This is a genomic window from Haloparvum alkalitolerans (genome assembly GCF_055381565.1).
The window spans coordinates 57,672-169,252 of record NZ_AP043936.1 but is presented as its reverse complement, the minus strand read 5'-3'; the positions used below and the strand labels follow the sequence as shown (position 1 = coordinate 169,252).

The window sequence follows — 111,581 nt, the reverse complement described above, 5'->3', positions numbered from 1 at the left end:
CTTCGTGTGCTACTTTGGCGCATGATAAACGAGGGAGCGTCTGCACCGTCATTTACTCTTCCGGGCCTCCGTGACGGAGACCAAACCGAGTACAGCTTGGATGAGACAACTGCGGATGATCGGGCTGCGTTGCTGGTATTCTTCCCGTTTGATTTCAGTCCTGTTTGTACAAACGAACTGTGTGCGATTCGCGATGCAGAGTGGTTTCAGCTGACGCCGGCTCTCGATGTCTGGGCAATTTCTGGCGACAGCGTCTACGCCCACCGAGCATTCGCCGAGGAATACGGCCTCAATTTCCCGTTACTAAGTGACAGCTCCGGGCGGGTTGCCGAATTGTATGATGTCTGTTATGACGAATGGGAGAACCACGAGCGCGTCCCGCAGCGTGCCGTGTTCCTTATCGATTCCGAGCAAACGATTCGATACGCCTGGGCGACGGAAGATGCACTCGAGAAGCCGGATTTCTTTCCTGTTAAAGACGCGCTTGATACGCTGGAAGCGGAACGTGATGAACTCGGTCCTGAGGATGTCGATTTAGTAGTCGAATATAACGAGGAACCGGAGCCTCTCATTTAATTTGATTTTGAATCCTCTCAGTGAACGCCGCTCTGACAATCAGCTCATCGCCTCTTGGAATCGCTCGCGCAGCGCGTCCTCGCGTTCTTCGAACTGCTCGACTTTCTCCTGCAGGTCGTCGCTGACGCGCTCGATGCTCGCCAGCGCTCGTTCACCCTCCAGTGAGGCCTGCGACCCGTCGTCACCGTCCGTATCTAACTGCTGCTCGTACGCCACCTCAACACGCTCGATCGTGCCTTCCGGGTTGAACAGGATGTCGTTGGCGATCCGAACGTACTGATCGAGGGATGCCCCTTCTTTCCCCTGGAAGAAGTGAGTGAGGGCGTACGTCGCGCCGGAATGCAGCGTCCACATATCGATCTCGAAGGGGGTCGCCGCATTGGCTTCTGCATCGCCGGCGGCACGCTCGGCCAGGTAGTCCGGGAAGCCCAGCAGGGTGTAGAACTCCGTGACGGTGAACGGGAGCTCCGAGAAATCGAGATCGATATCCTGGGCGTCTCGGATGAACTCGAAGAGGTCGTCGGCGACGAGTTCGACCTGTGCGAGGAGTTCCTCCCACCAGGTGCGGAAGTTCCGCACGTCGCCGACGTGCTTGATAACCTCCTTGTCGGTGAGCGAGCGCATCGTGTTCGAGCAGTAGCCATCCTGGGCGAACCCCTCCACGTAGACGGCGTGCTCGCCGAAGAAGTCGTAGCCCGACGTGACGCCCATCGTAATCGGGTCCGATCGACCGGGAAGGCGCACCTCGAGGCCATCGAACATGATGTCCATGTGGACTTCGCCGCCGCCCCGGTAGCGCCGAATCTCGCCGAACATCACCTCGCCCAGCGGCGTCCCGTCGATGGTCTCCTCGCGGAGGACCTCCTCCAGTGGTCCGTAGACGTCGACCGGGTTGATGATCGAGTATGAGTCAGTCGGGATATGGAATAACGACTCTTCCTCAGCGTCACCATCTGCCTCTGCTTGTAACCGCGACGGCTCGACAATTGCGTTGAATCGCTCCGTTTCGACCCATTCGTCGCTGTACGGGTTGCGATACGCGACTGCTGTATCCACTGCCTGCGGTAGGTTTCGAACCGCCTCACTGAAGCTGATTGGTTCGGGACCGCCGTGTTGCTCGGCGTACCATTCGGGTAGTTCAGTCTCGGTTCGCCCATCGAGGCCTGCGAAGACCGTAGCTTCCTCTGGGTCTTTCATAGCATCCTCCGAAGGCGCGAAGCGTTCTGATCTGCGCCTCCACCCATCGAGGCGCAAAAAACGACGCTACGACTGTCGACACTCGTGAGTTTGGATTCGCTCTGGAAGCCCGACTTTCCCACAGAGCGGACACTCGACGAGTGGTGACGGCGGAAGATTCCGATACGTAGCAAGGGCTCCTCGGAGGTGGGTTTTCGTTTCCGCCGACTCGGCGCTTGCGAGGGCACTAGTGAGGTGCCACCGGAGCCGTTCTCTGTTCGTGAGACCGTCTGTATTGGGCGTCGGGATAGACTCGTCCGTCTTTCGCATTTGAATCACGAGGGGGTTACCCCTCATCTCCTCGTAGGGCGAGAACAACACCGCCCGGCCCACCTCGCTCTGGTGGTTGTGTGGCGTCGACAATTGTATCCAATCGCTGCGGGGCGACGGCTTCCCAGATGAGATGATGCTTCGAACAGACCGTCACGAGATTTGAGACTCGATTCGCCTGTTCGTGGTCAAACTGCCCGTCGGGGCCGACAAAGAACTTCCGCGGAACCAAGTGGTGGACAGAGATGTCCTTCCCAACCTGCTCTTGATGATCCGCTTGAGTCATCTCACACCACGGCGTCTGGCACTGGAAGTCATCACGTTCCAATGCTTGCCGCCGTTGCTCCGGCCAATTTGGCCCGTACGGAATCTCTGAACGTTCTTGATAGGACTGTGGTTGTGAGAAGCCAGCTTCGTTGAGTGCCTCTTTCCACCCCCCAAATCGGTGGTCATACGTCCATCTGTGATACTCTCCAATCCGATCCATCTCCCCGCTCGATGGCGGGCGACCGAGCTGCTCCGCAAGGCGGTCAATCTCATCCAACAGATCCTGATCGGTAAGTCGGAATTTCCGATTCGGAGCGTAGCCAGCTTCACGAAGCGCCTCGTTCCAACTCCCGAATTTGTTCTGGCAGACGCGCTGGGAGTATTCTCCGTGCTCGCTCATCTCCTTTGCCGTCGGCGGTTTTCCTAATTTGTATGCGACACGCTGAATGTCGTCGAGAATTATGTCCGCGTCCGTTACGATCTGGTCGCGACGATGGACAGCAGTCACGTGGCCACCCAACTCATGGGAGGTCGCAAACGACTCGCCACAGTAGTCACAGATATGGTCGGTCAAAGCTCGGTCACCTCCCTCCGCGGTTCCTCCGTAATGGGTTATAAACTCTCGACCCCATCCCAAACTCCTGCTTCCAGTAGGGGCCACAACGGAGCGATTCGTCTCGCCAAGGGTACTCTGCATCGGTCATGGCTCGGTGACGGGGAGTGATTTCCCCCGCACCCCTCTCGGGGGCAATAAACACTACCAACCGGAATCGTACTTGAATATCAGACCGGGTCCGTCACCGACCCGAGCGGGTCCGTAGGCAGAGCGGATTACGGTGGGAGGTGACGGTCGTAGATATTCCGGCGATGCCCGACCGCTTCGACAATTAGGACATCCTCGTCCCGATCCCACGTGATGATCGCACGGTAGTCGCCAGCACGAAGCTTGTAGTATGGATACCCGGTGAGCTTTTCGAGACGATGAGAGGTCCAGTCTTTCGCCTCGTCGAGTTTCTTCACCAACCGCTCTTGGGCTTCCGATTCGAGTGCCTCCAGCAAATCAAGTGCTTTCGGTGTCCACTCAACCTCAGTCATCGATGCCCAGCCGATCCTTCACGTCGTCCTGCGACACCGTCTCACCCTGCTCCCGCTGCTTGCGGCTCTCGGACAGATGTTCCAGCGCTTCCTCAGACAGCTGCGTTGGCGGGTTGACAGCGTCCCGGAGCGCGTCGCGGATGAACTCGGATTTGTTCGCGTAGCCACGTTCCTCCCAGACGTCGTCGACCTGTGCCAGCAGCGACTGTGGCACTCGGACGTTGATTTTCTCCATTTCACCGTCGCCCCCGGCGTCGCTGTCAGTGCTCATATGCTGTGATACGCTTGTATCACGTAAGTAGCTTCGGTTGGATACGCGAACTGTGGTTGACGAGGTCCAGACTGCGCTCGAGGGAGAGTCGCCGATGCTCCGAGAGGTTCAGCACGACGGCTTGGCCGTCGACGCGGAAGCCGACGTATTCGACTGTGGCTTGGTGAGACTGAGCGGCCGATGCGACTGGAACCGATTCCGAACTTGCTACAGGTACATTCCCGTTCATTCGTTGCTCGCGGGCGGTTCGGTGACCCCCGCACCCCTCTGAGGGGTTCCACAAACAGGACGGCGTAGCGTTCGGCAACGTACTGTCCACTTGACCTCCTCCCACCCCTGAAGAGATGGGATTCCCGAGCGTTGGGATATTAAGGTTTAGAGTCCACCACCTCGGCCTGCGGTTCGAATCCGCAGGAGAGGTCGTACAGGTAGACTCCGGGCTGGGCCAACCAGCCGGTACTCCTATCCCCAGAGGTGGACTCGGAGTTACTTGCGCTGTCGTTGATGTCGAGACGGATGTTCTCCGCCCCATTTACGTCTGCGTTGAACGCTGCGTCACACTCCTCACAGACGTACAAGCCGCGCTCAACACGCTGCCCATCGTCTTCTTTCCCGCACACAGAACACGTCTTCGATGTCCCACCCTCGTCCACTTCCACGACCTCGATCCCCTCGGCCTTCGCCTTATATTCGAGAATCGAGGTGAAGCGGTCGAACGCCCACCCGTGCAGGTCAAAGTTGCCGTGCTGTCCCCAGTTCTTCGCCTGACCGTTCTCATCCTCACGCACGCTACTCAAATCTCCGACGTTGACTCGGCCAACGCCCTTCTCCACACACCGCTGGACGATGTGCTTGGCGAGGGCGTGGAAGAAATGCCGGCGGCGCTCAGACCACTTCCGGTGCAGCCGTGTCGCCCGCTCGCCACCACTGTCGTCACACTTGGCAATCTCCTTCGGGAAGTAGTAGCCATCCTGTTTCAACTGATTACCCGGGTATAGGTCGGCCTCTTCCATACTGTAGGCGACAGCGGCGAAATTCGAGATACCGAGGTCGATGCCAGCGGTCTCCTCTCCGGGTGCGTCTGGCGTCTCAATATCGTCTTTGCAGACGAGGTGGAGTTCCCAGCGTTCCTTCGCGTTGTCGTAGACGGCACGAACCTGTTGCAGGTTCTCGACCGAGATGCCGGGTCGCGTCTCGTATTCGACGAGGATGTAATCGCGGTCCCGTGGGTGGTCTTTGTGATTCGCGCCTTTGCTGAGGCGGACGCGATTGTGTTTCGGGTCGTGTCGGATGCCCTTCTGCTTCCACGTAACCGTGCTGCGCGGGTGTTTTTCGTGGACGCAGCGGCCTTGGTCGTCGTAGTAGTTGCGTTTGCGGTATCCGGGCGGGTTGTCCCGGTCATCGTCTGAGGAGTACCACGAGTTGAAGGCTTCAGCGAGTTCCTCCAGAACCCGCTGACTGGACTGACTGTGCAGCCCCCGGTACTTGTCGTGATCCTTCAGCTCGCTTTTGAGTTCCTCGTGACCAGGGATCTCCCCGGTGTCTTCCCATTGTTGGCGGGAGTAGTAGTTGGCGACGTTCCAGAGTTTGCTGGCACTCCACCCGTGCCGGTCGAGTGGCTCTGCCACCTGTGAGTGGTTGCGGATTCGCGCTCGGTGGGTGCGGTGGATTTCCAACATCCGTGGAACGTCTCTATAACAGGTTATACTCGTCTGAATTGTAAATATTAATGTTTGTCAACAGTGGGCTCTTTGGGCTTATTATCGGCGGTGAATCCTCGTTCGCTATGTCGGTTTATCCCATCGCAAAAGAGATGGTTATTCCCCTCACACTATCCACATAATTGAGGATGGCTGTACTGGACGATCTCTCGGGGTTCGAGTTCGAGGACGTGATGGAGGACGTGTTCCGCAACCTCGGCTACGAGAACGTCCGCCAGGCCGACCGAACGGCTGACGAGGGTCGCGACGTCATCATGGAGGAGGTCGTCGACGGCACGCGGCGTGTGATCATCGTCGAGTGCAAGCACACGGGGACGGTCGGACGGCCGGTCGTCCAGAAGCTCCACTCGGCGATCGCGACGTTCGACTTCGACGGCCCCAAACGCGGAATGGTCGTCACGACCGGCCGGTTCACGAACCCTGCTCAGGAGTACGCCGACCGCCTCCAGCAGAACGACGACCCCCATCCAATCGAGCTGCTCGACGGCGAGGACCTCCGGGAGATCGCCGACGAGATTGGCCTCGACCTCTACAACGGGCGCATCGAGATACTCTGCGACGAGACACTCCGCCCGTACGACCCGGCCGCCGACGTCAACGCGGCCGTCACGGAGGCGTTCCGCGACATAGAGAACATCGAAGCCGCCGATCTCCCAGAACCACACTCATCGGTGACGTTCCGCCCGGTGGTCGCGGTCACCGCGGACACGAACGCCGTCTTCGAGACGTCGGTAGGCGTCATCCACCGGATCAACGACCGGACCCGATTCGTCGCACACGCTGAACGCGGGCAGCCGCAGGTCGTCGACGAGGATGTCGCGACGCTGGTCACCGAGAACCTCCACGCAACGGTCGATCTCGACGCCGAGCATTTCGCAGCGGTGTTCGACGACGTCGAGGAGCGACGGTTCGGGCAGACCCAAACGGAGTACAAGGACTGGGCCGTCGAGCGCCTCCAGCAGCACCACACGACGACGGTCACCTACACCGGCGACAACAACGTCACGTACAACAAGACCTGCGAGCCGAACCGCTCGGACATCTCCGTCCAGTCGATTGAGCCGGTGTACCTCCCCGAGGTTCGGCACACCACCGACGTCCAGGAGTACACCTACCCCTACGAGTACTACGCGGCAGGCCCGTCGAGAGTGACCGCCGAGGACGGCATCCATCAGTGCGTCCACTGTGACACGAGTGGCGTAACCGAGACGTACACCTACTGTCCGAACTGCGGGGCCATCGCCTGCTCCAGCCACACCAAAACGGAGCGGCTGGAAGGCGAGCCGGTCTGTACGGGGTGTGCGGTGACGGAACGGTTCGCGCTGAAGACGAAGTACTTCTACGACGAGGAGAATCTCGAAGCGTTCCGCGAGGAGTACGCCGCGATGCCGCTTCACGAGAAGGCGATGGAGAACAAGTGGCTGGCCGGGGGAAGCGTTGTCGCGACGCTGCTGGTCGTCGTCGGACTACTCGTCATCGGCGGCATCATCTGAGCGGGCTGAGCGTTCACGCCGGCTCGGCGACGATCTCTTCGAGCGCGTGCTCAAGCGGGCCGTGGAACTGCCAGCTGGCCCGCTCGAAGGCTTCCTCGGTCGGACCATCCCAGCGCGGGAAGGCGGAGTGACCGCTCACCTTGACGGTCCACTCGGAGGGGTCGTCGAACGGGTTTCGGGTCGGAAGTTCGACGACGTAGAGGTACTCTTCGTCGCCGTGAATCCCGTCGGCCGGATTCTCGACACCGTGTCCGAGCAGGAACATCGGCTGGTCGAGGTGCTCCATATTGTCCGGCTCGAGGAGATCCGCTGGCTGCGCTGCGTCGATTGTTCGTTCTGGATCACCATCCAGATACAGGTCGATTGTCGAGAGCTTGTCGAGGAACATGAACGACGCTGCCGTGTACCCCGGTCCTCGCTCGGCGCGGGTCGAGTCGAGAAGTTCCTTCAACTGCGCAAGATCGCGAAGCACACTCTCCGGGTAGCCGTCCGAATGTCGGTACACTTGCGCGACGCGGTCGTTATCGGTTGGTTTGCCGTCCTGGTCCACTCGTTCGACGAATCTGAGTTGACTCCGTGTCGACATCGATCATCGCCGGCACGTGTGCGCCGGCACCCCTCACCGGCGCAAAAACAACTCGCTCCGTTCACTCGGGCGGTGGAAGTGGTTGAATCGGGAGCTGTTCGAGTTGTCTGTGACAACCCGCGCAGACCGTCAGTAAATTCTGCTGTACGTCGGCGTCTTCGAGTTCTTGATCGGAAGCTTCGGCGAACTCTGACCGCGGGATTCGATGATGGACGTGGAGATCCATCCCGTATTCGTCCTGATGCCGTTCGCGAGCCATCCCACACCAAACGCACTGTTCATTGTCCCGGTGGATGACCTCTTCGCGCTTGCTGTGCCAATTCTCGCCGAACCGTTGCGTGGGGCGGAGGGTCTTTCGCAGGAGGTACTCCTCCAGTACTTGTTGATCAGTCGCTCGGAGTGCTGCTTCCCACGATGAGAAGATTCGAAGGATTGGAACAGGCGTACAGGACCCATGTTTCCGAACGTCTGTTGTCGTTGGTGGGCGCCCCAATCGCTTGTAGAGGGTCCGTAGCTCCTTACAGGCTTCCTCCTCGGTGACGGGATTCGGTTGGTTTAGCGAGGCTCCAACCGATTGAAGCGCAGCATTCCACGACCCAAATCTCCGCCTGTAGGGTTCGGGGCTGTATTCCCCATGCTCGATCATATCCCGCTTGCGAGGGGTTCGATCCAATTCATCAATCAGGCGTTCGAGTTCCGTCTGAAGTTCGGATCGGGACAGCGCATCCGGCTGGTTTGGGCCATATCCCGCGGCCTCCAGCGCCTCGTTCCAGCTACCGAACTCCGATAGGTACACCCAGCTACTGAACGTCCCTTCCTCATCCATTTCGGCAGCGGTCGGCGACGAACCAAGTCGGCTTCCGAGACGCCGTAACTCGGCAAGGAGGTCGTCACGGTCTACTTTCCACTGCTTTGTAGGCTGATGATCCGCTTTCCGCAGAGCGTCGTTCCAGCTGCCGAATCGATTCTGATACGTCGTTACGCTGTACTTCCCGTGCTGTTCCATATCTCGCTGGCGCGGTGTCCGATCCAGGTTTTCGGCTAGTCGGTCAAGTTCCTCCAGTAACTCTCGGTCTTCGATATTCGCTGTGCTACTGTGCCTCGGTTCCAGCCCTGCTTCCTCTACTGCGTCGTTCCAGCTCCCGAACCGGTCTTGATATGTTGATCTCGAATAGGAGCTCAATTCGTCTATTTCACGGAGTGAGGGCGGCCGACCGAGTTGATCCGCTATGGATTGTAGTTCCTCAATGAGTTTCTCAGCAGGAATACGACTCGGACTCATGTTCTCACTGGCGGCGTCGCCAATCGCGGACGGGTTCACCCATCTTGGTATATGAAATTCAGGACCCGAACTGGCTCGCCGGCACCCCTCACCGGCGCAGAAACAACATCACGAGTTGGCGATATTCGAACTTCGCTATGCGAGATGCGCCACCTCGTTTGGTTCCTCGACGTCGTCGAATTCGCCGCGCTCGACAGGTTCCCAATCCTCACCTGGCTCCGGACTCCACCAGTCGACCTCGTAGGCGCCCGGTGCGCCGAAGATCTTCACGCGCGCCGACCCATCAGGCAGGTCGCGGCGCAGTTTTTCGTCGACGTGGAGGTTCCAGGTCGTGGTTGAATCGAAGCAGGCGAGCACGGCCTCCTCGTAGCCGCGCGTCTCTCGGGATTCCTGGAGTTCGACCTGGGTGTTGCAGTTCTTGCAGAACACGCCCTCGAACGGGATGTGAGTGAAGACCTCCTGCCCGCAGACGGGACACCAGAGGAACTCGAACAGTGCCTCGCTGTGTCGGTCAAGTACTTCGAGACTCATTGGTTGACTCACCCGGTCGTACCGGGCCAACACCTCGTGCCCGGCCGAAAAACAGCGCCCACCGCTCACTCACTCACCGTTCGGCACCGTAGACGATGCGTGAGGGGGCTTCGTACCCACAGTCGGGGCAGTCGTACCATCGCTGGATTTTCGCCCCGTCTGCTGCCTTCTCGCCGACGCGAACGTCGTTGTTCGGACACTCCGGGCAGCTGAGGTCCGGTGCCGGCCGCTCCCGGAGTTCGTCACGGAACGACGTCGCGTCCTTCGTCTCGTACCCCCGCGACCACACCGGGTAGCCGTCGACGAGGATTGCTCCGCGCCACTTGTACCGGTAGGAATCCGGGGCTCGATGCAGGACGGCTCGCGCACCGGTCTCGGTGTTCCGATACACAAGCGTCGGCGAGCGGCTCTCGCGTCGCCAGTTGGTGATCCTGGGCATTATTCAGAAGTGGACGTCAGCGGGTACGATCCAGAGCTCCTCACTCTCCTCGAGGAGTCGATCCAGCTGTCCACGGTGACGAATGCCGGTTCCGTGTTCGGTGTACAGGAAGATCGTCGGGCCGTCGTACGCACCGACCTTGTGGAAGGCGTGCCGGGCGAGGTCCTCGTCGCGCATGATCTCCTCGTCGGAGAGCTCGTCGATGGCCTCTTTCACCCGGTCGAGATTGCGCTCGAACTCTTCCTTCGTTGCCTCCCAGCCACGCTCGAGCAGGTCTTCGCCGTCGTCAGAGTCGACAGGGGCTGCGGTCGGCAACTCTCCCCATCGCGCCTTCCCCGCAACGGACGTGTCCTCCTCGTCGAAGGTCACAAAATAGTCGAATACTGCGCAGGAATGCGGCTCAGAGCCGACTAACCGATTGAACACCGTTTTCCCCGCAGCCAGTGCTTCGTTTTCTGTCGATGCCTCTACGAGCGCGTAGATGACCATATGCATCTGAATCACTCTAACGCTCGTCGGTACGGTCACCGACGCGCGCCATTCTCTCGCTGGCGCGAATAGACAGATTCCAGAGAGGACGATGATTCAGGGTACCTCAGGCAATAGGTGTCACATTCCGTACCGCTGGGGTGGATTCGTTCAGTACAGAGTGCGGACTCAACAGGTGTCCGTCATGCTTGGTATAACCTCCTCGCTGTCACCTTCTTCTAACACAGCCTTGATGTACACCGGATTCTCGTCCGGGGTAGTATTGCCCTCACCTGCCGAAGTTACGACTATGGAGCTGGGAGCAATCTCTTTCAGGTGTTCATATGCCGGTGAGGGAAAGGCAACATTCGTGTTGTCCAGTGACCTGACGGTCGTCTTTGTCGTTATCAGCAATCCCGAGTTATATGGCTTAGCCGGTATTTCGCCAACGATACAATCCGATTTATTTGAAACAGCAGACTTGAGTATGTCTACGGGGTCCTGCGCCGTGGCTTCTGATTGGGAAACACGAACCGTATCCCCATTAGTTCGGACTGGGTCCATTGTCCGGACTGATTGTGATTCAATAGGGCGGTCCGGTCCTGACTGACGAGTACGTCCAAGACAACCTCCAAGTAAGCATATTGCTGTGATTGAGAGGTTTTGAACGAACGCCCGTCGGTCAGCTGAAACCATATCTAAAGCCCTTGCTCTTGAAGTATAAATAACGGATGACTATCGTGATGAGCCTACGGGGTTTTACAAACCAAAGTATAGGTAATACTGCCAATTCTATCCCCTGAATTGAGCAATACAGACGAAGCGTCTGTCAGTACAGGTTCGCTGCGGAAACAATCGTCCCTATGACCGCTAAGATGATGCTGACCCCAGATAGGACACCTCCCGGGCTACCGACGACCGCCAGATAGATTGCGACAAGCGTCAATTGTATACCCACTAACACAGCAGCAAGATTTAGTTCCTGATCGGTCATAGTGATGTCTATTACTGGAGTTAGTAATCGGTTTTGTTCTATTCGTATAGTATTCGGACGGTTCAGCCATTCTTGGCTGGAATCATCATCCCTGAATCGTTCAGTACGCAAGTACACTGAGTAGCTATCTCAGTATCTGACACTCGAAAATAAATCTCCGTAACCGCTCAGTCCAATAGAGCCGATATTCCTGAATTGGGTCACTTCTCTCCTCTTCGTCAAACGTAACGTATTGACGTCCACCTCGAATCGAGGATCCCCCACGCTGGAAGCAGAGTTCCACGGGAGTGACTTACGGGTTTGTGCGCTGTTCGTTGGGATTTGTCCCGAGCTCAGGGGCGTCTGTGGTCGAACGCCACTCGTGATTGTCCCACTGGAACCGCACGGGCCGCGCCATCGGCCTGACTTGCTGCTCGGTGTTCCGCCGGAGGAACGTCTTTGCGGCTGTGAGATCGGCGTGTCCCTCGAACCCGCAGGGGCAGGTCAGGGTCTCTCGATGCCGAACTGTCTCGGCTTGCTCCCCGCACTCCGGACACGTCTGGCTCGTCCATGCCTCACTCTTCTCCACTACCTCGATCCCATACTCCTCACAGACGGACCGCAGCTGATCGACGAACTGCTTGAACGCCCAAAAGTTCTCCAGCTTCTCGTTGATTTCAGGGGATGGTTGGATTTCGATGACGCCGGTGAGGTCGCCGATGTGCACCGTTGCGATCCCCTCGTCGTGCAATCGTTCAACGAGGTCACGGATGAGGGCCTTCTGGGCATGGGTCCGCCGGCGGGAGCGTTTGCGGTAGAGCCGGCGGATTCGCTGGCTCGTGTCCCGCTCTGGCGGCAGCTTGGACGACAGGCGCGCGATCTCTTCGGTCGTCGATCGGAACTGCTCGAACAGCTCCTCACCGTCGTAGAGGTACTGTTCCCCTGTCGTGGTCGTACAGGCAACGAGATTGTTGGCACCTAAATCGAGGGCGGCTTCTTCCGAAGCCAGTGGTGAATCCAGTTCCGAGTCGTCGACTGAGACTGGTTGATATGCTCGATAGGTGCCTTCAACCTCGTCGTATTGAATTTCCAGTCGCCCCTGTTCGCCGGACCACTTCGGATCGCCACGCACCTCCAGCCGGAGCCGTTCGTAGTACCCCAATCCATACTTCTCTTTGAGATCCTGGCCGACCGGAATTTCGACCCGGGAGTAGTCGCCCCACTCGATCTCGTACGAATCGTTCCGAACGAACAGCCGGAGATCTCGCCCGTCCTCTTGATTCCCCCAGTAGCCCGGTGGGGACGCGTCTTCACCGCTTTCCAATAGCGCGAAAAACGACTTCCAGGCGGCGTTGTTCTTTCGTGTCACCGTCTGGACGCCGGCAGCGCCGAGTTGGCCTTTGTACTGTCCGCGAAACTCATTAGCCTCCCAGATGTTCTCGTCATCGAAGAACCGCTGGCGGCGGGCATAGGTCAGCTCGTTCCAGAAGCTCGCCGTCGCGTCCATGACGTCTTGTAGGAGGGCCTCATCCGACTCCGAGCGGGGACGCACCTCGAAAGTATTGATCCGTTTCATCGCTTGCTTATTTCCTGCTGGTCGGGTCGCTCTCATCGGCGCGGAATGTAGCCGAACCGTTCGATCTCGGCGGCCTGTTCTCGGAGAAGCCCGACGAGGACTTGCTCTGGAACGCCTGCCTGTGCTTGTTCGACCAACAGACTCTGAAGTCCCTCACGGTCGTCCTCGACGGCTTTGAGATCGTTATCGCCCATCGATGCGCTCCCGGGTATCCCCGGTTTCGTATTTGAATGTTGGCGACGCCGTCTGGCTCTGAGAGTTACGGTGACTTCGTTCGAAGACGGCGCCGGCGTGTGGGTCCGCGCCGACCAAGCGGTCGAACACCGACTTTCCGGTGGCCAGCGCGTCGTCGTGCGTCGATGCCTCTACCAGTGCGTAAATCACCATATGCATCTCGAACACCTCGAAACGCCGACGCACCGGGAATCGTTGCTCGCTCCAGCTGCGCCGGCACCCATCGCCGGCGCGGAATAAACAACTCTGGCCTCACTCGATCACAGGATATTGTTCGCCCACTCGACGGTGATCGCTACGGTATCGGGTGTGAAAGCTACGATGGTCATTTTACCGTTGATTGAACTGGAAACACTCTTGAGATGTATTCACGCACAAAACACGATGTGCCGTTTCAGAGGGCTACGCTAATTCCGAGCGACGGAATCGGAAATTCGCGATCTTACTGGTCGAGGAGACACTTTGAAAGCGTCACGATTCGGTTAGCAGCTGTCGAAGGACGTAGTGTAGGATGCCGCCGTGTTCGATGTATCGCACCCCGGCAGGTGTGCCCACCTGGGCCGTCACCGGGAACTCAACCGACGACCCGTCCGACCGCTCCGCAGTCACCGTCAACTCGGCCATCGGCTCCAACTCGTCGTCCAACCCGTAGATCGTGTAGACCTCTGACCCGTCCAATCCAAGCGCCTCCCAGGAGTCACCGTCCTGGAACTGCAACGGCAACACACCCATTCCGACGAGATTGTCCCGATAGATGCGCTCGTAGCTTTCCGCGATGGTCGCACGAACACCGAGAAGGTCGGTCCCCTTCGCCGCCCAGTCACGGCTCGACCCAGTCCCGAACTCCTCGCCCGCCATCACGACGAGTGGAGTTCCCTCCTCGCGGTACCGCTGGCTGGCCTCGAACACGGTCGTCTGCTCACCAGTCGGATGGTGGATGGTGTACCCGCCCTCGACGTCGTCGAGCATCTGATTCTCGATGCGGACGTTGGCGAACGTGCCTCGCATCATCACCTCGTGGTTACCCCGGCGGGCACCGTACGTGTTGAACTCGTGGGGCTCGACACCGTGGTCCATCAGCCACTGGCCGGCCGGCTGATCCGTCCCGAACGGCCCGGCAGGACTGATGTGGTCAGTCGTAACCGTGTCACCCAGCGTTAGCAGACACCGTGCATCCTCGACGTTAGAGACGCTGGGTTTCTCCAGCGGGAAATCTTTGAAGAACGGCGGCTCCCGGATGTATGTCGAGTCCTCGTCCCACTCGTAGACCTCGCCCGTCGGGGCCTCCAGCGCGTCCCATCGCTCGTCGCCTTCGAACACTTCGGCGTACTTCTCCTCGAACATCGACGGGTCGACGAAGTCGTGGACGGCTTCGTGGATCTCGTCGCTGTCTGGCCAGAGGTCCGCCAGATAGACCGGGTTGCCGTCCTCGTCGTACCCCAGCGGGTCCTGCTCCAGATCGATGTCCATCCGCCCAGCGAGCCCGTACGCCACCACCAGCGGCGGGCTGGCGAGGTAGTTCGCGCGCACTTTTGGATGGATGCGCGCCTCGAAGTTCCGATTCCCGGAGAGTACGCTCGTCGTCCAGAGGTCGTGTTCGTCGATAGCGGTCTCGATCGGCTCCGGGAGCGGCCCTGCGTTCCCGATGCAGGTCGTACAGCCGTAGCCCACGACGTTGTAACCCAGGTCTTCGAGGTATGGCAACAGCCCCGATGCTTCGAGGTACTGGGTGACGACGCGGCTGCCGGGCGCGAGGCTTGTCTTAACGTAGTCCGGGACGTCGAGGCCACGCTCGACGGCGTTTTTCGCCAGGAGCCCGGCTGCCAGCATCACGGAGGGATTCGACGTGTTGGTACAGCTGGTGATGGCGCTAACGACGACGCTCCCGTGCCCGATTTCGACGTCGTTGCCGTCGATATTCACGGAGGCGCGCTTCGTGAGAGGGTCGAGGTCGGGGCGGTCTCGACCGGTGTCCACGACCGCCTTGCCGCCGTCGGTCTGCCCCATCGATTGGTCGCTCTCACCGAGCCACCGGGCCAGCGCCTCCTCGTCAGCGTCGTCGAGTTCGTCCTCGAACTCGCCGTGGAGTAATTCCCGGAAGTGGGTTCGCATGTCACCCATCTCGACGCGGGACTGGGGTTTCTTGGGGCCGGCGAGACTCGGCGTCACGGTCGAGAGGTCCAGTTCGACCGTCTCGGTGTACTCGGGGTTCTGCTCACCGAACAGCCCCTGGGCGTCCAGATACTTTCGGACGAGCTCGATGTGGTCCTCGTCGCGGCCCGTCAGTTCGAGGTAGTCCAAGGTGGCCTCGTCGACGGGGAACATGCTGATGGTCGAGCCCTGCTCGGGCGCCATATTCGCGATTGTCGCCCGATCAGGAACAGTCAGCGTCTCCACGGCGGGCCCATAGAACTCAACGAATCGATCGACAACACCGACATCCCGCAGCAGTTCGGTGACGTGCAGTACGAGGTCAGTCGCCGTCGCACCCTCGGGGAGTTCACCTGTGAGTTTCACGCCGACAACCTCGGGGAGGTTCATCGTGATGGGCTGGCCGAGCATCGCGGCTTCGGCTTCAATACCGCCGACGCCCCAGCCGACGACGCCGATGCCACCAATCATCGGCGTGTGGCTGTCGGTCCCGACGAGGGTGTCTGGGAACAGCCAGTTCTCGCCGTTCTGCTCGCGTTCGTGGACGACTTGCCCGAGATACTCCAGATTCACCTGGTGGACGATACCCGTCCCTGGCGGCACGACACTGAAGTCGTCGAAGGCGTTTTGCGCCCACTTCAGCGCCCGGTACCGTTCGCTGTTGCGCTCGTATTCGAGTTCGACGTTCTTCTCGTAGGCGTCCTCGTTGCCGAAGTAGTCCACTTGGACGCTGTGGTCGATGACCAGGTCGATGGGGACTTCGGGTTCGACGAGGGTTGGGTCGCGGTCCTTGCGTTCGACGGCCGATCGGAGTGCCGCGAGGTCTACAACGGCGGGGACGCCGGTGAGGTCCTGGAGGATAACCCGGGACGGCTGGAACGGGATGTCGGCGTCGGGAACGTCCGGTTGCCAGCCAGCGAGGGCCCGGATGTCGTCCTCGGTAATGTCCTCCCCGTCGGCGTTACGGAGGACGGATTCAAGCATAACACGGATACTGACCGGGAGTTTGTCAAGTTCACAGAGGCCTTCCTCTTCGAGGACGGTGAGGTCGGCCATTTTGTAGGTCGTTCCATCGGCTTCGAACTCGCGGATCGCATTGAAAGGGTTCATTATTGTGGAAGATTTCAAACGGAGTAACCTTATTCTTGTTCCCGTTCTCGGGAGACGGGATTCGAGCAGTTCGACGTGTTCGTTGGACCTGCCCGAAGGGGTTCAGAGAGCTCGTTGCTCTCGTGTTCGACGAGTGACACAGTTCTGCATAAGGTGGCACTGTCTTTCTCGCTAGTCTTCATGGGTTCATACACCCATTTCTTGGCCAGTCTTACCGTCCATGCGTTCAGGCGCGATTCGCGACAACCGCATCGCGTTCCCGGTGACACCGAGGCTCATCCCCATATCACCGACAACGACCGCCAACGCAACGCTGACCAGACCCAGCGGCACGCCCAGCGCCAGCAGGAGCTTTACGCCGAGGCTCGCCCAGATGTTCTGCCGGATCACGCCGTTGGCCGTACGCGACAGGTCGTACAGGTACGGGAGCTTCCCGACATCGTCGCCCATCAGCGCGATGTCCGCAGTCTCGAGCGCGGTGTCGGTGCCGGCCGCGCCCATCGCGATGCCGACCTCTGCCGTGGCGAGCGCCGGCGCGTCGTTGATCCCGTCACCGACCATTGCGACCTCCCCATACTCCGCCTGCAGTTCCTCGACTGCATCGACCTTCTCGTCGGGCAGGAGTTCGGCACGGTATTCGTCGACGTCGACCTGCTCGGCGATGGCGCGGGCGGTGCCCTCGTTGTCGCCGGTGAGCATCACCACGCGCTCGACGCCCAGCTCGTGCAGGCGTTCGACGGCCCGCTTCGAGGCCGGGCGCACCTCGTCGGCGATGGCGATGGCACCCAGCAACTCCGATTCCGTTCCGACGATGACGACCGTCTTGCCCTCCCGCTCCAGTGCGGCGAGCGCGTCCTCGGCGAACGCCCCGTCGTCGACCTCGGCCGCCTCTTCCGCCATAACGCCGCCGTCCGTCTCGCGGCGTGCCCGAGCGAGGTCGAAGCCCAGTTCCTCGAAGAGCGCGGGTTTGCCCGCATAGTACGTCTCGCCGTCGATCTCGCCGCGGATGCCCTTCCCGGTGAGGCTCTCGAAACCCGTCGGGTCGGGCAGGTTACCCACGCCCGTCTCCTCAGCGCGGGTGAGAATCGCCGCAGCGATGGGATGCTCACTGCGACGCTCCAGTCCGGCGGCGCGACGGAGCAGATCGTCCTCCGTGGTGTCACCGACTGGAACGACGTCGGTGACGGCGAGTTCGCCCTTGGTGAGCGTCCCGGTCTTGTCGACGGCGACGGCGTCGACCTCGCCCATCGCTTCCAGGTAGTTTCCGCCCTTGATCAGGACGCCGTTCTTCGCGGCGCTAGTGATGCCCGACACCACCGAGACGGGTGTGGAGATGACGAACGCACACGGGCAGGCGATTACCAGCAGGGTGAGCCCACGGATGAACCACGTCTGCCAGTCGCCCGCGAAGCTGAACCCATATCCGGCTAGGTCAACTGAGATGGGGTCGGCGATAACCAGCGGCGGGATAGCGGCGGTCAGGATTGCCAGCACGACGACGAGGGGTGTGTAGTAGCCGGAGAAGCGGTCGACGAACTGCTCAGACTCGGTCTTCTTCGCCTGTGCGCCCTGTACCATCTCGATGATGCGCGAGAGTGTCGAATCGCCAGCGGTCGAGGTGACCTCTACCTCAAGGTACCCCTCCTCGTTGATCGCGCCGGCGTAGACCTCGTCGCCGGCGGTCTTGTCGACGGGGACGCTCTCGCCCGTGATCGGCGACTGGTCGACTGCACTCTCGCCTTCGATGACCGTCCCGTCGAGCGGAATCTTGTCGCCGGGGCGGACGACGACGGTCTCACCGACGTCGACCTCCTCGGCGGGAACGGTCACTTCCTCACCATCGCGAAGGACGGTCGCCTCATCGGGCGACAGCTCCATCAACTCGCGCAGGGAGTCCCGTGCCCTGTCCATCGCGTAGTCCTCGAGCAGCTCGGCGATGCTGAACAGGACGGCCAGCGTGGCGGCCTCGACGAAGTAGCCGATACCGGTCGCCGCGATGATCGCCGTTCCCATCAGCAGGTCGATGTCCAGGCTTCGGTTCTTCGCAGAGTAGTACCCGCTACGGACGACTGGGATGCCACTAGCCGCGACGGCGCCGAGGAACAGGACATCTGCGATGTGGAGCGGGTACTCGAGGACGCTCGCCACCGTGACGTTCTGTCCGGTGAGGAGGAACTCGAAGAGGAGGCCGAGCGTGACGAACGCCGCGCCGAGCCACGTCTTCTTCGCGCGAAGACTCGTCCAGACCTCCGATGGTGGCGCGATGTCGACGCCATCGGTCACCTGGTTGTCCTCATCATCGCCCTCGGTGTCCGAGCCCCCGACGACCTCGTAGCCGGCACCTTCAATCGCCTTGATTACGTCGGCTTCGCTAGTCCGATCAGGATCGTACGTGACGTTGGCCGTGCCGGTGGTCGTCTGGAGCGTGGCGTCAGTAATGCCGTCGACACGCTGGAGGCTCTTGTCCACCTTTTGGGCGCAAGAGGGACAGTCCATCTCGGGGACAACGAGGCGGGCGGTCAGCTCACGTCGCTGCCCGCCTCCGTTCGTTCCTCCTGCTGCGTCCGGATTCTCTGTCATCACGTCACGGTAGGAGCGGGAGTTCGATATGTCTTTGTTGGAATATTCCAACTACGGTCCTCAGTGGGATGCCAGGCGTTCTTCCGCTACCCGCTCGCCGGCGACATGTTGCTTCGCCAAATGTTCTTCCGCCCGACGGAGTCGGTAGGTGAGTGTTGACCGTGGCACGTCGAGATGCTCGGCGAGCTCGCCGACATCGACCTCGCGGGGTGATTCGTAGTAGCCGTGTTCGACGGCGGCCTGGAGAGCAGCCTCTTGGGCTGGAGGCAATCCACTCGGTGTTCCGTCGCTTCCCATAGCTGATGTTGTGTCCGCTGTGCGGAGCATCTCCATCTGGGCGCACTCCCCGACGGCGACTTTGAGAGCGTCGAAGAACGCCGCCACGTCGCCCTCACCGGAGTGGATGAGTCGCCACGTGTAGTGGCGGCCCTCGTGACGAGTCTCGAACAGTACGCCGTCGCCGAGGTGGTCGCGAGCGATGTGGGGGACTGAGGCGCAGGTCGGAGTGCGCTCCCAATCTGAGTAGAGGATGAGCGCGTCGTCCGTGCGGTCGAGGATGCGGGTGGTCTGTGTGGCGTTGCAGTCCTCGGTGGCGAGACAGTCAGCGTAGTAGTCGCCGTTGAGAAAGGCGTCCTCGATGGCGTTGAGCGCCTCAGGCGTACCGGTGGCATGGTCGACCCGCCAGAGACGCTCGGCAGTGGCGTGCAGCGAGAGCGAGCGAACGCGAGCGTCGGGGTGGTCGGCGAGGGCGTCCGCCACCCTGTTACAGCCGGGCTCGTATTCGAGAGCGAAGACGAGTTCGCGCATACCCAGTCTAAGGCCTGCTACGACATAACCCATGGCCTGTAGCGTTGTCGACCAGTAGACCTCAGATTACGTCGTCAGGGTCGTGGACTTCCTGCATTCGCTGTGCTTCGGCCGCGTATTGCTCTTGGAGGTCGGGGTCATCGACCATGCCAAGATTGCCGGGTTCAGCATCGACTGCTGCTGTCGTGTCTCGGACGTCGGTGAAGGATGTGAGTGCGCGTTCCTTCCGATAGTACTGTTCTCCATCGGGTGTTGCGTAGGTGAGGATGATCAGGTTCTGCTCGTCATCAGAGTACGTCCGTTCGACAAGCCAAACACGAACGTCATCTTCAGACTGATTTGACATACTTAGACGTCCCTCGAAACCCACTAAGGGATTGGTGTTACGGCTTGCCGAAACTCGCTGTCTCTAAGGGTGATTCTCCGGTCGGGATGAGCAGCTCCTGTCGGTCTCCGACTCGCTCGGCCAGCTTCCGTTTCAGGTACTGTCTCGCCGTCGACGGCGTGAAGACGCCCTTGTCGAGCATATCGCCGACGACGTCTTTGAGGGCCGCGAACTGTCCCTGGAGGTGGCCGTCGCCGACCGGCTCGCCGTCGTACCAACGCACTGTCGCGAGCGCGCCGTTCCCGACTGTTTCTCCCTCCTCGACCGTCTCTGAGTCGTACTGGAGGCCGAACCACAGCGTCCGATAGGCGGTCACCTCGAACGTCGTCGACACCACGAAGAACGCCTCGTGGTGGAGATAGTCGAGGTGGTCAGCAACGATCTCGTCGAGGGTGAGCCCGGTGGCGCGGGGCTTCGGTTCGACGACCGTCGACGGTCGATCCTCGCCGGTGAGGTAGCCGTCGACCGCATCTGCCTCGAGGCCATCGGCCAGTTCCGCCAGCAGCTGTTTCGCCCACTTGGAGTCGGTGTCGTCGCCACCGAACGGCGACTCAGCCGAGATTCGGCGCTTGAGCTTCAGGTTCGCTGCGCCCCAATGGCTGTAGTGGAGCGTGTACTGTTCGTCTGTGCGTTCGTACGCAACGAGTGCGCGGTGGCCCATCGAGCAATCACCTCACGGGGCGACCGCGACTGGATCGCCCCGCACCCCTCCCGGGGGACGAACAACGCTACTCGTCGATCGGGTCGGGGGAACTGAGGTCCGCGTGGAGGACTTCGCCATCGCGAACGACGTACCGCTTTGCCAGCACGGGGAAGCGGCACTTCGTGAACCCCGCTGTCTGGATATCGAGTTCCTCGTCAGCTTCGAGGTGGTCGGCGAGTTCTCGCAGGAATTCGTGGGTCACGATCCCGCCTTCGTAGTCCGGGAGGCCGTTCTCCCGCGCCTCGTACACCTCGAAGTCGTCGTACCCCCAGATGGTGAGCTCTCCGTCTTCGGTCACCTCCCAGTCGAGCGTCCCGAAGCAGTAGTTCTCACAGAGTTCGCGGACTGCCTGCGGATCCGATACGATCGCGCCGGTTGACGTCGTCGCAGCTTGTAGTGTCGCCATGTCTGGACTCGCGGGAAGCCCCGCACCCCTCTTGGGGGGCGATAAACCGACACTGGAAGTGCCCCTGGCCTCGACGGCGATGACGATCAGTCGTCTGTTGGGGCGTCTGGTCCGCTCCCGTCCTCTGGTCGCGTGAGTAGACTCACTTCTTCCAGGAGGTCTCTTGCAGTCTCGACTCGCTCTCGATCCGTGTCGTCCAACTGGTCGACGTCGAGCCGGCTGAGATTGCTGAGCACACAATGCATCCGGTAGCCTTGTTCGACTTGCTGATTCATCGGAAGTGCCTCACCACTCGCCGGCGCAGAAAGACTCCTTACGAGACTGTCGTCGGCGCATCAGCGTCGCCACCAGTGTTCGTCGCGACGCGTTGCCGCCAGGAGGTCACTCTCACACCGGTCGTCCAGCATCGTGTCCGGGATGTGGGATGCCTCGCCGGTCGGCCGTAGTTCCGCAAAGTCAGAATATCGGTCGTACATCGGTTGGCTCATACCTTCTGTCGGTATCGCATTTCAACGTCCGGACGCCTTCGCTCGCATCTCGCTCTTGATTATGTGAGGCAGTACAAACATATATGAGAGTACGGCGCGAACACTGTCCCAAGAGGTGCCAACCATGACCGAATCCTCGCGAGATGGGGTCCAATCGTGGACTGAGTCGATGAGCGCCCGCGACCGTATTCGGGCGGTCGCCGAGTCACTTCGCGAACCCCGCTCAGTTAACTGGATCAGCGAGCAGGCCGACGCCGCCTGGAGCACGACCAACGAGGAACTTCAGGATCTCGTCGACCAGGGCCAGTTGCGTCGCGTCGAGGCCGGCGAGACCACGCGCTACCAGCCGGACTACACGCGACTGCTCTTCGAGGAGATCCGCACGCTCATCGAGGAAAACACCCGCGAGGAGCTGCGGAGCGAATTGGCCGCGATTACCGAGGAGATCGAGGAGTGGCAGGCGACCTACGACGTCGAGACGTGGGAGGAGCTCGAACAGTCGCTCGCCGACGGCGACCTCGCAAGTGCGGAGCTCCGTGAGCGCCGCGACGTCATCGCGTTCTGGCGTGAGAACGAGGAGGATCGCCGCCTCATCAAGCACGCACTGGAACTCTACTCCGACGTCGAAGCCGCCCGCGAGCAGATGACTGACGTGGCTGACCGCGCCACGAGCTAATCCTCCTCTCTCACAGAATGATCTTTCTTGCCGGTCGCGACCGCTATACACAGCGGACCCTCCTCCGCGACGTTCACGACCGATTGACGAACCAGCCAGGGTGTGAAGAGGTCCGCTATCGCCCGTCTCGACGCCGACCCCGGTACGTCATCGCGGATGTCGATCCGACGACGTTCCTGAGTGACTCTTACGACGCGGCGACAGCACGACTGGAGATTCGTTTCTGGTACCCCGCCGGCGTCGACCACGAATACTACCGCATAAACTGGATCGAACCGGACCGAAATCTGATGCTCGGATTCCACCAAGACGCCGACCATCCGAACCTTGGGCCCTGTCATATCCAGCTCAATCACGAAGACACGCCGGTTGATCGGCATGAGGCGACGTTTCTCGATGCCCATCCGCTCGCCATCCTCGATGACCGACTACAGCAGTTCCCGCCCGCGCTAGATGCGATTCACTGGAAGAATGGAGCGCCCTCGCTCCCTACCTGGCCCGTCTAGACAGCGAGTTCATCGAGCGTTTGGTGATGCGTCCGTGTCGTGGTCGGCGTGACGTTTCCGGACTCGGCGATGTCACGTTGCGTCACCCACTACCCCTGTTCCCGCCCAATTTGTGGAGGCAAGCCGCTGCGAACCCTGCCGAATGAACGCCCGCCGTGACTGACGTCGGACTTGAGGGTACTCACCGTATTAACCAACAGAAGTCATCTCTATCGGAGACTGTTGGTTAATCTACGAGATTCCTCCTGCCCTATTTGGGAGCAGGCCCGTAGCGACCTGTGCCACACACCTGGCACTCCCAGATTGGTTGGCCCGTCCAAGTCTCGTCAGGGAGCGACTCGCGTGTCCTGAACCGATGTTCTGTTTCTCTCGTACAGTGCTGGCACTCGAGGGCTGTCACGGTCGGAATTTCGGCTCCGGCACTGCTGGATTCCGTTTCGTGGGGTACTGTTTCAACAGCGATTGCTGGGACGATCCACAGCTGATCGCTGTCGTCGAGCGTGTGCTCGAGGGACGACTCATCACGAATTCCCTGGCCACGCTCGTCATAGACGCGTGGAATCTCCGTCTGAGAACGATCGCTCCTCTCGTTCCACGCTTTCCGCTCACGGGCCGCTGTTAGTAACGCGTCGCCAGCCGCTGTGGTCACCTCAGTAGCAGCGGGGAGCGTAGGCCAGCGCTCGGTTAACTGGGGTGCGGGCTCGTCGTCGAGATCGTAGATGAGCGTACAGTCGTCAATGGGCTCGTCGTGACCTGACGTGAGAAGTGTCGCTGCAGCTGTCCCTTTCGCGACAGCACCATAGAACGTCCCGGATTCGACGAGGAAGTGGATCACGCCACGGAGTGATTGCTCGGAACTCGCAGCATCCGACGCTGAGGCGGCGTCGAGTTCGTGTTCGAGACAGAACCGGCATTTTCGTTGCGACGCCGGGATCGATGCGCCACAGGAGACACAGGCTCGGTCTGTGTCGGTTGTTCCATCCGGATACCCACCCGAATGCGCGGCTTCACGCTGGCGGGTTGGCTGGCCGTCCGCTGGCTGATCCAGTGCTGGGTCCGGCACCAGAGCGCCTTCCCCGACAGGTTGGAACGCGTCTCGGTCTGAGTTGTGGTCAGTCATCGATTCGGTCCGCGTTTCCCCCGGTTTGGTATTTAAACTCAAGGGTGAGAAAACGCGGGAACGGATTCGGCGACGACGAAATAAATCTGATCGCCTGAGACGGAGTCAGTCTCGGAGCTCGGCGACCGCTCGACCAACCTCGCGAACGTGCTCACTCCCCTCGATATCGAGCTCTGTCGACAGATACTCGACAGTCTCTTCCAGATCCATACTCCTTGGTAGACTCTCTGCCTGTATGTAGGTGCTCCTCTACTGGAGGCGTCTCAGATCGCTTGGAGTTCGTCCCGCCGGCTTCGGAGCGTCACGACTGACACTTCTGCTGCCGACGCGACGGTGGATTGGGTAATCAACGCGCCCTGTTCTTGGGCGGCCAGATAGACACAGGCGGCCGCGACGCCCGATGGCTGACAGCCGTTCGTGAGGGCTGTCCCTTCGGCGTGTTCTGCGAGTTCGTTCGCGCGGCGGCGAATGTCGTGGTCTAACCCCAACTCCGAGATCAGCCGCGGAACGAACGACGTCGGGCGCATTGGTGGTGCCGGGAGCTCTAATTCGCGATTCAGTGTTCGGTAGGCGTTGGTCACACGAGTGGACTCGACTCGGGCGGCGTCGACGACATCCTCGAGGAGAAGCGGGTGTTGGTTACATCGGCCGGTACCGTAGATACTCGCTGCACCGATGGCTTCGATGGATCTGCCACGAAGCAGATCCTCGCTCTGAGCCCTCCGGAAGAGCTGGCACGCCTGGTCACGAATCGACTCGGAGAGTTCGAGCGCACTCGCCAGCCGGCGCACCTCGCCCAACCCGTGTGCGAGATTCCGTTCCGCTTTGGACCGCCAGCGACCACGGGTCTGCTCACGTCGCATCCGGGCCAGCCGCCGACGTTTCTGCCCTGAGAGTTCGTTCCCGTGCGCATCAGTTCCGTGGCCGATCTCGGTCGAGAGGCCTCGATCGTGACGGGCCGCAGTCAGGGGTGCGCCTGTTCGCTCGCGTTTGTCCTCATCGTACGATCGCCACTCTGGCCCGTGATCGATACGTTGTTCATCGATAACGAGCCCACAGTCCTCGCAGACCGTTTCCTTCACGTTGGTAGTGACGTGTCCGTCGCACTCGGGACATCGGTTTGCGCTTGACTCCGTTTGGACGTCTTCGTCGAAGCCGGTTTCGTAGATGTCTCTCGTTGCCATCGTTCTCACCGTATTCAGGAACTCGCTGTCACCGGGAGCCCCTCACCTATCACTGGGGGATAAAAAAACGAAATCCGATGAGACTGCCGTAGACTCAGATGTCTAACTGAGATCCGGGTGATCTGAACGCTCAAAGTAACGCTGAGCGGGTCGCGCTGTCCCCCGTCGGAGCCCATCGCGTAGTTCTTGAGCTTCTTTAATATGGACCATCCGCCGGGCTTTCCCGAATCTAGTTCGGAACTGGATTGCTTTTCCGTACTTTGCTTTGTATGACCCAGCAGAGTGATTATAAGTTGGCGGCGAGCTCGGGATACCCGGGATATCATGAAGTTCGCCCCCGTTACGTGCCAGCACTTGGTCTAACTCTTCTGCATTAACTTCCCGTGCAGCACCATATATTGGAATAGTGCCGTACTTTGAACGCTCGTCAATGCCTCCGCCTCGGCGATTATATTCAAGATTGCCATTCATCAGGCTGGAGAATGTCTGAACACCGTGATCAGTTAGATACATTCCGTAATATCCCGACCGCGGGAGAATGACCGGAAGATGCTCTTGACGTGCCAGATTGACGACTTCCGTAACGAAGCTCTCGAGTGCTTTTTCATTCCCTTTGTCCCATACCCGATCTAGATTTGAGATGGTGAGGGCCACGCCGGCGTAGGATGCGCTCTGTATTTCTGATTTAATGGCTTGTTTGATCCGCTGGGCGTTGCCATTATCACTTGGCTCGAAAACCCCCTGATCGATGTAGAAGTGGAGATATGCCGTTACTGACCCACTTGAGGGTTCATTCCATTTTGTTTCAGCCAGCTGTCTCATATAGCTATTAAGTCCCAGTGTGCGGCTGATGACGTCTTTCCCGGTCGATTTCATCACTGGGGGTACAGGTGGAATGAGGGCAGTATTAGGTGCGTTCCCTGCGTCCTGAGCGAGCGTCTCGAAGTACTCTGTAAACCCTGAATCCGCTCGCTTGTCCCGCCAGGCTTCGTGGACTTTGCCACTATTTTGGGACTGATATTTCATCGGGACAGCGAGGTCCTTGCTCTTCAGCAAGGCTTTCATTTGAGCTTCTATGAACGGCTGGAAAAAGCGGGGCAGTTTCTCAATCGCGTCTTTGTAGTTGCCATCCCGTAGTTCACTGTAGAAATCGCGTGAACGAGCTTGATCGCCGCGGAACGCGTAAGTAACCAAATTCTGAGGGCGAGTATAACGGAATAGTTCAACAGGTTCGTAATAGAAGAACGGGTGCTCGGTTACTAGTTCTCGAATGTCCTCTCGAACCTGTTTGAAGCGTGGCTTTGATCGGATGTCTTGCCACCTGTGTCCCGCTACCATCACTGGACTGTGGGACTCCAGAGCGTCATGTGCGAAAAGTAATGATTGCAGCCCCTCTGGACCGCTTACTTCTGGGGTGTAGAACGGTGCTTCAATCCCTGTGACTTCACTGATCCGGACCTCATCGAGGCCTTGTTCGTTCTTTTGAATGAATTTAACATCTTGCATTATTCTTCAGCCTCCTCAGCAAATTCTTGCATCTTTTGGAAGACTTCATCAAGTGACGACATCGGAAAGATGACCGCTCCTTCTGTGGTTTCGCCTTCCATCAACGAGAAGCGCTTCTCTGTCAAGTGGAAGTACAAGTCGTCATTCTTCCCTTTTGCCAGCTGAATATCCAAAATAGTGTCCCCGTCCTCAATCCGTTTTTTCCCAAACGAATGTAGGGGTTTTCCGTTTGGATAGTAGAAGTAGGTCTGCTTGTCACGCTTTTGCCGGTACACTTCACGGAGCTGTCGCAACCGAGTCAGATGTTTATCAACAGTATTGCGCGCGAGCCCAGTAACCTCCATAATCTCGCTCACCGTGATCCCGTCCTCGCCAAATTTTCGGACTGCACGCCGAACTTTGTCCTGTGCTAACGTGTCACTTTCATCATCGCCGAATCCCTCTATGGTTGGGTCATCGTCCGATAAATCCTCAAGTGGGTCCTGCAATTCCGAACCAAGCTCCAACGCCGATATTTCTCCATCCTCATCATCACGACGGTCTTTTTCAGACATTGGACCACACCATATCACACGGTTTCGTGCAACCTCTATAAAAAGGTTTGGCAAAAGAGCGACGAATTTCAGATCACGACCGCGGTATCTGACCCCTAGTTTTATTATCCGCCAGTAACGATTGGCCAGTAACCTGTCGGTCCTCCCGACTTGGTACATGCCGCCACGAAAGACGCGCTCGACCTGCGATGGTGTTGGCGCACGGCGCAGGTCGATGCATCGCCCCGATGACCAGCCAGCGAAGCCACCGGGGATTAGGCTCCCCGAGGTGCTGGGGTCACCCGGACTAGACTAATATCTGTCTGGCCGGGTGTTAAGCGTTGCTCCGCTCCTCCGTGTGGCGTCCCACCTACATGAGTGAGGATTCCAACCCCGGCGAAAGCCGGAACGACGACGGTAACGCTCCCCGAAACAACAAGCAGTACGTGGTCTTCGTTGACGGGACGAAGGCCAAATTCGAGGATTCGACCGTGGAAGCCCGCGATTTGATCGCGGTCGTCTTCCCCGATGATGCTGACGCGTACGACCTCGTGGCGCTACGCGGCGAAGGCGGCCCGGAAGAAGCAGTGTTCGCACCCGGCGACACGGTCACCCTTGACGAACAACACCGCAAGCACTTCGATACGAAGGGCGACGGACGGAACTACGTATAAGATATGGCGACGGACGACTCTGCTACTGGGAGCGCCGACACGGTTCCTACCAGTCGGACCTATTCCCAGCACGATGAGCTTCTACGCGACCGTTCAGATCGGTTCCAGAACGGATTTGAGGCGCTTCAGGCCCACCCAGAAGTAACTCCGAAGTTGGTGACGGTCACCGATGACGATGACCCAGGCGGGGGTAACTTTGTATTCATTAGCTTGGGCATTGTCAACGTTGGTCGATTTGCCAACTACAACCACGATAGGGCCGAGGTGTTCATCCGAGTACCCGACACGTTCCCGGCGGGTCAAAAGTACGGATTCGCCACTGATCCAGTTCTACGCATCGATGGTCAGCTCCCGACTAACACACAGACCGATCGAGATCACGCGGAACCACTTTGTCGTACTCTCGATGTCGATCAGGTTCTGTATTGGAGTCGACGGTGGGACTATATGGATATCAACGAGCAGGGGAGTCCCGACCAGATGCAGGCCGCAGTTCCGTGGATGAAGCAAGTGCTGCGTACGCCAGTGGAGGGGCAGTAACGATGTCCACCAACCGTCCAGACCGGCTTACGGACCGTAACTATTCGCTACAATCTGCGGACGAGTTCCATTTGGCTTTAACTGAAGAGCAGCAGACCGAACTTGAGCGTATCCTCTTTGAAGATGCTCGAACCGAGCACGAATGGGAACGAGGCGTTATCTGTGTCATCACACGCAGTAGCGGCCAAAACCGGGTGTCTTTTCTAGTACACGACATCCTCGATCCGGCTGATGGCGACATCAATTACGGTGGGAGTGTTCAATTCGATGCTGACTACCGGTACGAGGCAGTCGCTCGCGCCCGGGAAGTTGGCGACGCAGCTGGACTTTTATATATTCACACCCATCCGAATCTGACAGGGGACGAGACGGCTTTTCCAAACCCGTCTGTAGGTGATCTGAACACAGCTGAGAAAGACCTCTTTGAAGACGCCAATCGTCTTGGAGATGAGGCACCGCTCGGAATTGCTATCGTGAAAGACACCTCACGTCAGTGGCGAGTCATCGGCTACGAGTTCGATACTCCAGATACGGCTGATGACGTCGGGAAGGCAGCTTATTCACCGTCATCAGCCCGTACTTTCGACGCGGATTGTGTTCGTGTCGTGGGCAAATCACTGCGTGAATACCCGACGTCTAAGAAAACCGATGGCGCTGCAGGTGCGGCAGCAGCTATCTCACCGGATACACAAGATAGCACCATCGAACTGTGGGGTGAGGATGGACAGCGACAGCTGAATTCACTTCGTGTTGGTCTTGTCGGCGCTGGTGGGGGTGGCTCAATTCTCGCTGAGCACCTGGCTCGGATGGGTATCGGTGAACTCGTCGTCATTGATTTCGACAGAGTTGAGCCAGCGAATCTTAATCGTGCCCAGGGTGCGAGTCGGGCAGACGCAGATGCGCGACGTCCCAAGGTCGATATAGCCGAGCGCCTCGCCCAACTTGGTGGGACTGCACCCGGATTTTCCGTGGACGTCTACGAAGCAAGCGTTGTTGAAGCCCGACCACAGTACGGCGCTATTGACCGGCTGCTTGATTGCGATGTTGTTATTCATGCTGCCGAAGGTGAGTGGCCCACCCGAGTTCTTGACGAAATGGCTCACGCTCACCTTGTGCCGGTAATTAGCGGCGGATCGCACCTTCACAACACAGGTGGGGTACTAGACGAGAACGCCTATGCACAGGCAACTATCGCAGGTCCAGGGCAACCATGCCAGAACTGTGCCCGTCACTGGCGTGAGACGGCTGCTAATGACGAAATGAACAATCCCGACGCGACGGGGCCCGGGGACTATGGGTTGGATGAAGGCGCAGAGGGTGCTGATGAGACCACTGGCGAGGATCGGGAGCCTAGTACAAATTCAGTAAATCTCATCGTCGCTGGGATGGTAACGCTCCGGCTACAGGATTACGTACTCGGTGTCGCCGGCGGCCAGCGCGGGATTCGGCGGTTTATGCCCGGCACATGGTCGATGGAGGAGGGCATTAGTAGCTGTAAACCGGGTTGCCCGATGAAATCACTCTTAGCTGACGGCGATACTCACCAACTGACCCTCTCTAATGATCCAAAGTATGCGAAAATTCGTCGAGACCTGAACGGAGGTGATGAGCAGTGACAACGATCACGACGGTTGGAATTTCGGCTATGATTGGGGTACTCATCGGATATGGGATTAATGAGATATTCGGAGGGAGACGCAGTTCGATAGGGGTTCATCGTCGAGACGGGCGACTGTTACCATTCTGGCCGGGGTTTGTATTCTTCTCTATGGTTACGATCGTAGCGGCGTTTACAACAACAGCTGTCTCAGAATTTCTCTCTGAAGCATTCTCAGGACTCGGCGGTTTCGTATTAGCTTGTGGTGGAGTTGCATTCTTTCTGACAATAGTGAGTTATTCGAGATAGGTATTATCGTGGACTTCCTGCTAAACTGATTCTCTTGTACAAAATTCAATAACTAGGTCGTGGCTGCGCGCGCAACGACCGAAGGGAGTGAGCACGGAGCGGTGGGCGGGGCGGCGGGGCTTGGGCCGGTCCGGCACACATCAAAAAAGAGGTTACTCAACCCTCCTATTCTTCCCACCAACGGCGGTCGCGCTCTGGGAAGACGATCATACTGTCGTAGGTCACGGCGAGTGAGCACCGTCCCTCGTACCAGTTCTTCTTGACCGCCCGCATTCGCACGGTGTCACCTTCCTGGACGAAGGCGGGCTCGCTGGCCTTCCACGAGGTGAACTTGATTTTCCCGGTATCGTCCGCGACCAAGCCCACTTGAGCGATCTTCGGGCTGGAAGCATCCCAGAGCTGGACGACTTCTCCTTCGATGCTCACCTCGTCGGTCTGCACGTCCGGGACGTCCTCGATCGGGCAGATGGCCCCGGGGGCCGCCTTGAGTGCGTCCATCGTGTCGAACACTGCTTTGGTGATGTCTTGCCCCTTGGCGACCCGCTTTGCGAGTGCCCGCGAAACGGCCGCCCGACTATGACCGGTGCGAAGCCGCTGTGCCATCCGGTCTGCTTCCTGGTTCACCTTCGCCAGCTCCATCCGGGAGAGGCGTTCGCGCGGATCCGTCCGCTCAGGGGTGCGTTCCTTCCGAATGCGCTGCCGCCGTTCGGTGACGACCTCCCGCGTTCGCTTCGCCCGGCCCTCCTGGGTGCCGAGTTCCGCCTGGGCGCTGATATGGTCCAGTTCGGCCTCCCGGGCACGAATCTTCTCTTCCTGTGCGAGGGGCAGGTGCGAGAAGTCCTGGACGATGCCGTCCGGGTGGTTGGAATCCACCTTCGCCTGCTTTTCCTGCTGAACCGTCGCCCGGAACTCCGGCTCGTCGTCGACGACCTCGAAGCCGTCCTCGTCGACGCCGGCGTCTTCGGTTCGTTCGAATGCCTGTTCATCCACCGTAACGACCTTGCGACTCGAGTTGTTACTAGACATTGGAGTCTCAGTGCTCCGAAGGCGCTCACGCGCCGCCACCGCGATGTCCTAGCATCGCGGTTTTCCGACGATGTCGACGTCCGATAGCACCGACTGCGCGCTCTCGCTCGCGCCTTCGCGAGCGCCCTGCCGGGCGCGAGCGAGAGCGCGCCCAAGTGCGGCGACCCCAACCAGCACCGCGCGCCGACCCGCCCGGAGCGAGCGGCCAGCGGAGAAAGCGTGGGGGGTGAGCAGCCACGCCGCGCAACCCCCCGCGCTTTCCCGCTGGCGCCGAGGGCACATTCACTTTAGCCCGGCAGCCCGCCCGCTACCGCAGGCAGGCAGCCCGGAATGGTCGGTCGCGAGCGACGCGGAGGGCGGCAGCGGCGAGCGGGGCGGGCCGTGACGTACACACCTGTTCACCCGGCCGCGCCGCTCGGCCGGCCATTCACCGTCCTGGCGGACTCAGAAAGGGCGAGGCCGCCTCGGTCGTCCCCCGACCCCGCAAGCACCGCAGGGACGAGGAGCGCAGCGGTGGTCGCGGGATGCCGAGCAGCCGAGGGCTTTCGGGTGTCGTCGCCGGCGCTGGGTGTTCGGCATCGCTACTCGGAGACCGGTTACTCTTCGAGACGGCGGAGCAATTGTGTGACGTACGGACTGTTCTCCCAGCTCCGATGCGGGCTAATCGTCGTGATTAGCGTCCGAGCCTCTTTGGGGCTCAGATGTCCGTTCCGAGCGTAGTCGACGATGAGCCGTGGTGTCGGGACGATCCGTGGCCCTTGCAGCACGGCGTGGATGAGCGGGAAGTTCGTTCCGCCGAACTCGTCGGTGAGAAACCCATCGACGTCGAGCGCGTTCGCGAGGACGATACCGTCGGTTTCGCCGTCGTCGATCCCGAACGTCGGCCGCGAGTCTGGTGTATCCTCGCGCTCGTACGGGTCCGTGACCGTGCAGTAGCTGCGGGCTGCGAGGACGTTACTCGCGGCTGCCCCGTGGATATCTTGATACTGCGTGACGTCACGGAGCTCTGAAACGACTTCCGACGGCACGAACACGTCACACGACGTGAGCAGATACTGAAACGGGTCGGGGGCATCGGTACCGACAGTTGCATCCGAACGAGGTACGGCGAGACTGACGAGCGCGCTAGTGTCGGCGACGACCGTTCGCAGTCGCCGGCCGCTCATTGCTCGTCGTCGGCTGCGGTCTCGACCGCCGTCGCGTCGCCATCGTAGACGTCCACGTCGTCGGGAGCAGCGAGATCGAGTGGTTCATCCTCGAGATCCGCTTTGAGAAGCCGGAGGCGCTGGGCAGTCTCGGCGCCGACCAACTGCTTGACCGTCTCGAACTCAAGCTGGTCGTCGTAGTACTTCGTGGCGACAAGTTCCTGGAATGTCTCGCTGTCGGCCGTGTCTTCGATGTACTCCCGAATCGCCTCGACAAGCAGATCCGTCCGATCCTTGTCGAAGAGCTCCGCGATCGCATCCAGCCGGTCGACGAGATACTCTGGCGACTGGAAATGGACCCGTCGCGGATCATCACTTGCGCTCATTCTATGTGCACGTTCTGCACATAGAGTGATAACCGTTTCGACGTTTGCACAGAGCTTACACATCGGAGCCCTGATGGGACCGTCCCGCCAGTCTCAGCCGTCGTCCTGTGCGTTCAGCTCCTCGAGGAACCAGCTGGCTACCGTCCCAATCCGAACGCCGTCGACATTACGCATCTCAAGACCGTTCGTGGCGGTTCGGAACGGTTCGTTGTCGACGAGGATACGGTGGATGACTGTGCGGACGGGATCGGTCCCGTAGGTATCGATAACGGTCGCCATCGTCCTGTCGAAATGGGTATCCGCGTGCTCCGTTCGCGGGTTCTGCGCCCGGTGGACCACGAGGTCGATCACATCGTCGACCGATGCGTGGTCAGGATCCCCGGTTTGCTCACGAACGTCATAGCGGGGCTCTGTATCAGACATATCCAGTCACTCAGTGGCATTGCCGTCCGTATCACTCGTCACTGGGTCGGCTCTTCGTTGCCGGCGGGCCTCTGTAAGGAGCTCCTCGAGCGTTGCGACCTGATCGATCTCCGCGAGCTCATCGGTGATCTCGTCGATGAGTGCGGCTCGCTCGACGGCAGTCTCGTCGCTGGCGGTCGTGTCGATCGATGCGACGCGAAGCGCCCGCGTTTCGTGCCAGCCGCAGTCCCAACAGTCTCGGATCACCTCGATCTGCTCGTTCTCTTCCGCTGCGAGGACGGCGTCGGACAGCGATGTCGAAAGCGGCCGGTCCGGTCCGACCTCGAGGGTGACTGGAGAGCCGCATGCGGGGCAATCCATAGGCATCCTGAGGAGCCCTCACCAGTTGAAGATAGTGGATCTACCGCCGTGTCACCCGTGTCGACGACTGCTCGGTGCGTCAGTCTGTGACGACGTGCGCCCCGAGGTCGCGCGTCCAGTATGTTGCGAGCCCGCCGGGACTACAGCGAGCGCACAGTTGCAATGGGCCTTCCAAATGTCCCAGTTCGACCCGGAACCGGGTGAGAGCCCCGAGCGTGTGGACGACCAGTCCACAGCCGTCACAGTCGTTGTGATCGCGCTTATCGGGTCCGGCTCCGTCTGAATCGCGCAGTCGACGCAGATCGGGTAGGTGACCCGCTCGTCCTGGCCCCCGGTGTGGGCCTCGCCAGCCTCGGTACCTGGCGGGGCGTCGCAGAACGCACATCCGTTGAGTTCCCGGCAGGTCCATGCAGGAATGTTCGCTTGCTTCCCCGACATCTGCTCTCAGCGTCGCTCCAGTTCCTACTCCTGCCAGAAATGACGTCTCCCGCGCGAACCGATTCAGTGTGACAGCACACTAATTATCCCGCTCTCCCCCGACCGAACAGCTCTGGAAGGGAAGACTACTGCCGGCGGAACAACCCTATGCGACCCCACATCCGGGCCGGACTACTGTGTATCGAGTAGCCGTACCGGATGTGCGGGCCGGCGCGTGAGGAGTGCGTCGAGTTGCTCGAGACACGACGTCCCGCTGGCGACGACAGTACGGTCCGCGGTGTCTTCTGTTGTGAATTCATCGACGAGCGTCTCGCCGACGTCCACGCTGAGCTCGTAGTACTCGGACTTGTAGCCGAAGCTTCCAGCCATCCCGCAACACTCCACGTCCGAGGTCGTCACGTCGAACCCGCAGTCTTCGAGCACCGCCACCGTGTACGGTTCGAGATCGAGCGTCCGCTGCTGGCAGTGGCTGTGGTAGGCGATCCGCTCGTCGTCGCCGCCAGGGAGTACATCGATATCCCCCCCGTTCTCCAGCAGGCCGTAGACGTACTCCATGAGTTCGTAGCTCTGCTCGTGCAGCGCGGCGTAGTCGTCTTCCGGAAGGAGCCGTTCGTACTCGCGGTGGAACATCGCAAGATCTGACGGCTCGATGACGACGACATCGTGACCTGCCGCGATGGCGGGCGCGAGCGCGTCGTAGACGGCATCGGCGTTGGACTGGGCCGTCGACACCATCCCCTGTGAGAGCGGGGCGCGCCCGCTCTCGCCTGCGGGCGGAACGTCGACGCGGATGTCGAGCGCTTCGAGGACGCGGACGGCCGCCTTCCCGCGCTCCGTGCGCACGTAGTTCGTGTACGCGTCGGGGTAGAGTGCGACCTGTCGGCGTGCCTCGTCGCGACCGACGTGTGGCCCCCGCTTCTCGAACCACTCCACGAGTGATTCACGTTCGAACTCCGGGAGTTCACGGCGGCTGTCGACGCCGAGAGTTCGCTCCAGCAGCGAGCGCGCGGGACCGGTCCGTGCGGCCCAGTTCGAGAGCGGTGCGAACGCCGACCCGAGTTTCGCCAGGGTGTCGAAGTTCCCGAACAGCCGTTTCTGGAGGTCGACCCCACCGGGCTCCTCGTCCGGGGTGAGCCCCTCCACGAGGAAGTCGAAGTCGCCGTCCTCCCCGCGATTGATGCGGTCTCGGACGACCGTGTTGATCCACGGGATGTCGATGTTCACCGGACACTGGTTCACACACCGACTACAACCCGTACAGAGGTCGTTGAACTCGGCGGCACTGTCCTCGCCGTGGACGCCGGCCTCCCAGCCGGTGGCGATGCCGCCGGAGTACGTCTCGCCACCGAAGGCGTGGCCGCCGACGTGCTGGAAGTTCGCACAGGAGTTCGCACACGCCGAACACCGGATGCAGTACAGCGTCTCGCGGAGCTGATCGTCCTCGCGCATCTCCATCCGCCCGTTGTCGATGAGCACGAGGTGGAACTCGCGGTCGTCGCCGGATTCGAGTTCGTTCCCGCCGAAGGTGGGGGAGTCACTAGGCGGGGTGAACAGCGAGATGTAGGAGGTAATGTCCTGGCCGGTCCCGGATCGCCCGATCAGTTCGACGAACGGTTGGAGATCCTCGACACTCGGGACGAGTTTCTCGACACCCGCGACTGCGACGTGGGTGTCCGTCGCCTGCACGCACTTGCGGGCATTCCCCTCACTCGTGACCAGCGCGAGCGTGCCGGTGTCCGCGGTGACGAAGTTCGCGCCCGTCATCCCGACCTCGGCGTCCAAGATCTTCTCGCCGAGGTACTCGCGAGCGAATCGCGTCAGCTCCTCGGCAGTCTCCAAGGGCTCTTCGGGATCGAACACCTCGTTGAACAGGGCTGCGATCTCCTCGCGGGACTTGTGGATCGCCGGGGCGACGATGTGTGAGGGAGCCTCGTCGGCGACTTGGAGGACGAACTCTGCGAGGTCGGTCTCCCAGACGTCCCCGTCGCGTGCCTCGAGCGACTCGTTGACCTCGATCTCCTCGCTCGTCATCGACTTCGACTTCACCACGTCGCGGCCGTCGACGACCTCCTCGATGTATCGGTTCGCGTCGGCGGCGTCGTCGGCGACGTAGACGCTGCCGCCGTTGGCTTCGACGGCCTCGGTGACTTGGTCGACCAGTTCAGGGAGGCGTTCGATAGCGTCTTCCTTGATGGCACGAGCCTCGTTTTTCAACTCGTCGTAGTCATCGAGATTCGCGGTGGACTCGTACCGGCCCTCGTTGAAGACCTGGGTGTTCTCGTGAACGGCGTCGCCCTCGGTGTCGAGGAGATGGCGGATGCGCTCGGCCTTCTGCCGGCGGGTGTCGGCGCTCATCTACTTGTCCTCCAGGAGTACGACCGTCACATCCATCGGGCCGTGAGCGCCCGTCACGAGCGAGCCCATGTCCGCGGTTGCGCTCGGCCCCGTCGCGATGATGGACTGTCCGACGCCGTTCCGGATATCCTCGGCGAGCTGGTCGAACGTCGCGTCCATGTCCGGCAGCACGTCGCTGGCGGCGACGACGGCGACGTGTTCGTCCGCATAGAGACTCACCGGCTCCTCGCCGTCGGTACCGCCCTGGATGATCACCGAGCCGTAGTCGGCGATACCGTAGCCGGCAGCAGTGACGCCGGTCGCCGCGGCCTCGAGGTCCGCGATCGACGGATCGGTATCGACGCTGTCCGGCAGCGAGACGGTCTCGAAGGGGAGTGAGGTGCCGACCGTAGGTGCGTCGAGCAGGGGTGAAAGCGTCGACGCGAACTCGTCGGCCGTGGTTCGCACGAGTTCGACGCCGATCTCGTCGAGCGACGACTCGAAGGTCGCAATTGCCTCAGCTGACATGTTCCCCAATATTGAACCAACAGTTAATGGATGTTTCCTCTCCGGCCTAAACATCTCCTCTCTTTCGTTATGAATATCCGCCGGCCGTATCTGCAGGTATATCTCATATAGAAAGTAAATCACATATGGCTGGTTGTTCGATGGACCAATAGTGGAGAGATCCAACCATGCCTGATGTTCTCACACTAGCTCTCGTCGGCGTCGTCCCGATCGGCGTCGCGTTCGTACTGCTCGCTGGGTTCCGGTGGTCCGCCGCTCGCGCAATGGGTGTCGGGTGGCTGCTCGCGGCCGGAATCGGACTCACGTACTGGAGCATGGAGCCCACCTGGTTGGTAGCGTCGGCCGTCTACGGCGCGCTGCAGGCCGTCGACATCATCCTCATCGTCTTCGGTGCGATCCTCCTGATGAACTACTTGGAGGGCAGTGGCGCTATTGCTACGATCAGGTGGTACTTCGGGCAGATCGAAGGAGACCGGCGCATCCAGGTGCTGCTCATCGGTCTCGGATTCATGACCATCATCGAAGGTGCAGCCGGGTTCGGGACACCGGGAGCACTCGCCGCACCACTGTTCATCGGCCTCGGATTCCCCCCATTGGCCGCTGCGGTGTTCGGGCTCTACTTCAACGCCCCGAACCCGCCGTTCGGTGCCGCCGGCACGCCTGTCATCGGCGGCACCGGTGCCGTCATCAACCCAGCGCTGTCCGGGTCGGTGAGTGTATCCGAGTTCCTCTCGATGGTCTCTGCGTGGACTGGCGTCATCACGGGACTGACGTACGTGTTCTGGGGACTGCTCGGCGTGTTCTTCCTGACGTACTGGTTCGGGAGCGGTGACGGTGAACGCAGCATTGGAGCCGCCATGCGTAGTACTCTCCCCATCGCGCCGTTCGCGCTCGTACTCGGCGTCGTCACTGGTGGCACACAGCTGGTAATCGCGTGGTTCGTCGGGCCTGCACTCCCCGATATCGCCGCGGGGTTCGTGGTGCTCGGCATCGGTCTCCTGCTCGCAAACAACGATATCCTCATCCCTGATGACCAGTGGGATTTCCCCGAGGAATCGACATGGAGCGACACGTGGCTCGGCGGCCTCGATCTTGACGAGGTGTCCCGTGATCAACCCAAACAGGAGATGTCCGTGCTGTTGGCGTGGACACCGTATCTGCTCGTTGCGCTCGCACTGCTCGTCACGCGGTGGCCGGACCTCACCGTCGCCGGCGTCGCTGTCCTTGACTGGATCCAGAGTTTCTCCGTCGGTCTCGATTCGATCCTCGGTACTGAACTTGGATACACCCTTCAGTACCTCTATCTTCCCGGAACGATGCCGTTCATCCCCATCGCGATTCTCACTGGCTTCCTTCACAAGATGGACACCACACAGATGGGGGCAGCGTGGCGACGGTCGATCCAGCAGATCGCTCCGGCCGCCCTCACGCTCATTATCGCCGTCTCGATGACGCAGATAATGATTCAGTCGCAGACGAACACCGCCGATCTCCTCGGCATGATGGAGGCCCTCAGCCGCGCGCTCGCGATGGGCGCCGGCGGTCTACTCCCGCTCATCTCGCCGTGGATCGGCGCTATCGGCTCGTTTATGACGGGGAGCAACACGTCCTCGAACATCCTCTTCAGCGTACTCCAGTACAACGCCGCCGAGACGGTCGGCGTCTCCCGGGTGATCGCCGTCAGCCTGCAGAACGTCGGCGGCGGCCTCGGAAACATGGTCTCGGTGTTGAATGTGGCCGCTATCTGTGGTGTCGTTGGAATCACTGGGCGTGAAGGCGACCTCCTGCGGAAAGCGATCATCCCAATGGCGCTGTTCGCCGTATTCGCCGGCCTGTTCGGGATGCTACTGACGTACGTTCTGGTCCCCGGCCTGTTCTGACCCCGGTCGACAACGTACCGGGGCTCCGCTGCTTCCGGTATAGAAGCGAGATATACGAATAGATCGGCCCGTACTCGCCGGCGCGGTCGTCGTCGTTCATACGACGAGCTGGTGGCTGGCCTCATCGTAGGCGAGTGCGGCTTGCGCGACGGCGAGATTCTGCCGCGTCGTGCGCCATGCCGTGAGATCGTCCCAGCCCTCCGTCTCGTCGGCGTCGAGTTGCTGGGCAAGTTCCTCCGGTGACACCACGTCGTAGCGGTCCTCGTAGTGTCGGATCTCGTCCTTCATGTCTTTGATACTGTCGAGCAACTCCGGTCGAGTGACCTCCTCACGCAGTTCGCGGATCCGGGACATCAAGATACGGTCGCTGTTGCGCTTGTACAGCGTCGTTTGGCCGTCCTGTTCCGTCTCGGCGAACCCTGTGTTCACCAGCGTCTTGCAGTGCCGACGTGCCGTCGGCTCGCTTACGAGGGCCCGATCGCCGATCTCGGCTGCCGATTGCCCGTCGTGGGTCTGTTCAACGACTTCGTACACCCGCTCGAACGGTGTGGTCTCCGCTTTCCAGTCCGCTTTGACCTGCTCGTTGACATCATCCCACGTCTCGGTCATACTGAGTGCTACGCGAGCTAGAAACAAATAGTTTTCTGAGAAAACCATCTGACGATCGTGGCCGTGCAGGGACGTTGTCAGGCTACCTGCTTCTCTAGCGTCTCGTGGTGCGTCTGGATCGTCGTTGGCATGCCGCCCCCAGTCTCCGCCATGTCACTCTGCGTCAGCTTCTCTCTGGCGTTCGCCGATGTTCGTGCTCTGAGCATCTCCCAGCGCCGCTTGATGGGAATTACACAGTTGCGGCAGCTGGTGGTAATGGCGTTGAAAGGACTTGGCGCGGGGATGATTGCCCATGTTGCCTACAGTACAAGCGAGATCTCCGTTTCGAAGCGGACAGATGTTCCAGAGTAAGAAACGTGCGCTGCTAATCCTTCTTGTGGTTGGTGTCGGTGCCGGTCTTTTGGTGAATGTCATTATCCCTCGTATGGTCGAACCCTTTACCGTTCGTTGTTGTTCAAACTACTGGGCTTTTTGCTGACCGGTATGTGACCTCTCCACTTACTGATCGAAAATTGAAACCTCTCGAATGAGTGGCCTCATCTACTGAATGGATTCTTTCTTGCCTTCGGTCCATCTATTCCAAACTTGGTATCACAGGTATACTCTCGATAGGCTAGTTCCAAAACCGGACAGTCAGTAGTATCCTCCATTAATAAGAGCCACGCGGTACTTCGTGTGCGTAGATGTCACTATCCAGTGCTGAAATCATCCAACATCTACAGAATATAGACCCGGACGAATTTGAGCACTTCATCGGTGATCTCTGGGAACGACTTGGTTGGGAGACAGAAGTTACCACTAGGTCGAGCGATCGTGGAATTGATGTCATCGCTAAGCGGTTTCATCCGTATCAGCAAAAAACCCTGATTCAGGCTAAGCGATACCAGTCTGACAACCGAGTTGGGAGCCCACAGATTAGAGAGTATAGTTCTCTTCGACAGCAAGAGGAGAACGTTGATCAGGTCCTTGTCGTAACCACGAGTGCATTCACATCGGAGGCGAGTGCAATCGCCTCAGAGCTGAATGTGAAATGCATCGATGGAGAGCAGCTTGCACAGCTGGTAGAGGAGAACGACGCGATGGATCTGGTGGAAACTACGACTGGGGGCCTTCAACCATCGAGTTCCACCCCACGAGAGACAGATACAAAATCGGGGAAGAGCACTCGTGAAACAGCTGAATTGCCCCGGGGAATTGGTGATGATGTCATCGCAGAATTACTCGGAATTGCACGCGTTAATTTCTCCTCCGAGAGTGATGTTTCTCCAAACAAAATGGATTTTGATGGGCTCTTCGTAGCCCTTACTCTCCGTACTCGTAGTCTCCAAGATAGTGTCTGGCTGGCTATTGGGGACAAACAGGAGGTTGATGTCGTTGATAGCACTGGCTCAAAGCACAATCCGATCTCCCTCTCCGAGAAACCACTTCGAAACGGCTGGCAAACACACGATCCGGAGGTGAGAACGCAAACCGGCCCACGGAATCTTGATATTGATATCCGAATACAGGAGACTACGAGGTATCTTCTGGCAGTCGATCTGAGTTCAATATGCGACCTCACCCGAATCAAAATCGATCGTTACGGAATCGAGATTGACTTTACCGAAGTGGATCTTGCCGACATTCCGAGCTTGCCTGACGACCTCAAAACTAGTCTGGACTCAGTTAGGGGAGTCTCGGTACACACGAGCTAAAATGATCTCCTGCGGAAGTCTGGTAGTGGTTCTAGTGGCGCTCCGGTTCGAGCCACCCAACGGCGTCGATGAGCACCGGCGTGATCGTGTACTCGCGGTCGCCCGCGGTCGTCGTTACAGTCAGGTCGATCTCCCGGGCGACGTACTGGCGTGGCTGCTCGTCGTCGGTGATGTCGACGACACCGGCGTCAACGAGCCGGTTGACGTAGCTGTAAGCCGTCCCCTGAGCGAGTTTGAGGTCGTTCATTACGTCTTGGACGGCCGCCTCCCCCTTCCGAGCGAGGTACGCGTACAGCTGGGCGAGCTGTGGCTCCTCGAGGAGGTCCGCGAGCGAGAGGAAGTCGTGGACGATGTCGCTGTCGGCGCGGTGGTGTCACACCCGCCGTGAACGCCGGGGCTCTTCACTTGAAAAGTTGGCCAACGGGATTCGGTTAGGTGACATCCACACAGCGATTAACCGGACTGTTTCTGCAATTCTTGGTACCGCTCACGAAGCGTCACAGGCGTCACGTCGGCCACCGCCGCGATCTCTTCCTGGATCAGTCCGCCACCGTGCTCTTCGCTCGCGAGATAGAGGCACCCGGCCGCGACACCGGATGGGGATCGCCCGCTGATCAACCCTTCCTCACGGGCGCACTGTGCGAGGTCGGCTGCCCGCGAGCGGATCGCCGGTGATACGTCGAGTTCTGTGAACAGCCGCGGCAGGATGTCGCCCGGCGAGATGGGGCGACTCGCAATTCCGAGTTCCGTGTTGAGGACGCGATAGCCAAGGAGGACCTTCCCGCGGTCACAGCGGGCCACGTCCGCGACTTCCTCGATGGTGCGGAGGAGGCCGTCGGTCCGACACGCCCCATACACACTGCCAGCTGCAAGCGCTTCGATCGAACGACCCTTGAGGAGGTCTGCCTTCTGTGCCTTCCGGAAAAGGGTGCTTGCGCGTTCACGAAGCCCCTGTGTAAGGTCGAGCGCGCTCACGAGGCGGGCGATCTCCGTACAGGCGGTCGCGAGGTTTCGCTCGCACTTTGAACTGAACTGTGCCCGACTGTGCCGCATCCGGAGCCGGGACATCTGCCGTTGCTTCCGTCCGGAGAGGGTGTTGCCGTTCGCGTCCCGTCTGCTACCGATCTCGGTCGAGAGCCCGCGGTCGTGTCGCGTCTGCGTGACCGGGGCGCCGGTTCGGGACTTGTTCTCCGTTCCGTCCTCGAAGTTTCGCCAGTCCGGGCCGTGGTCGATCGGCGACGCATCGAGCACAAGCCTGCAGTCGTCGCACACGGTTTCGTGTCCCGTCGTCGTAACGCGGCCGCCGCAATCCGGACAGTCCGCTTGTTCGGGCTCCTGTGCTTCTTCGTCGAACGTTCGGTCGTAGATGGTTCTCGTCTGCATTGGGTATTCGCGGCGACCCGCGTGGGATCGCCCCGCACCCTCTCAGGGGCCGACAAACCCCCACGGGTTAGCGGAGGAACCGCCCGTCCGGTGCCGGCACGGTCCCCGTTCGAACCTCGATGTCGACGCGTCGGAGGTGTTTGCAGCCACCTTGGGGATCGCGGTGGCGTGCATCCGGGCACGTACATTGCTCGGCCGCGAGATCGACCTCGTAGGTGCTGCCGGTCGCGCTCTCGACGATGTAGCGAGCGCCCTGCTCGCCGAACCGAACCTCCATCGCCTCCGACAGAGCACGACGCGTCCGTGGCGCTTCGATCGAGTAGCCGCCATCCGTTACGGGATGTGGCCGCCGCTCAACCGTGCATGGTTCCCGGAACTCGTCACGATGGTTCCGCTCCTGGCCACATCGTCGGCACCGCCAGTACGTCGTCGTGTACGAGTATGGTGGCCCCTCGGTCAGCTCGATGTCGTAGGCCGTTGGTTCGCGGCCGGGGACCTGCTCCCTGACGCGGAGGAGCTCGTGATCGTTCTCGATGCACGGATCGGCCGTCGCAACCGTTTGCTGTCGCTCGCGGTCGGGAGAGTCTGTCGCCATGGGATCGGTGCAGGCCCGCAGTCGCGCGCCCGCAGCCCTCGGGGCGTGACAATCCCTCCGTACAACGGTGCGACCTGTGGTTTGGAAGCGGTGGCTGGCGTCTGACTATCTCGGTTGTTGAGGGAGTTACCTTCTACAGATTCGCCGACGGTTGAACGCGAACGGCAAGCTCGCCATTGTCCGTCACCGGTGTGACCGGCAGTTGCGGTATCTGGCGAAGCGCATCGAGAACCTCTCGGACATCGCCCACTACGTCATCATGATCGCGGAGGGTACGCTCCGCGATGACGTAGTCCGTGTCGACAGGACAGAGCGAGTCGAAGAGGCTCTCGAGCGAGCCCGTGACGCGAGCCGAGCCGCTTCCTCTCTGACTATAGCGCTGGCTATACCCCGTTTCGAACCGCCGTCGGCCGATACACCACGTTGCGTCTACAGTCGGTCGGTACTCCACCACGACCGTCTCGTACTTCGTAAGTCGACGCTCGCCGAGCTCGTGGAGGATCCAGTCGTAGATCTCGCGTGGTACGCTCGTCGAGACGACGTTCGATCCACAGCCAGTCAGGTTGACTGCCTCGAGTGCGTCACGGTTCTTGGCGACGAATTCGGCCGCGGCCGCACGCTCCTCACCGGCGACGTAGTAGATAGTCGTGAACGCCCCAGTTGGTGTTGATGGCGGCCCACCTGGCGACCGCGACACGTCGATCTTTCGGACGCGTTGGCGCTCGTCCGGGCCGAGGTTCCCGAGCTTGACCCCTGTTTGTGGCCCCTCGGTGAGTACCTCGAACTCCTGCGTCATGGCTGGGTCGTTGCCGGTTATTCTGCATGAAGGTGCCGGCAGTGTCAGAAATCTCGAACAACATGCTGGGTGTTGTTGCTGTCGGATCTGTAACTGACGGTGGTCCCACCTTGTCGGCGACCCTCCCTGGAGTACGCCTTGGCTGGGGTCACGTTGCTTGCTGTGTGGGGTGACTCTCTGTCTCATCGTCAGGGTTTCTGTCCCTTTCGTCCCCGAGGTCGTGGCTGCGCGCGCAGCGACGAACGGAGCGAGCACGGAGCGGAGGGTGGGGCGGTGGGTGTGGGCTGGATGGTGCATTCTCTCCGTCTTCCGGGTCCGCACCGACGCCGATCAGCCGCCTGCGGATCCACACGGCAAAAAGGGGGCTGCGATGGCCTACGGGGTCAGCCAGTCGTCGCGTTCGGGGAAGGTGACCCGCGACCGCCCCGTCAGTGCCACCGAGACGCGCCCCTGGTACCAGCTCGTCGCTGCGTCGTACAGCCGCACGCGCTCGCCTTCCTCGATTCGGGGTTGGTCGCTTTTGACCCAGCTGGTGACCTTGATGCGCCCCGTCTCGTCCTCCAGGAGTCCGACCTGTTGGATGGCCGCGCTGGTCGGCTCCCACAACTCCACGACGCGCCCTTCGATGGACACCTCGCCGCGACCGACGTCCGCGACCGCGTCGATCGGGGTGAGCCGCCCGGGATCACGATCGAGCGCCTCGCTCGTCCGCATCACGGCCGTTGGGATGTCCGCCCCGTCCGCGACTCGCCGCGCCAGCTGCCGGCTCACGGCCGCCGCCGTCCAGCCGCCTTTCACGTCCGCGATCGTCCGCGCCTGCTCGTTCACGGCTGCCAGCTCGTCCCGGCTCAGCGTCTCCCGGGGATCCGGCTGCTCCGGCCCGGCCCATTCGTCCACGCTCGCGCGCCGTTCCGCGAACGCCTCTTGCCGTGCCCGACTCTCGGCCGCCGCTTGGCGCCGTGCCCGGGCTTCCCGGTCCGACGACTGCCGCCGGTCCCACCGCTCGCGCGTCCGCTCCTTCTCGAGCTCGCGTGCCAGCGCCTTCTCCTCGGCTTCCAGCGTCAGTCCGTGAACGCCCGCATCCGGATGGTTCGCGTCCACCTTCGCGCGCACCTGCATGTCCACCGTCGGCCGCAACGGCTCCGCATCGTCGTCTTCCTCCGCTGCTTCCAAACCCTGTTCATCGACCGAAACTTCTTGACCGATAACGCGTTTACTACTCATTGGTGTTCTAGCACCTGAAGGCGCTCACGACGCGCCACCTCCCGCGCTTCATCGCGGGATTTTCTCCGACTCACCGACGGAACCAGCTGCGCGCGCCGCTCGCGCCTTCGCCTCGCGCCTCATCGGGGCGCGAGCGGCGCGCGCCTCAGAGGAGAGTCCCAACCAGCACCGCGCGCCGACCCGCCCGGAGCGAGCGGCCAGCGCATTCCCCGTTCGCCGCGACGCAACCACGTCCGTCGCGGTCGGCTTTGCCGAGGTCCCTTGGACCCGAACGGGTGAAGCGCTGGCGCCGAGGGCACATCCACTTTAGCCCGGAACGGGCGCGGGCGGTGCGGAGAGCGCCCGCACGCCCGGAATGGTCGGTCGCGAGCGACGCGGAGGGCGGCACGCGGCGCGCGGGGCGTGCCGGTGCGTACCCACCATAGATGAGTATCTCGACTCTCGCATCTGACAACGCTCTGTGCGTGCCTTCGAGATTCCGATCGCTAGAGTGAGAAATATACTGTGCCGGATCGTTGGCATCTACGCGATGGGAGGATGTCGTCGCACTTGTTTTACTCCGCGTTCCATAGGACGGTGAATCTCTCGTGCCGCTGTGGCTCTGAACATCGTTGGAAGAGTGAGTCACCATCGCAGCGCGCGAGCGTTCTGCCGACCACCGGATGGATTTTGACCTGTGCTTAAATACATATATTCGATAAGTGAGCCGCTTGAAGACTGGCGTTGAAAGGTGAAATTACTACCCAACCGGCCTCCAATCGGCGGCATATGGGGCTGCTGTGGAAGACACTCGTCCGGGGTGTCTACAAGTCGGCAGGGCTAGACTCACCGTACTCCGCGACTGAATATGGTGTTAACTGGTCGAAACAACGCAAGAGATGTCTGGAACGAGACGGCTACGCCTGCCGTGTCTGTGGTGATGCAGAGGATACGATCGGCCGGGAGCCGGCTGTTCACCATATTCGTCCGCGATCGCAGTTTGACGGCACACCGCAGGAGATGAACGCGCTGGAAAATCTGGTAACACTCTGTCCGGAGTGTCACGGCCAGTTTGAAGGAGAGTTTACGGAGTGTAGCGTAGGCACGTTCGTTTCCAATGCCCGGAAAAGAAAGTTTTAATTATTTATATTTTGGCTGTAATAACTGCATGGTGTCAGTCTACGACCTACAAGTGCAATGCGAGGAGTGCGGTACGGTGGCTACGCCCGATCCACCCAATCGGAAACTGCTGTGGATCGCGGGGATGGCGATCATCTTCGCGGGGATAGGCTTCGCAATTGGGAGCGTCGTCGGCGTTGCGACCGCGGGCGTCGGGTTCGTGGCGTGGATCTTTACTGTCCCGATCGGACTTTATGCTGGCTACCGCATCGGTTCCTTCGGAGCGGAGTTGATGGACGGAGCGTCCTGTCCCGAGTGCGGTCGTGAACACTCGGCTGGCGGCCTACTGGGGATCTAAACGAGCTGCACAGACACTCGTGGTCGTACCACTTACGTCAGCTCTCTTCGGAAGTCGCAAGTTCGATCTCTAACTCAACCGTTACCTCGCCTTGCGGTTCGGTACGCCATGGTGTATTGTCGAACACAAGGACGCGCTCGGCGTCCTCAAGTGGGAACTCTGTTTCTTCAGACGCAGCCTCAACGTGACTGTAGACGCTGTAAAACTCGACATTTTCGCCCTGTGTGTAGCCGGAATAGGCGTCTTCGTCGAAGAGGAACACGTCGATCGGGCCGCCGCTCTTCACGATGAAATCATAGAGCAACCAGTGAGCTCCGCCAGACGCGTCAACTCGGTACGGTTCATACTCCCCAGCCGGGATCGTTATTGTCTCGTTTCGATGCATCACGCGATCATCAAGCAGCACATTGTTGGGGTAGTCCCCCTCTTCCGTTGGCTCGGGTGTAGGTGTGGGATTCGACCCAGGAACATTGGATAAACACCCAGAAATTGAGGGGACTACAAATCCTAACAGCGCTCCAAATTTCCGACGAGTAAGGTGTCGGTCGGGCATGCGAATTGTCTCATGCGTCAAGTGCATAAAAGTTACAGAAAATTCTCTGACCATTTTACTGGCGATCGACACTACAAAAAAGGCGCTGTGAATACGCATCATATGGTCACTGGAGATTCATCGCACGCCACGCTCACGTTCGAAGGCACCCTAGAGGCTGCTCGAGGGACGGACAGATTACTAACGGTCTGTCGGCAGTATGAGCTTCTTCGAGACGTAATTTCGACGGTGTACGATACTGACGTTGCGACTGATCTGACTCTGCGAGTCGTAGCACCAAAGTCAGTTCTTCGGGATCTCAAACGAGATTTCGGGATCGGATGGCTCGCTGGCGAACTGATCGCAGCCGATCGACTCTCGCTGCACGAAGCGACCGCGGACCTCCCGACTTCTGTGTTCGTTACCGAAACGCGAGTAGACAATCCGCTCCCACTGGACGACCGCGTTGCCAGTACGGTGGCCGAAGACGAAGAGCTCGCAAGCGCCGTTCACACGACCTACTGGGAAGATCTCGACACGAGCGCGTACGTGCTTCCGTATCCGGGACGGGAACGTGTACTGGAGACCCTGGCTGCAGAGTGTGACGACGCGGCCGCGGAGGCGTTTGCGGCCGGTATCGAGGCAAATCAGGAAATCGGTGGCCCGCTCACAGTTGCTGTGGTGGCGATACTCGCGGGGGCACGTTCGGAGGCGCTCCACTACGATCTTGGCAAGTGGGCAGACTACCACCAGATTCGTAGTAAAGCGAGTCTCACTCGGGCGAAGCAAGATCTTGTAGAGGCTGACCTCGTGCGGACAACGAAGGTACAGATCGAGGTCGGTCGCCCTCGACAACGACTCCACCTGGACGAGTCAGTCACGGATGCCGATATGGAGCCACTCGTCGAGCAGGCGGCCGCCGCCCTCGATTGAGCAGCTCTGGGCCGGTCTCAATCCCACCAGTACCGTCGCTGGGTGTTCGACATCACCACTTGGAGGTACGTTACGAGTTCAAGCGTTGGAGTAATTGCGTGACGTAGGGGCTATTCTGCCAGCTCCGGTGCGGGCTGATCGTCGTGATCAGGATTCGAGCTGTCTCGTGGCTCAGATGCCCGTTCCGAGCATAGTCGACGATGAGCCGCGGGGTTGGGACGATCCGCGGCCCTTCCAACACGGCGTGAATCAGGGGGAAGTTCGTCCCACCGAACTCGTCGGTCAGAAACCCGTCGACGGTAAGCGCGTTCGCGAGGACGATGCCGTCCGTTTCTCCCTCATCGAGACCGAACGTCGGCCGCGACTCGGGCGTCTCGTCGCGGTCGTAGGGATCCTCGACCGTGTAGTGGCCGCGGGCGGCGAGGACGTTGTTCGCAGCCGCAGCGTGGAGGTCCTGATACTGCGCGATGTCGTGGAGCTCCGCGACCACTTCTGGCGGCACGAACACCTCACACGAGGTGAGGAGGTACTGAAACGGGTCCGGAATCTCGGTGTTGACGGCCGCGTCGGCTCGGGGAACGGCGAGACTGACCAGCGCACTGGTGTCGGCGACGACCGTTCGCAGCTGCTGACGGCTCATCGATCGTCGTCGGCACCGGTCTCGACCGCAGTCGCGTCGCCATCGTAGACGTCGATATCGTCGGGAGCAGCGATATCGAACGGTTCGCCCTCGAGGTCCGCCTTGAGGAGGCGGAGTCGCTGGGCGGTCTCAGCGCCGACTAACTGCCTGACCGTCTCGAACTCAAGCTGCCCGTCGTAGTACTTCGTCGCGACGAGTTCCTGGAACGTCTCACTCTCGGCTGTTTCCTCGATGTACTCACGCATCGCCTCAACGAGCAAATCGGTCCGATCCGTATCGAAGAGCTCCGCGATCGCGTCCAAGCGGTCGACGAGATACTCCGGCGACTGAAAGTGTACCCGTCGGGGATCGTCGCTTGCGCTCATTCTGTGTGCAAGTTTTGCACATAGATCCATAACGGTTTCGGTGTTTGCACAGATCTTGCACATCGGTGCCCTGACGGGACCGCCCCGCCAGTCTCTGCCGTCGGTCTATGCGTTCAACTCTTCGAAGAATCAGCTGGCTGCTAGCCCGATAGTGGAGCGACGGGGCAGTAACACAAACAGTGCGACAGAGGTTACAGGGTGGTCAACTACAACTAGCTGCGACACTACTGCCGCCGTCGCTGTACCACTCGTGTCGACAACCGCTCCCCGGATCAGTCCGCGACGAGATGCTCTTCGAGATCGTGCGTCCAGTACGTCGCGAGCCCGCCTGGACTACAGCGGGCGCACAGCTGCAACGAGCCTTCCAGATGCCCAAGTTCCACGCGGAACTGCGTCAGCGCTGCGAGCGTATCGACGACCAGCCCACAGCCATCACAGGCGACGTGATCGCGCTCGTCGGGATCCGGCTCTGTCTGAATCGCGCAGTCCACGCAGATCGGGTGGGTGACCCGTTCGCCCTGCCCCCAGGTGTGCGCCTCGCCAGTCTCGGTACCGGGCGGCGCGTCGCAGAACGCACAGCCGATGAGCGTTTGCTGCATCACTCACCCTCCCTGTCGGCGTCGCGGCCGGCCGTCCAACCACGGTGGAAGACGGCCAGCTGCGTCACCGAGTCGAACGTGGCGCCGCTCGGTTCGTGGACCAGAGCGCGGTTCTCCGGTACCGGCGTGACGACATCCGCGTCGGCGAGGTCGCTAACCAAGCGTTGAGCCGTCGCGTCGTCGATGTCTGCCGTGTCGCCGCCAGCGGTGTCGCGGTCCTTGGCAAGTTGCGTTCGCTCAAACTGTTCGTAGTCGGCACTCGTGTCGTTGTGCAGATCCAGACGAGACATGGTGAGTCACACCGCACATCACGCGCTGCACGCCTCGCAGCGCTAATAAACGACTCCAGACGTGCAGATTCAGTACTTCCTCGGATCACCCGGCCGCCAGGATACACTCATTCGAGGTACAGTGCGGTGGGTGAGGACGAAAGTGTATCCAGCCCCAGCGTTAACCAACACTGTGCCGGTATCGGCCGAGAATGTTGGTTAAGTCTAGCCGCTACGGCGTTCGGAGCTCTCGAACTGGCTTCACGACGAAGGTGTCAGACTTGCTGGCTGCTTCTTCACCTGGCTGCTCCCTCGACATCGAGGTCGACCGCGTGAGTTGGGTGATGAGTTCGTTGCGAACGGTTCGTCGAGGGACGGTGGTCTCGTGCCAGCCCAGTCGGTCGTGGAAGTGCCGTTTCTGAAACTGCTCGCCGACTTCCTCGACCGCGACGTACTGCGTCCGCGTCGACCGTCCAACCTGCCGGGAGACGAAGACGGCGCCCACGGCCTCGTGCGTAACCTCGACGAGAGCACACTCCACGAGGGCGACGACCGACGCGTGATCCCGGTCGGTCGGAACCGTCATATCGAGGTCCGCCCACGGTGCCTCACCGTCGGGGGTGGTTGCTGCTTGATGCGCTGCTCGTGTTTCGCTGGGTCGTTCCGAAGCCATCGTCTATCGGGGGGCACGTGATGTGCCCCGCCACCCCCTGTGGGGGCAACAGACACCACCGAAACGTACCCTGTCAACCTATGCGCCACATTTGATACGTTCTTGAATCCACTCTCCCTGTGCCGGCCCCTCGGCCTGAGAGAGCCGGCGGCCTTCGCACACTGCATATTGCCTCTTTCTTTGGACAAAACCCGCGATATTCAAAGTAAATTGACCGGTTTAAATCACAGTAGAGTCTCGTCGGGCAGATTTGAGGTCGTAGAAAGTACTTTGACGGGCCACTCAGATTGTGCTATAATTTCAAAAGCTGTCCGACGGCGGGGTAACGGAGGCGATCTCGGTCGGATCTGGAATTCTTGCCGTCACTGTTCTCCCTGATCTGAGTCTCTCGAGGTGTCCCTAGTGCAGTAGTCCGAGCCGTGAAGCACCCTCATTCCCTGGACTCTGGTGGTGTTGGCCGCTAGAAAAGGCTCGACGGGGATTCCGTGGGCTGTGTTCCACTACTTGATGGGGTCTTATAATCAGCCAAGTTTAATAAGGCAATCTGACATGTTGATCACAGACGCGTTTCTTGCACAGAATTTCTGGACGCTAGGCTGCCGATTCGGCCTCGTCCTGCGGATTCAACAGAGCAGCAGATTGGATTACCGAAAGACAGATCGGCTATAGCAGTTTTGACTAGTCGAGAGACTACTAACAGCTGATTCATCGTGTGATTCCAGCCAAATTTCACTATGTGGAGTGTTGAATGAGATATAATATTGGGTACTTGTGAAACTCGTAAGGAATCTCTCCCTCGCGTATACCACATATTGGAACCTTAAACACCACATATTGTTTGGCCAAATCGATATAGGTTCCGGATAGGTAGTTTTATTGTACAGTATGTGTTGCTACCGAATGACATGCGTGGAAACCACTCACAAAACAGTGACCAACCAAATGGCACTGTTTCAGAGATGTTCGAGAATGAGAAGACACGGCGCCGGGTTCTGCAGGGGATTGGAACCGCTGGTGTCGCCGGGCTAGCGGGCTGTAGTGCGGAAGACCCAGAGTCGTCAGGTGGCGGAACGTCAAATGACGGCGGTGGGGGCAGTAGTGACGGAGGTAGTGACGATGGTAGTGAGGACCGGCGGGATCTCGCGATGAACGCAGTCCAGCGGTTCGGGACTATCGACCCTGCTCGCGGTACCGACTATACGCAGGTCATGGCGATGGTCAACCTGTACGATCCCCTGGTGTTCCCGAACGAGGATGGGGAAATAGAGCCGCACGTCGCTGAAGACTGGTCAGTCTCTGACGATAATCAGACGTACACCTTCACGCTCCGCGATGATATCCAGTTCCACAGCGGGAACCAGCTCACCGCAGAAGACGTACAGTACTCGCTGGAACGACTACTCGCGATAAACGAGGGATACGCATCGCAGTTCTCTGTCGTCGATATCGATAATGTTGCTGTCACCGGCGAGTACGAAATCGAGATTCCCCTTACCGAGGTCCATGCGCCGTTCATGGACGTCTTGGTGCTGCTGTTTATTGTCGACAGTCAGCTGGCACAAGAAAATGCTGCAGACGGAGACTTCGGTGATAACGGCGACTATGGAATGGAGTACCTCAACAACGACGATGCAGGCTCCGGTCCCTACTCGCTGAACGACTTTGAACGGGGCTCCGGGATCTCGTTCAATCTCTTCGAGGACTACTGGGCCGATATTCCCGAGAATGCCTACGAACGGGTCTACGTAGACATCATTGAGACTGACTCGACGGTTCGAACCCTCATGCGGAACGAGGAGCTGCACATGACGAGTCAGTACCAGAGTGAAGAAACGTACAGCACCCTGGCTGAGGAGGATCATATCCGGGTGAACAGTACTCCGACGGCCACGCTGCTTCACTTTAAACTCAACACGCAGCGGGCACCAACGGACGATGTCGAGGTTCGGAAGGCAATCGCGCACGCGTTCGACTACGAGACCGCGCGAACCGAAGTCGCACCGGGCTCAGAGAAAGCTGTTGGACCTGTTGCACCGGTGTTTGGTGCACATAACTCGGATGTTCCGCAACCAACGTACGACCCGGAACGTGCACGTGAAATTCTCGAGAATGCTGGATACAGTGAGGGTGACATCCAGATTGAGCACACCTTCGTGCGTGAGACAGACCTCCAAGAACAGCTTGCACTCCTCTACCAACAGAATCTCAACGAAGTTGGGATTGAAGTCGAGCTGAATCCCCAGACGTGGGGAACGATGACCGACATGGCGACTGATCCCGAGCAGACATCACATTCGAACAACGTGTTCTATGGGCCAGTGTACCCGTCGGTCGACGCCTACCTTGTCAACGAGTACTACTCGGAGTCGGCATCGACATGGATGAGCATGTCGCATCTCGAGGATGACGAGTTGGACTCGATAATTGAGGAGTCGCGGTCCACCGTCGATCCAGAGGCACGGGCAGATCTGTACAGAGAGGCTCAACAACGGATCGCGGAGCAGTACACGGACGTGTTCGTGTTTGTCGACACCAAGAAACACGCAATGAACGAAGAGGTGCAGGGCTACACGTACCGTCCGTCGATGAGCTTCGACTACTGGTTCCGTGACCTCACGCAAGAATGAGTACGACGTCTGATCGGCACTGTCCTGATCAGCCGACCCCGGCGAGAGGATTCGCCATCTCGGACCTCTGTCGCGAAGCCTACAACCAGATCATCACCTGCGTGAACGACTGGAGGCTCGCCTTCCGGATACGGAGATTGGTATGAAGTACTACCAATACCTCATCCGCCGGTTTACCGGGATGATCGTGAGTTTGGCCGGCCTTTCGGTCATCATTTTCACGGTGTCGCGAGTCCTGCCTGGAAACCCAGCCCGGATGGCACTGGGGCCAACTGCCTCCGAAGAGCAAGTCGAGGAGTTTGCTGCAGAGCTAGGACTGAATCAGCCTCTACCGATTCAGTACCTCGATTACATACAAGGACTCTTAGTTGGTGATTTGGGGATGAGTCTGCAGACTCGCAGTCCCGTCGCCAATGACATCCTGTGGTACCTCCCAGCAACGTTAGAGTTGATCACACTCGCGATGGTGTTCACGATTATCATCGGGATCTTCCTGGGAGTTGTCGCCGCAAACAACAAGGATGGATACATCGACAACGCCTCACGGCTCATCTCCTTCGTTGGAGTGAGTGTGCCGGGATTCTTCATCGGCATCATCCTGCAACTCGTGTTTGGTTACCTCCTGCAATGGTTCCCGATCACGGGCCGCATCTCACGCGGGTTTGAAGAAGAGGTGACACGCCAAACAGGGTTCATGCTCATCGATACGCTGCTAAGCGGGCATTGGGCAGCGCACGTTGACGCCTGGATGCACCTCATCCTCCCAGCGTTCGCTCTCTCGATGGCCGGAATCGGACAGATCATGCGGATAACCCGATCGAGTATGATCGACGTCCAGCGGAAGGACTACATCGAGGCTGAACGCGGCCTTGGTCTTCCAGATTGGTTGGTCGTCTACAAGTACACGCTCAAGAATGCCTTCATTCCCACCCTGACGATCCTCGGACTGCTCTACGCATCGCTTCTAGGGAACGCGTTCCTGATTGAACTCGTATTCAACTTCCCTGGGATAGCCTCGTACGGCGTCAATGCGGTCTTGACGAACGACTTCAACGCGATCGTCGGCGTGACGATGACGATTGGACTTGCCTTCGTGCTTTCCAATCTGGTGATCGACCTGCTGCTAGGTCGTGTTGATCCGCGGATTCGGATCTCGATGGAGGAAGCAACATGAGCGGTGAAACGGCACAGTCAGACACCCAATCTCACGAGGGGGACAGCCTAAGTTGGTTAGAAAAGCGGTTCCCGCCGTCACGCCGGGAGTCGCTGGCCCGAGCTGCGAGACGGTTCCTAAGCCGACCGATTAGTGCAGTCGGACTCGCGATCGTCGGGATCGTCATCTTCATGGCTGCTTTCGCACCCGTCGTTGCGCCTCACCCAGAACATGCGGGCGCGTTTACGGACTTCGCGAACTCAATGCAGCCACCGAGTCTTGAGCATCCCTTTGGGACCGATCAGAGTGGGCGCGACGTCTTCAGTCGTGTTCTATTCGGCTACAGACTCTCGCTCATCATGGTCGCAGTGGTTCTCGGGATCGGTGTTCCGTCCGGAGTCCTCTTTGGCCTCGTGGCTGGGTACTACGGAGGCACTACCGAGACCGTCATCATGCGGGCAACGGACGCGTTCCTCGCACTGCCACCCCTCGTGATGGCGCTCGCGATTACCTCCGCTCTGGAGCCGACGATTACGAACGCGATGCTGGCGATTGCCTCGCTCTGGTGGACGTGGTACGCACGCCTCGTTCAGAACCTCGTCGCGAGCGAACGGAACGAAGAGTATGTCGCCGCCGCAGAACTCGCGGGGGCATCTACGCCGCACATTCTGTTCCGTGAGATACTGCCAAATTGCCTCTCCCCGATCCTGGTGAAGGTTACCCTCGACGCCGGGTTCGTCATCCTGATCGGTGCGGGGCTGTCGTTCATCGGAGTCGGCGTGCAGCCGCCCCAGCCAGGGCTGGGGACGATGGTGAGCGACGGGACAACTTACCTCCCAGACGGCTGGTGGGTGAGCATCTTCCCCGGACTCGCGATTCTGGTAGTCGTGATGGGATTCAACATGATCGGTGACGGACTCCGTGACCTGTTCGACGTGGAGGTACAGCAATGACAAGCGCGAATGATTCGGAGCCGATCCTCGATGTCGAGGACCTCCGAGTGCACTTCGACTCGTTCGACGGCACTGCAGAGGTAATCGACGGGATTGACCTCACCGTCAACGAGGGTGAAGTTGTCGCGGTCGTCGGTGAAACTGGCTGTGGCAAGTCCGTTACCATGCGGTCGATCCTCGGCACGCTACAGCAACCACCAGCCCGAATCCCGACAGGGGAGATCAGGTTCCGGGGTCAGAATCTTCTCGATGCGTCGCGGTCGGAGGTTGACCGGATCAAGGGCCGCGACATCGGGATGATCTTCCAAGATCCCATGTCGTCGCTCAATCCGGTGTTCACGGTGGGAGAACAACTCACCGATACTGCCCAATTCGGCGGGAATCAGGACGTCGGTGTCCTCGAGTATTTCCGCCGGAAGCATCTTGATGGCGACCGCGAGGCAGCCCGGCAGCGAGTCATCGACCTGCTTGAAGAGGTCCAGATGCCGGACGCAGAGCGTATTCTGGACAACTATCCGTCCCAACTGTCGGGCGGCATGTCGCAGCGGGTTCTGATCGCGCAGGCGCTGCTAAACGAGCCAGATCTGCTCATCGCCGACGAGATCGGAACAGCCCTCGACGTGACCATCCACGACCAGGTGTTGGAGCTACTCAACGAACTGATCGATGAGCGCAACCTGTCGTTACTGATGATCACCCACAACCTGGGGGTGGCGCGACAGCTTAGCGACCGCGTGTACATCATGTACGCCGGTCGGATCGTCGAGACCGCACCGACTGAAGAGATCTTCCGGAATCCTCAGCACCCGTACACGCAGGGGCTGATTGCCTCGATTCCGAAGTTGACCGGCGAAGAGATGGCCGACGGGATCGATGGGTCGATTCCCGAATATATCGACCCCCCGGAAGGCTGTCGATTCGCAAGCCGGTGTCCGTACGCACACGAGCGGTGTGAGACGGAGCGGCCAGAGCTCCAGTACGATGCAGAGGAGCAGGGAGTCGCGTGCTTCCTCTATGACGACGTAGAGCCGGCTCCGTATGACCCACCGACGCTGGACGAGACGCGCGAACAGATGCGTGACAAGCCGGCAGAACCAGCCCCGTCAGCCACCGGAGACGCGGCCGTCGAACAGTCCGTGGGTGATCTCGAATGAGCGAGTCACTTCTCGAGGTCCGTAACCTGGAAAAGTACTTCCCGATTAAGTCGGGGCTTTTCCAGCGGACGACTGGCCATGTCAAAGCAGTCGACGGCGTGTCGTTCGACATCAACCGGGGCGAAACGCTCGCTCTGATCGGCGAGTCTGGCAGTGGAAAAAGCACGATCGCAGAGACCATTATCGGTCTCAAGAGTGCGACTGGTGGATCGATCACGTTCGACGGAGAGGACATTACGGACCTCTCGGAATCGGAGCTCGAAGACCTACGGACGAAAGTCCAAATGGTGTTCCAGGATCCGACATCCAGCTTGAACCCACGTCGAACGGTCGAGCAAACGCTCGAGGTTCCGTTGAAAGCCCGTGGCGTACCGCGCGGAGAGCGGGTATCGAGAATCGTCGATCTACTCGAGCGGGTGGAGCTGAATCCGGAACACCGGCACCGCTACCCGCACGAGCTCAGCGGTGGCCAGAAGCAGCGGATCAACATTGCCCGGGCGATCTCGATCGAGCCGGAACTCCTGATCTTGGACGAGCCAACGAGTGCACTCGACGTGAGCGTGCAGGCGAAGATCGTCCGCCTACTGGATGATCTTCAGGAGGAATTCGATCTCACGTACCTGTTCATCACGCATGACCTATCGCTGGTTCGCAACGTTGCCGAGCGGACGGCGGTCATGTATCTTGGCCAGATTCAGGAACGCGCCCAGACGGAACAGCTGTTCGAACAGCCGCATCATCCGTACACGCAGGCATTGCTATCCGCGATCCCGGTTACCAGTGATGACGAAGAAGCGTACAAACCGCAGCAAGACCGCCTGGAAGGTGAAATTCCGAGCCCGGAAAACGTGCCGACCGGGTGCCGGTTCCATACGCGGTGTCCGTACGCGACCGATGTCTGTGAAACAGACCAGGTCCCACTGCATGCCGTGGATGACCATGGCGAAGCACGGTGTCATATCTATGACCCCGAGCATGCGGATGCGTTCGAAAACGTTCCAGACGTGAAAACCGCGGCAGCAGTACGGAGCACACCACATGAGTAACGACACAATTACGCGCGCCGATCTAGACGACCTCGCAACCGGGGCCACAGTGCTTGGAACCGGTGGCGGCGGGGACCCCTACATCGGCAAGCTGATGGCCGAACAGGCGATTGAAGAGCACGGCCCAGTCGACCTTATTGACCCGTCGGAGGTCCCTGACGACGAACTCGTCGTTCCGAGCGCAATGCTCGGGGCCCCTACGGTCATGGTCGAGAAAATTCCTCGCGGTGATGAGGCGGTCGCAGCGTTCGAAACGCTCGAACGCTCAATGGGACAGGAAGCCTTCGCGACGATGAGTATCGAAGCAGGAGGCCTCAACAGCACGATCCCAATCGCGGTCGCCGCAGCGCTGGACATTCCGCTCGTGGACGCGGACGCCATGGGCCGTGCGTTCCCGGAGGTCCAGATGGTGACGCTCACGCTGGGTGGTATTGACGCGACCCCGATGTCCATCGCGGACGAGAAAGGGAACTCGGTGTTCGTCAATACCCAGACAAACGAAAAGGCGGAGCAATTCGCGAGAACGACCAGTATCGACATGGGCGGCTCCTGCATGATCGCGACATACCCGCACACAGGGGCCGAACTTCGCGAACACGGTATTCTCCGGTCGATGTCGTACGCACGCGACATCGGGCGAACGATCCGCGAAGCCCAAGAGGACTCCGCGAATCCGATCGACGCACTCGTCGAGTACGTTGACGGGTTCAAGCTCTTCGAAGGGAAGGTCATGGACGTTGCTCGCCGGACCGAAGGCGGGTTCGCTGTTGGCGAGGCGACGATCGATGGCCTCTCAGAGTACGATGGGCGGACGCTTTCGCTCGACTTCCAGAACGAGCATCTCGTCGCACGTGACAGCGAACACGGCGTCGTGGCGAGTGTCCCAGACCTCATTACGGTCCTTGACTCGGAGACGGGCGATCCCATCACGACGGAAGGGCTCCGCTACGGGCACCGCGTGACTGTTGTCGGCATGGAGTGCTCCGAAAAGTGGCGGACACCAGCCGGCCTCGAGCTGGTTGGGCCGCAGTACTTCGACTACGACATCGACTACGAACCGATTGAAGACATCTACACGGAACTCAACAAATGAACGGATACAGACTCGGCATTGACGTTGGTGGCACAAACACGGACGCAGTGATCCTGGACGAAGACGATACCCCGATCGCACAAACAAAGCGACCTACGACAGAGGATATCACCACAGGGATCGTCAACGCCCTCGATGACGTCCTTGATGACGTGGAGTTCACCGCATCGGAACTCGACTACGTCATGCTCGGGACGACTCATGCGACAAACGCGATCACTGAACGCAAGGGGCTGAACGATGTCGGCGTGATTCGACTCGGCGCCCCCGCGACAGAGAGTATCCGACCGCTGATGGAGTGGCCGGACGATCTCGAAGCGGCGATCGGTGAACAAGCCGCGATCCTCGATGGTGGTCACGAGTTTGATGGGCGAACGCTCAACGACGTTGATGAAGAGCAAGTTCGCGAGACTATCCGCGAATTCAGCGATGCGGAGGCATTCGCGGTCACGAGCGTGTTCTCTCCCGTCCGTGAGGACCACGAAGAACTCGTCGAGGAGTTGATTCACGACGAGCTTGGCGACGATATCCCCGTCTCACTGTCGAACGAAATCGGGAGTGTCGGCCTCCTTGAGCGTGAAAATGCAACGACACTCAACGCAGCACTGACGAGTGTCGCTGATGAGGCAGCCTCAGCGTTCCTCGACGCGATGGCTGAACGTGGGATCGACGCCCAGCTGTACTTCGGGCAGAACGACGGGACACTGATGAGTGTCGAATACGCCCTGGAGTACCCGATTTTCACTGTCGCGAGTGGACCGTCGAACTCCGTTCGCGGTGCCGCCTACCTCTCGGGTGTTGAAAACGGGATCATCGTTGACGTCGGTGGGACCACGACTGACGTCGGGGCCGTCACTGATGGCTTCCCGCGCGAGAGTAGTGTCGCGGTCGAGATCGGCGACGTCAAGACGAACTTCCGGATGCCCGACCTGATCAGTATCGGAATCGGCGGTGGGTCACACGTCGATGTCGATGGGGATGACGTGACGGTTGGACCGCAAAGTGTGGGCTACCGCCTGACTGAGGAGAGCCTGTGTTTCGGCGGTGAGAGGCTGACCGCGACCGACGTCGAAGTCGCGAGCGGCTCAGTCGATATCGGCCCGGAGTCGCCCGACGTACCCGCGGACACAATCGCGGGCGCACGACAGTATATCCGCGACCGCGTTGAACAGGCGATCGACCGGATGAAGACGAGCCCCGAACCCGTCCCAGTAGTCGTGGTCGGTGGAGGGAGTATTCTCGTGCCGTCCGACCTATCGGGTGCAAGTGAAGTTCACATGCCCGACCACTATGAAGTGGCCAACGCGGTCGGTGTGGCCATCGCACAAGTCTCAGGGCAGGTTGACCGCATCTTCAGCCTGGATGACCAGACTCGTGATGAGGCCCTCGAAACGGCAAAATACGAGGCTATCGAGAACGCGGTCGGTGCCGGTGCGGCTGAGGAAACAGTCGACATCGTCGATATCGAGGAAGTTCCGCTTTCGTACCTCCCGGGCAACGCGGTGCGAATCAAGGTCAAGGCCGCCGGGACACTCGGCGAGGAATAATGCAGGTCGACGAACACGATATTGAGGATATTGCCCTCGGGGCGACTGTCCTCGGTACAGGTGGTGGGGGCGATCCCCACGTCGGGAAGCTCGTCGCCAAGCAGGCGATTCGAGACCACGGTCCAGTGGAGGTAATCCCGCCAGATGATCTCGACGATGACGCACTCGTCATCCCGACAGCCCAGATGGGCGCGCCCACGGTTGCGGTCGAAAAAGTGCCGGGGGGCGGGGAACCGACGGCCTCTCTCGAGCGACTCGAAAAAGAGCTTGGTCGGGAAGCGACGGCGACGATGCCGATCGAGTGTGGCGGGATTAACTCCACATTCCCGTTCGCGGTCGCTGCCCGCAAGGACATCCCGCTCGTCGATGCTGACGGGATGGGCCGGGCCTTCCCGGAGCTACAACACGAGACGTTCAACATTTACGGTGTGGACGGCACGCCAGCCGTGGTGAGTGACGAACGGGGGAACACCTGCCTCCTGGAGACAGATAGCAATGAAGAGTTGGAGTGGATCGCTCGTGGCATTACCGTACGCATGGGCGGTGTCGGGTATATTGCGGATTACCCGATGTCCGGTGAGGAAGTCACAGAAACGGCGATCCCCGGCACGATGTCGCTTGCAGCAGAGCTTGGAGCGGCGGTTCGATCAGCCGGTGAAAACGTAGTTGAGGCGATCCGTGAGGTCACCTCGGAATCGATCTATGGCGAAGCGGTCTCGCTGTTTGAAGGGAAGATCGTCGATGTCAAACGACGGAACGAGGGCGGATTCGTCCTCGGCCACGTCGAACTCGACGGTCTCGGGCCGGACCATGGATCGACAATGCATATCGAGTTCCAAAACGAGAATCTCGGGGCTACGCTCGATGGCGAGTACGTAGCAACCGTTCCGGATCTGATCACCGTCCTTGACCGTGAATCCGGGGACCCGATCCCGACTGAAAAACTCCGGTATGGAGCTCGTGCCCGTGTGCTTGCGATTCCGACGCCACCGATCATGCGATCCGATGCTGCGCTTGACGTCTGGGGGCCGCGAACGTTTGGCCTCGAAACCGACTACAGTCCGATTTCCCCGTAAGAGCATGTCATCAATCCAAAACAGGACGGTTGAAACCGTCTCAGAAATTCGCACAGAAGACCTCGACTGGCTCGCAACTGGGGCCGGAATCCTTGGAACCGGCGGCGGTGGCGACCCACGATTGGGCCGGCTCCGTCTCGAGACCATCTTCGAGAATGAGGACTACCCAAACCATGTCGAAATCATTAGTCCTGAGGAACTCAGTCCCGACGCGACGGTCGCAAGTGTTGGTGGTATGGGTGCGCCGACGATCAGCCGTGAGAAGTTCCCGAAAGGGGATGAGGATCTGAAATCACTCCGGGCGATTGAAACGGCATCCGGGGACAAGGTGGACGCCATCATCCCCGGTGAGATCGGGGGTGCAAACAGTATGGCGCCGCTGTGTGTCGCTGCACTCACTGGTCTCCCTGTCATCGACGGTGACGGCATGGGGCGAGCGTTTCCCGAACTGCAGATGGATACGTTCTTCATCTACGGGGCGCCCGTCAACTTTGCTGCAAACACGGACGAGCACGGAAATCAAGTTGTCTACCAGGATATCCAGTCTGCCGCGCAGCTTGAGAAATTCGCCCGCTCGATCACGGTGGATATGGGTGGCCGATCCGGGTATGCGTTCCCGCTTATGGAGGGGTCATTCGTCAGCGAGTATGCGATCGCTGATACCGTCTCGCTTGCACGTGAACTTGGACGCCGCGTTCATGAGGGACGTGACGGTGGTGGAAATCCGATTACGGCGATTGAGGAGACTCTCGACGCGAACGCACTCTTCACAGGGAAGATTGTCGATGTCTTCCGAAGGAATCGAGAAGGGTTCGCATTCGGGGAGGTGTCACTTGCCGCACTCGATGGAGATGCCTCCTTGACGATCGAGTTCCAAAACGAGTTCCTCATTGCTCGTGGGGAAGATGACGCTGTGCTCGCATCGGTACCCGACCTCATCTGCATTGTGGATAAGGATACTGGTGCCCCCATTACAACCGGCTCACTCCGCTACGGACAGCGAGTCAAGGTTATGGGGGTCCCAGCACCAAAGCTCCTGAAAACCGATGCAGCACTCGATGTGATCGGGCCCGGCGCATTCGGCTACGACATCGAGTATCAGCAACTGTCTGAAAACTCGGCCATCGGACGGTAGCGGACAGGTTCCGAGCGAAGGCCTGTCCTTGGGTATTAAACAAATTCAGAAAGAACTCCAAACAAGAAAATAATGTCCGAAAGTCCAGCTAACCCGCCAGAAGAGAGAATGGAAGAAGAGCAACAGTCAACGTCGGAGTCGCTTCATCGTGAGCTTCTCGAAGGATATCTCGATGATCACGACTACGATATCTTCAAAGCCCTCAACGAGGATGGGCGGGTTTCGGACACAGAACTCGCCGAACAAGTCGGGTTATCACGAACCGCAGTCCGACGGCGTCGGGAGAACCTACTGGAGCGGGGAGCTGTCGACGTTCACGCCGTGATCGTGTTGCAAGAACTCGACCTCGCGTACGCGGATGTACTCGTCAAACTCGACAAAACTGCACCTGCAGGGGATCGTGACGCGCTAATTGAGTCACTGATTGATGAAGAGCTGGTCTATTCTCTCGATTCATGCATGGGTAGCTATGATCTGTTCGTACGGCTCTGGCACGAGACATTGAATGACCTGAAGGATTACACATGGGACCTATTTGAAGATAGAGCAGTCATCGAGGAGTACGAACTCATTCCGATGGTTCATACGTGGAAAGCTTGGGACAAGGAACTGGACCGTCCAACACAGGACTCGTAGCATTTTCTCGTCCTGAAAGGAGTAGAGAATATTAGAATCTTAATAGAGTCACACGACCCTGTCGATCAGAGCTACGGTTCTGTATATTCGGTCACGATCTCTTCAATCGGTTCACCCACCAGATTATGGAGCTGTTGGAGCTCCTCAATCGCTTCGTGAACCGATGCTTGTGGATTTTCGATATTGAGTAGGACCGACTTCGCGACGAGCGCGTATGCACCGTTGACGTACTCCCAACCCGCGTCCTCGAATGCCTCTTGAGTCACTCTCGAAGACAGTTTCTCCCGGAGTTCGTCTTTGCCCGTATGCTCGATGTCCAACCGGAGCCTGATTGTAGGCTGTTTCTGATTCAGTGAGAGGTGCGGTTCGTATTCGATGTTCGTTCCGGGCCCGATATCTCGCCACTCCGGCTTGTAGAGTTGAATATACGTATTCGGTCGGGTGTTCGAGGTCCATTCATCATGGCCGAAATCCGCAAAGAACGTCTCCTCAAGCGAATTGTAGAGTCGCTCTTTGTCACGTTCGAATGCGTCTTGCACTCGATTGATTGTCTCGGCGTATTCAGTGTACAGTACGGTCTCCTCGGAAATCTGGTTGATGTCGCCCATGTTCAGTTCGAGTTGAATCGTATCGATGAAATCCGCCAGCTGTGCGCTGCTCTTCGAGGGGTATTTTCCGAATCCCTTAGTCAAAACAGTCTCTAGTTCCGCAACTATATGCTCCCACGAGATATCGACGAAGTCCTCTGAAACTGAGGTAGGGGCATCTTTGGGAGCAATGTAGACGTACTCGTCAGTCCCGCTGTGTTGGCGCGTGTTGAGATCACCAAGCCTCGTCGCCTCGGCGTATCGGTTCGTTTGTGCGTTGGTCTCTGGCGAATCTACCTTCAACTCAATACAGACGAACCATTCGTCTGGTTGTCGAAGAAGGATATCGAATATGCCGTTCCCCGTAGACACCTGCGATGAAACTTCGACATCTCCTAAGTTCCGTGGAGGGCCGGACATGGAAGTTTCACCGTGTGAGTAGAGGGATCTCAGGAAAGCTCGGAGCGCGTCTGTGTCAAACCCATGTGGGTTGGTGGGGTCAAGGAAATAGACGAGTAGTTCTTCCCACCGTTGTTCGACCCTCGATTGGCCCAAAATTTCTAACGTCGTTTCGGGTGGTCTTTCAATGTTATCGAGCCCCCGCTGGAGGTCCTCTAGTTGCGCTCGGTGATCTGTTTCATCCACTAGCACTACAGTATCTGTAATATCAGAAGTAGCTTTGGCTGCTTCCACATTTTCACACTACGGGGATTTCGATTCGCATACCTATTTCTGCAGTTGGTTGTGCCTCTCTCAGAGGGTTACAATAAGGGCTCTCCTCTCTGTCCTGAAAAGAAAGAAGCCCGAAGTTTAGAATTGCTCAGTGGGCCCAGCTGATTCCTCCTCAACCTGCTCGTACATCCCATCCGGGAATGGGAGACTCCCCCAGATCGAGTAGGGACACTGGTCCTGGCCGATGCAGTAGCGCTGCAGATCGTCGTTGTCGCAGTTCATTGGCAACGGCGTGTCGCCGTCGATCGTGTTCGAGAATTCGTAGCGAACCTGGTATTCGGTCTCCTGCTCGTCGTACCACGGCCACCGGGAGAAGACGTCCTTGAGGTCCACGACGATCTCGTCGAGGCTGCTGTCCTGATACTGCGGGAGCCACATCACCATCCGCGCGAAGTTGTAGAGGTCCTTCCGGACGGGCTTCTTCTCGTGTAGCCGCTCCTCCATATTCGCCATACAAGGGAGCTCGAAGAGGCCCTCGATCTCCCGCACCTCGATCTGTTCGGCGCCGGTCCCGGCCCGCCCAATTCGGTACGTATTGACGCGCCCGTCGCGGTCGATCGTAACGGCCGAGTGGGACTCGTGGTCAGCCAGCGTCTTCGCGAGACTGCTCGGACTCGAGATCCAGTCCGTCACAGAGGATGCCCAGTCGTCATCGGCGTCGTACGCGGCGACCGCCCGATAGAGTTCCTTTGCCGTGTGGAACTCACCCGTTTGAGCACCGTCGTCAGGTGCATCACTCAGGGCCCGCCGAAGGACGCGGATCGTCCGCTCCCCACGGTCCCAGTTCCGCCAGAGCCGCTCGTGATGGCCGGTCTCGAGGAACCGGTTGATCCGCTCCGTGATCGCTGACTCGTTCGTAGTCAGCCACGTTAGCTGGTCGTCGGAGAGGCCGTCCTCCTGAACTCGCAGGAGGTTCTTGAACGCCCGCCCAGCGTAGTCGCGATACTTGCTGTCGAAATCACCGACCGGGACGTACAGCTTGTTGTCTTTCACTCGCGTCAATATCTCTCTCCCCTCGTCACTCCCCGTCGATGACTTGTCCTCCGCTCGAACGAGACACTTGCGTGACGCCGCCGCCATCGGAATTTCGAGGTAGAGACCCTCCCCGAACTCCGGTATTTCTGTAATGCCCGTACAGACCCGCCCAGGATGTGGGCCATCCTCACTGGGCTCCTTGCTGTACAGCACGTCGGCGATGTCCTGCTGGAGTGACCCATCGCCGTGGGCGCGGATGAGAGAGGCGAGATTGTTGACGTACAACTCTCGGATGTCGTAGAGTACCTGGATGTTCCGGGGCGACGCGTGCTCGAACTTCGGGTGTGCTTTCACACAGATCGCACTCAATGTCGCGAGCACGGCGAGTATCCCCGGCTCGTCGACGAACGGCTCCTCGGCGGCGTCGGCACGAACCTGTTCTTTGAACGCGGCCGTCCCGAACCGCTCGACGTCGTTCACGAGGTCCTTGGGCTGGTCCTCGCCGTCGACGACGTATCGGTTGTACCCACGCGTAAACAGCTGGTTGATGCGGGTCTCACTGTACTCCAGCGGGAGTGCCGCAACTCGATACGCCATGTCCTCGTCGTCGGTGGGCGTGCTCGGACTCATTCGTCGATCACCTTCGGCGTCGCCGACAGAACGTCGAACGCCGGGCTCTCGATCGGTTGGACGATGCTGCAGACATCAGCGTGGAGTGAGTAGGGTAGCCGGGCGACACGCCGGCGGTCGGCCGTCACGACGGGGTCGATCGGGATGTCGTACGTCTCGAGGAGGAGGTCGTTCAACACCTCGCGACTCTGCTCGTCGTATCGGTGCGCCGGGTCGGTATCCAGCAGGTAGACGTGGACACCCTGCCCGGTGTACACGACCATCGTCTCCTCGGCGTTGAACTCGTCCTCTAAGATGTCGCGGACTTCGAACCCGTACTCGATGGCGCGGTCGAGGTCTTCGAAAGCGTACGGATATCCTTTGGGAGCGGCGTCGAGGATTTCCGCGTCGTCGAGGAGCACATCGTCGTCCCGATCGTCGACATCCGCTAAGACCATCTCGTCCGCTCGGTCTCGGGCGATATCTTTCGCGTCGATGTCGACGAGGAGGACCCACGGGCGTTTCCAGTGGTCCAGCGCATAGTAGACAGCGTCGGGGCACGGTCCCGGTTGCTTCAGTACTTCCGGGTCTGCAAGCGCGAACGTGCTCCGGCTGAGGGGATCGTTGCGAGCCGGATGCCGTATGAATTCTACAACGTCCTCGAAGTCGTCGAATTCGGGTGTTGTTCGTTCTCCCGACGCATCTGTCTGCCACGTATCCCGACGGATGAAGTCCTTGTCAGGAATGTCGTCTTTACGAACGGGGTGGGAATCTCGGAAGGCGACGGCGTACTGTTTCGGGCCGGTCGCCGTGATGAACTCGGGGATATCATCGATGTAGCCCGGGAACTCTTCGGCGTAGTAGGCAACGATCTCCTCGCGAGTAGCCTGTCGCCACGTCATTGATTGACCTCCTGATCGAGATTCTTGAATCCCCGAACAGTGGTCATCCCCGCGGCATCGAAGTCCGCTATAGCGTCTCGAATCGTCGAGAAGGAACGTGCGTCTCGTCCGCTGACACTCTCTTCGATCCGGTCCGCGTCGGCTAGCCTATCCAGAACTTCGACGGCCGTTTCGCGGTTGTTGAATGCCCAAATCGCGTCTGCGTCTACTGAACACAGCTTATCGTAATCGTCACTGGGTGCGTGGATGTTGTTACTCGGGAGTTCGGCTTCCCCGACCCAGACGAGCTCATCGTTTTCGTCGAACCCTGCGACATCGAACACGGTGTCGCCATTGTGTTCGTAGTATGGCTCGATGCGGGCGACCTCGTCCTGCTGTTGAAGCCACAGCTCGAGCAGTCGAACACCAACCTTGTGAGGTGTTTTCTCTCCAACATCCCCCAATCCGGGGCCTATCTGCAGCTTTTCGCCGAGGAGTTCGCGTCCTGCTGGAAGAACGGTGTAGTATTTGCGACTACAGGCCGAGGCATCTTCGACGAGATTCTGATCGATAAGGCGTTGGAGATTGAGCTCCTCGAACTCATCCCGCAGTGGACGCATTGAGTCGAGAAGGGTGTACTCGGTATCCTCTCTGTTCATCACATCGAGAACCCGACTTAGGAAATGGACATCATCACGGGAGAGACCTCGTTTGTGGAGTTCGTCATCCGGAACGGCGACTTTGCTTTCGCGGATGGGCGTCGCTGTGATCTCCGGTTCCTCGGCCCCTTCATCTGGGGTAGCATCGCTACCTTCGTCCGGCCTGCCGATGGATACGCATGTCTCCTCAGATCGTCCTGCAACCCCACCCTCGTCAGTTGACTTGGTGGATGTCGAGGCGGGGGCCTCAGTCTCAGAGGTGACTTCCGCGATAAACGAGGATTGCGTGGGATTCGTTTGGGAGTCGTCATCCTGTGGTCGAGCCGCTGTCTCAGCTGCCGAGCTTCCCCACGTATCTGCGTCCGATTCGGCATCAGGAGTTGGTTCTGAGAGCCCATACTCTACCTGTGTTCGCTTTACCATTCGCGGTCGCGACACGGACTCAAAATGGTCTTCCTGAGGCTCTGTGAGCGGCTGGTCGCTTTCTGGATGCCCCGGCGCAATCGGCAGCGGCTTCAGCGAAAACGGCGGCGGCCCAGTCTCCCCGAACGACGGACTCGGGAGTTGGGCGATCCACTCGCCACTTGGGAGCGTGTTGATTCGGTTGCGGAGTTCGGTCGGGCTGAGGTCCTCGTGCGCGAGCGACTCCGCGAGGTCGCGCTCGATCGAGATATTGCCGATGAGCTTCGTCCTGATGTTGTTCAGCACCTCGTCATAGGCCCGCTCGTTTCGGTTTCGAACCTGTCCGGGGAACTGCATCACGAGCCCCATACTCAGGCCGAACGACCGACCCTGCGGCAGAAGCTGCTCGGAGACGAGCTTCGTCGACGCGACCGGGGCCGCCTCCTCGATGATGAGGTTTGTGAGCTGCTCGTAGTCTGTCTGCCCGTCGCGCCGGCGCACCTGTACGGCGTCCCAGAGGTTACTCAACAGTAGCAGAGTGATCGCGCGCTGTGCTTCCGGGCGGAGGTCGCCCAAGTCGACGATGATGGTGGCATCTTCATCGAGGAAGTCTCGGAAGTCGAACCGATTGTCGACGTACTCGCCGGCGTCATTCTGCTCGGGGACGTGGCTAAAGATCCGTCGCAGATGCGCGTCCTCCCTGAGCTTGTCGAGGCGGTTCCCGACCGCGTCCATCGACACCTGAAACTGGTGGTTATCCTTTGCGAAGTGGCGTGTTAGCGATTCCTCGATGTTCTGGTTATCCGCTGAGACTGGAGGGATCGTCTGGTCGCGCTGCATCTGGAGGGCGGCAGCGAAGAGGTCGTCCAGCCCGAACACGTCGCTCCCGTACTCCTCGTCGAACAGCGCCTTGATCAGGTAGCTAAGGATCTCGTTTGCGACGAACGCCTGTCCGTACTGCTCGCGGCCCATGATCATTCGCAGGATGTCGTGGAAATGGTCAACCTTGTCCTGAATCGCGTCCGCCCGGTTGCGGCCGGCCGCGAGCGCGGGGCGGATGTCGAAGAAGGAGAACGCAGGGATGGTCTCCGGGACGCGGAAGTGGTAGACGTCGTCCAAGCCTTCGAACCGCTCGTAGTGGCAGCGCAGGTAGTTCTCACACATCCCGTCCCCCTTCGGGTCGACGAGGACGACGGGGCCACCCGTTGTCTCACGGAGCGAGAGGGCGTCGTTGATGATGGCCTTCGACTTCCCGCCGCCTGTCGACGCGAATCGCCCGTAATGCGTCGGCAACAGGTCCGGCGGGATTCGGATCGGGTCGGGTCGCGGCTCACCGTTCTCGTCGAGGGCATACCCAATGGCCATCCCTTCCTGAAACTGCTGAATCAGGTCCGGATTTGGCCACGGGAGCGGGTTCCGGCTCTGCTGTTCGGCTCTGGTTCCACGCGTCCCTTCGACGGTCAACTGTTCGGAGGAGGGAACGAGGACGAAGTTCGCGAGCTCCGCCCCACCGAGGATCAGCTCGGGACGGGTTTTCCCCCGTCCTGTCGTGAGCTCGCGGTCGAGGAAGCGCTGAAGGGCGGCCCGTGCCTTCCTCTCCTTCGTTTTCTCCCGGAAACCGGTGTCTCGGAGGCGTTTCCCCTCAACCTCGTAGAACGGTCCATCAAGCGGGTCGAACACGGGGAGGAGTGAGTCCATCCGGGCATCGAGATCGTCGCGAGTGCCGTCAGTGGGGACGCCGACGGCTCGAATGTTGGCCGTGAACGACCGTTTGGCGTTCTTCGCGTCGATATACTCGATCCGCTTCTCGACGGACTCGCTGAGCTGCCGGTCGTCCTGATCGCTCCGCTGATCCTCGACTTCGAGTAACGGCCCGACGAGCTCCTGGAAGAACGTGTCGCGGCCGTCAACGAGATCCTCTTTCCGTACCTCCGCGTCGGACTGCCACCTGGCACGCCGCTGGAAGACGACCTGGAACGCAGTCGGCGCTGTCGCCTCCATCAGGTGGTCGATCAGCGACGCCAGGGCCGCGCCCGGTTGGTCGACGGACGAGAGGTCGTCATTCGTGTCCTCCGTTGTGAACGGCGTGAGCGAGGTCATCCAGTCCTGCTTTCGCGACGCGGCGCCACACCATCGGACACCAAGCGGAGAGACGGCGTCGGGTGCTGGCCGCGCCCGAATCGTCCCGCTGGGGTCCATCGTTGGCTTCGCGATGTCGTTCGATGAGTCGTCCGTAGCGAGCGCTGCTGGCGGGGCCAGTTCGAGAGCGGTCTCACCGACGACTACGTGGTGGTCGGGGACGGAATCCGCGGCGACACCACCGCCGGTCGCCGACCCGGCAGCTGTTACTTCTCCTTGCTCTCCTTCCGTCTCGGTGATCTTGTACCGCTCGTCTGTCCCAAACTCGTACTGGAGTTGCCCATCCTCGTAGTGGCTGACAAACTGCTCCGGCGTCAACTCGACCGGCTGAATGAGGCGATCGGCGATATCGATATCGACGCGCTCGATGTCGAACGTAGCCGGGTAGATAGAACGGAGGCGTTTCTCGAGTGTGTCGAGATGAGCATCGGCGCCGTAGAAGAACTCCACCGGCTCATCCGGGCCTTCGCTCAAAGCCAAGAACTCGAATCGCGGTGGCGTCTTACTGTGGAGCGGGTTCAGCTTCGCCTTGAGATCTGACGAGCCGGGCGTAGTCAGTTTGTGAAGGCTGTCGAGAACCCGGGGGATACTCTCCGGATCGAGTTGCTCGGATGTCGGGGTGACGCGCAGGTAGTCAGCCATCGGTGGGTTCCTCCGTAGAACCGCCGCCTCGTTCGGTCGAGACGACTTCTGGTTCTTCATTCGTTTCGTTCGTTCCATTCGTTTTGGCTGTTTCCTGCTGCTCGAGTTTCTCTCTGAACTCCGCCATTTCGGTATCCACGTTCTCGTCGCCGGCGCCGGGAAGCGAGGATCGGACCTGTGCGGTCGGGTCGAAGTCGAGAACTTGCTTCTCTTTGGGCATCGCCTCGACCTTGATCCCACGCCACTCGCCGTCGACGCCGACGAGTGCCTCCGAAAAGCCGGCGTCCTCGTTGCCGGGCACGGCGTCCTGAACGAACCGCATCTGTGCGTAGTTCAAGCCGAACTCGTCGGCCCACTCTTCGTCCATCCCGTCGAGGCGGTGGAACTGCTTGACCGCACACTGATCCAGAATCGCCTCGGATTCGGCGTGCTCGAAGAACTCGTCGACGGTCTGGGTTACCAGCCGGATCGAGAGGTCGTGATGCCGGTGGTGGCGGGTCACTGTCTCGAGGAACGCCAGGCTTGCGGCATCCTGCATGATGTACCGTGCCTCGTCGATGTAGAACACGACCTCCTTGTCCGAGACTTTCGCCCGCTCGTACACGAGCGAGATGAGCAGCTGCATCGTTAGCGCCGTACTACTGTCGACGCTGCCCTCTTGCTGGGCGAGGTCGAGGTAGATGACCTTCTCGTCCCGGATGTCGAAGCCGGACTCTTGGCCGAGGTTGGCGTGGCGACCGTCCGCCTCGAAGGGTCGGAGCTGGTCGAGGAGCCACGTCGCGTCCTCTTTGATCTTCCCCGCCTCCTCGTCGGACCGGACGACAAACTCCTCGGGGTCGTTGACCATCTCCTCGAAGACGTCCATCATATCCTGAATCGTCGGGCTCGGGTTGTCGTGCGTCGAGATGTCGTCAGTGATGCCGTTGCCCTTGTACGCTCGCTTGAGCCCGAGTTCGAGCGTCGTTCGGCGGTCACCCAGCGAGATGCCCCGCAGCGCGAAGAAGTTCGAGAGGAAGCTCATCGCGTCGTCGAGTTTCTCGTTGAACGGGCTGGCGTCTTCGCCCATCGCCCGCTGGACGTGCTCGGGCGTCTCCCGAATCTCCAAGGGATTCAGCCCGAGCGTCCCGCCGACCGTGATGCGTTTAGCGTCGAGTGCTTCGGCGACGCCGGCCCAATTGTTCAACGGCTCAAGGATGATGCCGATACGGTCCTTGCTCTGCTCAATCGACCGGATGAAGTTCTGCTTCGAACTGAACGACTTCCCCGAGCCGGTGTCGCCGACGGTGAACATCGCGTAGCCGTTGTCCCGGGCGAACGGGTCGATGACCACTGGGCTCTGGTTGTCCTTGTGAATCCCGAACTCGACGCCGCCCTCCTCGAGGATCGTCGCGTTGTGCGGCGAGGAGAGCAACGCGCCGACGGCGCCGCCGAGCGCGATCGACGTCCGCCCGAACTCGTTGTCACCGATTGGCGCGGCGGACTGGAGCGCGAGATCCTGCCGACAGATCGCCGTCTTCGGCGTGAGGTTCGCGGGGTCATCACGGAGCGCACTCTTGACCGTCTGGACCGCGTCCCGGAGGTCGTCCTTCTCGTCGGCTCTGACCGTGATGAACATCCCTTGGTCGAAGACGTTCGCGCCGTTCTCGACGGCCTTGTACGTCGCTGCGGCCTCGTTGGCGCGTTCCTGCAGGTAGGCACTCCGGGCGCTCTGTTCGAGGTCGGCGTCGACTTGCAGGTCGTCCGCGATGTCCTGTAGCTCGTTCCGCGCCCGTTCTTGGTTCTTCGGCGTGATGTGGGTCGTCAGGTCGAACTGCACGTCCGTCATCTCGAAGAGGTCGCTGAGGTAGCCATCACTGGGGTAGTCCGGGTAATCAGCGATGTACAGCGTCGTCGTCCACTGTTCACCAACCCGTGCAGCTCGTGTCTCCCACTCAATGGCGGACGGTGCCGTGACCGTTTTGTGCGACTCCACGATGTCGTCGAGGAGTTGGCGTTCGGCCGCGCCTTGTTCGATGGTCTCCTCATCGAGGAGATCCGAAAACTCGACCTCCTCCTCCTCGTCACTGTACCAGTCCCAGAGGAGCTTCCCGCCGCTCCCGACCAGTACTGCGAGCAGAATGTAGAGGGTCGCCCCCTCTGCTGAGGTCGGATTCGTGAGCCACTCCGTGAGCTGGCCGATAGCTCCGCTGCCCGTCTGAAGGACGAGGTTACGCATCGTGAGCCTCCTCCCGGCGCGAATGGCCGACGATCGGTTGTTCGCGAACGACGCGCTCCGCGTTGTCGTAGTCGTTTTCGCGGCCGTTCCAGAAGTCCATATTCAACACGAAGAGTTCGACCGTGCTGATCCGGCGCGCGGACCAGCCCGAGGCCTGCTGGATGAACTCCGACCGCACGTCGTTGACCCGGCTGTCCAGCTTCTCGAACATCTGTGCGCGGCGCTCGACATCAGTGAGGTTCTCGCGGCGGGTCACGAACGGGTTGAACAGGAACCCGATGACGGGGAACTGCGTCAACTTCTCGGCCGGCGTCCCCTCGTCACGGAACCGGTCGTAGACTTCCAGCGGGGTGACCTCGACGCCGATGTAGTACCGCACCTGCTGGATACCCCGTTTGCGCATCTCCTTCGGTCGCGTCTCCCGATACTCCTCGAGGAGCTCCCGGAAAATCGGGTTCTCCGTAACGTCCTCATCGTTCAGCCGATCTTCGATGTTCTCGGTGATCTGCTCCACCGGAAATGAACGGGTTGTTGCGTGGAGCTTGAGCTTTGAGTCCAGTTCCTTGTTCGCGAACTCCTCGCCGGCTTCCTGCAGTTGAGCCCAGTCATCGGACATTGCGAAGTCCATGTTCCCGGGATCGATCTCGATGAACGCTTCCATCGTTCCATCATCACGCTGGATCGCGCCAGCCCCTGGCCAGGCACGCTCGATGTTGGTGAGGTCCTGCGTTCGCTCGTCCGGTTTGAACGGCGTGTAGTTCGCGAGCCCACCCTCATTCCGCGCTGTCTCGTTGGTACTACTGTCAGCCTCTTCCGGGGCGCTGAACGTAACCCGCGGTCGCTTGACGTATCGATAGACGTCTTTCGTCCACGTCCACGCGCTGAGGTGGTCCGGCGAGACGTAGACGACCGCGATCCCGAGCCCGAAGCCTCCCGCGACAAACGGCAGAGCGAGCGAGTCGATGCCGGTGAGCCCGGCAACGAAGAGGCCGATAATCGGGAACGCGATGAGGACGCCCATATCCCCCTCCTCGATGTTGAGGTAGGGGACACGGCTCTCTTCACCGAGCTCTTCCATCATTCGTCGTGCGGCTGCGTCTTGATCTGCTGGCATGATTGTGGTAGCCACTAGGATTGTTCTCAGTACGCCGGTACGATGGTTCGCGGTCGGGGTTGTCTTCACCCGTCTCTGGCCCTGCGACTTTTTGCGCAGCAGCATGGCCTGCAGCGGCTTTCGGTCCCCACCTGGCGGCAGTCGTTGCGACGCTGGCTCCGCCGAAGTAGGCCCCTGCAGCGACACCTCCAATGAGAGCAACGCCGCGGGTAGCGCTGGAGAGTACTTTTGCTGTCAGCGGGGTCGCGTATTGGAACGTTTTCCACGAGACATAGAGCGCAACGAGTGGGAGAGAGCAGGCTACAAGGTATTTGAGGAACGTCGTTTCTGGCGTAAGGGAACCTCCAGAGTAGAGTAAGTCATATCCCTTGAGGACTACCGCAGCAGGTAAAGGTAAGAGAGCTAATGGAACGAAACGCTTGCTAAACCCCATCGAAATGTCAGAAAGGACGGGGACATTGCCATACGCAACGGCAAACGCAAGGGGCATTCCATACAGGTAGACATAGAGAAGCACTCGTCGAAGGTAAAATAGTGCTTCAAGTGCCCACATCGAGGTTCCTCCGATGAAAGCAAAGAGTAGACCAAGGACAGGGTTGGAAACTGACTCCGTAATAAATTGTAACATTGCAGACGAGAGTGAAGACAATTCTGGCATCAGAGCGATTGTAAACCCGTCAACAAGGTAGAGGGCGAGAGCTCCGATCCAGTACCATATGACTATCAGAAATGCTCCGATCCAAGCGGTTTTCTTGGTCTTCCGTGCCTCGTAGGAAGTTCCAACATTGAATATACGGATCGCGTGGCGACCTTGAACTCCCATCACGAGGAGCAAAAGAGAGATGAGCATAATCTCGCCACCAATGAGACCCTCATGGATCGCCAGCCACGGTGCGTTACTCGGTTCCCCGAATATGAACGCGCTATCAGTCTGAGGGGCAGGGGTCCCAAACATCCCCTCTGTTATCATTTGATATCCCGATCGAAGGCCGTCCAAGAACACATTAGTTAGCCAATCAACGACTTTTTTCGCACCTTCGAGTACGACATCGATGAGATCGACCATGGTTAGTCCTCAGAGATTGTAACTTCACAATCACTCATATCCATAGACCCGGAATACTGAACATCGAAGATGTTCAAAATCTCGTTTCCACCGACTTGGGTTCGGATTGTGACAGTGAATTCACCACTATTGCTGTCGGTAGAACATCCCATACCGCTCTCAGATTGAGAACCGAATGGAAATGAATTACTGAACAGATCTGTCTCTTCTCCGGGAGGAAGGATCACCCTCTCAGTTTCGTACATTCCACTGCCGCGAGGGTCTTCAACAGGATTCGGAATATCTCCAGAAAAGCTCAGCTCTACAATAGCATCCGGTCCACTCCCGGTATTTTCGACCGTTACATAGGCTTCTCCATTCTTCAGACGATCTGTCTCAGTATCGCCGTAGATCTCATCCCAAGGCTTGTTTGGGTTGTTTCGATAAAGGCCCACATCCCGAATATGGAGTTCAGGTCGAATCAGTTTGGAGCTCTCAGCTAGTGTTTCTCCACCGCTAAGTGCCGTGACAGTATACTCACCGGGCTCATAAGCAGTACCAAGCTCAAAAGATAACTGTTGTGAGCCAGCAGCAGTCTCTTGTTGAGCGAATAACTCACCATTCGGTTGGATAAGGTTAATCCGATCCAACCCCACCTCTGATGAATATTCAATCACGAGGGTAGTGCCCTCTACAGCGATTCTGTGAATGATATCCTTGCCACTTGGAGAGGCTGAAGTATTCTCAGGCGAGGGATCGCCATCTGTACTCAAACATCCGGCCACGCTCACGAGAGCGGTACCGGTGATTGTTCGGAGGGCGGTCCGTCTGCTAAGTGGGAATTTGTCTCGGGTCATGAGTTTTACCGAATGATGTCCTCCGGACTGAGCATCTGCAGGAGTTGCTTCCCAGCGTAGAACATCACGAAGAACGGCAGGAGCTGCCAGCCAACTTCAAACACCAGCGCAAACCAGCCCTCAATCGTCCTGAGTGGATGCCACCGAACCGTCGCAGTGTCACTCACATAGGCGGGGTCGTGCTCGATCCACGAGCCGGGATGGTACCGAACCGTGTAGATCCCCGGCTCGTCGATCGTTACGGTAGCGACACCTGATGTATTGGTCTCGATGCGCTGATCTGCAACGGTGATGTATCCGTCCCTGGACGGTCCACCGATCGGATACTGACGGCTTTCGTCGAGAAGGATTGGTGCGCCGGACTGGTTGTTGCGAAGCTCAACTCTGAGAGTTGCTTGTGACTGATTCTGCTGGATGATTTCCGCGGTAAGATTACTCCCATGGAGCTTCCGCTCGGAGCCACCATCTGGTTCGGTGATCGAGGCATTCACTCCGCGAACGATCCCCGCAACATGGAGGTTCTCACGCTCGACGTTTTCGGCTCGAACGGCGACGCCGTACGTCGTCGTGTACGATCGGTTGACGACGTCGATGTTGATGTTCTCACCGAGCGTCTCGACTGGTGATGGGCGGTCACTCCCCCACGTCTCGATGATTTCCGGGCCATCTCGAACAGGCTCTGCGCGTGGGCCTATGCGTGAGGGGTACGCGTGGACGTAGACCGGGATTGCATCGGACTCGACGGTAGCACTTCCTGTCTGGTCCGTTCGAATGAGCGTATCCCAGTTGGTGTTACGAGCGGTATAGAACCGCCAGACGCCACGAACTCGTGATTCACCGTCCGCCGTCAGCGTGTACCCCTGCCACGGCCGTGCCTGGAAGATCGCGACACCGACGTCACCATTCGGATACTCGGAATAGTAGGAGGACGCGGAAAGGTCGTAGATCTCGACATCGATCGAGTCGGAGACGTTGCGCGACCCCGTTTGGTAGGTGACGTTCGTCCGACCACCCATCTGCGTGGATTTCTTGAGCCGGACGCTAATCTCCGCTTCCAGTGTAAGGGTTGTATTGCCATCATCCTCCAGCTGGTAGTCGAGTGCTGGCGTGTGCGACCCATCACTCTCGGCGATGACCTCTTCACCCTTCTTCAGCCGAACTTCATCGATCTCGTGCTCCGTAAGCGACCACTCAACCGTGGTGTTGCTGGACGAAGTCTCGTTCGGGACGCGCACTCGATAGTCGACGAAGCCGCGCATCGTTCCGTTCGGAGCGATGTACAACGGCGTTTCGCCAGCTTCGAGATGCCCTCGCGTAGAAGGATGGACAGCAAAGACTGTCGCATGGGCGTCCTCGATAAAGACGCTGTCCTCGAGGTCCGCGTGAGAGGGGTGAACGGACGTATCAGCATCGCCGGCCGCGAGATCGTCGAAGTCGTTACGCGTCCACGTCGCGGCGGTCGCCGGTGGACGCTTGAACGTGATGTCCGTGCCGTTCGCGAGTTCATGGATCGCGGAGCGATTTTCTCCGTACCGTTGGCGGTACTCCTGTTGCGTCATGTAGTTGTCCGCATCACGCGACCACAGCGTTGCCGATTCGTTCTCTGAAAGCCCGTTCTCCTCCGTCCCCGGTCGCGGCGGATCGGCCGTGACGACACCCGTGACTAAACTCGTCGCGAGCAGCACGGCCACGAAGATGGAGAGCTCTCGATGAGGCATGGGCTAATGTGGGAAGCTTCGTGGGACTACCAAGGGACGAGATCGACGCACTGTGCCAGCGGAAGTCCCATCATCGACCCAGCAACCGTATACAGTGGGCCAAGAACCACGAGGACGACCGTGGACTTCATCGCTGAGCGCTTGTGTCGCTTGAGGCCCTTCTTCTGCTCGGGATTGAGGGTGAACATCTCGATGAGGGAGTCAGCCTGCCAGACGATGGCGAGGCCGACGATTCCCAGCGCTGTGGTCAGCTGGAAGAACCCCTCAATCATGCCCGGGAGGTTGTCTGCGCTACAGACGGCGTTACTCTGGGCGGCGACCGGCTGGACAGCGAACAGGCTCAGGAGGACGACGGTGAGCGCTGCCTGCCGAGGGACCTTCCCCATTAGCGGTGACTGATTTTCGACGCTACGCTCAGGGTCGGAGGGAGTCTGGTCCTGTGCCATAGCGGGTTAGTCGTCAGTGGCGTCTCCAGCCGTTGGCTGGTTCTGTTGCTCCTCGACGAGCGACTGGAGGTCGTCGAATCGGTTAGTGTCTTCTGCGATCTTTTTGAGCGTGTAGCCCTGCTCGCGGGCCCGTTCGAGGAGGTCGCGGAGTTCATTGGGGTCGACACCGCGGACTTCCATTTCCTCACGGAGGGCACGGCGATAGAGGGCGGAGGCGTTGATGTGGTCGTTCCACATCAGGTACAGGTCATCGATATCCTCGATGGTGACTGATCTCGTGATCATACATGCGGGTATGGGTATGCACCGGCTGAGCCCCGGTACATATTGGCGCGTTAGCTGGATGATGCCTAAATACTTTCTGGCTAATAATAACTACAAATTTGTTAAATAGATTATAACTCAATTACATGTTATTCTCGTAGAAAAAGATTAACCAACACATACCGAGTTCTGTGAGGATCTGTTGGTTAAGACTAAGAATCAACTCGCTTACTCGATCCCCACAACTTCGCCGTTTCCCTCGTAGAGGATTTCGCACTTCAGCCAAGAGTCCCTCACCTTCCTCGTGGAGTGCAGTACCTTCATCGAGGACGCACTCGTCCGCGTCGAGCTGTTGCTCCAGTAGCTCGATCTCACTTACAAGGAACTCTTTTCTGCTCGTCCTCGAACCAGCCACGCTCTTCGAGTTCGCTTCGCAGTCGCTCGACGGTAGCCGCCTGGTCGCCGTCGCCGACGACGATCACCTCCCACGGTTTGAGGTCGATTTTCCCACCTTCGACCCAGTAGTCGATATCGCCCTCGAGGATGACTTCGGTCCCGTCCTCGAGGTCGGCGTCCATCTCCCGGTAACGGTTCGCCCAGATCATACAGGGGAGCTCGGCCTCACCGTCGGTGAGCGTGAAGTAGAGCGCCGTGCTGTTCTTGTGGAGGTCGGTGACTTCGCCGATACAGCGGACGCCGTTGAGGGCAGGCGTGTCCTGGACGACCGACGCGATCCGGTCGTTCAGCTGGGACACGCTAAGGACCTCTCTCGCATCGGGTTCGACCGCCTGCCGTTCGGTATCCGGTGCGTCCGCCATCTCCGTTTCCTAACTTGTAAACTGCCCTACCCTACTCCCTCGGCGCTCTGCGCCTCGGTCCTTGAGGGTAGGGCTTTGATGTGGACTCCCGGCAATCAGTCCCCAGCAACAGGCTGGTGACTCTCGCCGTTCAACGTCCCACCATTTATACGCACGTCTACTGGTGCGTCTCCGCCCCCCGACGTGGGCGAGGAACTTCAACGTCCCACCATTTATACGCACGTCTACTGGTGCGTCTCCGCCCCCCGACGTGGGCGAGGAACAGAGTCTGTGTTTCCGCTTTCGGGCATAGCGTAGCCCGATATTCTTCGCTGCATTGTAGTCCGCGTTCACCTCGTAACCGCATTTCTGGCACTCGAAGTGTTCTCCGTGGCGATTCGCTTCGTTCGTGAACCCACAATCCGTCCGAGAACAGCGTTGGGACGTGTGGTTCGGTTTGACTTGTTCCACGGAGACGACTTGTTCTGGTGCCTTGTAGGAGACGTACTCGTACAGGCGTCGGAACGCCCAAACATGGTGCCATTTAGCCTGCGGGAGACGCTCACGGATGTCGGTTAAATCCTCGAACACGATCACGTCGCAGTCGTGTTCGACTGCTTCCGAAACGATCTCATTGGCAACCGTGTGAATGTACTGCTTCCGCCAGGCTTCTTCTCGCTTTCCAAGGCGAAGCAGGGCGTTGTGTGCGGCCTGCGTGCTGCGCCGTTGCATCTCGCCACGTCGCTTCTCGAACTCGCGGCACCAATAGTCGTAGTCGTCGCCCTGCCAGAACGTGCCGGTCGAAGCTACTGCGAGGCTGTTGACGCCGAGGTCGATACCGAGGACTGTTTGGTGCCCGGTATCTGCCGAAACCTCGGACTCGTCGTCATCGTACTTTCGCGTCGTGATGTGGAAATAGAACTCGTCAGTCGTCTTGTCGTATTGCAGTGTGCTCGCCCGGAACTCGTACTCCTCTGAGAGAACGTACTGTTCGTAGGGCGTCGGGCTGTCCGCCGGGAGTTCAAAGTCGCACTCAACACGCCCGTTGACGGTTGAAAGCGAGACTTTGTTCCGGTAGAATGTGGCGCTTCGCTTATCGTAGACCATACTCCACGAAGTGAACTCCGGTTGGCTCACACGCTTGCCCTGTTTCCATCGTTCGACGCACCCTTTCGTCGCTTGGACGGCGCGTCGGATGGCCTCTTGAACGAGGTTGGCAGTGAGATCAGTTTCTTCCCGCAGCTCCGGGTAGAGTGCGTCTCGCGCAGTTGAGTTCGCAGTGATGCAGCTCATGTAGGAGTCGTCGTCCCAACAGAACTCGGCAGCACGATTCGCACAGTAGAGGAACTGTCGCGCAGATTCGTGGAGGTCGTCGCGCCGCTCATCGGGAACAACGAGTTTGACCGGCGCAGTTCGACGCACCTCCATATTTCAGATTACCACTCGGCGGTTCTTATAATATTGGGAGCCGGGTAGCTACCGTCGTGCGGTTGCGTCGTCCTTTGTCGGTTTCCTCTCCGACCTACTCGTTCGCTACACTCGTTCCTTGAGATCGGAGGCTCCACCTCGAATTATGCTGAACAGGAACCTCAAAAAGCTACGTTCGAGTGCCGGGGTTGGCTGCGTTACGCAGGCCTACAGGTCGCGGGGCTGGACCGTCTTCCGGTCGTTGGCCTCAGCACGCTCTGCGGCGTCGTCGAGCAGTTCGGCGACCTCTTCGTTGAGGGCGTCGTAGAAATCTGCCGAGACGTTGTGGTCCGAAAGTGCATCCTTCACGGCTGCTTTGACGATTAGGTCAGACATTCCATCGCGGATTTCTCCTGTCCACCATATAAAGGTTCGAAGTTCTCACGTAGTCTTCCTGGCCAGTCACGCCGAATTCGTCTCTGAGTACCAGAGAGAACATATGCCACCCCTCAAAAATAGGGAACAGGCAGATGCACGATCTAACTGGGTTCCAGCGGGATATCTTGTACGTAACCGCCGGGCTCGAGGAACCACACGGGCTCGCAATCAAAGATGAACTCGACGACTACTACGAACAGGAGATCAACCACGGCCGCCTCTATCCGAATCTCGACGACCTCGTCAACAAAGGACTGCTCGAGAAAGGTGAACTTGACAAGCGGACTAATGTGTACACGGTCACGCAACGCGGATTGCGGGAGATCGAGGCGCGACGTGAGTGGGAAAGTCAGTATTTAGAAGACGTGAACGTACCCGCTACGTCGTAGAATCATTATAAAAGCGGGACTGCTTTACCCACTTCCCACGAATACACAGTAAGATGGCTCGGCTCGTCTTCTATCACCACCCACAGGCCGAGAATTTCTCACTCAAATATAGCTCGGCATCGGTGGCAGAAATCCAGTCTCAGCGAGAGCAATCCGACGAGTCGACAAAACTCATCGGGTACCCCTTCGAAACACCGGTCTATGTCCTCTACGAAGGCGATTCAGAGATCGAATCAGCCCATGACATCGACTTCGATCAGGAATGGTTGAGCGACCGTATTCGTGACCTTCCTCGTGCTGGGCAAGTTGTCGCATTCCGATTAGTGGAATTGCTCGAAGCAGCTGTCGATGTTCGAGAGGAGGATGAGTTTCGGCTCTACAAGGAGTTCGAACCGCAAAAAATCCAGCAGGCACTCGATCACGTGTCCTGGGGAGCCCCACTTCCGACCGTCGCTGGAGAGGTGATGTCGAATTTGATTCTCCGACATTCCCTCCCGAATGCGAATCATCGAACTGGCATCGCTATGCTGCAGTTCTGTATTGAGAGTGTGGACTCGGATTTTGCGATGCCACGAACACACGTCGACGACGATACCTGGCGAGAGTGGGTCAATCCCTATATTGTTGATTCTAAGCGTCTCATCACGGTCCGCCGGAACAACCTCCGTTTCAAGCAACTCGAAGAGCTGGACGTCGACCTCGTCGAACGGAAAGATGGGATCCAAATCCGGTTAGCCGAGTTCGAGCTGGATATGCACTGGCGAGAAGCCCTCACAGAGTATGCTGGGCAGCACGAATCCCACTGTACGGACTTCGCGCAGGCAGTTCTCGAACGAGCAGGACGGGACGATCTACTTGACCGTCAAGGACCAACGAAACAAGAGTTCATCACGTATCTGGAGAACGGACTGGTCGAACGAGACTTCAGAGAAATGTTTTGATCAGTCGCGAAGCTCGGCGACCGACTGACCAACCTCACGGACGTGTTCACTTCGCTCGAGGTCGAGTTCCTCGGCGAGGTAGTCAACCGTCTCTTCGAGGCTCATATCGGAATGAAGTCCGTCTAACGGTATAAACCTAGTGCTGGCGCAACAATGTCGCCCATCAGAGGAAGCGTCTGTGTATACCAAACTTCGCACCCCTCGGGATAACTGTGGAATCGGTGACCGCATAGCGATACCCACCGAAATCACGCAGTGTCGCCATTTGCTGTCCATTAACCGAACTCAATTGAAAGAAGCTCCGAAGCGATCGGGAGCGTTTCAGTCTGCAGGTTGTGCGTCAGTCGCTGGTGTCCCGCTTGGAAGCTCGGGGATGGACAGGTCCACGCGGCGGAGCAGCTGAGCGTTGATCGCGACGATTACTGTACTCAACGACATCAGAAGTGCACCCACAGCGGGGGACAGCAGAATCCCAATCGGTGCCAACACGCCTGCTGCGAGCGGAATCGCGAAGACGTTGTAGCCGGCGGCCCAGACGATGTTCTCCTGCATCTTCCGGTAGCTCGCCTTACTGAGCTTCACCAGCCGAACGACGTCCATCGGGTTGTTCTGCACGAGAATAACGTCGGCCGACTGGACCGCGACGTCGGTGCCACTCCCGATCGCAATGCCGACGTCGGCTCGCGTCAGCGCCGGCGCGTCGTTGACGCCGTCGCCGACCATCCCCACGAGTTTGCCCTGGTCCTGGAGTTCCTGGACTTTCTCGTCCTTGTCTTGGGGTAGGACCTCCGCGAACACCGTGTCGATGCCCAGTTCGTCGGCGACAGCGTTGGCGACGTCCTGGGAGTCCCCAGTCAGCATCGCCACCTCGATGCCCAGATCGTGGAGGGCGTCGACGACTCGATAACTCTCCTCGCGGATCACGTCGGCCATCGCGAAGGCGGCGATCAGCTCTCCGTCACGAACGAGATACACCACAGTCTGGGCGTTCTGACCGGCCTCGTCAGCGAAGTGCTGGAGATGGTCGGGAATTTCGCTATCGAGTTGGGCCAACAGGTTCGGGCCACCGACGTACACCTCGTTTCCGTCGACATTCGCCCGGACACCCTTGCCTTTAATCGCCTCGAAGGCTGTCGCGTCAGGAGTAGTTACATCTCGCTCGTCGGCGGCCTCACGGATCGCTCGGGCGATCATGTGTTCGGAGTCACTCTCGACGGCTGCCGCCAGCCCGAGCGCGTCGTCCTCGTCAACGCCGTCGACGGTCGCCATATCCACGACGCCGTGTTCACCCTCAGTAAGCGTCCCTGTCTTGTCGAAGATGATGGCATCCAAGTTCCGCGCGTCCTCCATCGCAATTCGGTCGCGGACGAGCATCCCGTTGCGCGCTGCAAGTGAGGTGTTGATCGCGACGACCAGCGGGATGGCGAGCCCGAGGGCGTGTGGGCAGGCGATGACGAGCACCGTCACGACTCGCTCGATGACCGTCGCGTCGAACGAGACTGCGACCGTCCACGCAATCGCGGTCACGACTGCCGCCCCGAGCGCGACGTAGAACAGCCAGCCGGCCGCCCGGTCGGCCAACACTTGCGTCTTGGACTTGCTCTGTTGAGCTTCCTCGACGAGGCGCATGATGCCCGCGAGTGTTGTCTCCTCGCCCGTCGCACCGACGCGAACACGGAGACTCCCGTCGCCGTTGATGGTGCCGCCGATGACCTCGTCGCCAGGCTCTTTCGAGACGGGCTTGGACTCGCCGGTGATCATCGACTCGTTGACGTCGGAGTCACCCTCCTCGACGGTGCCGTCAGCAGGGACACTCGCGCCCGGCCGGACGAGCACGAGATCGCCTTCCGAGAGCTCACTGACGGGAACTTCTTCGGTCTCCCCGTCGTCGGTGATACGCTCGGCGGTGTCTGGCATCAGTTTCGCCAGTTCGTCGAGCGCGCTGGAGGCCCGCCGGACCGACCGCATCTCGATCCAGTGGCCCAGCAGCATGATGTCGATCAGCGTGACGAGCTCCCAGAAGAACGCCGACTGCGTCGGGAAGACCACGCTCGCGAGGCTGTAGACGAACGCGACGGTGATCGCCATCGAGATGAGCGTCATCATCCCCGGCGACCGATCTTTCAGCTCCGGTACCGCCATCTGGAGGAACGGCATCCCACCGTACGCGAAGACGATGACCGCGAAGACGGGGTTGATCCACTCGCTGCCCGGGAACGCGGGGACGGAGAACCCGAGCCACTCCTGCAGCATTTCGCTGTATAGCAGGACTGGGATCGACAGGAGCGTCGAGACGAAGAAGCGCCGGCGGAACATCTGCTCGTGGCCCTTGTGCATCCCGCCATGCCCCTCACCGTGGCCCTCATGGGAACCGTGGTCGTGTCCTTCGCCCTCGTGTCCAGCGTGCTCGTGCTGCTCGTCGAGCACTGTCTCACTCTCCGCAGCAGGGTGTGCCTCTTCTTCCAGTAGGTCCTGTTCTACCCGCTGCTCGTCCGACTCGGCGTCCGATTCATCCTGCTCGCCGTGTTCGTGCTGGTGACTGCTGTCGTCCTGCTGGTGTTCCCCTCCAGGGAGATTCTCATTTGTATCTTTGTGGTCGTCCATAGCCCATATTCTCTGTAGAGGTGGATCCGCTGGCCCCCTGAATCTTCCCCACTGAACTGTACAGCAGGACCAGCGTAGCGAAGCTTCAAAGACAACGGTTGGCCGTTGTCTCGGAGTGGTCCGCGCGATTCTCAGGCGTAAGCGGTGTACCCGGCGTCTTCGACGGCCTCCACGAGAGCTGTGACATTTGCCTCACCATCGACGCTCGCCTGTTCGCTCTCCCTGTCGACGGTCACGTCAGTCACGCCGGATACCTCTTCGAGGGCCTCTTCGACCGTCTGCTCACAGTGACCGCACGTCATGCCTTCCACGATGATCGTCGTCGTCATACAGGGATACACACGGCCTCCTCTCTTTAGCGGATTTCCCCTTCGATCATACTGATATCGTGGGGCTCAAACTTTAGATTCAAAGCGATACCTGCGGCCGTAACGAACTAGACATCGGATGCGCCAGGTGTCAATAGCGAGAAGGCTCAAGTATCGTTGTGACGCTCCCTGTACGTCTTCGCCGCTAAAAAGACATAGAGTGCGCCGATAGCCCGAATGCCCAAGCGGAATCGCTCGTTCCATTCTATCGACTCTGGACGCTCGTACAGGAACGCGGTGGCAAATCTCTGATACAGGTCGGGAAATAAGAGGACTATCGCGCCGAACACGCCGGTAAGATTCATCAGCAACGCGTATGCTCGCCCGTTAAAGAGTGAAAGCGCAGCTATCAGAACACCCTCCGACCGGACTGCTGGACGTATCCACCCTCTCACTGTTCCCTCGTCTGGATTCGAAATCGCGAGTTTCTCGAAGAGCTCGACGATTTCGTCCGGGAACAGCGCTGAGATAGCGCCGAGGACACCGACGAGTGTTCGAATCATACGATATGGTACGACCGATATGGATATAACTCCCACTGCGACGCTACACTATCGAGAACGAGGGGAGTCCGAACAGTAGCGGCTTCGAACCGGGCACGACGCGCAGAGGCCGCTTGTCGAATGGGCGTCCTGAATCCTTATGGATTCGGGGCATACAGGGCGTAGAGGATAGACAGCATCCCGGCTGCGGTGACGAGTGCTGCGACGAATCCTGCTTCGAAGATCGACACCTGGAGGAGTTCGAAGAGGACGCCTTCAAGGAGGCCGCCAAGCCCGACCAATGCGAAGCCGGCGGCGACGTACAGGAGTAACTGCGTGTGATGCCGTTGGTATCCGCGATAGGCCTGGTAGGCGATCACCAGCGCCAGGGCGGTCGTGAACAGCTTGCCGATGACGAATAACGTGTGTTCCATGAGTCAGTCTCCCCGCATTTCCTCGAAGATGGACGTAATCCGGTCGGCGGGGTCCGGCCGAACATCGATCTGCACGTCGAAGCCCTCTGCTTGGAGGAGTACTTCGACACGCTCGAGTCGCGCCTCGTACTCGCTGTAGTGCCGTCCGCCGGGGTCGACGTGCGTGTACTCCTCGAGGAGGCCCTGCTCGACGAGGCGGGTGACACGCCGCGAGACGGTCGGGCGTGACATATCGCATTCCTCGCTGAGCTCCTTCGCGGAGAGTCGGTCGGTCTTCGTCGCCACGAGGATGTCGCGGGCATACTCGTCGTCGAGCGTGGCGAAGATGTCCGACGGGTCGGCCTCCTCAGTCACACGTCCGTACTCGCTACAGGAGGGTAATATAGCCCGCCGGTTTTCTGACTCAGAACGCCGGCTCGCTATTATATCGTCTCTACCCACCTACTGATAGTTGAAGGTGCAATAATTATGTCCACACTCGACTCCGGCATGAACCAGCTCGAGAGCAGAGTCGGCGGCCTGACCGTCGGCGGGAAAGTCCACAGCCTCAGCGCGTGGTTCGTGCTCGCGCTCCGGCTCATGATGGGCTACGCGTTCGCGTACTCCGGGTTCACGAAGATCACCGGCGAGTTCGCCGCCGGCGGCTACCTGTCGAACGTCGCCGCGACGAACGGCAACCCGCTCGCAGGGATGTTCGCGTGGATGGGCTCGACGCCGTGGTTCGTTGAGTTCGCGAACGTCGCCGTGCCGTGGGGCGAGCTGTTCATCGGCCTCGGCCTGCTCGTCGGCGCGTTCGTCCGCCTCGCGGCGTTCTTCGGCGCGCTCATGATGGCGATGTTCTACTTCGGCAACTGGGACATGGCTCACGGCTTCATCAACGGGGACTTCGCGTACATGCTCGTGTTCCTCGCGGTCGCCGCGTTCGCCGCGGGCCGCATCCTGGGCCTCGACCAGTACATCGAGAACTACGACGTCGGCGGCGAGACGCTCGTCGAGCGCTACCCCGCCCTCGAATACATCCTCGGCTAACCACGCCGAGACCTTTGGGAGTACAACAATGCAAAATCCAATTCAAGCACGCGGGATTCGTTCTCTGGGACTCATCGTCGTCGGAGCGCTGGCTCTGGCCGTCGTCGCCGGAATGGCGCTAACACACGCGACTGTCCCAGATGCAATGATGTGGGGGTGGCACGACGGGATGTGGAACGACGGCCACATGGCCGGATGGGGTAGCTGGGGCTGGGGGATGATGCTGTTCGGGCTCCTGTGGATGGCACTTCTGATCGCCCTCCCAGTCTACGCCGTTTACTGGCTGACAACGCGGTCCCCTACGGACGGCCATACTGATGACAGCGCACTCGCTGTTCTCCAAGAACGGTACGCTCGTGGCGAAATCGACGACGAGGAGTTTGATCGCCGTCGCGCCCGCCTGGTGTCCGACGACGATCGTTTCTGACCGCGTTGGTGTTACTGTCTGAGGAGGCGTCTGAGGACGTAGTGGAGGATTCCGCCGTGTTCGATATAGGTTACGGCGGCCGGCGTGCCGACCTGTGCTGTGACCGGGAACTCGACAGTCGACCCGTCCGCACGCTCGGCGATAACGGTCAGTTCGTCCATCACGTCGAGCCCGTCATCGAGGCCGTGGATCGTGAAGACCTCCGACCCATCCAGACCGAGAGATTCCCACGAGTCGCCATCATCGAACTGCAGGGGAAGCACACCCATGCCGACGAGGTTGTCGCGGTAGATGCGCTCGTAACTCTCGGCGATGGTTGCGCGGACACCGAGCAGGTCCGTTCCTTTCGCCGCCCAGTCCCGGCTAGACCCAGTTCCGAACTCCTCGCCAGCCATCACGACGAGCGGTATCCCCTCGTCCCGATAGCGGCGACTGGCTTCGAACACCGTGGTTTGTTCGTCGGTCGGGTGGTGGATCGTGTAGCCACCCTCGACGTCGTCGAGCATCTCGTTCTCGATTCGGACGTTGGCGAACGTCCCCCGCATCATCACCTCGTGATTGCCCCGACGTGCGCCGTAGGTGTTGAACTCGTGTGGCTCGACACCGTGATCGAGCAGCCACTGACCTGCGGGGAGGTCGGGACCGAACGGGCCGGCTGGACTGATGTGGTCGGTCGTAACGGTATCGCCGAGCGTCAGTAGACAGCGTGCGTCCTCGATATCGGCGACGCCGGGTTTCTCTACCGGGAAGTCCTTGAAGAACGGCGGTTCACGGATGTATGTCGAGTCCTCATCCCACTCGTAGACGTCACCCGTGGGCGCGTCGAGAGCAGCCCATCGCTCATCGCCCTCGAACACGGAGGCGTACTTCTCCTCGAACATCTCCGGAGAGACGTTCTCGTGGATTGCGGCCTGCACGTCCGCTGCGTCCGGCCAGATGTCCGCCAGATAGACTGGGTTACCCTCATCGTCAGTGCCCAGCGGCTCGTGTTCGAGATCGATGTCCATCCGCCCTGCGAGCCCGTAGGCGACGACGAGCGGCGGGCTCGCGAGGTAGTTCGCGCGGATCTTCGGGTGGATACGCGCCTCGAAGTTCCGGTTCCCGGAGAGAACGCTCGTCGTCCAGAGGTCGTGGTCGTCGATTGCCTGCTCGATGGGATCGGGAAGCGGCCCAGCGTTACCGATACAGGTGGTACAGCCGTAGCCGACGACGGCGTACCCGAGCTCTTCGAGATACGGAAGCAGCCCCGATTCTTCGAGATACTGCGTGACGACACGGCTACCCGGTGCGAGACTCGTCTTGACGTACGGCGGGACGTCTAGGCCTTTCTCGACGGCGTTCTGGGCGAGCAGTCCAGCAGCGATCATCACCGACGGGTTCGACGTGTTCGTACAGCTCGTGATGGCGCTGACGAGGACGTCTCCGTGTCCGATTTCGACCGTCTCACCGTCGAGGTCGACCTCGACACGTTTGGTTAACGGGTGCAGTTCCGATTCGGGTTCGACCTGAACGCCACCGTCGGTCTCCGCATCAGCTGCACCACCCTCACCGAGCCACCGCTGCAAGGCGTCCTCGTCGACATCATCGAGGTCGTCCTCGAACTCCCCGTGGAGAAGTCCCCGGAAGCTCTGTTTCACGTCCCCCATCGGAATCCGGTCCTGTGGCCGCTTGTGTCCGGCCAGACTCGGTTCGACTGTCGAGAGGTCGAACTCGACGACCTCAGTATATTCTGGTTCCTGTTCCCCGAACAGCCCTTGGGCTTCGAGGTACTCGCGAACGAGGTCGACGTGGTCGGGATCACGCCCGGTGAGTTCGAGATACTCGAGCGTCTGCTCGTCGACCGGGAACATACTGATCGTCGAGCCCTGTTCGGGCGCCATATTGGCGATCGTGGCCCGGTCGGGGACTGTGAGATTCTCCACACCGGGACCGAAGAACTCCACGAACCGGTCGACGACGCCGACCTCGCGGAGTCGTTCGGTGATGTGGAGCACGAGATCCGTAGCCGTCGCGCCCTCGGGTAATTCGCCTTCGAGACGGACGCCGACGACCTCGGGGAGTTTCATCGTGACCGGTTGACCGAGCATCGCCGCTTCCGCTTCGATGCCGCCGACGCCCCAACCGACCACACCGATGCCACCGATCATCGGGGTGTGGCTGTCCGTGCCGACGAGCGTGTCCGGCAGGAGCCAGTTCTCGCCGTCTTGCTCGCGGGCGTGGACGACCCGACCCAGATGTTCGAGATTCACCTGGTGGACGATACCGGTCCCCGGCGGGACGACGTTGAAGTTCTCGAAGGCGTTCTGCGCCCACTTGATCGCGCGATACCGTTCGGCGTTTCGCTCGTACTCCAGTTCGACGTTCTTCTCGTAGGCGTCCTCGGAGTCGAAGTAGTCGACCTGGACGCTGTGGTCGATCACGAGATCAATAGGAATCTCCGGTTCGACCAGGGTGGGATCTCGGTCTTTGCGGTCGACCTCGGATCGAAGGGCCGCCAGGTCGACGACTGCGGGTACACCGGTGAGATCTTGCAGGACGACTCGTGATGGAGAGAACGGAACCTCTGCGTCCGGTACGTCTGGCTTCCAGCCAGCAGCATTCTTGACATCCGCTGCAGTAACAGTTTCGCCGTCGGCGTTCCGGAGCACCGACTCAAGCAGAATACGGATGCTCACAGGGAGCGTGTCGAGGTCACAGAGCCCCTGCTCTTCGAGTGCTCGAAGATCGGCCATCTTGTACGTCGTCCCGTCGACGTCGAGCTCGCGGACGGCATCGAACGGAAGTGTATCAGTCATAGTATCTACACCTGGGATTGGCAGTCGTATCAATCCCTCTCCGAATCCGATTCGACGAGAATCGGGATTTGTTACGCAGAGGCATCGTATCCAGCGTCTTCGACCACAGTCACAAGCTCATCCCGTTCAGCGGACCCCTCGACCGTCGCGGATTCTGAGTCACGATCCGCAGTAGCGGACGTAACCCCCTCAACTTCTTCGAGTGCCTCTTCGACGGTCTGCTCGCAATGTTCACAGGTCATTCCTTCGACGGTGATTGTCTGAGTCATATCCATTCGTAGATAGGGGCGAGTATTCTATGTGGTTTTCTGCTTAGAATCCAATGTTGTCGCAGCCCTAGATCACCGATTTCGAAGGTGTGTTGTGGGCAACAATAATGTATCCTGCGAGACGAAGCGGTCGTATGCGCGATTTGGATGAAACCGACTTAGAAATCCTCTCGTTACTCGCTGATGACGCCCGCCGCCCGTTCAGCGATATTGGCGAGGAGGTCGACTTGTCGGGGCCAGCCGTTTCTGACCGGGTAAAGCGATTACAGGAAGCTGGCATCATTAACAACTTCACGATTGACGTCAACCGGGCTCATCTCCGAGCTGGTGTACCGGTATTTATTCAGGCCGAAATCGGCTCAGCGTCGTTGGAGGCCGCCCGCGAGCGGGCTCGAGAGTCAGATGGCGTTGAACACGTCTTCACGACCTCCGAAGGAGATCTTTGGTTCTATGCCCGTGTTGAAGCCCAGAACGTACGTCAGTGGGTAGATGGACTCTTTAACGAGATCGATGTAGCAGATTACACCGTCACACTAATTGACGAGCTTGAATGGACGCCGTCCGTTGATGGCGTCGAATTTGCACTCACCTGTGCTGAATGTAACAATACCGTTGATAATCAAGGTGAAACGACGAGAATCGACGGAGAGATCTATCACTTCTGTTGTCCGTCCTGTCTCACACGGTTCGACGATCGGTATCAGCGACTCGAAGAGGGAGCGTAACGCTGTCTTTGGAATCCAAATTTTCCTGCAGTCGAAACCCCGCCTCTCGAAGCAGTAAATCGCCTAAACCTAGACCCCGTATAGTAGAACAAGCATGACAAGCCAAACAATCCATCTTGATATCACGGGAATGTCCTGCGCCAACTGTTCGGCGACGATCCAGGACACTCTCGAATCGCTCGACGGGGTATCGGAGGCGGATGCGAACTTCGCCACCGACGAGGGTTCCGTCACCTACGACCCTGAAGAGGTATCGCTCAAAGAAATCTACGACGCGATCGACGAGGCCGGGTACGGCGCAGTCTCTGAGACGGTAACGATTGCCATCTCCGATATGACCTGTGCCAACTGCGCCGAGACCAACCAAACCGCTCTTGAAAATATTCCGGGCGTCGTTAATGCGGAGGTCAATTACGCAACCGACGAAGCACAGGTCACCTACAATCCTGCGGAAGTATCTATTGGTGCGCTGTACGATGCTATCGAGGAGGCTGGCTACTCGCCCGTCCGCGAAGATGGTGCCGACGAAGAGTCGGGCCAGGACGCACGAGATGCCGCCCGTCAAGCCGAAACTCGGAAACAACTCAGGTTGACCCTCTTTGGGGCAGTGTTATCGGCACCGTTGCTCTTCTTCCTCATCGACAATTATCTGCTCGGTGGCGCGATCGTCCCTGAAGCCGTCTTCGGTGTGGAACTTGGCTGGGTTGAGTTCCTCCTCGCCACGCCGGTACAGGCGATCCTCGGCTGGCCGTTCTATAAGAACTCGTACAAGGCGATCGTGAAGAACGGCCGCGCCAATATGGACGTGCTGATTGCGATCGGTTCAACAACGGCCTATCTATACTCTGTGGCAGTCCTTGCTGAACTCATTGCAGGTGGACTTTATTTCGACACGGCAGCCCTCATCCTCGTGTTCATCACGTTGGGTAACTATCTCGAAGCTCGGTCGAAGGGCCAAGCGGGTGAGGCCCTCCGAAAGCTCCTCGAAATGGAAGCCGAAACGGCGACCATTGTCCGCGAGGACGGCAGTGAAGAAGAAGTTCCACTCGAAGAGGTCACAACTGGTGACCGGATGAAAATTCGTCCAGGTGAGAAGATTCCCACAGACGGTGTCGTTGTCGACGGTCAGTCTGCCGTCGACGAGTCAATGGTCACTGGCGAATCTGTGCCTGTCGAGAAAGAGGAGGGCGATGAGGTCGTCGGCTCGACGATTAACGAGAACGGCGTCCTTGTCGTGGAGGCGACGAAGGTTGGAGAAGACACGGCCCTCCAACAGATCGTCCAGACAGTCAAGGAGGCCCAGTCGCGCCAGCCCGACATCCAGAATCTCGCCGACCGCATCTCCGCGTACTTCGTGCCTGCGGTCATCGCGAACGCCCTTCTCTGGGGTGTCGTCTGGTTCCTGTTCCCCGAGGCTCTCGCTGGCTTCGTCGACTGGCTCCCGCTGTGGGGTCAGGTTGCTGGCGGCCCGGCCCCGGTCGGTGGGACCGTTTCAGTCTTCGAGTTCGCGATAATTGTCTTCGCGTCCTCGATCCTCATCGCCTGTCCCTGTGCGCTGGGGCTGGCGACGCCCGCAGCGACGATGGTCGGGACGACGATTGGTGCCCAGAACGGCGTCCTGTTCAAGGGCGGTGACATCCTCGAACGCGCAAAAGACGTCGACACGGTCGTCTTCGACAAGACGGGCACCCTCACGGAGGGTGAAATGGAACTCACCGACGTGGTCGTCTTTGATAGCGATGGAAATGTGGTGACTGACGGTGGCGAGCCGACCCCAGATGGTGGACAGCTCAGCACCCGTGAGCGCCTCTCAGAGGATGATGTGCTTCGACTGGCGGCGATAGCTGAAAGCGGCAGCGAACACCCGCTCGCCCGTGCAATCGTCGAAGGGGCCGAAGAACGCGGCCTGGACGTGACTGAGCCTGACGACTTCGAGAACGTTCCGGGCCACGGGATCAAAGCAGTCATTGGTGACAGCGAGGTGCTGGTCGGCAACCGCAAGCTGCTGCGGGACAACGGGATCGACCCCTCTCCCGCTGAGGAGACGATGGAACGCCTCGAGAACGAGGGGAAGACGGCGATGCTGGTCGCCTACGAGGGGGAGCTCGTGGGTGTGGTCGCCGACGCCGACACAGTGAAGGAAAGCTCCAAGCAGGCTGTCACAGCACTCCAAGAGCGGGGAGTTGACGTGATGATGATTACGGGCGACAACGAGCGAACTGCCCGTGCGGTCGCTAAACAGGTGGGTATCGACCCGAAGAACGTCCGCGCAGGAGTCCTTCCTGAGGACAAGTCCAACGCGGTCGACAGTATTCAAGACGAGGGCCGGCAGGCGATGATGGTCGGTGACGGCGTCAACGACGCTCCGGCACTCGCGGTCGCACACGTCGGGACAGCAATCGGCTCCGGCACCGACGTCGCCATCGAAGCTGCAGACGTCACGCTGATGCGAGACGACCCGCTCGACGTGGTAAAGGCGATCCGAATCTCAGACGCGACACTCCAGAAGATCAAACAGAACCTCGTGTGGGCGCTCGGTTACAACACGGCGATGATTCCGTTAGCGTCGCTCGGCCTCCTCCAGCCCGTGCTCGCTGCAGCAGCAATGGCGTTCTCGTCGGTGTCGGTGCTGACGAACAGTCTCCTGTTCCGGCGGTACACCCCCGATCACGACTACAAGCTCTTCGGATTTCTTCGCTAACCGTCACCTCTAGATCAATGTCGAATATTTCCCGGCACACGGTTCGAAGGTACCTCGTCGAGACAGCCAGTAGCGAACCGACATACCTCCGGGCTCGCGAGATTGCCAGCGACCTCGACGGATCTCCCAAGGCAGTCGCGCAGTATCTCAGCCAGCTCCAGGACGAACTCACAATCGTTTCACTCGAACAGTGGGGGCGCTCGAAAAGCACGACGTGGCGATTGGAGGTGAACGGGTCGTGAGTACTGTCACCCGCCGCGTCGAGACTGTCCTTCCGGAGACCGGCTCACGCGAGTGGTGGGCGCTGTACCTGCTGGCCCCGCTCGTCCTCCTCGGTGGGGGCATCCTCGTGTTTCCGACGTTGGTCTACGACCGGTTCATCTGGCAGTATCTCTGGGGACCAGTCGTCGCCGATGCGGCCGGTCAGCCAGTCACGCACGAGGGGGTTCGTGCTGTCCAGGGCTACAACGCGGTGAACACGGTAATCTACCTCGCGGCAGTCGTATACAGCCTCCCCGGACTACGTGCGTATCTCGACCAACTCGACGTCACGTTCGACGCACGACTGGCCTACGGGTTCGCTCCGATCATCATCGCAGGTGGGGCGATGCGCGCCCTCGAGGATCTCGGGCTGCTCGGGGACTACGCGGTGTGGTTCATCACGCCATCGATTTACATCGTCGTCACCGCTGTCACCATCCTCGCGCTCGGTGTCGGTGCACTCTTGCGTGACCAAAATATCGGATCTATCCCGCTAACAGTCGGGCTCGTCGGGTCGGTGTGGGCTGTCGGGGCCGTCTGGTGGGCTGTTTGGCACGGCCTCTCGACATCGACCCCACTCCGCCTATGGGTTCCTGTCGCGACGACGGGGATAGCGCTCGGCGTAACCGCACTCTACTACTGGGGCGCGAGTTTCGTCAATATCACACACCTTCGACACCCGCTAATTCTGCTGGCCGTTTTCGGCCAGTTGTGGGACGCTGCGCAGAATCTCATCGGTGTGACGTTCCTCGGCTACTCCCCAAAGCTGGTCGTGACGAATCTCGTGTACCAGGCGACTGGATTCTCCGGATCGACGTTCGTGCTGAAACTCGTCGTGACTGTCGGCATCGTGTGGTATCTCGCCGATGCGAAAGAGGAGATGAATCACACGTGGTGGTGGCTTATGACGTTCTTCATCGGAGCGATCGGACTCCCGATGGGCGTTCGTGGGTCACTTCGGATGCTGTTGGGAGCTTAACGATGGCCTCAAAGATTGGCAAAAACCGATGACACGAACGTCCAAAATTGCGGTAATAGGTGGAGGGATGGCCGGGCTTGCAGCAGCTGCTGGATTCGACGACGCTGGATTCGTCGTCGAACTATATGAGCGGCAGTCCTACGATAGCAAACGCGTTAATTGCGGAGAAGCGATGACAGCGGTATCGAAGATCCCACTCGAGCCGACTGTAGAGAACGGCTTTCTCAATCCGCTGCCAGCGATGGAAGTGGAGGTGTATGACGGAATCGACGCCGATCGCCACCGCACTGGAGCCGGCACCTTTCCTGCTGCGGATACATATATAACGGACCGAAATGTCGTTGAGCAGTCCTGGGCAGAACAACTCTCAGAGAAGGGTGTTGACATCCACGAAAACCAGTCTATCACACGGACAGATTTCCACGAGTTCACCGATGAGTATGATCTCGTCGTTGATGCAACCGGTCAGCCATCACTCTCTAGTAAAGCGCTCGGAACAACCAACGAGTATTCAGGATATATGGTAGCGCTTAACAGTGATGTCGAAGGGGACTTCACCGAGTTGTACCCGAACAGCCGGATAATTCTGGAGAACTATACAGGGTACTCGTGGGCATTCCCGAAGACATCGCAACGAGCCAACGTTGGTATCGGCTGGACGGTCAGTGACCGGCCTAGTGATTATATGAAGGCATTGAGGGAAGCCTGTAAGCGGAATGGGTGGCCAGTCCCGTCGCAGGAACGGACGAACGTCGCAATCATTCCCGAGGGACCCAGTCTCGATCCCGACAGAACCTATCTACCGGAGCATTCCGTCGTACGGGTTGGTGATGCTGCGGGGATCGCAAACCGACTCACTGGAAAAGGAATTTCACAGGCCGTTGAATCGGGATTCTTGGCCGCAGAGTTGGCTAACAGCGGCCAATTACACAATTTTCCTGACAGTTTATATCAGAGGATGAAAACGGAGTACATTTTCGCCACAGTTGTGAGATACTTTCTTGAAACTCGTAATCCCAAGGTTCTGGGAGCAGCAATTCGTGCCGCTGCCGGGATCGATATTGAAGACGTTGACCGGTCTCCGAGTACAGTTCTACTGCGTCTCCTCCGCCACCCTGTTTTGTTTGCCCGTATTTTCTCGAGACGACGAGTTTTAAACCGTGTCTATGGAGGAATGACTAACCAATGGGAGTTGATTAATTGACATCCGCTCGAGTTAAATTCTCAGAATCTGTTAGCTACTGGGAGGATCGGTAAGTACAGAGGATTAAATCAGCAAATGGAGTCCCTCAAGCGAATTTTCCGAGATCCAGAATTCGGTGGGCTCGGCTTCATCAGTGTTCCCGCTTACACGCCCCAGCACACAATCAGTCCGTAGAGGGTGACCGAATTCCTTCTTGAGAATCATCCAACTCACCTCGGATATCCGCGTTCCTGAAATGAGCCCCGACTCTTAGAAATCACGAACACCATCAATCTTTTTTACTACATCTGACAAAATCAGCCGTGAGGTGAAGTATGCCATGTCAACTCAATCCATCCGTACGAATTTTCTCGGAACCGAGACGTCGTTCTCGGTCTCGGGAGCCTGGTTGTCGTATTGGATCCTGCTGCTCCGGCTGACCGCCGGGTGGTGGATGCTCCACGCTGGCCTTGACAAAATCTGGGCGTGGCCCTTCGACGCCAGCTGGTTCGTCGGCGGAGCCGCTCAGGGCACGATTCTCGCCCCCTTCGTCACGCCGTTCAGCGACGGCATCCTGTTGGCGTTCGTCAACGTGGCGGTACCGCTTGGGCAAACCGCCATCGGTCTCGGGCTGATACTCGGTGTCCTCACGAGGACCGCCGCCTTCTTTGGTGCCTTCATGATGCTGTTCTTCTACTTCATCAACGGCTACGGTGGCGGCTGGGCCAACGGTATGGTCACGGGTGAACTCCTTGGGATCATGGTCTTCGGAACCATTGTGGCACTTGGAGCGGGCGGCGTCCTGGCAGTCGATAACCGCCTGCGTGAGATGGAACTGTTCGAGAACACGCGATTACGGAAACTCCTCGGGTGACTACCAATGAGTGACTTATCAACGGCAGACCAAATCGCCATGTACGTCGGCGGTGGCCTGGTTGTCTTGGGCGTCGTCGTGATCGGCCTGCTCGACATGCTACTGGGAGCCGGGCACCCAGTCGATAGCGAGGGAGCAATCGAACACGCTGCAGTGGTCCCCATCGACATTAGGGCGGGCATCATCCTGCTCGGCTTGGTGATTTGGGGACTCGTCGCCGTTTACAAGTTTGCCGCAGGGTCGGCACCGTCGGGATCGACTACGGGCCAAACCCCATCCGGCATGGACGACTAGTTCAACAACTCAGTCCGTGGAGCCATTTGCCAGTTAACTTTTCGCGTTGCTCGCACTAACGTCCATCTGATGCACCTAAACGTGAAGACAAACACGATTTTTAGGAGTAGCCCTGTCGTTTCTTGGTTTTCCTTCTGGTCAGTACGCGCGCTTTATTCAGCAGAACGAACTTAACACTCTTTGGTTTGGTAGAAGAAACGGGGATTAATACGCAATTAGAATTTCCGAATTTAAGACTGAAATTAGTATATTACAAATAATATTTCAATATAGCCTTGACTTCCGATTCTGGTTTGTCTTTCGAAGAAAGGTGTACGGGTGTTTTTTCAATTCAGCTGTCCTTCGGTTAATCGTTAGAACGGGGTAATCTGCTTCCTCGATCACTTGAGCTGCGACGCTTCCCTGTAATAGCCGACGAATGCCAGTCAATCCTCGTGTCCCCATTGTAACAAGGTCGATGTCAGTCACCTCAGTGTATTTGAGAATCTCCTGCTGAGGTTGACCAAATCTCAACGTAGTTCGGACAGGAACGTCCAAGGTCGCTGCCTTCTCCGTAATGTCCTCCAAGAGCCGAGTTCCCCGCTGTTCCCAAGAGTCAGTGACCTCTTCCCACGTGAATCCAGGCCGACTCGAATAGGACTGTTCGGAAATGATAAAAAGTCCATGTAGGGTTGCATCATACCGTTTAGCAATTTGTAGCCCATGTTTGAAGGCCACAGATGCCTCGTCGTATCCATCCGTAGGCACGAGAATATCTGTGAACTGACTAGTAGATAACTCTCCTACCGGATCAGAGGGATCCATATCAGGTATCGTCAAGACAGGAAGAGAGATATTTTGAATGATGTGGCTGGAGACGTCTCTCCGGAGAATTCGTGCTAATCTAGTCTGTGTAGGTTTCTGGTGGACAAGCAAATCGATATCATTCTCCTCAGCGTATTCCCGAATAACACCTGGAGAGTGCCCACTATCCACTGCTGGTATCACATTGAGTCCGAGCGAGTGGGCCTGATCCACCACGGGTTCAATTACCGCTGCTGCGTCCCATTCCTCTTGTTTAGTGACTTGATCGGATTCCACCTCCGTGCGTTCCTCATCTTGAATATATAACACGTGGAGAGCCGCATCATACGTTTCTGCAAGTGATAGGCCATATTGGACCACTGAGTCCCTTATATCAGCTCCGTAGAGTGGAATGAGGATCTGGTTGTACAGGTTGATGTCCGCACCTTCTCGAACTTCTAGATGGCTGGGGGAGTTCATACATATCTATACGTAACGACGATTTACCGTGCTTTCTGTTAAGAATCGAAACCGGGAGAACAGTCTCTGGGGTGGTGACTTGAGGCTTTTATCGCAAGTAACTCGCTATAGCACGTCTATTTCGAAAAGAGTGGAGACGTCGTTTGGAGTCGCATCAGTTCGACGAGAGCGTATTTCCCACAGTTTCGAGGAGTGAAGTGTCGGAGTCGGTGCGACGAGTCATGCTCTGGGTCATGTTGGGCGCAATTTAAGGCCGATATGCTCGTTGACGGAAAACCGTCACGGCAGCACCCTCGACCGATGAGGGTCGCCACATAGAGACGAATACGGGACTCTGACCTTTGGGGTTTCCTCCTCAGAACTGAAAGTCACCTTCCCCGTCGTGCTTGAATCCGTTCTCAATACACAGGAAAGGTCGACGTACAATTGAATACTTCCGAGCCAAGTGACGAGCATATGGAACGGGCCGTAACTCGTCGCGAACTACTACGGGTCGGTGCGACGACAGTCGCACTCGGAACCGCCGGTTGTTTGGGGTCATCGAGTGGGGATGAGTGGGATATCGAGGGAACGCTAGCGGTGACGAACGCCCAACAATACAGTTCACCAGGCTGTAGCTGTTGTGGAAAATATGCGTCGTACCTGCGGGAACAGCTCGACACGACGCTCGGGGAAACCGAAACCGAGGACGTGACGGATCTCAAGCGCCAACACGGTATTCCATCGGATCTACAGAGCTGTCACACACTCGTCCTCGACGAGTACGTCGTCGAAGGACATGTTCCTGCCGAGGTTATCGCGACGATGCTCGAGGAAGAGCCGGCGATTGACGGCATCGCGTTGCCCGGGATGCCGGCTGGATCGCCGGGGATGGGCGGGACGAAGTCCGACACATTCACCGTCTACAAACTCGGCGGCGGAAAGACAGGTGACGTGTACACCGAAATCTGAACAGAAAACACCTGGTCAAGATACTTTGGGACGGCAGTCGACACCCTAAACAATGATTCGACGACTCCTCCACGATCTCGGATACGTGCTTGCATACGTCCTTTTCCTCGGCGCGAATACGCCAGAATCGGTCGTTACCCGTCTTCGCATCGCCTATCGCCTTGTCGGTGTCCGGATCGTCGAGACGCCACAGGTTGATTCGGTCGAACGGACGATCTTCCTGTGTCCGTACCGAAATCTGGGCACTACGTGGGTTAGGGAGAAGTGGATCTGTCACGACATCCTGGACCGCGTCGACGACGGATACGTGACGTATCTCCGACGGCACAAGGGAATCGACTACCAGCGTCCTCGCGGGTGTGCCGACCTCGCGTACTGCGACGAATCCGAGTACTGCTATTCGGAGGTTTCCGAACTCGAGTAGGTGGCCGATGGATCAGAGTACTCTCCGCCACCGAATCACCGACCAGTTTTCTTACCGCGGCGAGCGAGCCGATATCTGGCGGGCGTTCGACCTCCTGTTCGATACTGACGAGTTCCTCAATCTCGGCTACTCGGAGTGGTACCAGCCACATATAGCCGGTTCGAGTCAACGTCGCCTCGTCACGGAAGTCGGCTCAAGGGTCGCGTCGCATCTACCCACAACCGACGGAGTGCGCCTCCTCGATGTCGGCTGCGGTCGGGGGGGTCCAGCCCTCCACCTCGCCTATCAGTTCGGCTTCAACGTCACTGGTGTCGACCTCGTTCCGTACAACATCCAGATGGCAACCGAGAACGCACGGGGTAAGCACCTCGATTCCGAGTTCATCATCGGTGACGCGACACAACTCCCGTTTACCAGGGACTCGTTTACCGCGTGTACAGCCATCGACGCACTCGTATACCTCCCCGAGCGGAATCGCGTTTTCGCTACAGTCGCAGATACCCTCGAACCCGAGGGGGTTCTCGTAGTCTCCGATCTCGTGATGCAGTCAGACGTGACTGAAACGGAACGGAGATTGGTCGATTCATTTGCGGATGCGTGGGATATGCCGTCCTTGGGTACTGTTGAAGGATACAAAGCTGCTCTCGACGAGACGAGCTTTGAGCTCAAAGCGGTCGAAGATATCACGAAACACAGCGTCGGACGCTTCCGAAAGTGGACGACGCTGTACCTCCAGCTACTCACGAGCCCGCTCCGGGCTCTCATTGAACGACTGTTAGGAGCGTATGATCTCGATCCCCCAGCGATTACTGAGCAGGTACGGAAGGCTCACCACGCGCTGCCGTTCCTGCGACACGTTATCTTCGTTGCGGAACTAGAGACTACTTGACTGCTACTTGCACGGCGCAAGAAAGAATCGGATCGTCACGTCGACGCTTGAGCATCCACGAATTTGGATGGACCTGTGGGGTCTTCACTGCTCGTGATTGTCGTGTGGTGGATCGTGACCCATAGGTTTAGAATTGGTTCAGACTCCAGTATTTATATAGGACACAGATAGGAATCCGTTGGTATACTCGAACGATAGTTCGGGATTGTGAGGTACTAACCGTTGATTGTGGAGTCAGAAAAGCCAAACCGTGCAGCACGGCTCAAATCGCTATGTATCCCGACTTTGGATTGCTAAGAACAAATTGCTTGATTCAGGCCCTCGTACCATTGATGTGGGGTGAAACCGAATGGCAACTGATCCAGTCTGTGGAATGGACGTCGATGAAAGTGATCCGGCGGCCACAGCTGAGTACGACGGTCAGACGTACTACTTCTGTGCCGAGGGCTGCAAGGAGACGTTCACCTCGACACCGGAGGAGTACGTCTAACCGTCACACCCCACACCTGCGTCGTAGCTCCCCCACACCCACCCCCATTCCGCCTTTCGATGACCCAACCAGAACTTGACGACACGGATCGCGAAATCCTCCGTCTTTTAGCGGAGAACGCGAGACGACCCTACAGCACTATTGCTGAGGCTGTAAATCTTTCACCCCCGTCCGTTTCAGCACGCGTCCGTCAGTTGGAGCAAGAAGATGTCATTCGTCGATTCACCGTTGATCTCGACCTCACACAGTACGAAAACCGGATACACGTCATGGTACGCCTCCAGCCTGAGCTCGGAAAGACGGATTCTCTTCGAGAATCGATCCTCGAGACCCCAGCCGTAGAACACGTATTCACAACTGCGGAGGGCGAAATCGTAGCTGTTGCGACGCCGCCGCGGAATACAGTCGGAAACTGGGCGCAGCAATATCTACCACTGACTGACGTGCGGCGATACGACGTACAACTGCTGTCGAACGCTGCTCAATCAGCGTATGCCGAGGGGACTGAATCCGCACTCAAATGTGCAAATTGCGGAACTACTGTCGGTGAAGACGGACTAGCCACCCGTGTCGGTGGTTCACTCCAGCAGTTTTGCAGTGAGAACTGTGAAACAACGTATAGGGAACAGTATACAGAAAGTCAAGAGAAATCTGATGCTTAGAGTCTAGCATTAGCTGTATACTCAATTCCTGATTGCTTACGAGTTTGCTGCAAATAGTTTTGATTTGAAACAGTAATCGCAGTGAATTAGAAGCGTGTGTATACACCTATGGAAGCGTCCACAACCACCAAAGGAGAAGCTACAAGCAACAAGGTACTCGTCCGTGCTAATGAGATTGAAAAAACGTACGGATCGAGTTTTCCATTTACGCGGTCAGTGACCGTCCTCACCGATGCCGATCTCGAAATTCGGACGGGGGAAATCGTCGGGATCGTCGGCGCGAACGGGTCGGGCAAATCCACGCTCATGAACATCCTCGTCGGTGTCCTCGAACAGGATTCCGGAACAGTCGAACGGACGGGAACCGTTGGCTGGTGTCCACAGGAACCACTGCTTTACGACCGCTTGACGGTCGGAGAGACGTTCCGACTGTTCGGTTCCGGATACGGAATGACCGCCGAAGAAATCGACGAGGCCAAACACCGCTTGGCGTCGAAACTCGATTTCGAGCAGTACCTTGACTACCGAATCGACCAACTCAGTGGTGGAAACCGGCAGAAAATCAATCTCAGTATCGCCCTGATGCACGATCCGGACGTCCTCATGCTGGACGAGCCCTACACTGGATTCGACTGGGAAACGTATCTCACGTTCTGGGATCTCGCCGAGGAACTCGCTGCCGACGGAACAGCTGTCACGATGATTTCACACCTGATCGAAGAGCAAAGTCGTCTCGACCGCATCTATGAGGTTCGTGACGGACAGGTCTACGACGTGACTGACCAGGAAGGCGAGACTGATGCAACGGCCAGTGAACGGGGGGAAGAGACCGATGAATAGGGTTTGGACGGGGATTCGGGCGAACGTCTCCACCTTCCTCAGAACCCCCCTGAATGTTGTCCTAGCACTTCTCCTTCCGATTGTCGTTATCGAAGGCTGGGGACAAGCAATGGCTGGGTTACCAAGTATGCCGACGGTCGAGGCGATTCCGATCGAGCTAGGTCGCCTTCTCGGAGCGATATTCGGGGTCGCCATCATTGCCGGCCTGATGGGACTCGCGCAGATGATTAGTGCGCGTGCAGCCGATCGGCGACTCGTTCAGACAGGCTATCCACCCCGAACACTGCTTGCGACTCGATTAGCGGCGCTCGGAGGAGTGACCGTTGTCGTGGCTGCCGTAAACTACGGCGTTCTCTGGCTGACGATTTCACCGGGAGCCCCTGTCCTGACGTTCGTATTCCTCGTACTTGCCGGCCTCGTCTATGCGTTTCTTGGCGCACTCGTCGGGGCGCTCCTTCCACGACTGTTCGAAGGCTCGCTCGTCGTGGTGTTCCTTGCAATGATGGATGCGTTCCTCAGTGGCGACAGTCCGCTGGCCGCCGACGTTCCCGAGTTCGTGGAATACTTCCCGCTCTATCATCCAAAGGAACTCCTTCAGGAGGCGATGTTCCAAGGCACATATACGACGGGTGATCTCGGCTTCGTCGCCGGATACCTGCTAGTCCTGCTTGTACTCGTCACCGCAGTGTTCGGAGTGACGATGCGCACCAGTGGTGGGTGGTCCGCATGAGTCGTACGACAACGGCGTCCACAATCGGCATCAAAGAACAGGCGCGAAACTACGTCCTCGTCGCTCTACTGGTCGTCCTACCGGTCTCGTTCATCACGTTGGCGTTCGCAGTCACCCAGGACGTCGAGATGCCGGTTCGGACGCTCGTCGACGGTGAGACGGTGACGGTCATGCGAGGGATGCCTGAGGTCCACGGCGTGATTATGACGCCGATTACGAGCGCCCTCATCGCGGGACTCGCCGGGTTGTTCCTGATGCGAGAAGCCAAAGACACAGACGGTCGTCTGGCAGTCGCCGGCTATCGTGCACGACAGGTAATCACTGCCCGGTTTGGGGTCCTCGCAGCAATCACTCTCATCGTTACCGGCGTCTCAGTCGGCGTGATGCTCGTCGATTTCCAGCCTGAGCATCTCTGGTGGTTCGTCGCAGCGATGCTCGTCGTCTCGGTCACGTATGGTCTCATCGGGATGCTCGTCGGGGCCGTTTTCGACCGCCTAGCCGGGATGTGGCTAATGCTGATTCTCCCGATGCTCGATATCGGACTCTTCCAGGATCCGCTGTTCATCCAGTCCGAGCCCGAATGGTGGATGAAACTACTCCCCGGCTATTGGCCCGTCCGTGTGATGGTCGATACCGGACTCACAACGGACGTAGATACGACTCTCTCATTGGTGTGGGCTACTGGATACCTCCTCCTCGTAGCTGTCCTCACAATCGGCGTCTACTACCGAATTACACAGGAGAAGTAAGATCAGGCCAGTAGACTACTTACTCCGGTAACTGTAGGGGAGAAGACCCAAACAGCACTATATCCAGCTTCGCTCAATTGGATAGTTTGACTCGGATTTCACTACGACCGTCTGATCGGGCAAACGGTTCGGTGGACTCTGGTTGCTGCTGTGTCCCTCGTTCTCTGGGCACCGATGAGTGCGGCTTACGTTCCGCGGAGAAGTGCCGCGGCGTAGGAACAGGTCTTCGAAGGACTCCTGAGCGAGGGACCTCAGGCGTGTAGAAATGGCGACGACACCGCGCCTTACCGAGATGGGTCTTCACTCCCAGTCTCCAACCGTTCACGACGCTTCTGGAACTCTTCTTCGTCGATCTCGCCTCGTGCGTAACGACGTTGGAGGGTTTCCATAGCGGAATCGTCACTCTCTGGAGGTGCATCGCCTCGACCCATTGCCCAGTAGAGGAAGCCGCCGACCAGCCCCAGCATCCCGAGTGCCCCGCCGACGAACGGCAGCCCACCGAACCATCCACCGTTCCGGCCGTGCATCATCCCTGGACCCATCATTCCGCCATCGGTACTCCCACTGCCGTCGACGTCCGAGCCGACGGCAACGGCGCCGTTCTGGACGATCGTTTCGCTGTCTGGGACCTCGCCGTCCGGGATCGGGCTGTCTTCAGCTGGACCGCCAGGGCTACCAACGACGATGCGACCGACCATGCCGACCGTCTTGTGAGGGATGCAGTAGTAGTCGTACGTTCCGGGCACCTCGAACGTGTGCTCGAAGCTCCCCTGCGAGATGGTCCCGCTGTCGAAGGCGGTGGCGTCGGCGGGAACGCGGTCCGGATAGGCCGTCGCCGAGTGAGCTCCGGCTGCTATCTCGAAGCGGACGGTCGTGCCAGGTTCGACGTGGAGCCCGATCGGGTCGAAGTAGTTGTTGCCCATCTTCACGACGGGCGTCTCCTGTGCGGCGACTGGTTGGGTGAATCCCGCACTCGCGACTGTGCCAGCACCGAGCGCTCCCAGGAACTGGCGTCTACTGTAGTCTGTCATTGTAGCTGGTTGGCTTCTGTTATCCACGGATGATGCTGGCGAGCCGGTTCGTGAGTCCGGGCGATTGCTGGCCGGCGCTCTCGATGGCAGCCTCCAATTCGTCCCGGTCGACGATGCCGATGAACTCGGCCGTCTGTTCCCCGTTTGCATACACGAGCGTCGTTGGCGTCTTTCGGACACCGTACTCCTCGGCCGTCTCCAGATCGGTCTGGATGTCGACCTCCCGGAACTCGACATCCGGATACGCATCTTCGATACCCTCGTTTTTCTCTCGCTGCGTTGCGCACGCTCCACAAGTCTCCTGTGTGAACAGGATAACTTCCGTCATAGTAGCTAGTATGGTCTTATGCTTTTAGCACACTTCTATTCACATCCGAAAGCTGTGAGGGTCACAGATTTCGGATTCCAAGGGGCCGGACGTGAGTAACGCCGGAGGTTGGTGGTCGGACCGTCACTCCGAGCGTTCGAGCTTGTTCCGACGCGCCTCGAACTCTTCCTCGGTGAGATCTCCGCGGGCGTATGCCATACGCAGCTCCTCCATTGCGGGATTCCGCGACGACTGCGATGCCGTCACGCGACGGAAGACGAGATATCCGCCACCGAGCAGGAGGAGGAGGAAGACCAGCTGGACGAGCATCCCGACGAGTGGCCACCAGCCGCTGGTCGTCCCGTATCCACCCATCATTCCACCGTATCCCATCATCCCGCCGAATCCCATCCCCATCGTGAGCAAGGGGAGGACGATGATCGCCCCGAGGATGAGGAGGACGATGGTTGTGGTGTCGAGTTGGTTTGATGATGTCATGGTTCAGATCTCGGTCGATGATTCGAGTTCGTCCGCGACGCTGGCGAGAACGCGTTCGAACCGGTCGTGGACCTCGTTCGCGATCGAGTCGAGTGCCTCGTTGTCGGCGATGCCGACGAGCTGTTGTGGGTCGACGGCACTCACCATGACCTCGCCGCCGTCGGTTTCGTAGACAATGACGTTACACGGGAGGAGTGCGCCGAGTTCGATCTCTTCGTTCAGGCCCTCGTGTGCCAGCCCCGGGTTGCACGCACCGAGGATGCAGTACTGTCGAAACTCCTCGCCGAGTTTCTCCTCGAGCGTCGCTTGGACGTCGATGTCACAGAGGACGCCGAATCCTTCGTCTTTGAGCGCCGCAATCGTCGTGTCGACGACGTCGTCGAACTCACCGGTGACTGAAGTCTGTATTGTGTATTCCATGAAGTATCATACCCCGTCTACGGGGTTAACGGTTGGGTGCCGCAACGGCGGCCGTTGGGAATATGATGTATCGGCTGGAACAGCAGCTGCTCCAGTCATCCGGTGCGTTCGAGCTGTTCTCGCCGCCGATCGAATTCGTCATCCGAGAGCTCTCCGCGGGCGTAGCGCTCACGGAGAACCGACAGCGACTGCTCTTCGTTCCCACCGGAGCCTCGATTGAGGAGCGCATAGACAATGTAGAGCGGAACGGCGATGAGGAGCCCCATCCAGAGGAACCCCCAGAGCCCCATCGCTCCACCGAAGAGGCCCCAGCCGCCCCCCATCATGCCGCCGCCGTAGCTCCCACTACCGTGGGCAACAGCCGGTCCAGTCGCCGCAACTAGCAGCGGGACGGCGAGGATCGCGAGTCGCCGAGCAGTGCGTCCGATGTGAGTGGTGAGTTGCGTCATTATCTTGCGTTGGTGAGTTGTGGTGTTCGATTGGAGCGATCGAAACGGCCAGAGCCGTCAGCAGTGGCCCTGCCCGTACATCCCGCCGTTGTAGCCGTCGTCAGCCCCGTCGTGGTATTCCCCGTCAGCCATGTCCTGGGCCATCTCGTCGACGGTCACACCCATGTGCGACTCCATCCACTCGACGCTACCCGGGCCCATGTGTTCGGTCATCTGTGCCTCCATCCAAGTGGCCCATTCATCTGCGGTGGCATTGTCCGTAGGCGCGTCGTCAGCGGTCGTTGCGTTGTCGTGTGCGCTGACTGCCGGTGCGGCGAACGCGAGTCCGACAATCGCGAGCGCCACGAGCAGCCACCGGCCGAGTTTGAAGTTGGTCATTGTCTCTCTCCTCGGTTACTCGTAGGCCTGCTCGGGAGTTATCGACATGGGTGTGAATCCATACAGGAGAACGTTCGAGAACGTCTATAACATCTTCTAACCGTTTTGCTCGAGGGAGACCGTTCATACCTACGGAATTCGAGAGGGAGAGCGCCCGATAGATAGCGACTATTTTCCCGGTTGTTGCTGCCGAAGGTCATCACTCGGATACACACGATAGGTCCGACCCTGTCGTTCCCGATACAGCAGACCTCGCTCCTCGAGTGAACTCACGGTCTGGCTTACTTTACTCTTCGAGAACTCAGATCGATCCCGAAGTTCAATCTGCGTGATTCCGGGGGAGTTCAGGACGGGTTCGAGGACGCGTCGTTCATCATCCGGTAAGAGATCGAGAACGCGTGCTTGGGGGTCCGATTCAGGATTGATAGACGTCGCCGGTGCAGCGTCATCATCCATCGACGTAGCTGTTGCCGCCGATGTCTGTGCAGGATCGACAGGCGCCGTTGTGTCGGCCACTTCTGGATCGGTGAGTTCTCCCCGGACCACGTAATAGACGCCACCGATAACGCCAGCAACCAGCAGGGTTCCAACCACGTACCAGAGGGGGTCTGGGCCGTGCATCGTTCCCATAGATGAACCCATCATTGACCCCATCGATTGCTCGATAGCCCGACGCTGTTGATAGGCCCGCCAACTGAGTACCCCGCCGGCCAGGAGAACGAACCCGAGAAGCACACCGACGACAGTATCTGCTCGACGGCGATTCATATGACAGCCCCGAGTTGCGGGATTTGACTATTCATACCGTCTATTTGAGCGCAGTAGGTGTGACAATTGCGGATTGAAACTGTGATGATGAACCCCATCACAGCGGATGAACCACAGTGCGATCATCAGTGGTCATGATCGTGATCGTGGCTCGATATTTGCGGGCTTTGATTAGTAAATTCCGTTGGTTCTTCTTCGAACGTACGCTTGCATTTCTTTGAGCAAAAATAGTACGTCGTCCCATCGTGGGACGCACTCGGGCCCTCATCGTCGGTTCGCATCCCGCACACCGGATCTCGATACTGACCTGGTGCGCCGAGTCCCCGCCGGTAGACATACAGAAGGAACCCGGAGAGCGCAAAGGCGATAATATTGAGGTAGAACGTGTAGTTGAGCTCGAAGTACGTCTGTTCAGTCGCCGTCTCGCCGCCCGCCAGATCTGGAACGATACCCAGCGCGTCGAACAGCAGCTCCATGAGGAAGCCGGTGAACGCCATCGTGACGAAGAAGACGCCGAGGATGTACAGCATCACCTTCCAGCCGTAGTACTTCCGGTAGACGTTCAGGACGGGCACGGTGATGAGGTCGGCGTAGACGAACGCGATGATCCCGGCGAAGCTGACGCCACCACCCCAGAGCGCGACGGCGAACGGGACGTTGCCCATACTGCCGACGAAACTGAGGACGGCGATGATGACGCCCATGACGGCGTTCTCGGCAGTCACGAGCAGGCCGTCGCCCTGAATGAACAGCGTGTTCCACACCCACTGCGGGACGAAGACGATGACGAACCCAGAAATAAGGAAGCCGGCGACGATGTCTTTCCAGATCATCGACCACTCCTTGCGGTACTGATTCCCGACCTTGTACCAGCCACCCCACGACAGCAACTCGTCACGCCACCCGCCGCTACTCGACGTCTCCTGGCGATAGGTCTCCATACAGCCCTCCGAGCAGAATTTGAGCGTCTCACCGCCGTCGGTCGTGAGCGTGTACTCGTCTTTCCCCTCCATCCCGCAGGTGGGATCTTCCGTGACGCCCGCCTGGCGGTCGCGCTCGTTGAGCTTCTCGCGGACTTCGTTAAACAGGTTTTCGGGAAGCGTGAGGTGGACGATGGCGGCCATGACGGCGATGAGAATCAGGCCGCCGAGCAGTTCCGCGACGAGGAACTCCCAGCCAAGCAGGATGAGAATCATCAGCCCTAGTTCGACGATGAGGTTCGTCGACGCGAACATGAACGCGAGGAAGTTCACCGCGTGCGCCCCCTTCTTGAACAGGCCCTTCCCGATGGCGACGGCGCCGAAACTACAGCCACTGCTTGCTGCTCCGAACACAGTCGCCTTGGTAAGTCCAGTTAGATCGCCCTCACCCAGCACCTGTGCCATCCGCTCCTTCGAGACGTAGACCTGGACGAGACTCGTAATCGTGAGGCCCATGATGATCGCCCACGCCGCCGTCCAGAGAAATCCGACACCGATACGAAGGGATTCAAGAACTCCGTCGATTATCGTCGCCTGCATAGGTGTATCATTGTAGGGATCATCTATTGCGGTTTTGGTTAGAATATACTGCCTATGAGGGTATCAGTACTATGGCATCGTAACCGTCGGCCATAGATGATCTATCGTGAAGAGGGGAAAACATTGCAAACCTCCACAAGCTCCACGGAATCCGACTTCAGATTCAAAAGGGGAATCTGATTAAATCACGCCGACGTATTAGAGGCTAATGGGACCAGTAGAGACCGATGATATCCCAAATGAGGGGAACACCACCTGGAAGAACAGCCTTCGCCGGCCTGCTCGGTTGTCCAGTACGGTAACTGTCACATCCACTTCCTAATTTACGATGGCTGTCGATCTGGCAATCCATGATGCACTCGTTCTCACAGCCGACGAGCGGAACCGCCTGTACGAGCGCGGCACAGTATGCATCACCGATGGCTGTATCGAAGAAGTCCGACCATCACGTGCAGGAGACGGAGAATTAGAAGCATCCACCGTTATCGACGGGAACGGGAAACTGGTGATGCCGGGGTTGGTGAACGCCCACACGCACCTGGAGATGACACCGCTCATCGGTGCGTTTAGCGAACTCGAGCTGACGGAGATGCTCGGGAGTGGGACGGCCTTGTTTAACAGACTAGGGAACGGCGAATTCGAGTACCTCGTCGAGGCAGGCGTCGAGCTCGCAGCGCTCAATTTCCTCCTGGGCGGTGTCACGACCGTGAACTCCATGGACGCACGGCCTGCCGCAGGTGCGGAGACGTTCGGGGAAGCAGGGCTCCGCGGATTTTTCGGCCCGGCGATCTCGGACCTCTTCTGGGACCAACCAGTCGATCAGCAGTTCGCCCGTGCTCGCGAGTTCGTCGAAACGTACCACGACACGTACGACGGCCGAATCAGGGCGACGATCTGCCCGCACGACGACTGGTCGTGTACCCGGCAGCTGTGGGAACGGACCGCATCCCTCGCCGCAGAGTATCCGGACCTGCTCGTCCACACGCACTTGCTCGAACTCGAGGAGAGTAACACGATGGCACGAGCGAACGGTGGCGAGGACTCGGTAGGATTGCTCGACGACGTTGGACTCCTGGACGACCGACTGGTCGCTGCTCACTTCCGCCTCGGCGACGAAGAGGACATCCAGCGAACCGCCGAGGCGGACGCGGCTGTTGCGCACTGCCCGTCCGTCTTCTGTTACTGGAATCCGGACGGGGAGACGCAGTGGACGCCCGTTCCCGAGCTTCGAGCCGCCGGCGTCGACGTCGGAGTAGGGATTGACGACCACTACTGGCACGACTCGTACAGCATGTTCGGTGAAGCGCGGCAAGCTCGGCTGGCGGCAAATCTCAAGCGTTCAGCCGGGCAGTTCGACTCGATGGAACTGATACGAATGCTCACTATCGAGGGCGCACGCGCGCTGGGGATGGGCGACGAGATCGGCAGTATCGAAGCGGGAAAGCGCGCGGATATTATCCTCCTCGACGTCGACAAACCGAAGTTCACGCCACTGACCAACGTTCCCGCACACGTCGTGAACAACGCGG

115 protein-coding genes and 6 pseudogenes (1 of these 121 only partly in view) are annotated in these 111,581 nt (G+C 59.1%); 43 read left to right on the top strand and 78 right to left on the bottom strand.

What is annotated here, in order from left to right; genetic code table 11:
- Positions 1 to 21: 21 nt before the first annotated feature.
- Positions 22 to 576 carry a peroxiredoxin gene (locus ACZ432_RS00870; protein WP_426963457.1) on the top strand — a complete coding sequence of 185 codons (555 nt, stop codon included), beginning with the start codon at positions 22 to 24 and terminating at the stop codon, positions 574 to 576.
- 39 nt (positions 577 to 615) lie between these two features.
- On the opposite strand, the gene ACZ432_RS00865 is transcribed toward ACZ432_RS00870, so the two are convergent.
- From ACZ432_RS00865 to ACZ432_RS00840, 6 genes and pseudogenes are all read right to left on the bottom strand, one after another.
- Positions 616 to 1,773 (bottom strand): hypothetical protein, encoded by a 1,158-nt coding sequence (locus ACZ432_RS00865; protein WP_426963456.1) that lies wholly within the window; start codon positions 1,771 to 1,773, stop codon positions 616 to 618.
- Between the two features lie 325 nt (positions 1,774 to 2,098).
- A complete protein-coding gene (locus ACZ432_RS00860; RefSeq protein ID WP_426963455.1) occupies positions 2,099 to 2,923 on the bottom strand; it encodes a homing endonuclease associated repeat-containing protein in 825 nt (274 codons plus the stop codon).
- 257 nt (positions 2,924 to 3,180) lie between these two features.
- Positions 3,181 to 3,444 (bottom strand): type II toxin-antitoxin system RelE family toxin, encoded by a 264-nt coding sequence (locus tag ACZ432_RS00855; protein ID WP_426963454.1) that lies wholly within the window; start codon positions 3,442 to 3,444, stop codon positions 3,181 to 3,183.
- A complete protein-coding gene (locus tag ACZ432_RS00850) occupies positions 3,437 to 3,715 on the bottom strand; it encodes a ribbon-helix-helix domain-containing protein (protein WP_426963453.1) in 279 nt (92 codons plus the stop codon). Before ACZ432_RS00850 ends, ACZ432_RS00855 begins: the two co-directional genes overlap by 8 nt.
- 49 nt (positions 3,716 to 3,764) lie before the next feature.
- A pseudogene (locus ACZ432_RS00845) lies at positions 3,765 to 3,944 on the bottom strand (DUF6166 domain-containing protein); the annotation flags it as partial.
- Positions 3,945 to 4,083: 139 nt separating this feature from the next.
- Complete coding sequence (locus tag ACZ432_RS00840) at positions 4,084 to 5,394, bottom strand: RNA-guided endonuclease InsQ/TnpB family protein (protein WP_426963452.1); 1,311 nt, start codon at positions 5,392 to 5,394, stop codon at positions 4,084 to 4,086.
- A 170-nt stretch (positions 5,395 to 5,564) separates the two neighbouring features.
- On the opposite strand from ACZ432_RS00840, the gene ACZ432_RS00835 reads away from it, so the two are divergent.
- On the top strand, positions 5,565 to 6,929 hold the full coding sequence (locus tag ACZ432_RS00835) for a restriction endonuclease (RefSeq protein WP_426963451.1): 1,365 nt from the start codon (positions 5,565 to 5,567) through the stop codon (positions 6,927 to 6,929).
- 13 nt (positions 6,930 to 6,942) lie between these two features.
- Here the strand turns inward: ACZ432_RS00835 and ACZ432_RS00830 are convergent, their stop codons facing one another.
- From ACZ432_RS00830 to ACZ432_RS00745, 18 genes and pseudogenes are all read right to left on the bottom strand, one after another.
- Positions 6,943 to 7,515 (bottom strand): hypothetical protein, encoded by a 573-nt coding sequence (locus ACZ432_RS00830; protein WP_136361157.1) that lies wholly within the window; start codon positions 7,513 to 7,515, stop codon positions 6,943 to 6,945.
- Between the two features lie 61 nt (positions 7,516 to 7,576).
- Positions 7,577 to 8,797, bottom strand: coding sequence for a homing endonuclease associated repeat-containing protein (locus tag ACZ432_RS00825; RefSeq protein ID WP_179908203.1), 1,221 nt, complete (start codon positions 8,795 to 8,797; stop codon positions 7,577 to 7,579).
- A gap of 135 nt (positions 8,798 to 8,932) precedes the next feature.
- Complete coding sequence (locus ACZ432_RS00820; protein ID WP_179908204.1) at positions 8,933 to 9,328, bottom strand: DUF7567 family protein; 396 nt, start codon at positions 9,326 to 9,328, stop codon at positions 8,933 to 8,935.
- 73 nt (positions 9,329 to 9,401) lie between these two features.
- On the bottom strand, positions 9,402 to 9,767 hold the full coding sequence (locus tag ACZ432_RS00815; protein WP_179908205.1) for a DUF7568 family protein: 366 nt from the start codon (positions 9,765 to 9,767) through the stop codon (positions 9,402 to 9,404).
- 3 nt (positions 9,768 to 9,770) lie between these two features.
- Positions 9,771 to 10,262 carry a hypothetical protein gene (locus tag ACZ432_RS00810; protein ID WP_426963490.1) on the bottom strand — a complete coding sequence of 164 codons (492 nt, stop codon included), beginning with the start codon at positions 10,260 to 10,262 and terminating at the stop codon, positions 9,771 to 9,773.
- Between the two features lie 162 nt (positions 10,263 to 10,424).
- Entirely contained in the window at positions 10,425 to 10,799 is a 375-nt protein-coding gene (locus tag ACZ432_RS00805; protein WP_426963450.1) for a hypothetical protein, read from the bottom strand.
- A 265-nt stretch (positions 10,800 to 11,064) separates the two neighbouring features.
- The gene (locus ACZ432_RS00800) at positions 11,065 to 11,229 is read right to left on the bottom strand and encodes a hypothetical protein (RefSeq protein ID WP_426963449.1); all 165 of its coding nucleotides are present in this window, start codon (positions 11,227 to 11,229) and stop codon (positions 11,065 to 11,067) included.
- Positions 11,230 to 11,521: 292 nt separating this feature from the next.
- On the bottom strand, positions 11,522 to 12,784 hold the full coding sequence (locus ACZ432_RS00795; RefSeq protein WP_426963448.1) for an RNA-guided endonuclease InsQ/TnpB family protein: 1,263 nt from the start codon (positions 12,782 to 12,784) through the stop codon (positions 11,522 to 11,524).
- Between the two features lie 32 nt (positions 12,785 to 12,816).
- A complete protein-coding gene (locus tag ACZ432_RS00790; RefSeq protein ID WP_006825403.1) occupies positions 12,817 to 12,978 on the bottom strand; it encodes a hypothetical protein in 162 nt (53 codons plus the stop codon).
- Between the two features lie 79 nt (positions 12,979 to 13,057).
- A pseudogene (locus tag ACZ432_RS00785) lies at positions 13,058 to 13,177 on the bottom strand (hypothetical protein); the annotation flags it as partial.
- A 312-nt stretch (positions 13,178 to 13,489) separates the two neighbouring features.
- Positions 13,490 to 16,279 carry an aconitate hydratase AcnA gene (gene acnA / locus ACZ432_RS00780; RefSeq protein ID WP_379739819.1) on the bottom strand — a complete coding sequence of 930 codons (2,790 nt, stop codon included), beginning with the start codon at positions 16,277 to 16,279 and terminating at the stop codon, positions 13,490 to 13,492.
- 186 nt (positions 16,280 to 16,465) lie between these two features.
- Complete coding sequence (locus ACZ432_RS00775) at positions 16,466 to 18,859, bottom strand: heavy metal translocating P-type ATPase (RefSeq protein WP_426963447.1); 2,394 nt, start codon at positions 18,857 to 18,859, stop codon at positions 16,466 to 16,468.
- 60 nt (positions 18,860 to 18,919) lie between these two features.
- Entirely contained in the window at positions 18,920 to 19,666 is a 747-nt protein-coding gene (locus ACZ432_RS00770; protein WP_426963446.1) for a helix-turn-helix domain-containing protein, read from the bottom strand.
- Positions 19,667 to 19,727: 61 nt separating this feature from the next.
- Positions 19,728 to 20,012: a hypothetical protein gene (locus ACZ432_RS00765; protein WP_006183450.1), complete on the bottom strand. Its 285-nt coding sequence runs from the start codon at positions 20,010 to 20,012 to the stop codon at positions 19,728 to 19,730.
- A gap of 37 nt (positions 20,013 to 20,049) precedes the next feature.
- On the bottom strand, positions 20,050 to 20,712 hold the full coding sequence (locus tag ACZ432_RS00760; RefSeq protein ID WP_426963444.1) for a DUF6735 family protein: 663 nt from the start codon (positions 20,710 to 20,712) through the stop codon (positions 20,050 to 20,052).
- A gap of 67 nt (positions 20,713 to 20,779) precedes the next feature.
- Positions 20,780 to 21,160: a hypothetical protein gene (locus tag ACZ432_RS00755; RefSeq protein WP_426963443.1), complete on the bottom strand. Its 381-nt coding sequence runs from the start codon at positions 21,158 to 21,160 to the stop codon at positions 20,780 to 20,782.
- Positions 21,161 to 21,246: 86 nt separating this feature from the next.
- Positions 21,247 to 21,435, bottom strand: a complete 189-nt coding sequence (locus tag ACZ432_RS00750) for a hypothetical protein (RefSeq protein ID WP_426963442.1) — start codon at positions 21,433 to 21,435, stop codon at positions 21,247 to 21,249.
- Between the two features lie 50 nt (positions 21,436 to 21,485).
- Positions 21,486 to 21,636 (bottom strand): annotated as a pseudogene (locus ACZ432_RS00745) (biosurfactant protein 1); the annotation flags it as partial.
- A gap of 136 nt (positions 21,637 to 21,772) precedes the next feature.
- Between ACZ432_RS00745 and ACZ432_RS00740 the strand changes: the two are divergent.
- Together ACZ432_RS00740 and ACZ432_RS00735 are read left to right on the top strand one after the other, a co-directional pair.
- Complete coding sequence (locus tag ACZ432_RS00740; protein WP_426963441.1) at positions 21,773 to 22,324, top strand: DUF7342 family protein; 552 nt, start codon at positions 21,773 to 21,775, stop codon at positions 22,322 to 22,324.
- A gap of 17 nt (positions 22,325 to 22,341) precedes the next feature.
- Positions 22,342 to 22,830, top strand: coding sequence for a hypothetical protein (locus ACZ432_RS00735; RefSeq protein ID WP_426963440.1), 489 nt, complete (start codon positions 22,342 to 22,344; stop codon positions 22,828 to 22,830).
- A gap of 250 nt (positions 22,831 to 23,080) precedes the next feature.
- Here ACZ432_RS00735 and ACZ432_RS00730 read toward each other — a convergent pair whose 3' ends face one another.
- The 4 genes from ACZ432_RS00730 to ACZ432_RS00715 all read right to left on the bottom strand — a co-directional run bounded on the left by ACZ432_RS00730 (position 23,081) and on the right by ACZ432_RS00715 (position 27,194).
- On the bottom strand, positions 23,081 to 23,950 hold the full coding sequence (locus ACZ432_RS00730) for a biosurfactant protein 1 (RefSeq protein WP_426963439.1): 870 nt from the start codon (positions 23,948 to 23,950) through the stop codon (positions 23,081 to 23,083).
- Positions 23,951 to 24,213: 263 nt separating this feature from the next.
- Complete coding sequence (locus tag ACZ432_RS00725; protein ID WP_426963438.1) at positions 24,214 to 25,134, bottom strand: transcription initiation factor IIB; 921 nt, start codon at positions 25,132 to 25,134, stop codon at positions 24,214 to 24,216.
- Between the two features lie 102 nt (positions 25,135 to 25,236).
- A complete protein-coding gene (locus ACZ432_RS00720) occupies positions 25,237 to 26,640 on the bottom strand; it encodes a hypothetical protein (RefSeq protein WP_426963437.1) in 1,404 nt (467 codons plus the stop codon).
- The gene (locus ACZ432_RS00715; protein ID WP_426963436.1) at positions 26,640 to 27,194 is read right to left on the bottom strand and encodes a winged helix-turn-helix domain-containing protein; all 555 of its coding nucleotides are present in this window, start codon (positions 27,192 to 27,194) and stop codon (positions 26,640 to 26,642) included. The genes ACZ432_RS00720 and ACZ432_RS00715 overlap by 1 nt, the downstream gene beginning before the upstream one ends.
- 353 nt (positions 27,195 to 27,547) lie before the next feature.
- Here ACZ432_RS00715 and ACZ432_RS00710 point away from each other — a divergent pair, with 353 nt between their 5' ends.
- Genes ACZ432_RS00710 through ACZ432_RS00695 form a run of 4 tightly spaced genes read left to right on the top strand, consistent with a single transcriptional unit; the run spans position 27,548 to position 30,293 of the window.
- Positions 27,548 to 27,847 (top strand): multiubiquitin domain-containing protein, encoded by a 300-nt coding sequence (locus ACZ432_RS00710; RefSeq protein ID WP_426963435.1) that lies wholly within the window; start codon positions 27,548 to 27,550, stop codon positions 27,845 to 27,847.
- Between the two features lie 3 nt (positions 27,848 to 27,850).
- Positions 27,851 to 28,387 carry a hypothetical protein gene (locus tag ACZ432_RS00705; RefSeq protein WP_426963434.1) on the top strand — a complete coding sequence of 179 codons (537 nt, stop codon included), beginning with the start codon at positions 27,851 to 27,853 and terminating at the stop codon, positions 28,385 to 28,387.
- Between the two features lie 2 nt (positions 28,388 to 28,389).
- Positions 28,390 to 30,003 (top strand): HesA/MoeB/ThiF family protein, encoded by a 1,614-nt coding sequence (locus ACZ432_RS00700; protein WP_426963433.1) that lies wholly within the window; start codon positions 28,390 to 28,392, stop codon positions 30,001 to 30,003.
- Positions 30,000 to 30,293: a hypothetical protein gene (locus tag ACZ432_RS00695; RefSeq protein ID WP_426963432.1), complete on the top strand. Its 294-nt coding sequence runs from the start codon at positions 30,000 to 30,002 to the stop codon at positions 30,291 to 30,293. Before ACZ432_RS00700 ends, ACZ432_RS00695 begins: the two co-directional genes overlap by 4 nt.
- Before the next feature lie 165 nt (positions 30,294 to 30,458).
- Here the strand turns inward: ACZ432_RS00695 and ACZ432_RS00690 are convergent, their stop codons facing one another.
- From ACZ432_RS00690 to ACZ432_RS00655, 8 genes and pseudogenes are all read right to left on the bottom strand, one after another.
- On the bottom strand, positions 30,459 to 31,319 hold the full coding sequence (locus ACZ432_RS00690) for a DNA-binding protein (protein WP_426963431.1): 861 nt from the start codon (positions 31,317 to 31,319) through the stop codon (positions 30,459 to 30,461).
- A gap of 596 nt (positions 31,320 to 31,915) precedes the next feature.
- A complete protein-coding gene (locus tag ACZ432_RS00685) occupies positions 31,916 to 32,485 on the bottom strand; it encodes a hypothetical protein (RefSeq protein ID WP_426963430.1) in 570 nt (189 codons plus the stop codon).
- Positions 32,482 to 32,850, bottom strand: coding sequence for a ribbon-helix-helix domain-containing protein (locus ACZ432_RS00680; protein ID WP_092663537.1), 369 nt, complete (start codon positions 32,848 to 32,850; stop codon positions 32,482 to 32,484). The genes ACZ432_RS00685 and ACZ432_RS00680 overlap by 4 nt, the downstream gene beginning before the upstream one ends.
- Positions 32,851 to 32,943: 93 nt before the next feature.
- Positions 32,944 to 33,273: a hypothetical protein gene (locus tag ACZ432_RS00675; protein ID WP_426963429.1), complete on the bottom strand. Its 330-nt coding sequence runs from the start codon at positions 33,271 to 33,273 to the stop codon at positions 32,944 to 32,946.
- A 6-nt stretch (positions 33,274 to 33,279) separates the two neighbouring features.
- A complete protein-coding gene (locus ACZ432_RS00670) occupies positions 33,280 to 33,633 on the bottom strand; it encodes a hypothetical protein (RefSeq protein ID WP_426963428.1) in 354 nt (117 codons plus the stop codon).
- Between the two features lie 79 nt (positions 33,634 to 33,712).
- A pseudogene (locus ACZ432_RS00665) lies at positions 33,713 to 34,071 on the bottom strand (DUF7558 family protein).
- Between the two features lie 171 nt (positions 34,072 to 34,242).
- Positions 34,243 to 36,426 (bottom strand): LUD domain-containing protein, encoded by a 2,184-nt coding sequence (locus ACZ432_RS00660; protein ID WP_173231005.1) that lies wholly within the window; start codon positions 36,424 to 36,426, stop codon positions 34,243 to 34,245.
- Complete coding sequence (locus ACZ432_RS00655) at positions 36,427 to 36,933, bottom strand: LutC/YkgG family protein (RefSeq protein WP_173231006.1); 507 nt, start codon at positions 36,931 to 36,933, stop codon at positions 36,427 to 36,429. It abuts the gene before it with no gap.
- A 167-nt stretch (positions 36,934 to 37,100) separates the two neighbouring features.
- On the opposite strand from ACZ432_RS00655, the gene ACZ432_RS00650 reads away from it, so the two are divergent.
- A complete protein-coding gene (locus ACZ432_RS00650) occupies positions 37,101 to 38,813 on the top strand; it encodes an L-lactate permease (RefSeq protein ID WP_173231007.1) in 1,713 nt (570 codons plus the stop codon).
- Positions 38,814 to 38,909: 96 nt separating this feature from the next.
- On the opposite strand, the gene ACZ432_RS00645 is transcribed toward ACZ432_RS00650, so the two are convergent.
- Positions 38,910 to 39,422: a winged helix-turn-helix domain-containing protein gene (locus ACZ432_RS00645; RefSeq protein WP_426963427.1), complete on the bottom strand. Its 513-nt coding sequence runs from the start codon at positions 39,420 to 39,422 to the stop codon at positions 38,910 to 38,912.
- 683 nt (positions 39,423 to 40,105) lie between these two features.
- Between ACZ432_RS00645 and ACZ432_RS00640 the strand changes: the two genes are divergently transcribed.
- Positions 40,106 to 41,116 (top strand): restriction endonuclease, encoded by a 1,011-nt coding sequence (locus tag ACZ432_RS00640; protein ID WP_426963426.1) that lies wholly within the window; start codon positions 40,106 to 40,108, stop codon positions 41,114 to 41,116.
- Positions 41,117 to 41,156: 40 nt separating this feature from the next.
- Here the strand turns inward: ACZ432_RS00640 and ACZ432_RS00635 are convergent.
- The 5 genes and pseudogenes from ACZ432_RS00635 to ACZ432_RS00615 form a co-directional block, all read right to left on the bottom strand.
- Positions 41,157 to 41,468, bottom strand: a pseudogene (locus tag ACZ432_RS00635) (helix-turn-helix domain-containing protein); the annotation flags it as partial.
- Positions 41,469 to 41,569: 101 nt separating this feature from the next.
- Positions 41,570 to 42,499: a transcription initiation factor IIB gene (locus tag ACZ432_RS00630; RefSeq protein ID WP_426963425.1), complete on the bottom strand. Its 930-nt coding sequence runs from the start codon at positions 42,497 to 42,499 to the stop codon at positions 41,570 to 41,572.
- A 67-nt stretch (positions 42,500 to 42,566) separates the two neighbouring features.
- Positions 42,567 to 43,094 carry a hypothetical protein gene (locus tag ACZ432_RS00625; RefSeq protein ID WP_426963424.1) on the bottom strand — a complete coding sequence of 176 codons (528 nt, stop codon included), beginning with the start codon at positions 43,092 to 43,094 and terminating at the stop codon, positions 42,567 to 42,569.
- 133 nt (positions 43,095 to 43,227) lie between these two features.
- On the bottom strand, positions 43,228 to 43,890 hold the full coding sequence (locus ACZ432_RS00620; protein WP_426963423.1) for a hypothetical protein: 663 nt from the start codon (positions 43,888 to 43,890) through the stop codon (positions 43,228 to 43,230).
- 375 nt (positions 43,891 to 44,265) lie between these two features.
- On the bottom strand, positions 44,266 to 45,114 hold the full coding sequence (locus tag ACZ432_RS00615) for a DNA-binding protein (RefSeq protein ID WP_426963422.1): 849 nt from the start codon (positions 45,112 to 45,114) through the stop codon (positions 44,266 to 44,268).
- Positions 45,115 to 45,882: 768 nt separating this feature from the next.
- Here ACZ432_RS00615 and ACZ432_RS00610 point away from each other — a divergent pair.
- Together ACZ432_RS00610 and ACZ432_RS00605 are read left to right on the top strand one after the other, a co-directional pair.
- Positions 45,883 to 46,233 (top strand): HNH endonuclease, encoded by a 351-nt coding sequence (locus tag ACZ432_RS00610; protein WP_426963421.1) that lies wholly within the window; start codon positions 45,883 to 45,885, stop codon positions 46,231 to 46,233.
- A gap of 28 nt (positions 46,234 to 46,261) precedes the next feature.
- Positions 46,262 to 46,570: a hypothetical protein gene (locus tag ACZ432_RS00605; protein ID WP_426963420.1), complete on the top strand. Its 309-nt coding sequence runs from the start codon at positions 46,262 to 46,264 to the stop codon at positions 46,568 to 46,570.
- A gap of 37 nt (positions 46,571 to 46,607) precedes the next feature.
- Here the strand turns inward: ACZ432_RS00605 and ACZ432_RS00600 are convergent, their stop codons facing one another.
- Positions 46,608 to 47,123, bottom strand: coding sequence for a hypothetical protein (locus ACZ432_RS00600; RefSeq protein WP_426963419.1), 516 nt, complete (start codon positions 47,121 to 47,123; stop codon positions 46,608 to 46,610).
- A gap of 102 nt (positions 47,124 to 47,225) precedes the next feature.
- Here ACZ432_RS00600 and ACZ432_RS00595 point away from each other — a divergent pair, with 102 nt between their 5' ends.
- A complete protein-coding gene (locus tag ACZ432_RS00595; RefSeq protein ID WP_426963418.1) occupies positions 47,226 to 48,035 on the top strand; it encodes a transcriptional regulator TbsP domain-containing protein in 810 nt (269 codons plus the stop codon).
- Between the two features lie 70 nt (positions 48,036 to 48,105).
- Here ACZ432_RS00595 and ACZ432_RS00590 read toward each other — a convergent pair whose 3' ends face one another.
- From ACZ432_RS00590 to ACZ432_RS00570, 5 genes are all read right to left on the bottom strand, one after another.
- Positions 48,106 to 48,675: a hypothetical protein gene (locus tag ACZ432_RS00590; RefSeq protein ID WP_426963417.1), complete on the bottom strand. Its 570-nt coding sequence runs from the start codon at positions 48,673 to 48,675 to the stop codon at positions 48,106 to 48,108.
- The gene (locus ACZ432_RS00585) at positions 48,672 to 49,040 is read right to left on the bottom strand and encodes a hypothetical protein (protein ID WP_426963416.1); all 369 of its coding nucleotides are present in this window, start codon (positions 49,038 to 49,040) and stop codon (positions 48,672 to 48,674) included. Before ACZ432_RS00585 ends, ACZ432_RS00590 begins: the two co-directional genes overlap by 4 nt.
- Positions 49,041 to 49,312: 272 nt before the next feature.
- Positions 49,313 to 49,639 (bottom strand): DUF7558 family protein, encoded by a 327-nt coding sequence (locus ACZ432_RS00580; RefSeq protein ID WP_426963415.1) that lies wholly within the window; start codon positions 49,637 to 49,639, stop codon positions 49,313 to 49,315.
- On the bottom strand, positions 49,639 to 49,929 hold the full coding sequence (locus ACZ432_RS00575; RefSeq protein ID WP_426963414.1) for a hypothetical protein: 291 nt from the start codon (positions 49,927 to 49,929) through the stop codon (positions 49,639 to 49,641). Before ACZ432_RS00575 ends, ACZ432_RS00580 begins: the two co-directional genes overlap by 1 nt.
- Positions 49,930 to 50,140: 211 nt before the next feature.
- Entirely contained in the window at positions 50,141 to 50,581 is a 441-nt protein-coding gene (locus ACZ432_RS00570) for a hypothetical protein (RefSeq protein ID WP_426963413.1), read from the bottom strand.
- A 959-nt stretch (positions 50,582 to 51,540) separates the two neighbouring features.
- Between ACZ432_RS00570 and ACZ432_RS00565 the strand changes: the two genes are divergently transcribed.
- The 10 genes from ACZ432_RS00565 to ACZ432_RS00520 all read left to right on the top strand — a co-directional run bounded on the left by ACZ432_RS00565 (position 51,541) and on the right by ACZ432_RS00520 (position 63,001).
- A complete protein-coding gene (locus ACZ432_RS00565; RefSeq protein ID WP_426963412.1) occupies positions 51,541 to 53,208 on the top strand; it encodes an ABC transporter substrate-binding protein in 1,668 nt (555 codons plus the stop codon).
- Between the two features lie 142 nt (positions 53,209 to 53,350).
- Positions 53,351 to 54,382: an ABC transporter permease gene (locus tag ACZ432_RS00560; protein WP_426963411.1), complete on the top strand. Its 1,032-nt coding sequence runs from the start codon at positions 53,351 to 53,353 to the stop codon at positions 54,380 to 54,382.
- A complete protein-coding gene (locus ACZ432_RS00555) occupies positions 54,379 to 55,314 on the top strand; it encodes an ABC transporter permease (protein ID WP_426963410.1) in 936 nt (311 codons plus the stop codon). The genes ACZ432_RS00560 and ACZ432_RS00555 overlap by 4 nt, the downstream gene beginning before the upstream one ends.
- Complete coding sequence (locus ACZ432_RS00550) at positions 55,311 to 56,468, top strand: ABC transporter ATP-binding protein (protein WP_426963409.1); 1,158 nt, start codon at positions 55,311 to 55,313, stop codon at positions 56,466 to 56,468. Before ACZ432_RS00555 ends, ACZ432_RS00550 begins: the two co-directional genes overlap by 4 nt.
- On the top strand, positions 56,465 to 57,514 hold the full coding sequence (locus ACZ432_RS00545; protein ID WP_426963408.1) for an ABC transporter ATP-binding protein: 1,050 nt from the start codon (positions 56,465 to 56,467) through the stop codon (positions 57,512 to 57,514). The genes ACZ432_RS00550 and ACZ432_RS00545 overlap by 4 nt, the downstream gene beginning before the upstream one ends.
- Entirely contained in the window at positions 57,507 to 58,607 is a 1,101-nt protein-coding gene (locus ACZ432_RS00540; protein WP_426963407.1) for a DUF917 domain-containing protein, read from the top strand. The genes ACZ432_RS00545 and ACZ432_RS00540 overlap by 8 nt, the downstream gene beginning before the upstream one ends.
- A complete protein-coding gene (locus ACZ432_RS00535; RefSeq protein WP_426963406.1) occupies positions 58,604 to 60,154 on the top strand; it encodes a hydantoinase/oxoprolinase N-terminal domain-containing protein in 1,551 nt (516 codons plus the stop codon). Before ACZ432_RS00540 ends, ACZ432_RS00535 begins: the two co-directional genes overlap by 4 nt.
- Complete coding sequence (locus ACZ432_RS00530; RefSeq protein ID WP_426963405.1) at positions 60,154 to 61,230, top strand: DUF917 domain-containing protein; 1,077 nt, start codon at positions 60,154 to 60,156, stop codon at positions 61,228 to 61,230. Before ACZ432_RS00535 ends, ACZ432_RS00530 begins: the two co-directional genes overlap by 1 nt.
- Positions 61,231 to 61,234: 4 nt before the next feature.
- Complete coding sequence (locus ACZ432_RS00525) at positions 61,235 to 62,365, top strand: DUF917 domain-containing protein (protein ID WP_426963404.1); 1,131 nt, start codon at positions 61,235 to 61,237, stop codon at positions 62,363 to 62,365.
- Positions 62,366 to 62,473: 108 nt separating this feature from the next.
- Positions 62,474 to 63,001 carry an AsnC family transcriptional regulator gene (locus tag ACZ432_RS00520; protein ID WP_426963489.1) on the top strand — a complete coding sequence of 176 codons (528 nt, stop codon included), beginning with the start codon at positions 62,474 to 62,476 and terminating at the stop codon, positions 62,999 to 63,001.
- A gap of 71 nt (positions 63,002 to 63,072) precedes the next feature.
- Here the strand turns inward: ACZ432_RS00520 and ACZ432_RS00515 are convergent, their stop codons facing one another.
- The 14 genes and pseudogenes from ACZ432_RS00515 to ACZ432_RS00450 all read right to left on the bottom strand — a co-directional run bounded on the left by ACZ432_RS00515 (position 63,073) and on the right by ACZ432_RS00450 (position 80,886).
- Complete coding sequence (locus ACZ432_RS00515; RefSeq protein WP_426963403.1) at positions 63,073 to 64,281, bottom strand: PD-(D/E)XK nuclease family protein; 1,209 nt, start codon at positions 64,279 to 64,281, stop codon at positions 63,073 to 63,075.
- Between the two features lie 117 nt (positions 64,282 to 64,398).
- Positions 64,399 to 65,925, bottom strand: coding sequence for a primase-associated protein (locus ACZ432_RS00510; protein WP_426963402.1), 1,527 nt, complete (start codon positions 65,923 to 65,925; stop codon positions 64,399 to 64,401).
- Positions 65,922 to 66,806 (bottom strand): bifunctional DNA primase/polymerase, encoded by an 885-nt coding sequence (locus ACZ432_RS00505; protein WP_426963401.1) that lies wholly within the window; start codon positions 66,804 to 66,806, stop codon positions 65,922 to 65,924. The genes ACZ432_RS00510 and ACZ432_RS00505 overlap by 4 nt, the downstream gene beginning before the upstream one ends.
- Positions 66,803 to 70,627 carry an ATP-binding protein gene (locus tag ACZ432_RS00500; protein ID WP_426963400.1) on the bottom strand — a complete coding sequence of 1,275 codons (3,825 nt, stop codon included), beginning with the start codon at positions 70,625 to 70,627 and terminating at the stop codon, positions 66,803 to 66,805. The genes ACZ432_RS00505 and ACZ432_RS00500 overlap by 4 nt, the downstream gene beginning before the upstream one ends.
- Positions 70,620 to 72,842 carry a VirB4 family type IV secretion system protein gene (locus ACZ432_RS00495; RefSeq protein WP_426963399.1) on the bottom strand — a complete coding sequence of 741 codons (2,223 nt, stop codon included), beginning with the start codon at positions 72,840 to 72,842 and terminating at the stop codon, positions 70,620 to 70,622. Before ACZ432_RS00495 ends, ACZ432_RS00500 begins: the two co-directional genes overlap by 8 nt.
- Positions 72,835 to 73,956, bottom strand: a complete 1,122-nt coding sequence (locus tag ACZ432_RS00490; RefSeq protein ID WP_426963488.1) for a hypothetical protein — start codon at positions 73,954 to 73,956, stop codon at positions 72,835 to 72,837. The genes ACZ432_RS00495 and ACZ432_RS00490 overlap by 8 nt, the downstream gene beginning before the upstream one ends.
- Positions 73,904 to 75,022, bottom strand: a complete 1,119-nt coding sequence (locus ACZ432_RS00485; RefSeq protein WP_426963398.1) for a hypothetical protein — start codon at positions 75,020 to 75,022, stop codon at positions 73,904 to 73,906. Before ACZ432_RS00485 ends, ACZ432_RS00490 begins: the two co-directional genes overlap by 53 nt.
- A 2-nt stretch (positions 75,023 to 75,024) precedes the next feature.
- A complete protein-coding gene (locus tag ACZ432_RS00480; protein ID WP_426963397.1) occupies positions 75,025 to 75,858 on the bottom strand; it encodes a hypothetical protein in 834 nt (277 codons plus the stop codon).
- 5 nt (positions 75,859 to 75,863) lie between these two features.
- Positions 75,864 to 77,576: a hypothetical protein gene (locus ACZ432_RS00475; RefSeq protein WP_426963396.1), complete on the bottom strand. Its 1,713-nt coding sequence runs from the start codon at positions 77,574 to 77,576 to the stop codon at positions 75,864 to 75,866.
- Between the two features lie 26 nt (positions 77,577 to 77,602).
- A complete protein-coding gene (locus ACZ432_RS00470) occupies positions 77,603 to 78,022 on the bottom strand; it encodes a hypothetical protein (RefSeq protein ID WP_426963395.1) in 420 nt (139 codons plus the stop codon).
- A 6-nt stretch (positions 78,023 to 78,028) separates the two neighbouring features.
- On the bottom strand, positions 78,029 to 78,307 hold the full coding sequence (locus ACZ432_RS00465; protein WP_426963394.1) for a hypothetical protein: 279 nt from the start codon (positions 78,305 to 78,307) through the stop codon (positions 78,029 to 78,031).
- 350 nt (positions 78,308 to 78,657) lie between these two features.
- Positions 78,658 to 79,104, bottom strand: a complete 447-nt coding sequence (locus tag ACZ432_RS00460) for an exodeoxyribonuclease VII large subunit (protein WP_426963393.1) — start codon at positions 79,102 to 79,104, stop codon at positions 78,658 to 78,660.
- A 198-nt stretch (positions 79,105 to 79,302) separates the two neighbouring features.
- Positions 79,303 to 80,511, bottom strand: a pseudogene (locus ACZ432_RS00455) (RNA-guided endonuclease InsQ/TnpB family protein); the annotation flags it as partial.
- 207 nt (positions 80,512 to 80,718) lie between these two features.
- Positions 80,719 to 80,886 carry a DNA-binding protein gene (locus ACZ432_RS00450; RefSeq protein ID WP_004048632.1) on the bottom strand — a complete coding sequence of 56 codons (168 nt, stop codon included), beginning with the start codon at positions 80,884 to 80,886 and terminating at the stop codon, positions 80,719 to 80,721.
- A gap of 134 nt (positions 80,887 to 81,020) precedes the next feature.
- Here ACZ432_RS00450 and ACZ432_RS00445 point away from each other — a divergent pair, with 134 nt between their 5' ends.
- Positions 81,021 to 81,317 (top strand): helix-turn-helix transcriptional regulator, encoded by a 297-nt coding sequence (locus ACZ432_RS00445; protein ID WP_058984782.1) that lies wholly within the window; start codon positions 81,021 to 81,023, stop codon positions 81,315 to 81,317.
- 53 nt (positions 81,318 to 81,370) lie between these two features.
- On the top strand, positions 81,371 to 82,258 hold the full coding sequence (locus tag ACZ432_RS00440; RefSeq protein WP_426963388.1) for a DUF8172 family protein: 888 nt from the start codon (positions 81,371 to 81,373) through the stop codon (positions 82,256 to 82,258).
- A gap of 321 nt (positions 82,259 to 82,579) precedes the next feature.
- Here ACZ432_RS00440 and ACZ432_RS00435 read toward each other — a convergent pair whose 3' ends face one another.
- The 5 genes from ACZ432_RS00435 to ACZ432_RS00415 all read right to left on the bottom strand — a co-directional run bounded on the left by ACZ432_RS00435 (position 82,580) and on the right by ACZ432_RS00415 (position 86,500).
- A complete protein-coding gene (locus tag ACZ432_RS00435; protein WP_103992913.1) occupies positions 82,580 to 84,862 on the bottom strand; it encodes a copper-translocating P-type ATPase in 2,283 nt (760 codons plus the stop codon).
- Positions 84,863 to 84,993: 131 nt separating this feature from the next.
- Positions 84,994 to 85,191: a heavy-metal-associated domain-containing protein gene (locus ACZ432_RS00430; protein ID WP_004594582.1), complete on the bottom strand. Its 198-nt coding sequence runs from the start codon at positions 85,189 to 85,191 to the stop codon at positions 84,994 to 84,996.
- A gap of 146 nt (positions 85,192 to 85,337) precedes the next feature.
- Positions 85,338 to 85,733, bottom strand: a complete 396-nt coding sequence (locus tag ACZ432_RS00425; protein WP_004594583.1) for a hypothetical protein — start codon at positions 85,731 to 85,733, stop codon at positions 85,338 to 85,340.
- A gap of 137 nt (positions 85,734 to 85,870) precedes the next feature.
- Positions 85,871 to 86,146: a DUF7521 family protein gene (locus tag ACZ432_RS00420; RefSeq protein WP_004515576.1), complete on the bottom strand. Its 276-nt coding sequence runs from the start codon at positions 86,144 to 86,146 to the stop codon at positions 85,871 to 85,873.
- 3 nt (positions 86,147 to 86,149) lie between these two features.
- On the bottom strand, positions 86,150 to 86,500 hold the full coding sequence (locus ACZ432_RS00415; RefSeq protein WP_066419127.1) for an ArsR/SmtB family transcription factor: 351 nt from the start codon (positions 86,498 to 86,500) through the stop codon (positions 86,150 to 86,152).
- Positions 86,501 to 86,614: 114 nt separating this feature from the next.
- On the opposite strand from ACZ432_RS00415, the gene ACZ432_RS00410 reads away from it, so the two are divergent.
- Positions 86,615 to 87,175 carry a DoxX family protein gene (locus ACZ432_RS00410; RefSeq protein WP_103992912.1) on the top strand — a complete coding sequence of 187 codons (561 nt, stop codon included), beginning with the start codon at positions 86,615 to 86,617 and terminating at the stop codon, positions 87,173 to 87,175.
- A gap of 28 nt (positions 87,176 to 87,203) precedes the next feature.
- Positions 87,204 to 87,602: an SHOCT domain-containing protein gene (locus ACZ432_RS00405; RefSeq protein ID WP_103992911.1), complete on the top strand. Its 399-nt coding sequence runs from the start codon at positions 87,204 to 87,206 to the stop codon at positions 87,600 to 87,602.
- Positions 87,603 to 87,613: 11 nt separating this feature from the next.
- Here ACZ432_RS00405 and acnA (ACZ432_RS00400) read toward each other — a convergent pair whose 3' ends face one another.
- Positions 87,614 to 90,397, bottom strand: coding sequence for an aconitate hydratase AcnA (gene acnA, locus ACZ432_RS00400; RefSeq protein WP_011222418.1), 2,784 nt, complete (start codon positions 90,395 to 90,397; stop codon positions 87,614 to 87,616).
- A gap of 71 nt (positions 90,398 to 90,468) precedes the next feature.
- Positions 90,469 to 90,666, bottom strand: coding sequence for a heavy-metal-associated domain-containing protein (locus tag ACZ432_RS00395; protein ID WP_049938510.1), 198 nt, complete (start codon positions 90,664 to 90,666; stop codon positions 90,469 to 90,471).
- Positions 90,667 to 90,800: 134 nt separating this feature from the next.
- Between ACZ432_RS00395 and ACZ432_RS00390 the strand changes: the two genes are divergently transcribed.
- The 7 genes from ACZ432_RS00390 (at position 90,801) to ACZ432_RS00360 (ending at position 97,683) form a co-directional block, all read left to right on the top strand.
- On the top strand, positions 90,801 to 91,391 hold the full coding sequence (locus ACZ432_RS00390) for an AsnC family transcriptional regulator (RefSeq protein ID WP_049938493.1): 591 nt from the start codon (positions 90,801 to 90,803) through the stop codon (positions 91,389 to 91,391).
- Positions 91,392 to 91,485: 94 nt separating this feature from the next.
- Complete coding sequence (locus tag ACZ432_RS00385) at positions 91,486 to 94,092, top strand: heavy metal translocating P-type ATPase (RefSeq protein ID WP_004594598.1); 2,607 nt, start codon at positions 91,486 to 91,488, stop codon at positions 94,090 to 94,092.
- Between the two features lie 17 nt (positions 94,093 to 94,109).
- On the top strand, positions 94,110 to 94,334 hold the full coding sequence (locus ACZ432_RS00380; RefSeq protein WP_004594599.1) for a DUF7123 family protein: 225 nt from the start codon (positions 94,110 to 94,112) through the stop codon (positions 94,332 to 94,334).
- Positions 94,331 to 95,332, top strand: coding sequence for a DUF63 family protein (locus tag ACZ432_RS00375; protein WP_004594600.1), 1,002 nt, complete (start codon positions 94,331 to 94,333; stop codon positions 95,330 to 95,332). Before ACZ432_RS00380 ends, ACZ432_RS00375 begins: the two co-directional genes overlap by 4 nt.
- Before the next feature lie 28 nt (positions 95,333 to 95,360).
- Positions 95,361 to 96,536, top strand: a complete 1,176-nt coding sequence (locus tag ACZ432_RS00370) for an NAD(P)/FAD-dependent oxidoreductase (RefSeq protein WP_011222414.1) — start codon at positions 95,361 to 95,363, stop codon at positions 96,534 to 96,536.
- Between the two features lie 307 nt (positions 96,537 to 96,843).
- On the top strand, positions 96,844 to 97,389 hold the full coding sequence (locus tag ACZ432_RS00365) for a DoxX family protein (protein ID WP_229772977.1): 546 nt from the start codon (positions 96,844 to 96,846) through the stop codon (positions 97,387 to 97,389).
- 6 nt (positions 97,390 to 97,395) lie between these two features.
- Positions 97,396 to 97,683 (top strand): hypothetical protein, encoded by a 288-nt coding sequence (locus ACZ432_RS00360; RefSeq protein WP_004594603.1) that lies wholly within the window; start codon positions 97,396 to 97,398, stop codon positions 97,681 to 97,683.
- Positions 97,684 to 97,947: 264 nt separating this feature from the next.
- Here the strand turns inward: ACZ432_RS00360 and ACZ432_RS00355 are convergent, their stop codons facing one another.
- Complete coding sequence (locus ACZ432_RS00355; RefSeq protein ID WP_011222412.1) at positions 97,948 to 98,946, bottom strand: universal stress protein; 999 nt, start codon at positions 98,944 to 98,946, stop codon at positions 97,948 to 97,950.
- Between the two features lie 456 nt (positions 98,947 to 99,402).
- Between ACZ432_RS00355 and ACZ432_RS00350 the strand changes: the two genes are divergently transcribed.
- The 8 genes from ACZ432_RS00350 to ACZ432_RS00315 all read left to right on the top strand — a co-directional run bounded on the left by ACZ432_RS00350 (position 99,403) and on the right by ACZ432_RS00315 (position 104,681).
- Complete coding sequence (locus ACZ432_RS00350) at positions 99,403 to 99,897, top strand: DUF411 domain-containing protein (RefSeq protein WP_004594605.1); 495 nt, start codon at positions 99,403 to 99,405, stop codon at positions 99,895 to 99,897.
- Positions 99,898 to 99,949: 52 nt separating this feature from the next.
- Positions 99,950 to 100,321, top strand: coding sequence for a hypothetical protein (locus ACZ432_RS00345; protein ID WP_004594606.1), 372 nt, complete (start codon positions 99,950 to 99,952; stop codon positions 100,319 to 100,321).
- Positions 100,322 to 100,328: 7 nt separating this feature from the next.
- A complete protein-coding gene (locus tag ACZ432_RS00340; protein WP_004594607.1) occupies positions 100,329 to 101,210 on the top strand; it encodes a class I SAM-dependent methyltransferase in 882 nt (293 codons plus the stop codon).
- A 349-nt stretch (positions 101,211 to 101,559) separates the two neighbouring features.
- Positions 101,560 to 101,700 (top strand): YHS domain-containing protein, encoded by a 141-nt coding sequence (locus ACZ432_RS00335; protein ID WP_011222411.1) that lies wholly within the window; start codon positions 101,560 to 101,562, stop codon positions 101,698 to 101,700.
- 59 nt (positions 101,701 to 101,759) lie between these two features.
- Complete coding sequence (locus ACZ432_RS00330; RefSeq protein ID WP_004594609.1) at positions 101,760 to 102,362, top strand: AsnC family transcriptional regulator; 603 nt, start codon at positions 101,760 to 101,762, stop codon at positions 102,360 to 102,362.
- Positions 102,363 to 102,578: 216 nt separating this feature from the next.
- Complete coding sequence (locus ACZ432_RS00325; RefSeq protein ID WP_004594610.1) at positions 102,579 to 103,202, top strand: ABC transporter ATP-binding protein; 624 nt, start codon at positions 102,579 to 102,581, stop codon at positions 103,200 to 103,202.
- A 127-nt stretch (positions 103,203 to 103,329) separates the two neighbouring features.
- The gene (locus ACZ432_RS00320; RefSeq protein ID WP_004594611.1) at positions 103,330 to 103,932 is read left to right on the top strand and encodes an ABC transporter permease; all 603 of its coding nucleotides are present in this window, start codon (positions 103,330 to 103,332) and stop codon (positions 103,930 to 103,932) included.
- Positions 103,929 to 104,681 (top strand): ABC transporter permease, encoded by a 753-nt coding sequence (locus ACZ432_RS00315; protein WP_426963387.1) that lies wholly within the window; start codon positions 103,929 to 103,931, stop codon positions 104,679 to 104,681. The genes ACZ432_RS00320 and ACZ432_RS00315 overlap by 4 nt, the downstream gene beginning before the upstream one ends.
- 284 nt (positions 104,682 to 104,965) lie before the next feature.
- Here the strand turns inward: ACZ432_RS00315 and ACZ432_RS00310 are convergent, their stop codons facing one another.
- The 8 genes from ACZ432_RS00310 to ACZ432_RS00275 all read right to left on the bottom strand — a co-directional run bounded on the left by ACZ432_RS00310 (position 104,966) and on the right by ACZ432_RS00275 (position 110,052).
- Positions 104,966 to 105,712 (bottom strand): plastocyanin/azurin family copper-binding protein, encoded by a 747-nt coding sequence (locus ACZ432_RS00310; protein ID WP_004594613.1) that lies wholly within the window; start codon positions 105,710 to 105,712, stop codon positions 104,966 to 104,968.
- A gap of 19 nt (positions 105,713 to 105,731) precedes the next feature.
- Positions 105,732 to 106,040 (bottom strand): thioredoxin family protein, encoded by a 309-nt coding sequence (locus ACZ432_RS00305; RefSeq protein ID WP_004594614.1) that lies wholly within the window; start codon positions 106,038 to 106,040, stop codon positions 105,732 to 105,734.
- A gap of 123 nt (positions 106,041 to 106,163) precedes the next feature.
- Entirely contained in the window at positions 106,164 to 106,517 is a 354-nt protein-coding gene (locus ACZ432_RS00300) for an SHOCT domain-containing protein (RefSeq protein WP_004594615.1), read from the bottom strand.
- Between the two features lie 3 nt (positions 106,518 to 106,520).
- Positions 106,521 to 106,937, bottom strand: a complete 417-nt coding sequence (locus ACZ432_RS00295) for a DUF302 domain-containing protein (RefSeq protein ID WP_004594616.1) — start codon at positions 106,935 to 106,937, stop codon at positions 106,521 to 106,523.
- Positions 106,938 to 107,032: 95 nt separating this feature from the next.
- Positions 107,033 to 107,386, bottom strand: a complete 354-nt coding sequence (locus tag ACZ432_RS00290; RefSeq protein ID WP_004594617.1) for an SHOCT domain-containing protein — start codon at positions 107,384 to 107,386, stop codon at positions 107,033 to 107,035.
- Positions 107,387 to 107,443: 57 nt separating this feature from the next.
- Positions 107,444 to 107,764 carry a hypothetical protein gene (locus tag ACZ432_RS00285; protein ID WP_004594618.1) on the bottom strand — a complete coding sequence of 107 codons (321 nt, stop codon included), beginning with the start codon at positions 107,762 to 107,764 and terminating at the stop codon, positions 107,444 to 107,446.
- Positions 107,765 to 107,932: 168 nt separating this feature from the next.
- Positions 107,933 to 108,532, bottom strand: a complete 600-nt coding sequence (locus tag ACZ432_RS00280; RefSeq protein WP_011222408.1) for a helix-turn-helix transcriptional regulator — start codon at positions 108,530 to 108,532, stop codon at positions 107,933 to 107,935.
- A 125-nt stretch (positions 108,533 to 108,657) separates the two neighbouring features.
- Positions 108,658 to 110,052 (bottom strand): permease, encoded by a 1,395-nt coding sequence (locus ACZ432_RS00275; RefSeq protein WP_004594620.1) that lies wholly within the window; start codon positions 110,050 to 110,052, stop codon positions 108,658 to 108,660.
- A 328-nt stretch (positions 110,053 to 110,380) separates the two neighbouring features.
- Here ACZ432_RS00275 and ACZ432_RS00270 point away from each other — a divergent pair, with 328 nt between their 5' ends.
- Positions 110,381 to 111,581 carry the 5' portion of an amidohydrolase family protein gene (locus ACZ432_RS00270; protein WP_004594621.1) on the top strand. It continues 266 nt past the right edge of the window, so only the first 1,201 of its 1,467 coding nucleotides appear in the window; it begins with the start codon at positions 110,381 to 110,383; the stop codon falls past the right edge of the window.

Bases quoted from the DNA above. Each gene is read 5' to 3' on its own strand.
- ACZ432_RS00870 (WP_426963457.1), top strand. From the start codon at position 22: ATGATAAACGAGGGAGCGTCTGCACCGTCATTTACTCTTCCGGGCCTC.
- ACZ432_RS00865 (WP_426963456.1), bottom strand. From the start codon at position 1,773: ATGAAAGACCCAGAGGAAGCTACGGTCTTCGCAGGCCTCGATGGGCGA.
- ACZ432_RS00855 (WP_426963454.1), bottom strand. From the start codon at position 3,444: ATGACTGAGGTTGAGTGGACACCGAAAGCACTTGATTTGCTGGAGGCA.
- ACZ432_RS00850 (WP_426963453.1), bottom strand. From the start codon at position 3,715: ATGAGCACTGACAGCGACGCCGGGGGCGACGGTGAAATGGAGAAAATC.
- ACZ432_RS00840 (WP_426963452.1), bottom strand. From the start codon at position 5,394: ATGTTGGAAATCCACCGCACCCACCGAGCGCGAATCCGCAACCACTCA.
- ACZ432_RS00835 (WP_426963451.1), top strand. From the start codon at position 5,565: ATGGCTGTACTGGACGATCTCTCGGGGTTCGAGTTCGAGGACGTGATG.
- ACZ432_RS00830 (WP_136361157.1), bottom strand. From the start codon at position 7,515: ATGTCGACACGGAGTCAACTCAGATTCGTCGAACGAGTGGACCAGGAC.
- ACZ432_RS00825 (WP_179908203.1), bottom strand. From the start codon at position 8,797: ATGAGTCCGAGTCGTATTCCTGCTGAGAAACTCATTGAGGAACTACAA.
- ACZ432_RS00820 (WP_179908204.1), bottom strand. From the start codon at position 9,328: ATGAGTCTCGAAGTACTTGACCGACACAGCGAGGCACTGTTCGAGTTC.
- ACZ432_RS00815 (WP_179908205.1), bottom strand. From the start codon at position 9,767: ATGCCCAGGATCACCAACTGGCGACGCGAGAGCCGCTCGCCGACGCTT.
- ACZ432_RS00810 (WP_426963490.1), bottom strand. From the start codon at position 10,262: ATGCATATGGTCATCTACGCGCTCGTAGAGGCATCGACAGAAAACGAA.
- ACZ432_RS00805 (WP_426963450.1), bottom strand. From the start codon at position 10,799: ATGGACCCAGTCCGAACTAATGGGGATACGGTTCGTGTTTCCCAATCA.
- ACZ432_RS00800 (WP_426963449.1), bottom strand. From the start codon at position 11,229: ATGACCGATCAGGAACTAAATCTTGCTGCTGTGTTAGTGGGTATACAA.
- ACZ432_RS00795 (WP_426963448.1), bottom strand. From the start codon at position 12,784: ATGAAACGGATCAATACTTTCGAGGTGCGTCCCCGCTCGGAGTCGGAT.
- ACZ432_RS00790 (WP_006825403.1), bottom strand. From the start codon at position 12,978: ATGGGCGATAACGATCTCAAAGCCGTCGAGGACGACCGTGAGGGACTT.
- acnA (WP_379739819.1), bottom strand. From the start codon at position 16,279: ATGAACCCTTTCAATGCGATCCGCGAGTTCGAAGCCGATGGAACGACC.
- ACZ432_RS00775 (WP_426963447.1), bottom strand. From the start codon at position 18,859: ATGACAGAGAATCCGGACGCAGCAGGAGGAACGAACGGAGGCGGGCAG.
- ACZ432_RS00770 (WP_426963446.1), bottom strand. From the start codon at position 19,666: ATGCGCGAACTCGTCTTCGCTCTCGAATACGAGCCCGGCTGTAACAGG.
- ACZ432_RS00765 (WP_006183450.1), bottom strand. From the start codon at position 20,012: ATGTCAAATCAGTCTGAAGATGACGTTCGTGTTTGGCTTGTCGAACGG.
- ACZ432_RS00760 (WP_426963444.1), bottom strand. From the start codon at position 20,712: ATGGGCCACCGCGCACTCGTTGCGTACGAACGCACAGACGAACAGTAC.
- ACZ432_RS00755 (WP_426963443.1), bottom strand. From the start codon at position 21,160: ATGGCGACACTACAAGCTGCGACGACGTCAACCGGCGCGATCGTATCG.
- ACZ432_RS00750 (WP_426963442.1), bottom strand. From the start codon at position 21,435: ATGAATCAGCAAGTCGAACAAGGCTACCGGATGCATTGTGTGCTCAGC.
- ACZ432_RS00740 (WP_426963441.1), top strand. From the start codon at position 21,773: ATGACCGAATCCTCGCGAGATGGGGTCCAATCGTGGACTGAGTCGATG.
- ACZ432_RS00735 (WP_426963440.1), top strand. From the start codon at position 22,342: ATGATCTTTCTTGCCGGTCGCGACCGCTATACACAGCGGACCCTCCTC.
- ACZ432_RS00730 (WP_426963439.1), bottom strand. From the start codon at position 23,950: ATGACTGACCACAACTCAGACCGAGACGCGTTCCAACCTGTCGGGGAA.
- ACZ432_RS00725 (WP_426963438.1), bottom strand. From the start codon at position 25,134: ATGGCAACGAGAGACATCTACGAAACCGGCTTCGACGAAGACGTCCAA.
- ACZ432_RS00720 (WP_426963437.1), bottom strand. From the start codon at position 26,640: ATGCAAGATGTTAAATTCATTCAAAAGAACGAACAAGGCCTCGATGAG.
- ACZ432_RS00715 (WP_426963436.1), bottom strand. From the start codon at position 27,194: ATGTCTGAAAAAGACCGTCGTGATGATGAGGATGGAGAAATATCGGCG.
- ACZ432_RS00710 (WP_426963435.1), top strand. From the start codon at position 27,548: ATGAGTGAGGATTCCAACCCCGGCGAAAGCCGGAACGACGACGGTAAC.
- ACZ432_RS00705 (WP_426963434.1), top strand. From the start codon at position 27,851: ATGGCGACGGACGACTCTGCTACTGGGAGCGCCGACACGGTTCCTACC.
- ACZ432_RS00700 (WP_426963433.1), top strand. From the start codon at position 28,390: ATGTCCACCAACCGTCCAGACCGGCTTACGGACCGTAACTATTCGCTA.
- ACZ432_RS00690 (WP_426963431.1), bottom strand. From the start codon at position 31,319: ATGTCTAGTAACAACTCGAGTCGCAAGGTCGTTACGGTGGATGAACAG.
- ACZ432_RS00685 (WP_426963430.1), bottom strand. From the start codon at position 32,485: ATGAGCGGCCGGCGACTGCGAACGGTCGTCGCCGACACTAGCGCGCTC.
- ACZ432_RS00680 (WP_092663537.1), bottom strand. From the start codon at position 32,850: ATGAGCGCAAGTGATGATCCGCGACGGGTCCATTTCCAGTCGCCAGAG.
- ACZ432_RS00675 (WP_426963429.1), bottom strand. From the start codon at position 33,273: ATGTCTGATACAGAGCCCCGCTATGACGTTCGTGAGCAAACCGGGGAT.
- ACZ432_RS00670 (WP_426963428.1), bottom strand. From the start codon at position 33,633: ATGGATTGCCCCGCATGCGGCTCTCCAGTCACCCTCGAGGTCGGACCG.
- ACZ432_RS00660 (WP_173231005.1), bottom strand. From the start codon at position 36,426: ATGAGCGCCGACACCCGCCGGCAGAAGGCCGAGCGCATCCGCCATCTC.
- ACZ432_RS00655 (WP_173231006.1), bottom strand. From the start codon at position 36,933: ATGTCAGCTGAGGCAATTGCGACCTTCGAGTCGTCGCTCGACGAGATC.
- ACZ432_RS00650 (WP_173231007.1), top strand. From the start codon at position 37,101: ATGCCTGATGTTCTCACACTAGCTCTCGTCGGCGTCGTCCCGATCGGC.
- ACZ432_RS00645 (WP_426963427.1), bottom strand. From the start codon at position 39,422: ATGACCGAGACGTGGGATGATGTCAACGAGCAGGTCAAAGCGGACTGG.
- ACZ432_RS00640 (WP_426963426.1), top strand. From the start codon at position 40,106: ATGTCACTATCCAGTGCTGAAATCATCCAACATCTACAGAATATAGAC.
- ACZ432_RS00630 (WP_426963425.1), bottom strand. From the start codon at position 42,499: ATGCAGACGAGAACCATCTACGACCGAACGTTCGACGAAGAAGCACAG.
- ACZ432_RS00625 (WP_426963424.1), bottom strand. From the start codon at position 43,094: ATGGCGACAGACTCTCCCGACCGCGAGCGACAGCAAACGGTTGCGACG.
- ACZ432_RS00620 (WP_426963423.1), bottom strand. From the start codon at position 43,890: ATGACGCAGGAGTTCGAGGTACTCACCGAGGGGCCACAAACAGGGGTC.
- ACZ432_RS00615 (WP_426963422.1), bottom strand. From the start codon at position 45,114: ATGAGTAGTAAACGCGTTATCGGTCAAGAAGTTTCGGTCGATGAACAG.
- ACZ432_RS00610 (WP_426963421.1), top strand. From the start codon at position 45,883: ATGGGGCTGCTGTGGAAGACACTCGTCCGGGGTGTCTACAAGTCGGCA.
- ACZ432_RS00605 (WP_426963420.1), top strand. From the start codon at position 46,262: ATGGTGTCAGTCTACGACCTACAAGTGCAATGCGAGGAGTGCGGTACG.
- ACZ432_RS00600 (WP_426963419.1), bottom strand. From the start codon at position 47,123: ATGCCCGACCGACACCTTACTCGTCGGAAATTTGGAGCGCTGTTAGGA.
- ACZ432_RS00595 (WP_426963418.1), top strand. From the start codon at position 47,226: ATGGTCACTGGAGATTCATCGCACGCCACGCTCACGTTCGAAGGCACC.
- ACZ432_RS00590 (WP_426963417.1), bottom strand. From the start codon at position 48,675: ATGAGCCGTCAGCAGCTGCGAACGGTCGTCGCCGACACCAGTGCGCTG.
- ACZ432_RS00585 (WP_426963416.1), bottom strand. From the start codon at position 49,040: ATGAGCGCAAGCGACGATCCCCGACGGGTACACTTTCAGTCGCCGGAG.
- ACZ432_RS00580 (WP_426963415.1), bottom strand. From the start codon at position 49,639: ATGCAGCAAACGCTCATCGGCTGTGCGTTCTGCGACGCGCCGCCCGGT.
- ACZ432_RS00575 (WP_426963414.1), bottom strand. From the start codon at position 49,929: ATGTCTCGTCTGGATCTGCACAACGACACGAGTGCCGACTACGAACAG.
- ACZ432_RS00570 (WP_426963413.1), bottom strand. From the start codon at position 50,581: ATGGCTTCGGAACGACCCAGCGAAACACGAGCAGCGCATCAAGCAGCA.
- ACZ432_RS00565 (WP_426963412.1), top strand. From the start codon at position 51,541: ATGTTCGAGAATGAGAAGACACGGCGCCGGGTTCTGCAGGGGATTGGA.
- ACZ432_RS00560 (WP_426963411.1), top strand. From the start codon at position 53,351: ATGAAGTACTACCAATACCTCATCCGCCGGTTTACCGGGATGATCGTG.
- ACZ432_RS00555 (WP_426963410.1), top strand. From the start codon at position 54,379: ATGAGCGGTGAAACGGCACAGTCAGACACCCAATCTCACGAGGGGGAC.
- ACZ432_RS00550 (WP_426963409.1), top strand. From the start codon at position 55,311: ATGACAAGCGCGAATGATTCGGAGCCGATCCTCGATGTCGAGGACCTC.
- ACZ432_RS00545 (WP_426963408.1), top strand. From the start codon at position 56,465: ATGAGCGAGTCACTTCTCGAGGTCCGTAACCTGGAAAAGTACTTCCCG.
- ACZ432_RS00540 (WP_426963407.1), top strand. From the start codon at position 57,507: ATGAGTAACGACACAATTACGCGCGCCGATCTAGACGACCTCGCAACC.
- ACZ432_RS00535 (WP_426963406.1), top strand. From the start codon at position 58,604: ATGAACGGATACAGACTCGGCATTGACGTTGGTGGCACAAACACGGAC.
- ACZ432_RS00530 (WP_426963405.1), top strand. From the start codon at position 60,154: ATGCAGGTCGACGAACACGATATTGAGGATATTGCCCTCGGGGCGACT.
- ACZ432_RS00525 (WP_426963404.1), top strand. From the start codon at position 61,235: ATGTCATCAATCCAAAACAGGACGGTTGAAACCGTCTCAGAAATTCGC.
- ACZ432_RS00520 (WP_426963489.1), top strand. From the start codon at position 62,474: ATGGAAGAAGAGCAACAGTCAACGTCGGAGTCGCTTCATCGTGAGCTT.
- ACZ432_RS00510 (WP_426963402.1), bottom strand. From the start codon at position 65,925: ATGAGTCCGAGCACGCCCACCGACGACGAGGACATGGCGTATCGAGTT.
- ACZ432_RS00505 (WP_426963401.1), bottom strand. From the start codon at position 66,806: ATGACGTGGCGACAGGCTACTCGCGAGGAGATCGTTGCCTACTACGCC.
- ACZ432_RS00500 (WP_426963400.1), bottom strand. From the start codon at position 70,627: ATGGCTGACTACCTGCGCGTCACCCCGACATCCGAGCAACTCGATCCG.
- ACZ432_RS00495 (WP_426963399.1), bottom strand. From the start codon at position 72,842: ATGCGTAACCTCGTCCTTCAGACGGGCAGCGGAGCTATCGGCCAGCTC.
- ACZ432_RS00490 (WP_426963488.1), bottom strand. From the start codon at position 73,956: ATGCCAGCAGATCAAGACGCAGCCGCACGACGAATGATGGAAGAGCTC.
- ACZ432_RS00485 (WP_426963398.1), bottom strand. From the start codon at position 75,022: ATGGTCGATCTCATCGATGTCGTACTCGAAGGTGCGAAAAAAGTCGTT.
- ACZ432_RS00480 (WP_426963397.1), bottom strand. From the start codon at position 75,858: ATGACCCGAGACAAATTCCCACTTAGCAGACGGACCGCCCTCCGAACA.
- ACZ432_RS00475 (WP_426963396.1), bottom strand. From the start codon at position 77,576: ATGCCTCATCGAGAGCTCTCCATCTTCGTGGCCGTGCTGCTCGCGACG.
- ACZ432_RS00470 (WP_426963395.1), bottom strand. From the start codon at position 78,022: ATGGCACAGGACCAGACTCCCTCCGACCCTGAGCGTAGCGTCGAAAAT.
- ACZ432_RS00465 (WP_426963394.1), bottom strand. From the start codon at position 78,307: ATGATCACGAGATCAGTCACCATCGAGGATATCGATGACCTGTACCTG.
- ACZ432_RS00460 (WP_426963393.1), bottom strand. From the start codon at position 79,104: ATGGCGGACGCACCGGATACCGAACGGCAGGCGGTCGAACCCGATGCG.
- ACZ432_RS00450 (WP_004048632.1), bottom strand. From the start codon at position 80,886: ATGTCTGACCTAATCGTCAAAGCAGCCGTGAAGGATGCACTTTCGGAC.
- ACZ432_RS00445 (WP_058984782.1), top strand. From the start codon at position 81,021: ATGCACGATCTAACTGGGTTCCAGCGGGATATCTTGTACGTAACCGCC.
- ACZ432_RS00440 (WP_426963388.1), top strand. From the start codon at position 81,371: ATGGCTCGGCTCGTCTTCTATCACCACCCACAGGCCGAGAATTTCTCA.
- ACZ432_RS00435 (WP_103992913.1), bottom strand. From the start codon at position 84,862: ATGGACGACCACAAAGATACAAATGAGAATCTCCCTGGAGGGGAACAC.
- ACZ432_RS00430 (WP_004594582.1), bottom strand. From the start codon at position 85,191: ATGACGACGACGATCATCGTGGAAGGCATGACGTGCGGTCACTGTGAG.
- ACZ432_RS00425 (WP_004594583.1), bottom strand. From the start codon at position 85,733: ATGATTCGAACACTCGTCGGTGTCCTCGGCGCTATCTCAGCGCTGTTC.
- ACZ432_RS00420 (WP_004515576.1), bottom strand. From the start codon at position 86,146: ATGGAACACACGTTATTCGTCATCGGCAAGCTGTTCACGACCGCCCTG.
- ACZ432_RS00410 (WP_103992912.1), top strand. From the start codon at position 86,615: ATGTCCACACTCGACTCCGGCATGAACCAGCTCGAGAGCAGAGTCGGC.
- ACZ432_RS00405 (WP_103992911.1), top strand. From the start codon at position 87,204: ATGCAAAATCCAATTCAAGCACGCGGGATTCGTTCTCTGGGACTCATC.
- acnA (WP_011222418.1), bottom strand. From the start codon at position 90,397: ATGACTGATACACTTCCGTTCGATGCCGTCCGCGAGCTCGACGTCGAC.
- ACZ432_RS00395 (WP_049938510.1), bottom strand. From the start codon at position 90,666: ATGACTCAGACAATCACCGTCGAAGGAATGACCTGTGAACATTGCGAG.
- ACZ432_RS00390 (WP_049938493.1), top strand. From the start codon at position 90,801: ATGCGCGATTTGGATGAAACCGACTTAGAAATCCTCTCGTTACTCGCT.
- ACZ432_RS00385 (WP_004594598.1), top strand. From the start codon at position 91,486: ATGACAAGCCAAACAATCCATCTTGATATCACGGGAATGTCCTGCGCC.
- ACZ432_RS00380 (WP_004594599.1), top strand. From the start codon at position 94,110: ATGTCGAATATTTCCCGGCACACGGTTCGAAGGTACCTCGTCGAGACA.
- ACZ432_RS00370 (WP_011222414.1), top strand. From the start codon at position 95,361: ATGACACGAACGTCCAAAATTGCGGTAATAGGTGGAGGGATGGCCGGG.
- ACZ432_RS00360 (WP_004594603.1), top strand. From the start codon at position 97,396: ATGAGTGACTTATCAACGGCAGACCAAATCGCCATGTACGTCGGCGGT.
- ACZ432_RS00355 (WP_011222412.1), bottom strand. From the start codon at position 98,946: ATGAACTCCCCCAGCCATCTAGAAGTTCGAGAAGGTGCGGACATCAAC.
- ACZ432_RS00350 (WP_004594605.1), top strand. From the start codon at position 99,403: ATGGAACGGGCCGTAACTCGTCGCGAACTACTACGGGTCGGTGCGACG.
- ACZ432_RS00345 (WP_004594606.1), top strand. From the start codon at position 99,950: ATGATTCGACGACTCCTCCACGATCTCGGATACGTGCTTGCATACGTC.
- ACZ432_RS00340 (WP_004594607.1), top strand. From the start codon at position 100,329: ATGGATCAGAGTACTCTCCGCCACCGAATCACCGACCAGTTTTCTTAC.
- ACZ432_RS00335 (WP_011222411.1), top strand. From the start codon at position 101,560: ATGGCAACTGATCCAGTCTGTGGAATGGACGTCGATGAAAGTGATCCG.
- ACZ432_RS00330 (WP_004594609.1), top strand. From the start codon at position 101,760: ATGACCCAACCAGAACTTGACGACACGGATCGCGAAATCCTCCGTCTT.
- ACZ432_RS00320 (WP_004594611.1), top strand. From the start codon at position 103,330: ATGCCGACGGTCGAGGCGATTCCGATCGAGCTAGGTCGCCTTCTCGGA.
- ACZ432_RS00315 (WP_426963387.1), top strand. From the start codon at position 103,929: ATGAGTCGTACGACAACGGCGTCCACAATCGGCATCAAAGAACAGGCG.
- ACZ432_RS00310 (WP_004594613.1), bottom strand. From the start codon at position 105,712: ATGACAGACTACAGTAGACGCCAGTTCCTGGGAGCGCTCGGTGCTGGC.
- ACZ432_RS00305 (WP_004594614.1), bottom strand. From the start codon at position 106,040: ATGACGGAAGTTATCCTGTTCACACAGGAGACTTGTGGAGCGTGCGCA.
- ACZ432_RS00300 (WP_004594615.1), bottom strand. From the start codon at position 106,517: ATGACATCATCAAACCAACTCGACACCACAACCATCGTCCTCCTCATC.
- ACZ432_RS00295 (WP_004594616.1), bottom strand. From the start codon at position 106,937: ATGGAATACACAATACAGACTTCAGTCACCGGTGAGTTCGACGACGTC.
- ACZ432_RS00290 (WP_004594617.1), bottom strand. From the start codon at position 107,386: ATGACGCAACTCACCACTCACATCGGACGCACTGCTCGGCGACTCGCG.
- ACZ432_RS00285 (WP_004594618.1), bottom strand. From the start codon at position 107,764: ATGACCAACTTCAAACTCGGCCGGTGGCTGCTCGTGGCGCTCGCGATT.
- ACZ432_RS00280 (WP_011222408.1), bottom strand. From the start codon at position 108,532: ATGAATCGCCGTCGAGCAGATACTGTCGTCGGTGTGCTTCTCGGGTTC.
- ACZ432_RS00275 (WP_004594620.1), bottom strand. From the start codon at position 110,052: ATGCAGGCGACGATAATCGACGGAGTTCTTGAATCCCTTCGTATCGGT.